Source organism: Burkholderia pseudomultivorans (assembly GCF_001718415.1).
Taxonomy (GTDB): Bacteria; Pseudomonadota; Gammaproteobacteria; order Burkholderiales; family Burkholderiaceae; genus Burkholderia; species Burkholderia pseudomultivorans_A.
Genome location: NZ_CP013378.1, coordinates 1,439,409 through 1,553,226, shown reverse-complemented (window position 1 = coordinate 1,553,226; position 113,818 = coordinate 1,439,409). Strand labels below are relative to the sequence as shown.

Sequence of the window (113,818 nt, the reverse complement as noted above, 5' to 3'; positions counted from 1 at the left end):
GCACGCCGGTCGGCACCCTGACCGAGACGTCGAAGGCGCACATCTCGCTGAATCCGATCGTGACGTACCTGAACGTCGGCTACCGTTTCTAAGCGTAGTCGAATATTTGGGGAATGGTTAATCCTGCTGCAATTTGTAGCGGATTTTTCTGGACGTAACGTCTCCACGATGTAAAACGCCCCGGCGGGCATCCCGCCGGGGCGTCGTTTTTTCGCGTCAGGCTCGCTCCGAGTCCGGGTTTGACCCGATCCGGGCGGCCGCTTGCGCTACGCGCGCGCCGGATCGATGTCGTCCAGCGCGTCGGGGCCGATCAGGTCGATCCGGTCCGTGCAGACCGCGTCGACACCCCAGCGCACGAGTTCGCGCGCGCGGGCGAGGTCGTTGACCGTGTACACGAGGATGCGCAGCCCGGCCGCCTTGATGGCACGCACCAGCGGTTCGTCGAGCCGACTGTGGTCCGCGTGCAACGAAACGCAGCCGAGCGCGCCGACGACCTGCGCGTGCCAGTCGTCCGGCACGGCCTCGTAAAGCATGCCGCGCGGCAGCGCCGGCGCCGTGTCGCGCGCCTGCCGCAGCGCGTCGAACGAGAACGACGACAGCAGCGGCGGCACCGCGGCGCCGCGCCAGTACGCCGCCGCGTCGGCCGCCACGCGCCGGCCGGTGTCGCGCTCGCGGCCCGGGCACGGCTTGATCTCGACGTTTGCCGCGAGGCCGTGCGCGAGGCAGCGTGCCGCGGCCGCGTCGAGCGTCGGCATCCGCTCGCCCGCGAAGCGCGCGTCGAACCACGCGCCCGCGTCGAGCGCCGCGAGCGTCGCATAAGGCATGCCCGCCGCCGGCCCGTGGCCGTTCGAGGTCCGGTCCACCGTGTCGTCGTGCAGCAGGAACGTCACGTCGTCGGCCGACAGCTTCGCGTCGAACTCGACCATCCGGTGGCCGCGCCGCGCGCCCTCGTCGAGCGCCGCGAGCGTGTTCTCGGGCGCGAGCGCGCCACCGCCGCGGTGGGCGACGACGCGCGGATACGGCCAGTCGAAACGGGAAGTCATCGTCAGCCTCTCGGACAGTCCTGCGGGTTCAGCCGGCACGCCTGCCGGTCTCGGGATCGAAGAAATGCAGCCGGTGCGCGGGCAGCGACGCGGCCAGCGCGGTGCCGCGCGCGGGACGATCCGCATGCGGCAGGCGCACCGCGACGTCATGATTGCCCCAGCGGCCGTGCGCGAGGTTGTCCGCGCCCAGCAGCTCGCACGAATCGACCGGCAGCGTGGCCTGCGCGACGCCCGGCTGCGGCGTCATGTGTTCGGGACGCACGCCGAGCACCCAGTCGCGCCCGGTGGCGATCTCCGCGCCGAGGCCGGGCGCGCCGGCGACCGGCAGCGCCGGGCCGCCGCCCGCGACCGTAAACGTCGCGCCGTCGTCCGACAGCCGGCCCTGCATCAGGTTCATCGCCGGCGAGCCGATGAAGCCCGCGACGAACACCGTCGCCGGCTTCTCGTACACGTCGACCGGCGCGCCGATCTGCTCCGCGTAGCCGCGGTTCATCACGATCACGCGCTGCGCGAGCGTCATCGCCTCGATCTGGTCGTGCGTCACGTAGACGCTCGTGGTCGCGAGGCGCGCATGCAGCCGCTGGATCTCGAGGCGCATCTGCACGCGCAGTTTCGCATCGAGATTCGACAGCGGCTCGTCGAACAGGAACACCGACGGCTCGCGCACGATCGCGCGGCCCATCGCGACGCGCTGCCGCTGCCCGCCCGACAGCTCGCGCGGCCGCCGCGCGAGCAGCGCCTCGAGCTCGAGGATCTTCGCGGCCGCGGCCACCCGCGCGTCGATCGTCGCGCGCTCGATTCCGCGAATCTTCAGCCCGTAGCCCATGTTCTGCGCGACCGTCATGTGCGGGTACAGCGCATAGTTCTGGAACACCATCGCGATGTCGCGATCCTTCGGCTCCAGCGCGTTGACGACGCGGCCACCGATCGCGATCTCGCCGTCGGTCACGGTCTCGAGCCCCGCGATCATGCGCAGCAGCGTCGACTTGCCGCAGCCCGACGGACCGACCAGCACGATAAATTCGCCGTCGGCGATCTCCACGTCGATGCCGTGCAGCACATGCTGCCTGCCGTCGTAGGATTTCCTGACGCCCTTCAAGCTCAACGCAGCCATACCTGGTCCTTCTCCGGTTGCAGTTCGTCGGTTACTTCTCGGAATCGACGAGGCCGCGCACGAACCAGCGCTGCATCGCCAGCACGACGACGAGCGGCGGAATCATCGCCAGCAGCGTCGCCGTCATCACGTATTGCCATTCGGTCGCCGCGTCGCCGCTCGCGATCATCGTCTTGATGCCGACCACCGCCGTCGACAGCGACGCCTCGGTCGTGATCAGGATCGGCCACAGATACTGGTTCCAGCCGTAGATGAAGGTGATCACGAACAGCGCCGCGATGCTCGTCTTCGACAGCGGCAGCACGACGTCCCGGAAAAAGCGCAGCGGCCCCGCGCCGTCGATGCGCGCGGCGTCCATCAGTTCGTCGGGCAGCGTCATGAAGAACTGGCGGAACAGGAACGTCGCCGTCGCCGATGCAATCAGCGGCAGCGTGAGGCCCGCATAGCTGTTGGTCAGATGCAGCGTCGACACGACCTGCACGGTCGGAAAGATCCGCACTTCCACCGGCAGCATCAGCGTGACGAAGATCAGCCAGAACGCCGTGTTGCGGAACGGGAAGCGGAAATAGACGATCGCGTACGCGGACAGGATCGACACCGCGATCTTGCCGACCGCGATGCCGAGCGCCATCACGAAGCTGTTGACGAGCAGCCGCCCGAACGGCGCAGTCGTGCCGCCGCTGCCGTGCCGCCAGATGTACGCGACGTTGTCGGCCAGGTGCGTGCTCGGCACGAGCGACAGCGGCACCGTGAACACTTCCTGCGCGTTCATCGTCGCCGCGCAGAACGCCACGTAGATCGGGAACACGATCAGCACGACGCCCGCGATCAGCACCACGTGGCAGAACAGGTCGAAGCCTTTGCGATTCTCGATCATGCGTATTGCACCCTGCGTTCGACGAAGCGGAACTGGATCACCGTGAGCCCGACGACGATCACCATCAGCACGACCGACTGCGCGCCCGAGCTGCCGATGTCGAGCCCCTGGAAGCCTTCCGCGAAGATCTTGTAGATCAGCGTCTTGGTGCTCTGCGCGGGGCCGCCGGCCGTCGCCGCGTCGATCACCGGGAAGGTGTCGAAGAACGCGTAGACGAGGTTCACGACCAGCAGGAAGAAGCTCGTCGGCGACAGCAGCGGCAGCGCGATATTGAAGAAGCGCCGCACCGGGCCCGCGCCGTCGATCGCGGCCGCCTCGATCAGCGAGCGCGGAATCGCCTGCAGTCCCGCGTAGAAGAACAGGAAGTTGTAGCTGACCTGCTTCCACACCGACGCCAGCACGACCAGGAACATCGCCTGCCCGCCGTTGAGCGCGTGGTTCCACACGATGCCCTGCTTCGCGAGCGCATAGGTGACGAGCCCGATGCTCGGGTTGAACAGGAACGCCCACAGCACGGCCGCGATCGTCGGCGCGACCGCATACGGCCAGATCAGCAGCGTGCGGTAGAGGCGCGAGCCGCGGATCACGCGATCCGCGCATGCGGCGAGCAGCAGCGACACGACGAGCCCGCTCACCGTGACGAGCGCGCTGAACACCAGCGTCGTGCGGAACGAGTCGAGGTACAGCGGATCCGCGAACAGGTGCGTGAAGTTCGCGAAGCCGACGAATTCGCTCGACGTGCCGAACGCGTCCTGCATCTGCGTGGACTGCCACAGCGCGACGCCGGCCGGCCACAGGAAGAACACGGCGGTGATCGCGAGCTGCGGCGCGATCAGCAGATACGGCAGCAGGCTCGTGCCGAAACGGGAACGGGATTGCATCGCGGGGATCCGGTCAGGCGAAACGGTCAGGGCGCCGCACCGCCGGCCCGGCCGCGAGCTGGCGCGGCGCGAGTAGCGGCACGGCGCGGCGCGGGGCTCAGCCGCCCGACTTCTCGAAGCGGCGCAGCAGCTCGTCGCCGCGCGACGCGGCCGAGTCGAGCGCGTCCTTCGGCGACTTCTTCTGCGCCCAGACCTGCTCGAGCTCCTCGTCGACGACGGTGCGGATCTGCGGCATGTTACCCAGGCGCAGGCCCTTCGTGTACGGCAGCGGCGGCTTGTTCAGCATCTGCTTGATGGCGGTTTCGGCGCTCGGGTTCTTCGCATAGAAGCCCTGCTCGCGCGTGAGCTCGTACGCGGCCGTCGTCACCGGCAGATAGCCCGTATCCTGGTGCCACTTCGCGGCGACGGCCGGCGTGTTCAGGTACGCGAGGAATTTCGCGACGCCCTTGTAGGTCGCCGGATCCTTGCCGGCCAGCACCCACAGGCTCGCGCCGCCGATCACGGCGTTCTGCGGCGCGCCCTTCACGTTCGCGTCGTACGGCATCATGCCGGTGCCGTAGCTGAACTTCGCGAACTTCTGCACGTTGGCCAGCGCGCCCGACGACGTCGTCATGATCCCGCAGTCGCCGCTGTAGAACTTCGCCGACGCCTCGTCCTTGCGGCCCGCATAGGTGAACGTGCCGTCCTTCGCCATCTGCTGCAGGAAGGCGATGTGCGCGATCTGCTGCGGCTTGTTGAACTCGAGCACCGCATCGGCGCCGTCGAAACCGTTGTTGCGGCTCGCGAACGGCAGCGCCTGCCACGCGCTGTAGTTCTCGAGCTGAACCCAGCTCTGCCAGCCCGTCGTGAAGCCGCACGCCATCCCCGACTTGCGCAGCTTCTCGGCGTCGGCCTTCACGTCGGCCCAGGTCTTCGGCGGCTGGTTCGGATCGAGCCCGGCCTTCCTGAACGCATCCTTGTTGTAGTACAGCACCGGCGTCGAGCTGTTGAACGGCATCGACACGAGGTGGCCCGTCTTCGCATCGCTGTAGTAGCTGGAGATGGTCGGCACGAACGCCTTCTCGTCGAGCGGCACGCCGGCCTGCCTGAACACGTCGTAGACGGGCACGACGGCCTTCTTCGCCTGCATCATCGTGGCCGTGCCGACTTCGTAGACCTGCAGGATCGCGGGCGCGTTGCCGCTGCGATACGCGGCGATGCCGGCCGCGAGCGCCTGGTCGTAGGTGCCCTTGAAGACCGGCACGATCTTGTAGTCGCTCTGCGACGCGTTGAACTGTTCGGCGATCGCGTTGACCCGCTCGCCGAGCGCGGCCTCCATCGCATGCCAGAACTGGATCTCGGTCACGGCGAATGCCGCATGCTGCACACCGAACATCAGCGCGCCGCCCAGCGCGATCGAACGAACCACGGTCCCCGCAGGCTTCTTCATCGACCTCTCTCCTATGAAAACGTTACCAACAGCGTGTGCAACATTCCCGTCGCCATTGAACCGGCGCAGTCTAGTGATCGTTTGTGACAGTCAGTTGTCGCTGATGACGAACAGGCGCTGATACTCCTTCAGCGCGAAGCGGTCGGTCATCCCGGCGATGTAGTGCGCGACGAGGCGCGGCTGCTGCGCGGCGTCCTCCGACTGGTACGGCGGCGGCAGCAGCCGCGGATCGTCGATGAACGCGTCGAACAGCCCCGTGACCACGCGCTGCGCCTTGCTCGCCATGCGCATCACCTTGTAATGGCGATACAGGTTCTTGAACAGGAAGCGCTTGAGCGCGGCCGCCTGCGCGGCGACCGTCTCGCTGTGCGACACGAGCGGCGGCGCCGCGCGCACGTCGTCGAGCGAGGCGGGCGCGACGCGCGCGAGCTTGCGCGTCGTCTCGTCGATCAGGTCGACGATCAGCGTGTTGATGATGCGGCGCACCGTCTCGTGCACGAGACGACGGCCTTCGAGGTGCGGGAATTCGGCGAGCGCGGCTTCGTAGTGGCGCTGCCACAGCTCGACTTCGGCGAGCTGCTCGATCGTGATCAGCCCGGAGCGCAGGCCGTCGTCGACGTCGTGGTTGTTGTACGCGATTTCGTCGGCGATGTTCGCGAGCTGCGCCTCGAGTGATGGCTGACGGCCCTGCAGGAAGCGCTCGCCGAGCGCACCGAGCTTGCGCGCATTGTCGCGCGAGCAGTGCTTGAGGATGCCTTCGCGCGTCTCGAAGCACAGGTTCAGCCCGTTGAACGCGCCGTAGTGCTCCTCGAGTTCGTCGACGACCGCGAGGCTCTGCAGGTTGTGTTCGAAGCCGCCGTGCTCGCGCATGCACGCGTTCAGCGCGTCCTGCCCCGCATGGCCGAACGGCGTATGGCCGAGATCGTGCGCGAGCGAGATCGCTTCGACCAGATCCTCGTTCAGCCGCAGGTTGCGTGCGACCGAACGCGCGATCTGCGCGACTTCGAGGCTGTGCGTGAGACGGGTGCGGAACAGGTCGCCTTCGTGATTGACGAAGACCTGCGTCTTGTATTCGAGCCGGCGAAACGCGGTCGAATGAACGATGCGGTCGCGGTCGCGCTGGAATTCGGTGCGCGCCGCCGGCGGCGTTTCCGGGTGGCGGCGGCCGCGCGACTGCGAGGCATGCGCGGCATACGGAGCGAGATGGGCTTCCAGCGCCGCCAGCGTCGGCGGCTCGGCCACCGCCGCGGCGGATGCGCGGCTGCCGGCCTGGGTCGATTTGCTGCTGGATGTCTCGCTCACGTCTCCTCCGTGTCAGGGGCGCCGGGGCATCCGGGCCGCGGTTACCGGGTCGTCTGCGCCAGGGTGGCGAATACGGCTTCGTCGGGCGCCGGCGTGATCAGCGTATCGCCGAAGCGCTTCAGCAGGATGAACTTGATCGCACCGGCCTCGGCTTTCTTGTCGACGCGCATCAGGTCCATGTAGCGCGCGTCGCCGAGCGCCGGGCCCCGCGTGGGCAGGTGCGCGGCCGCGATCACCGCGTCGAGCCGCTGCCGCGACGCTTCGTCGAGCAGGCCGAGCCGCACCGACAGGTCGGCCGCCATTACCATGCCGCAGCCGACCGCCTCGCCGTGCAGCCATTCGCCGTAGCCGAGCCCGGCCTCGATCGCGTGGCCGAACGTATGGCCGAAGTTCAGGATCGCGCGCAGGCCGCCTTCGCGCTCGTCGGCCGCGACCACGCTCGCCTTGATCTCGCACGAACGCTTCACCGCTTCGGCCAGCGCCGCCGGCTCGCGGCGGTTCAGCGCGTCGATGTTCGCCTCGATCCAGTCGAAGAACGCCGCATCGGCGATCGCGCCGGTCTTGATGATCTCGGCGATGCCGGCCGCGAGTTCGCGCGCGGGCAGCGTCGTCAGCGCGCCGATGTCGGCGATCACTGCCTGCGGCTGGTAGAACGCGCCGATCATGTTCTTGCCGAGCGGGTGGTTGATGCCGGTCTTGCCGCCGACCGACGAATCGACCTGCGACAGCAGCGTGGTCGGCACCTGGATGAACGGCACGCCGCGCATGTAACACGCGGCGGCGAAGCCCGTCATGTCGCCGATCACGCCGCCGCCGAGCGCGACGAGCGTGGTCTTGCGGTCCGCGCGCTCGGTCAGCAGGCCGTCGAAGATCAGGTTCAGCGTTTCCCAGTTCTTGTACGCCTCGCCGTCGGGCAGCACGACCGTCGACACGCGCTTGCCGAGCGGCGCGAGCGCCGCGCGCAGCGCGTCGCCGTACAGCGGATCGACCGTGGTGTTGGTGACGATCGTGACGGACGAACCCTTGATGTGCGGGGCGAACAGCTCGGCGCGGCCGATCAGGCCGGCGCCAATGTGAATCGGGTAGGCGCGGTCGCCCAGATCGACGTTGACAGTAATCATGCTTGTAGCGGCTTGGCGACGACGCCGGCCAGTTCGAGTTGCATCAGCACCATGTTGACGAGACCGTTGACCGACGGGCGGCCGGTCTCGATGACGAAATCCGCGCATTCGCGGTACAGCGGGTCGCGCACTTCGTAGAGCGCCTCGAGACGCGCCTTCGGATCCTCGGTCTGCAGCAGCGGGCGATTCTTGTCCTTGCGCGTGCGCAGCCACAGATCGTGCGGATTGGCGCGCAGATAGACGACGATGCCGTGCTGCTTCAGGCATTCGCGGTTTTCGGGCCGCAGCACCGCGCCGCCGCCCGTCGCGAGCACGATGCTCTCGCGCTGCGTGAGGTCGGCGATCACCTGCGTTTCGCGGTCGCGAAACCCGGCCTCGCCCTCCAGCTCGAAGATCACCGGAATGCGCGCGCCCGTGCGGGCCTCGATCTCGTGGTCGGAGTCGAAGAACGTCCTGTCGAGACGGCGCGCGACCGCGCGGCCCACGGTGGTCTTACCCGCTCCCATAAGGCCGACGAAAAATACGTTTGCGTGTGGGTCCCGCGCTTGCAACGGCTTCCTCTGCTTCAATCTTGCTGGTGTGTGGCGCAGCTTACTGGCAAAGCGGCTGCCTTGTCGAGCCTGCGCCGGCTGCTTCCGGCCCCGTTTCCTCCGGGTTTTCGTCGCCCGCGCCGGCCGTCTCGCAGCCTGCGCGCACGACCGTCGGCGTGATGAAGACGACCAGTTCGCTGCGCTGCTCGCGCTGGGCGCGATGCCGGAAAAGCGCGCCCAGAACCGGTATTTTGCCCAAGAGCGGCACCCGCGTCACATCGTCCCGGCGCAGCCGCTCGTAGATCCCGCCGATCGCGACCGTGCCGCCGTCCTCGACCTCGACGCGCGTCTGCACATGCTTCGTATGGATGGCGGGGCCGGCCGCGGTCGGCTCGCCGACGCTGTCCTTCGTGACGTCGAGATCGAGCACCACGCGCCCGTCCGGCGTGATCTGCGGCTCGACTTCGAGCTTGAGCGTCGCGCGGCGGAACTGCACGCCGCTCACGCCGTTGCCGACCTTGGCCTGATACGGCAATTCGGCGCCCTGCTCGACGATCGCCTTCGCGCGGTCCGCCGTCACGACGCGCGGGCGCGACACGATCTGGCCCCGCCCTTGCGCCTCCAGCGCGCTCAGCTCGATGTCGAGCACGCGGCTGAGCGGCGCGGCGAACAGCGTGAAACCGGCCGTCGCCGCGTCGAAGCCGCCGGTCGGACGGGCGGCGAAGTCGAGCGCATTGCGCGCACCGTCCGCGAACGGCGTGCCGTCGGCCGCCGCCGATCGGCCTTGGGCGCGCAGCGCGACGCGCACGCCGAGATTGCGCGAGAAACCCTGCTCGCCCTCGACGATGCGCGCCTCGATCCGGACCTGCCGGGACGGCCGGTCGATCGCGTCGATCAGTTCGGCGATCTGCGCGAGGCGCGGCGCGAGATCGGTGACGAACAGCAGGTTCGTGCGCGGATCGGCCGCCGCGGCGCCGCGCTTCGACAGCAGGCGCTGGCCGGTCGCGCCGGCCAGCAGCCGCTGCACGTCCTGCGCGCGCGGGTAGCGCAGCACGAACGTGCGGCTCGCGAGCGGCTCGAGGTCGGCCGCGCGCGCATGCATTTCGAAGCGCTCGCGCTCCCGCGCGGCCAGTTCGGCCGCCGGCGTGACCCAGATCACGTCGCCGCGCCGGGACATCGCAAGCCCGTGCGTATCGAGCAGCGTGTCGAACGCCTCGCGCCAGCGCACATTGTTCAGACGCAAGGTCACGGTGCCGCTCACCTGTTCGCTGACGACAATATTGAGCCCGGTGAATCGCGCGAAGGCATCGAACGCGGCCGCGAGTCCCACCTGCTGCAAATTCAGCGAGATCCGGCGCGCGTCGTTGGCGTCGCCGGGTCGATGCGCGTTCGCGTCGGTCATGCGTGCCGGCGGCGGCAGCGGAATCGGCGGCCCTTCGAGCGCGGGCGCTGTGGTCGCCTGAGGCGCCGCATCCGCCTGCAGCGCCGCCCGCGTCGCATCGTCGAACGGGGGCGGCCCGGCGTCCGCCGGCTGCGATCCGGGCGCGGGCGCAGGTGCGGCGAGGGCCGCGCCGTCGGGCAGATGCGCCGGCAGCGGCACGTCGGGCGTCGTCCCTTCTTGCGTCGCGGCGACCGGCCAGACGGGCGGCAGAGGCGGCAGGGCCGCGCTCGCTGCGCCCGCGGCGACAGCGATCCAGGCCGCGATCGCGCGCCATAGGTACTTCGTCATGGCCGGCCTCCGTCGTCGAGGACAAACCGTTTCGGCCCGCTCACCGTAGCGAGCGTGACGGTCCGGGCATCGACCCGCGCGACCTGCGACGCCCCGAGCGCGTCACCGGGCGCCAGCGCCATGAACGCGCCGTCGCCGTCGTCGAACAGGGCGAGAGCAGCTCGTGCATCGCGGATCACGCCAGCCAGACGGGGTGATCGGCCGCCGCCGGCCGCGAACGCTTCGGCGCGGTCGAACGGATCGCGGTCGGGCGCGACGTCGGGAACCGGCACCGCAGGCTGCAGGCCCGCCACGGCCAGGCCCGGCAACGCCGGAAACAGGTCGAGCGACATGTCCACGCGCGGCATCGACGCCGCCCGTTCGATGTGCAGCCCCGTCGGCACCGCGAGCACCGGCAGGCCCGCGAGCCCGTCGATCGTGCGCAGCAACGCCGGAAAACCGCCGTCCGCGACGAGACGCACGGCGCGCCGCCCGTCCGGCGCCGCCTCGTCCGGGCGCTGGGGTTCGATCGACACGATCCGCAGCCCGCTCGACGCGGCGAGGTCGGCCAGTTCCAGCATCAGTTCGGCCCATTCGGGCCGGTGCGCCGAGCGATCGCCATGCGCGGGCGCCGGCACCGGCGGCGGGCCGCGATGTCGCGCGGCCGCGGCAAGCACGCGTTCGGCGTCGGCCGCGCGCATCCGCGCCGTTTCCAGCAGCGCACGGCTGCGCGCGAGCCCGCTCCAGTCGCCCGCATCGGCCAGATGAATGCCGCCCGCCAGCACAACCGCCAATACCAGCGCGCAGCCGGCCGCATGTGCGACGGCCGGCGGCAGGCGCCGCCCGGCCGATCCCGCCTCGCCGGCCAATGCAAGGCGTTGCGCGATTGCCGTCATGCGCCGCCTCCCGCCGCGCCCGGCTGCCGCGGCGCGTCGAGCCAGCGCAGTTGCGCGGAGAACCGGAACGATGCGGCAGCCGCGTCGGTCGGCCCGACCGGAGCCGGCTTCAGCGACCCAACGTCGATTCGCCAGTCCTGCCGTTCGCGCGCGACGCCGGCCAGCCATTGCGCCGCCGCCCGGTAGTTCGTCGCATGCATGTCGAGCGTGGCGCCGGATGGCGTCACGTGCAGCGCTTCGAGCCGGACGGCGCCGTCGCGCACCCGCGGCAGCGTCGCCAGCAGCGCGGCGAGGCGCCGGTACGGCGCGGCCAGCACGAGCGCCTGGGCATCGCGCTGCGCGGCGCCGGCAGCGGCACTCGCGGCGCGCGCCGCCGCATCGACCTGCGGCTGCACCCGCCGCAAATGCGCCTCCAGCCGTGCGCGCTCGGCATCCAGCCCCATCCGCCGCCATGCCGCGCCCGCCGTCCACAGGCCGACGCCCAGCACGCCGAGCAGAATCGCCGCCCCGCACTGCGCAGCCTGGCGCCGCCGCAGCGCCTGCGCGAGCCGCTCGCGGTACGGCAGCAGGTTGAAACCGCCGAGCCCGTACCGACCGGTCCCCGCCGCGCCCGCGCGCCCGGCCCTCATTCCCACACCCCGCGCAGCGCCAGCCCGAACGCGACCGCAAACGCCGGACCACTCGACGCCCCGGCCGGAGCGGACGGCCGCCCGTCCCAACCGATACAGTCGAACGGCACCGCGTTCGCGCCGAGTACGTCGCCGATATCGGCAATGGACAGGCCGAAACGCCCGATGCTGCGCTCGTCGCCCGCCACGAGCACGCAGCGGGCCGATCCGAGCGTGCCGTGGCGCAACGCTTCGGCAAACGCCGCCGTCATGCCGGTGGACAGCGCGAGCGCCGGCGACGCCAGCGCCCCGTCGACACGCCAGCCGCGCACGCCGGTATCGGAAAACCAGAGCGCCGCGTAAGCGTCCTGCGCGTCGAGCTCGAACTGCGCGGCATAACGGAGCGCGCGCAGCGCGGCGGCCGACTCGCCGTCGACGGCCGTCAGGTCGATCCCGGCCTGCGCGGCAACGTCGATCCGCCTTTCGAGCACCGCCAGCGGCGCCGCCGCGACCGCGATCTCGCCCGCCGGCTCGTCGTCGTCCTGCCGCCAGTCGTACGCGACGGCATCCGGCGCCAGCCCCGAGATCCGCTCGGCGGCCTGCCGCGCGGCATCCGCGACGTCGGCGCGTCCGGCCAGATCGAGCGTCGCGACGTGCATCTCGTCGTCGCGCAGCGCCATCACGCCGCGCGCGTCGCAGCGCACGCCGGCCGCCGAGAGCCGCGCCGCCGCTGCCGCCAGCGCCCGTGCGACCGCCGCCCAGCGCGCCGCATCCGGCCCGGCCGACACCGCGACCGGCTCCCGCTCGAGCCCCTCGATGCGAACGTCCGGCACGCGGCCGCGCCGGCTCAGCACCGCCACCCTGACCTCGTCCGCGCCGACGTCGATTCCCGTCGACCGGTGCCTGCCCTGCACGAACCGCGCAGCCGTCCATCGTCCTGTCATCCCAGCCTCCCGCGATCGTCGCGGCCCATGCCGCGATCCGAGGCCTGATTCTGCGGAGCGGCGCACGCGGCCGACAGTCGGCCGAACGGCCAGCCCCGTTCGCGGCGGCCGCCGACGGGCTATGCTGGCGACATCGCGGCCCGCGGTTTCCCGGCGGGCCCCGCGTCAGGACCGGTCTTACCGGGCAGCTATAATCGCGGGACTGTTTTCCGGTATGCCTATGCAATCCACGTCTCCTACGTCCCCGCCTCCCGCCCCGGAACCGAAGAAGCGTCCCTGGTGGCAGAAAGCCCTGCTCGGGCTCGCCGCGATGTGCGTCGCGCTCGTCGTGGCCGGCGGTCTCGTGCTCGGCTATGCGCTCGTCGTCGCGTGGCCGAACATGCCGTCGCTCGACGCGCTGACCGACTACCGGCCGAAGGTGCCGCTGCGCATCTACACGTCCGATCACGTGCTGATCGGCGAATTCGGCGAGGAGCGTCGCGACATCGTCCATTTCAAGGACGTGCCCGACTCGCTGAAGAAGGCGATCCTCGCGATCGAGGACGCGCGCTTCTACGATCACGGCGGCGTCGACCTGACCGGCATCGTCCGCGCCGGCTTCGTCGCGCTGACCAACGGCCACGCGTCGCAGGGCGCGAGCACGATCACGATGCAGGTCGCGCGCAACTTCTTCCTGTCGAGCGAGAAGACCTACACGCGCAAGATCTACGAGATGCTGCTCGCGTACCGGATCGAGCGCGCGCTGACGAAGGATCAGATTCTCGAGGTCTACATGAATCAGATCTATCTCGGCCAGCGCGCGTATGGCTTCGCGAGCGCCGCGCGGGTCTATTTCGGCAAGGACCTGAAGGACATCACGCTCGCGGAAGCCGCGATGCTCGCGGGGCTGCCGAAGGCGCCGTCCGCCTACAACCCGGTCGTCAACCCGAAGCGCGCGAAGGTGCGCCAGGAATACATCCTGCAGCGGATGCTCGAGCTGAACTTCATCACGCGCGAGCAGTACGACGAAGCCGTCGCGCAGCCGCTCGTCGTGAAGGGCGCGGGCCGCGAGTACAGCGTGCATGCCGAGTACGTCGCGGAAATGGTCCGGCAGATGATGTATGCGCAATACCGCGAGGAAACCTATACGCGCGGCTTCAACGTCGTCACGACGATCGACTCCGCCGACCAGCAGGTCGCATACACCGCGCTGCGCAAGGGCATCATGGATTACGAGCGCCGCCACGGCTATCGCGGGCCGGAAGGCTTCATCGAGCTGCCGGCCGCCGCCGACGACCGCGAACAGGCGATCGACGACGCGCTGCTCGAACACCCGGACAACGGCGAGCTGATCGCGGCGGTCGTCACGGCCGCGAGCCCGCGGCAGATCACGGTCGCGTTCATCGACGGCAGCAGCGCGACGATCGAGGGCGACAACCTGCGCTTCGCGTCGGGCGCGCTGTCCGCCAATGCGCAGCCGAACCGCCGGATCCGCCCCGGCGCGATCGTCCGCGTCGTGAAGAACGATGCCGGCAAGTGGTCGATCACGCAGTTGCCGCAGGTCGAGGGCGCATTCATCTCGATCGTGCCGCAGGACGGCGCGATCCGTTCGCTCGTCGGCGGCTTCGACTACAACAAGAACAAGTTCAACCACGTCACGCAGGCGTGGCGCCAGCCCGGCTCGTCGTTCAAGCCGTTCATCTACTCGGCGTCGCTCGACAAGGGCCTCGGGCCGGCCACGGTGATCAACGACGGCCCGCTGTACTTCAGCGCCGCCGAGACGGGCGGCCAGCCGTGGGAGCCGAAGAACTACGGCGGCGGCTTCGAGGGGCCGATGACGATGCGCACCGCGCTGCAGCGTTCGCGCAACCTCGTGTCGATCCGGATCCTGAACCATATCGGCACGAAGTACGCGCAGCAGTACATCACGCGCTTCGGCTTCGACGCCGATCGCCATCCGGCCTACCTGCCGATGGCGCTCGGCGCGGGCCAGGTCACGCCGCTGCAGATGGCGGGCGCATACTCGGTGTTCGCGAACGGCGGCTACCGCATCAATCCGTACCTGATCGCCGAAGTCACCGATCCGAACGGCGCGATCGTCGCGCGCGCGCAACCGCTCGTCGCGGACCAGAACGCGCCGCGCGCGATCGACGCGCGCAACGCGTACGTGACGAACAGCCTGCTGCAGAGCGTCGCGCAGCGCGGCACGGGGGCGCGGACCAACGTGCTGAAGCGGACCGACCTCGCCGGCAAGACCGGCACGACCAACGACTCGCACGATGCATGGTTCGCCGGCTACCAGCACACGCTCGCCGCGATCGCGTGGATCGGCTACGACAATCCGCGCAGCCTCGGCGATCGCGAAACGGGCGGCGGCCTCGCGCTGCCGGTGTGGATCGACTACATGGGCGCCGCGCTGAAGGGCGTGCCCGAGTACAAGCCGACGATGCCCGACGGCGTCGAATCGCTGGGCGGCGAGCTGTACTTCACCGACTTCACGCCGGGCCACGGCTTCGTATCGACGGTCGGCGTGCCGCAGGCGCCGGCCCCGCAAGATACCGACGAGGCCGTGCCGCATGTCGACGAGCAGGAAAAGCAGGACATCATGAACCTGTTCCGCGGCCACTGACGAACGGCCCGGAAACGAAAAAGCGCCCCGCGGGGCGCTTTTTTCATGGTTGCGGCGGACCGGAGCGCCGCCCGCCGGAAGCCGGGCGGCCGCTCCGCGCGGTCACGCGCTGAACGTGATCGGCAGGCCGGCCTGCTGGGTCGCGTAGTCGGTGAGCGCCGCGAAGAACTCGGTGCCCGAGCGCGTATCGCGCCATGCGCCGTCGATGTAGCGGTAGTGGAAGCCGCCGGCCTTCGCGGCGATCCATACTTCCTTCATCGGCGGCTGCAGGTTGACGATGATCTTCGAGCCGTTCTCGAACGTCAGCGTCAGGACGCTGCCGTTGCGCTCCAGATCGATGTCGTGATCGCCGTCGTTGGCGGCGTCCACGGTACGCTCGACGGCCGCCAGCACGGCCTCGGCACGGGTCAGGTATTCGGTATCGGACATGCTAAACTCTATCGGTTCAATTGTTCAGGGACGATCATGCGAGTCGTTTTCCGGATGAGCGCGATTGTAGCGGCTTTGGCGATTCTTGCCGGCTGCGGTCAACGCGGTCCGCTCTATCTGCCCACCGTGCCGCCGCTGCCGCAAAAGCCGATCCAGCAGCAGGATACGCCGCCGTCGGACGTGGCGCCGACCGACGAAAACGCGTCCGACGACAGCACGCGCGGCGCGTCCGGCACCTCGCTCACGCTGTCGCCCGAACTGTCGGGCCGCGCCGGCAAAGCCCCTGCGCCGGCCTCGAGCCCGTCCGTCCAGTAACGCACGCGGCCCGGCAAGCAAGGCGATGACCTTCCGGTCGTCGCCTTTCGTTTTTTCAGGCCGTCGCCGTCACGCGCGCCGGCGCCGCCAGCCCCACGCGATCAGCCGCCAGCCGAGCAGCGCCGCGACGATAGCCGCATACAGCTTCGGCTGCGCGAGATCGTGCTTGCCGGCCTTCATCCACCAGAAATGCAGCACGCCGAACGCGGCGATCGCATAGATCGCGCGGTGCAGCGTCGCCCAATGGCGGCCGAGCCGGCGCACCATCGCGCGCGGCGACGTTGCGGCAAGCGGGATCAGCAGCACGAACGCGGCGAAGCCGACCGTGATGAACGGCCGCTTGCCGACATCCTTCAGGATCGCGACCACATCGAACCACTTGTCGAACCACAGATAGGTCGTGAAGTGCAGCGTCGCGTAGAAGAACGCGAACAGCCCGATCATCCGGCGAAAGCGCAGCAGCGCCGCGAAGCCCGTCACGCGCCGCAGCGGCGTGACGGCAAGCGTCGCGCACAGCAGCACGAGCGTCCACAGGCCGGTCGAGCGCGTGACGAACTCGATCGGATTCGCACCGAGCCGGTCGGTCAGCCCGAACAGCACGAGACGCGCGAGCGGGTACAGCCCCGCCGCGAAAACCAGTCCCTTGGCCGGCGCGAGCCAGCGCGGCGTGGCGGTGCGCACTGCGCCGACGCGTGCGGTGCCGGCGGCCGGACGCGCGCCGTCCGCGCGCGCGGGTGTCAGCGTGGTGGGCGTCATGTCGTTTCTCACCGTCGCCCTCAGAAATTCTTCTTCAGGTCCATGCCCTGGTACATCGACGCGACGAGATCGCCGTACCCGTTAAACATCAGCGTCTTGCGCTTCGGCGTGAAGAAGCCGTCCTCGCCGATGCGCCGCTCGGTCGCCTGACTCCAGCGCGGATGGTCGACGTTCGGGTTCACGTTCGAATAGAACCCGTACTCGTTCGATGCATAGGTGTTCCAGCTCGTCTTCGGCTGCCGGTCGACGAAACGGATCTTCACCAGCGATTTCGCACTCTTGAACCCGTACTTCCACGGCACCACGATCCGCACCGGCGCGCCGTTCTGGTTCGGCAGCACCTGCCCGTAGACGCCCATCGTCAGCAGCGTCAGCGGATTCATCGCCTCGTCCATCCGCAGGCCTTCCGAATACGGCCAGTCGAGCACGGGCGTCGACAGGCCCGGCATCTGCGACGGATCGGCGAGCGTGACGAACTGCACGTATTTCGCGTTGCCGGTCGGCTGCACGCGCCTGATCAGCTCGGACAGCGGCACGCCGATCCACGGGATCACCATCGACCACCCTTCGACGCAGCGCAGCCGGTACACGCGCTCTTCGAGCGGCGCGAGCTTCAGCAACTCGTCGAGATCGAACACCTTCGGGTGCAGCACCTCGCCCTCGACGCTCACGCGCCACGGGCGCGGCCTGAGCGTGCCGGCGTTCTGCGCCGGATCGCCCTTGTCGGTGCCGAATTCGTAGAAGTTGTTGTAGGTCGTGATGTCCTTGAACGACGTCACCTTGTCCGCCGCGACGAACTTCGGGTTGGTTTTCGCGACCAGCTTCGCCGCCCGCGCATCGGGCGACGCATACGCAGCGAACGCGCCGCCGCTGCCGCCGAACAGCCCGCCCGCCGCCGCGATGCCGGCCGCCTGCAATACGCGCCGCCGGTTCTCGAACAGCGCGCGCGGCGTGATCTCGCTGCGCGCTATGTCGTCGCCGCTCAGCAGGTTCCGGAAAGGGCGTTTGATCCACATCGTGCAGTTCCTCCTGCGCGCGCCGCGCGCATGCTTCATCGGGGACGGGTTCCGCGGCAGCCGCAGCCGCAGTCGCCCCGGCCTTCGACCCGATCCATCATGCGCCGTTCGACACCCGGACCGCCCGCCCGTTACAAAAGAAAACCGCCGGGCACACGGTGCGCCGGCGGTCTTTTAGTCGGACGAGCGTCGGAAATCTTACAGCTTGCCGTAGCTGTGCAGCCCCGACAGGAACATGTTGACGCCAAGGAACGCGAAGGTCGTCACCAGCAGGCCGGTGAGCGCCCACCACGCGGCGACCGTGCCGCGCAGCCCCTTCATCAGCCGCATGTGCAGCCACGCCGCGTAGTTGAGCCACACGATCAGCGCCCAGGTTTCCTTCGGGTCCCAGCTCCAGTAGCCGCCCCATGCTTCGGCCGCCCACAGCGCGCCGAGGATCGTCGCGATCGTGAAGAACGCGAAACCAACCGCGATCGACTTGTACATCACGTCGTCGAGCACGTCGAGCGTCGGCAGGCGGTCGGCGAGCACGCCGCGCTCCTTCATCAGATACGCGACCGACACCATCGCCGACAGCGCGAAGCTGCCATAGCCGATGAAGTTCGCCGGCACGTGGATCTTCATCCACCAGCTCTGCAGCGCCGGCACGAGCGGCTGGATCTGCTGCGCATCGCGCGCGACCGAGTACCACATCAGGAAGCCGACCGCCGCGCTGATCACCAACAGCACGAACGCGCCGAGCGCGCGCGTGCCGTAATGCCCTTCGTAATACAGATAGAGCAGCGCGGTGATCAGGCTGAACAGCACGAACACTTCGTACAGGTTCGACACCGGGATATGCCCGACGTCCGCGCCGATCAGGTAGGACTCGTACCAGCGCACCATCAGCCCGGTAAAGCCCATCAGCACCGCGACCCAGGTGAGCTTCTGGCCGATCGCCGACCCCGATGCCGAACGCGCGAGCAGGCCGATCCAGTAGAACAGCGTCGCGAGCACGAACAGCGCGCTCATCCACAGGATCGCCGACTGGCTCGACAGGAAATACTTGAGGAAGAACGCCGAATCGGCGCGCGCGAGATCGCCCTGGTAGATCCGGATCGCCAGCAGCGCCAGCACCGCGATCGACGCCATCAGCAGCCGCGCGGGCTTCCAGCGCCAGCCGAGCGCGATCAGCGCCGGCACGGTGCCGACCAGCACGGCCTTGTCGTAGTAGTTCATGTGCTCGTTGTAGTGCACGAGCGCATAACCCGCGCCCGCCACGAGCACCAATGCGAACAGCCAGTCGACCAGCGACAGGCGTGCGAAGAACGGACGATCGTCGAACGGCGCGGCCGCAACCGGGGCCTGGCTCGACGCCGAATGGGCAGAGGAAACTTGAGTGAGATCCATGATGTTACCGGGTGGAATTCTCGGAGTCGGAACCGCCGCCGGCGGGCGGGCGGGCCGTCGATGCTGCGCCTGCGGGCGCGGCGTCGCGAGGTGCGGCGCGCAACGCGACGCCGGCCGCGTCGCGCGTCTGCACGAATTCTTTCTCGAAATCGAAGGTCTTGCGGGCCGTGGACATTGCCATCACCACGTCGACGCCCGAGCCGGCATCCTTGAGCCAGAACCAGAGGCGCCGCTCGCGCACATAGAACATCGAGAAGATGCCGGCGACCAGCAGCAGGCTGCCAAGATACACCAGATTCTTGCCGGGTGCGCGCGTCAACTGAAATACCGAAGCTTGCACCTGCTTGAACGAATCGAGCTGCAGATAGACCGGCGAACCATACAAAAAGCTGTCGGACAGCGCGTTGATCGCGTTCTGCACGAAGCGGACCGTATCGTTGCTCCGCGGCGTGGCCGGCTCGCCGGCGCGCTCGCGGGCGATCTGCCACACTTCCCACATCGAGCCTTCGAGCATGCGCAGCAGCAGGCTCGCGGCCTTCTCCTGTTCTTCCTTCGGCACCGACCGGTCGATGAACGTCGCCACCGCCTGGAAGCCGCCGATCGGCTGGCCGTCCGCGCCGCGCCCGACGCTGTCGTCGCGCGCCGCAAAGAGGGTCAGCACCTTCGACGCGCTGTCCTGCAGGCGATCGCGCAGCGACACCTCATTGGCCGGCAGCGAATGCAGCGCGAAGCGGGCAGCGGCCTGCGCGCGCACGGCCGGATCCTCGAGTGCCGCGCGCAGGCGCATCCATTCGCCGATCGAATCCTGGCTGTCGGCGGGAATCCGCATGTAGCGGAACGGATCGTTCGGGCTCGCCCGCACGCCCGCGAGGAATACACGCTCGCCGTTCATGTCGACGGGCAGCATGTAGTTGTTGAACTCGCGCGCCTGGCCGTCCTTGCCGCGGATCTTGTACTGCACCGACGGGCCGATGTTGTGCAGCTGCATCGGCTTCGAGGTCTTCGCGCCCGAGCCGAGCCGCTCGTCGAACGCTTCCTTCAGCGACTCCGTCTTCGCGACGCCGCGCACGTCCGGCTTGCCGTTCGCATCGGCCATATTCTCGACGTTGATCGCGCGGAAGTCGGAGAACTCGATTGTGTCGCCGTCGGCGCCGGGCGCCTGCAGCGGCGCCGAGCTGCCGATCGTGCCGTTCACCGGGAACGACTTCGCGCTGTCGCCCGTCATCGGATACGCGGTCATCTGCATCTGCGAGCCGCCGTCCTGGAAGCTCGACTGGTAGATCGACACGCCCTTGTACGTAAACGGCTTGTTGACCTCGACGCGCGCCGGGATCTTCTGTCCCGTCTCGCGATCGATCACGACGATGTCGCTCGCGAACAGCTTCGGCATCCCGGTCGTGTAGTAATCGACGATGAACTTGTTGAGCTGGATCGAGAACGGCAGGTCCTGGATCAGCGACCCGCTCGGCTGGTTCAGGATCGCGGTCGACACGAACTGGCCCTCCGGCACCCACGCATAGCCGCGGAACGTCGGGTTCGACGCGGACAGGCGGTGGTCGGCCGAAATCTCGCTGATCGTCGCGCTGGTATTGACCGGGCTCTTGCCGAACATCCACATCTGAAACTTGATCGGCAGGTTGCTGTCGAGCAGGCCGCCGATACAGATCACGACGATCGCGAGGTGCGCGGAAATGTAGCCCCACTTCGTCATCGCGCCGCGCTTCGCCGAGATCAGCGTCGCGCCGTCGTTCTCGCGCACGACGTGCTTGTAGCCGGCCTTCGTGACGAAGGCGGCGAGCGTCGCCGTCGCGGCCGCGCGCGTGCCGGCGGCCGAGTATTCGGCCTTGTGGTGGAACGCGCGCAGGCTGCCTTCACGAACCTTGTCCTTCCAGCTCTTCGCATCGGCGAGCATCTTCGGCGCGTTGCGGATCACGCACAGCGAGATCGACGCGACGAGGAAGATCAGGATCAGCATGAACCACCACGCGCTGTACACGTTGTACAGGCCGAGCGAGCGGAAGATGTCGGCCCAGAACGGCCCGAACTGGTTCACGTAGTTCGGATACGGATCGTCCTGGGTCAGGACCGTGCCGATGATGCTCGCGATCGACAGCACCACCAGCAGCGCGATCGCGAAACGCATCGAGCTGATCAGCTCGACTGCGCGCTTCGCTGCGCTTTGGCCCGACTTCGACTGCAACCCCGACGTGGTAACGCTCATTCAAACTCCGACTGACAACAAAAAAGGGCAAGGCGGCCGCAACGGCGCGGCGCCCCACCCTTTTCTTGTTCTGACTCCGGCCGCCGTGACGGCGCCCGGTCATTCCGTTCGCAACGGACCGCTCAATGCAGGCCGGCGATGTAATCCGCGACGGCCTTGATTTCGCTGTCCGACAGACGCGAGGCGATCTGATGCATCGCCTCGTTGTTGTTCCTCGCGCCGACGCCCTGCTGGAACGCCGTCAGCTGGGCGACCGTATAGTCGGCCCACTGCCCCGACAGACGCGGATACTGGACGGGAATCCCCTGCCCCGTCGGGCCGTGGCAGCTGGCGCAGGCGGGCACGCCCTTGTCCGCGATGCCGCCGCGGTAGATCTTCTGGCCGATCGGCACGGTCGCCGCGTCGCGCGCGGTGCCGGGCTTCGCCGTCTGCGACCCGTAGTACGCGGCGACGTTGCGCATGTCGTCCGCGCTCAGCGCGCTCGCGAATCCGACCATCACCGCGTTGTTGCGCGCCGGCCCCTTCGCGCCCGGCTGCGCCTTGAAGTCGTTCAACTGCTTGACCAGATATTCGGGATGCTGGCCGGCGAGCTTCGGAAAACTGCCCGACGCGCTGTTGCCGTCGGCGCCGTGACACGACGCGCACACCTGCCCGGCAATCGCCTTGCCGCGGTCCAGATCCGGCTTCTTGGCCGCATCCGCCGCGTTTGCCTCTGCTACGAAACCTACGAACCCTGCTGCAACCTGAAGCACCATCAGAGACTTGCACAGTCGATTCATTCGCACACCCTGTTTCGTCTTGTGGGAATTTGAGGTTCTGCAAAAAACGACGGCGTTCAGTCTACCGCAGAAGCTGCATAAAAGCGCGCGACCGGCGCCCCGGAGGGCTTCGGTAAAACCGCCGTATTGTACAATATCGCGCTGAAAGCCCCTGCGCCTATCGGGGCTACCCCGCCTCCACCAAGCGGCTCGCGCCGCCCGTCCGTCCGGTTCCCATGGCCTTTCTGCTCCATCAAGCCCGCTTCTACACGACCGTCAATCACCTGCGCGACCTGCCGCCCACGGTGCAACCGGAAATCGCGTTCGCGGGCCGTTCGAACGCCGGCAAGTCGACGGCGATCAACGTGCTGTGCAACCAGAAGCGGCTGGCGTTCGCATCGAAGACGCCCGGCCGCACGCAGCACATCAACTACTTCTCCGTCGGCCCGGCCGCCGAGCCCGTCGCGAACCTCGTCGACCTGCCCGGCTACGGCTACGCGGAAGTGCCGGGCGCCGCGAAGGCGCACTGGGAAATGCTGCTGTCGTCCTATCTCGCAACCCGCTCGCAGCTTTGCGGCCTGATCCTGATGATGGATTCGCGCCGCCCGCTGACCGATCTCGATCGCCGGATGATCGAGTGGTTCGCGCCGACCGGCAAGCCGATCCATACGCTGCTGACCAAGTGCGACAAATTGACGCGGCAGGAAAGCATCAATGCGTTGCGCACCACGCAAAAGGGGCTCGATGCGTATCGCGACCAGGGCGTGACCGGCAAGCTGACGGTCCAGCTGTTCTCGGCGCTGAAGCGCACCGGGCTCGACGAGGCCCATGCGCTGATCGAGAGCTGGGTGCGGCCGTCCGTCGCCGACGAAAAAAGCGAGCCTGTAGCACAATGATCGGGCAACGCGCGGCCGCAGCGGCTGTGCGCACCTGACGGCGCCTGCGATTCGGCCGGCTCATAAAAAAACCCGCCGTTGAACGGCGGGTCAAACAGCCTAATCGAATAACGACAGGCACCCGCTCAGGGAGGAGAAGCGGGGAGCATCACGCAACGCGTGGCGCTCGATCGCTATCATATACCAACGCTCCCGAAAATGACCTAAGGGTTCCGTAAGGTCCTTATTGCCCTGATTTCTTCCCGATCCGCCATGAGCTTTCATCCGCTTCATCGTCCGCGCCGGATGCGCCGCGACGACTTCTCCCGCCGCCTGATGCGCGAAAACCGCCTGACCACCGACGACCTGATCTATCCGGTGTTCGTCGTCGAGGGCACCAACGAACGGCAGCCGGTACCGTCGATGCCCGGCGTCGAGCGCGTGTCGGTCGACCTGCTGATGCAGGTCGCCGAGCAGTGCGTCGAACTCGGCGTGCCGGTGCTGTCGCTGTTCCCCGCCATCGAGCCCGCGCTGAAAACGCCGGACGGCCGCGAGGCGGCCAACCCGGAAGGGCTGATCCCGCGCGCGGTGCGCGAGCTGAAGAAGCGCTTCCCCGAACTCGGCGTGCTGACCGACGTCGCGCTCGATCCGTACACGAGCCACGGCCAGGACGGCGTGCTCGACGAAAACGGCTACGTGATCAACGACGACACGATCGAGATCCTGATCGACCAGGCCCGCGCGCAGGCCGAAGCCGGCGTCGACATCGTCGCGCCGTCGGACATGATGGACGGCCGCATCGGCGCGATTCGCGAGATGCTCGAAAGCGACGGCCATATTCATACGCGCATCATGGCGTATGCGGCGAAATACGCGTCGGCGTTCTACGGTCCGTTCCGCGACGCGGTCGGCTCCGCATCCAACCTGGGCAAGGGCAACAAGATGACCTACCAGATGGATCCGGCGAACAGCGACGAAGCGCTGCGCGAAGTGCGTCTCGACATCGAGGAAGGCGCCGACATGGTGATGGTCAAGCCCGGCATGCCGTATCTCGACATCGTGCGCCGCGTGAAGGACGAATTCCGCTTCCCGACCTACGTGTACCAGGTCAGCGGCGAATACGCGATGCTGAAGGCCGCCGCGATGAACGGCTGGCTCGACCACGACAAGGTCGTGCTCGAATCGCTGCTCGCGTTCAAGCGCGCGGGCGCCGACGGCGTGCTCACCTATTTCGCGCTCGACGCGGCGCGCCTGCTGAAAGCGCAGCGCTGAGCTGCGCGGCGGCAGGTCGCCCGAAAGAAAACGGCGGAACACTTCGGTGTTCCGCCGTTTTTTGTTGCCTCATGAACTTCCCGCGCGGGCTTGCGCCGTCCGGCGCCGATTCGGATCGGCAGCGCCGCGCTGCCGGCAACGCGGTTACACCGTCGGCGCGGCCGCGCGATCGAGGCTGCGCAGGAACGTCTCCGCGGCCTGGTAGCCGACCACGCGCGCAATCTCCTTGCCGTTGCGATCGAAGAAGATGATGCCCGGCGGCCCGAACAGGCCGAAACGCTTGAGCAGCGCCTGGTCGTCCGCGTTGTTCGCGGTGACGTCCGCGCGCACGAGGTGCAGTTGCGCGAGCCGCGCCCGGACGCGCGAATCGGTGAACGTCAGATGCTCCATCTCCTTGCAGCTCACGCACCAGTCCGCATAGAAGTCGAGCATCACGGGCTGCGGCGAGGTCTTCAGCAGCGCATCGAGTTCGGCGCTCGAGCGCACCGCCGCAAACGCGGGCCCGTCTTGCGAGGCGCCCGCGGCAGCGGACGCGTCGCCGCCGGACGCCACCGTGCGCGACGCCAGCACCGCCAGCGGCTTGACCGGATCGGTCGAGCCTGCAGCCAGCCCGACCAGCAGCGTCGCGGCCCAGATCGCCAGCGCTGCGCCGAGACCGCGGCCGAGGCGGCGCCAGATCGTCGCGGCGCCGGCATTGGGGGTAAACAGTCCGAGCGCCGCGGCGGCGACGAGCAGCCACAACGCGGCCAGCACCATCTTCGCCGCGCCGCCGAGCACCGGCCACACGATCCACAGCGCGGCGGCCAGCAGCACGATGCCGAAGAACACCTTCACGCCGTCCATCCACGTGCCCGCGCGCGGCAGCAGCGTGCCCGCGCCGACGCCGACCACCAGCAGCGGCACGCCGAGGCCGAGCCCCATCGCGAACAACGCCGCGCCGCCGAGCAGCGCGTTGCCGGTGTGCGCGATGAACGCGAGCACCGCGAACAGCGGCGCCGTCATGCAGGCGCCGACCACCAGCGCCGACAGCGCGCCCATCGCCGCGACCGCCGCAAAATGGCCGCCCTGACGCGCGCTCGATGCCTCGGCCGCGCCGTTCTGCCAGCGCTGCGGCAACGCGATGTCCCTGCCCGAGATCAGCAACACCGCGAACACTGCGAGCAGCACGCCGAATGCGCCGAGCACCCACGGGTTCTGCAGCCATGCGCCGAGGCTCTGGCCGACCAGCGCCGCGGCCACGCCGAGCACCGTATAGACGAGCGCCATCCCGATCACGTAGGTCAGCGACAGCGCGAAGCCGCGCGCATGCGTCACGCGCGTGCCCTGGCCGACGATGATCGCGGACACGATCGGAATCATCGGATACGAACAGGGCAGCAGGCTCAGCACGACGCCCGCGACGAAATACAGCGCGACGATCGTGAAGAAGCCGTGCCCTTCGAGCAGCGACTGCGCGAAATCGGCGCTCGTGACCTTGTCGAACCAGCTGCCGCCGGCCGCCGTGTCGCCGGGCGCCGCGGCCGTTGCGCCCAGCGCGGCGCCGTCGACCTTCACGACGTGCTCGGCGGGCGGATAGCAGATGCCTTCGTCCGCGCATCCCTGCGACGTCACCGCGAGTTCGAACGGCCCCGCCGCCTGCTTGACGGGCACATGGATCACGAGGTCGCCGCGATAGGTCTCGACGTTCTTCTGGAAGGTCTGGTCGAACTTCACGTGGCCGGCCGGCAGCTGCGGCTCGCCGAGCGTCGCCTGCCCGCTCTTCACGGCGAACGCGAAACGCTCGCGGTACAGGTAATAGCCGTCCGCGACCTTGAAGCGGACATCGACCTGCCCGGGCGACTCGCTCGCGCTGAACTTGAACGCGACCGACGGATCGAGGAAATCGTCGGCCGCGCGCGCGATCGACATGCCGCCGAGCACGAGCACGAACGACAACAGGACTGCAAGGAACCGCAGCGCGCGCACGCGCACGGGAAGCGCCATACCGTTAAACATGAAATAGACGTTGAGTTTCGCTGGTCACCCACTGGCCGTATGCCGGCGACGCCGTCGCCTGCCACGACACGATTTCGGGCGTCTCGTACGGATGATGCGCGAGAATAAATCGCTCCAGTTCGAGCGCCCGCACGGCGCTCGTCTTGAACAGCAACTGGATCTCGTCGGCCGTCTCGACCTTGCCCTGCCAGTGATAGCGCGACTTGATCGCGCCGAGTTCCGACACGCACGCGGCGAGCCGCGCATCGAGCGCGCCGTCGGCGAGCGCCGCGGCCGTCGCCGCATCAGGCACCGTCGTCAGCATCAGCACCACCACCATACGCGCCCTCCTGTTCGTTGCCCGACCGTGCGCCGGCACGGCTCGACCGTGCGGACGGTCCATGCTGGTCGCCCATGCTTGTCGCCCACGCCGGTCGCCCACGCTGGTCGCCCCGTATCGTATCGCAGCCCGCGCGGGGCTGCCGGCGACCACCTGCGACAATCGATCGCAGTCCGTGCCCGCCGCAAAAACAAAAAGGGCCAAGCAATCGCTCAGCCCTTTCCGGTTACTGCCCCATGCGCAAAGCTTATTCGGCTTCTTGCACGTTTTCCGTTTCGTCGACTTCCGGACGATCCAGCAGCTCGACCAGTGCCATCGGTGCGTTATCGCCGACGCGGAAGCCGAACTTCAGGATGCGCAGGTAGCCGCCCGGACGGTTCGCGAAACGCGGACCGAGCACGTCGAACAGCTTCGCCACCGAATCACGATCGCGCAGGCGGTTGAACGCCAGACGACGGTTTGCGAGCGACGGCTTCTTGCCGAGCGTGATCAGCGGCTCGACGACCTTACGGAGTTCCTTCGCCTTCGGCAGCGTCGTCTTGATGACTTCGTGCTCGATCAGCGAGTTGGACATGTTACGGAGCATAGCCAGACGGTGGCTGCTCGTGCGGTTCAGTTTCCGCAGACCATGACGATGGCGCATTTCAGTTTCCTTGATTCAAAGTTTTGATCCAGCTCTTCTATCGCACCCGAAGGGGTGCACGGGCCGGTAACGAAAAAAAGCAAGATGCGGATTTTAAAGGAAAATCCGCATCTTTGCCAACTTCAGCTACAACCTGACGACAGGCGGGCTTACTTGTCGAGACCGGCCGGCGGCCAGTTCTCGAGCTTCATGCCCAGCGTGAGACCGCGCGAAGCGAGGACTTCCTTGATCTCGTTGAGCGACTTGCGACCGAGGTTCGGCGTCTTCAGCAGCTCGTTTTCCGTGCGCTGGATCAGGTCGCCGATGTAGTAAATGTTCTCGGCCTTCAGGCAGTTCGCCGAACGGACCGTCAGCTCGAGATCGTCCACCGGACGCAGCAGGATCGGATCGATCTGCGGTGCGCGCGACGGTGCCTCGGCAGCCGTTTCCGTGCCTTCCAGCGCCGCGAACACGGACAGCTGGTCGACCAGGATGCGGGCCGATTGACGGATCGCTTCTTCCGGCGTGATCACGCCGCTCGTCTCGATGTTCATCACGAGCTTGTCGAGGTCGGTACGCTGCTCGACACGTGCGCTTTCGACTGCGTAGCTCACGCGGCGAACCGGCGAGAACGATGCGTCCAGCACGATGCGGCCGATGATCTTGGCCGTGTCTTCGCCATAGCGGCGCACGTTGCCCGGCACATAGCCGCGGCCCTTCTCGATCTTGATCTGAACGTCGAGCTTGCCGCCCTTCGACAGATGCGCGATCACGTGATTCGGGTTGATGACTTCGCAATCGTGAGCCAGCTCGATATCGCCGGCCGTGACGACGCCTTCACCTTCCTTGCGCAGGGTCACCGTCACTTCGTCGCGGTTATGCAGCTTGAACACCACGCCCTTCAGGTTCAGCAGCAGGTTGACGACGTCCTCTTGCACACCATCAAGCGTCGAATACTCGTGCACCACGCCCGCGATCGTGACTTCGGTCGGCGCGTAGCCAACCATCGACGACAGCAGCACGCGGCGGAGCGCATTGCCCAAGGTATGGCCGTAGCCACGCTCGAACGGCTCCATGACCACCTTCGCATGGTTCTCGCCCAGCGATTCCACGGCGATGATCTTGGGTTTCAACAAACTGGTTTGCATAGGTTTTCCTTTTCAATACCCTCGGCTCGTTACACCGATAAGGCTGACCGGTAACACCCTGAAAATAAACAGCCGAGGTCACCCCTTGCTGCACGCAATCGGGGTACCTCGGCCGTCAATCGGATTAACGCGAATACAATTCGACGATCAGGCTTTCGTTGATGTCGCCGGCGATGTCGGCGCGTTCCGGCACTTGCTTGAACGTACCTTCGAACTTCTTCGCATCGACTGCAACCCAGCTCGGCATGCCGCCTTGCTCGGCCAGCGACAGCGCTTCGACGATACGCGCCTGCTTCTTCGCCTTTTCGCGGATCGCAATCACGTCGCCTGCCTTCACTTGCTGCGACGGCACGTTCGCGACGATGCCGTTCACCGTGATCGACTTGTGGCTGACGAGCTGACGCGCTTCAGCGCGGGTCGAGCCGAAGCCCATGCGATACACGACGTTGTCGAGGCGCGACTCGAGCAGTTGCAGCAGGTTTTCACCCGTGTTGCCCTTGCGGCGGTCGGCTTCAGCGAAGTAGCGGCGGAACTGACGCTCCAGCACACCGTAGATGCGCTTGACCTTTTGCTTTTCACGAAGCTGCGTACCGTAGTCGGACGTACGTGCGCCCGAGGTACGGCCGTGCTGGCCCGGCTTGCTGTCGAGCTTGCACTTGTCGGCGAGCGAGCGGCGTGCGCTCTTCAGGAACAGGTCGGTGCCTTCACGGCGGGACAGCTTGGCCTTGGGGCCGATATAACGTGCCACGTTGCATTCCTTTATCAATCAGTCACGCGGATCGGGATCCGCGCTAGTTCGCGCCCTTTGGGGCGAACGGTGGGCTTAGTCAATCAAAAAAGCAACGCCCGTCGACGCTGCGCGGCGACAGGCAATGTGCCAGCACGAACGTGCCAGCACATCCTCAGATACGACGACGCTTCGGCGGACGGCAGCCGTTGTGCGGAATCGGGGTGACGTCCGAAATCGCGGTGATCTTGATGCCGAGGCCGTGCAGTGCGCGCACTGCCGACTCGCGACCCGGGCCCGGGCCCTTGATCCGCACTTCCAGATTCTTCACGCCGTATTCCATCGCGACGCGGCCAGCCGACTCGGCAGCAACCTGAGCAGCGAACGGCGTCGATTTGCGCGAGCCCTTGAAGCCCTGGCCGCCCGACGTCGCCCATGCCAGTGCGTTGCCTTGGCGATCGGTGATCGTGATGATCGTGTTGTTGAACGACGCGTGAACGTGAACCACGCCTTCAGCGACGTTCTTCTTAACCTTCTTGCGAACGCGTTGCGCCGCGGTGTTCGAAGCCTTAGCCATTACGTTTTCCTGTAACTGTCAGTTCCGCTTACTTCTTCAGCGCTTGCGCTGCACGACGCGGACCCTTGCGAGTACGTGCGTTCGTACGCGTACGCTGACCGCGCATCGGCAGGCCCTTGCGATGACGAACGCCGCGGTAGCAACCGAGGTCCATCAGGCGCTTGATGTTCATCGTCACTTCACGGCGCAGATCGCCTTCGACGACAAACTTGCCCACTTCTTCACGCAGCTTTTCCAGGTCTGCGTCGGTCAGATCCTTGACCTTCTTCGAAAAATCGACGCCAGCTGCCACGCAGATGCTGCGCGAACGGGTGCGGCCGATACCGAAGATAGCCGTCAGGCCGATCTCGGTATGCTGGTGATTCGGGATGTTAACCCCTGCGATACGAGCCATTGTTTTTCCTCAAACAAAAAGCGCAAACAAACGCGCGGTCAGCCTTGGCGCTGCTTGTGGCGCGGATCCGAGCTGCAGATCACGCGAACGACGCCTTTGCGCTTGATGATCTTGCAATTGCGGCAAATGCGCTTAACCGATGCCATCACTTTCATGATAATACCCTTTTTTCAAATCACTTCGCCCGGAACACGATCCGCGCACGAGACAGATCGTAAGGCGTCAATTCAACCGTCACCTTGTCGCCCGGGAGAATGCGGATGTAGTGCATCCGCATCTTTCCGGAGATATGCCCCAACACGACATGGCCGTTTTCCAGCTTCACGCGGAAGGTCGCATTCGGGAGGTTTTCGATCACCTCGCCCTGCATCTGGATTACATCGTCCTTGGCCATAAGTCCTTTTTAACGCATTGGGATGTTGCCGCCCTTGAAGTTGGCCTTCTTGAGCAGCGACTCATACTGTTGCGACATAACGTACGACTGCACCTGCGCCATGAAGTCCATCGTGACGACGACAATGATCAGCAGCGACGTTCCACCAAAATAAAACGGCACGTTCCAGCGCAGCACCAGGAATTCCGGCAGCAGACACACGAAGACGATGTAGATCGCACCGGCCAGCGTCAGACGCGTGAGGATGCGGTCGATATATCGTGCGGTCTGATCGCCCGGACGGATGCCCGGAACAAACGCGCCGCTCTTCTTCAGGTTGTCCGCAGTTTCCCTGCTGTTGAACACCAGTGCGGTGTAGAAGAAGCAGAAAAACACGATTGCCAGCGTGTACAGCAGCACATAGACCGGCTGGCCCGGCTTCAGCGCCTCCGCGACGTTATGCAACGTGTTGGAGATCCAGCTTCCCGACGGCTGACCCGTGCTGAACCAGCCGAGGATCGTTGCCGGGAACAGGATGATCGACGATGCGAAGATCGGCGGAATCACGCCCGACATGTTCAGCTTCAGCGGCAGGTGGGAAGACTGCCCGCCGTAGATCTTGTTGCCGACCTGGCGTTTCGCGTAGTTCACGAGGATCTTGCGCTGACCGCGTTCGATGAACACGACCAGGTAAGTCACCGCGGCAATCAGAACGACGATGATGATCGCCGAAATGATGCTCATCGAACCCGTACGCACCAGCTCGAACAACCCACCGACGGCATTCGGGAACCCTGCTGCGATCCCGCCGAAGATGATGATCGAGATACCGTTGCCCAGACCCCGCTCGGTGATCTGCTCGCCGAGCCACATCAGGAACATCGTGCCGGTGACCAGCGTCACGACCGTCGTCAGCCGGAACAGCATGCCGGGATCGATCACGAGACCAGGCTGGTTTTCCAGCGCGGCCGCGATACCGAATGCCTGGAAGGTCGCGAGCACCACGGTGAAATACCGCGTGTACTGCGTGATCTTCCGCTGCCCTGCCTGCCCTTCCTTCTTCAGCGCTTCCAGCTGCGGCGATACGATCGCCAGCAGCTGCATGATGATCGACGCCGAGATGTACGGCATGATCCCCAGCGCGAAGATCGTGAAGCGGGACAGTGCGCCACCCGAGAACATGTTGAACATGCCCAGGATGCCGCCCGCCTGGCTCTGGAACAGCTTAGCCAGTTGATCCGGATCGATGCCCGGCACGGGGATGTGCGCGCCGATGCGATAGACGATCAGCGCCAGGAGCAGGAACATCGCTCGCCGGCGCAGATCGCCGAATTTCGCCGTGCTTCGACCGGGTTTTGCAAGACTCGGGCTGTTAGCCAAGTACCTTCTCCGATGAATGCAAGTGACGACGCGCTACGCGTGTCACTCGGCGAACGAACCGCCAGCCGCTTCGATCGCAGCGCGCGCACCCTTGGTGGCGCCGAGACCCTTCACGACGATCTTGCGCTTCAGTTCGCCCGTGGCGATGATCTTTGCGCTCTTCGTCAGCTCGCCGACCAGGCCGGCTTGCTTCAGTGCGAGCAGATCGATTTCATCGACAGGCAGCTTCTCGAGGTCGCCCAGGCGCACTTCACCGACGAATTCCTTCGTCAGCGACGTGAAGCCGCGCTTCGGCAGACGACGTTGCAGCGGCATCTGACCGCCTTCGAAGCCGACCTTGTGAAAGCCGCCCGAACGCGATTTCTGACCCTTGTGACCACGGCCAGCCGTCTTGCCGAGGCCCGAACCGATGCCACGGCCGACGCGACGCTTGGCGTGCTTCGCGCCTTCTGCCGGCTTCAGGTTATTCAATTCCATATCAACTCCTTGATCCGTAGGGCCGCTTACGCGATGACCTTAACGAGGTACGAGACCTTGTTGATCATGCCGCGGACCGCCGGCGTGTCCTGCAGCTCGCTGACCGAGTTGAGTCGGCGCAGGCCCAGGCCACGCACGGTCGCGCGGTGCGATTCGCGGGTCCCGATCAGGCTCTTCACGAGCTGAACCTTGACAGTTTTTTCAGACATGGTGACCACCCGGGCTTAGCCCAAAATTTCTTCGACGGACTTGCCGCGCTTCGCCGCGATGTCTGCCGGGGTGGACTGCTTGCGCAGGCCGTCCAGCGTCGCACGGACGAGGTTGTACGGGTTCGTCGAACCGTGGCTCTTCGCCACGACGTTCTGAACGCCCATCACGTCGAACACTGCGCGCATCGGGCCGCCGGCGATCACGCCCGTACCGTCCTTCGCCGGAGCGAGGAGGACCGACGATGCGCCGTGCTTGCCGTGCACTTCGTGCTGCAGCGTGCCGTTCTTCAGCGGCACCTTGAACATGTTGCGGCGTGCTTGTTCCATTGCCTTCTGGACAGCGACCGGCACTTCCTTCGCCTTGCCCTTGCCCATACCGACGCGGCCATCACCGTCGCCGACCACGGTCAGTGCGGCGAAGCCGAGAATACGGCCACCCTTCACGACCTTGGTCACGCGGTTGACCGAAATCATCTTTTCGCGAAGGCCGTCGTCGCGCTCGTCAGCCTGAACTTTCGCTTGCATCTTTGCCATGACGAATTCCTTCCTTAGAACTTGAGCCCAGCTTCACGAGCTGCCTCAGCCAGCGCCTTCACGCGGCCGTGGTAGCGGAAGCCCGAGCGGTCGAAGGCGACGGATTCGATGCCGGCGGCCTTGGCCTTCTCGGCAATACGCTTGCCGATCAGCGTCGCGGCGGCGACGTTGCCACCCTTGCCCGACTTGTCTGCGAGCTCTGCACGCACTTCGGCTTCCAGCGTCGACGCGCTTGCCAGCACCTTGGTGCCGCACGGCGAAAACACTTGAGCGTAGATGTGCGTGTTCGTGCGATGCACGGCGAGACGCGCGACCTGCAGTTCGGCGATCTTGATACGCGTCTGGCGAGCGCGGCGCAGGCGAGATTGAGTCTTATCCATGATTGCGCACCCTTACTTCTTCTTCGTTTCTTTGAGGATCACAACCTCGTCGGAATAGCGCACGCCCTTGCCCTTGTACGGCTCCGGCGGACGGTAACCGCGGACTTCCGCAGCCACTTGACCGACTTGTTGCTTGTTGATCCCCTTGATCACGATTTCGGTTTGCGTCGGGGTTTCTGCCTTGACGCCTTCCGGCATCTGGTGCACCACCGGGTGCGAGAAACCCAGCGACAGGTTCAGCTTGTCGCCTTGCGCTTGCGCACGATAACCGACGCCAACCAGCGTCAGCTTGCGCTCGAAACCCTTGGTCACGCCGTGCACGGCATTCGCGATGATCGCGCGCATCGTGCCCGACATTGCATTTGCTTCGCGGCTTTCGTCCGCCGGCGACAGATTCAGCGTGCCGTCGTTGTTCGCCACCTTCACGAGCGGGTTGACCGCTTGCGTGATCGTGCCCAGCGGGCCCTTGACGGTAATCGTACCGTCGGCCAGCTTGACTTCCGCGCCTTGCAGCGCGATCGGGCTCTTACCTACTCGAGACATGTTTCTCTCTCCTTTCGGTTAAGCGACGTAGCAGATGACTTCGCCGCCGACGCCCGTAGCGCGCGCCTTGCGGTCGGTCATCACGCCCTTCGGCGTCGACACGATTGCCACACCGAGGCCGTTCATGACCTGCGGAATGTCGTTGCGGCCGCGGTACACGCGCAGGCCCGGCTTCGACACGCGCTCGAGGCGTTCGATGACCGGACGGCCGGCGTAGTACTTCAGCGCGATGTTCAGCTCTGCCTTCGCGCCTTCGCTCTTCACCGCGAAGTCGTCGATATAACCTTCGTCCTTCAGGACTTGTGCGATTGCAACCTTGACCTTCGACGAGGGCATCGCGACCGATACCTTCTCGACCATCTGCGCGTTGCGGATGCGAGTCAGCATATCGGCGATAGGATCACTCATGCTCATTTACGTTTCTCCTATTACCAGCTCGCCTTGGTCAGGCCAGGAATCTCGCCACGGAATGCGATTTCACGAATCTTGTTGCGCGCGAGGCCGAATTTGCGGAACGTGCCACGCGGGCGGCCCGTGATCGCGCAGCGGTTGCGCTGGCGGGTCGGGTTTGCGTTGCGGGGCAGTTGCTGCAGCTCCAGGCGTGCTTCGTAGCGCTCTTCTTCCGACTTGCTTTGGTCTTCGATGATCGCCTTCAGCGCTTCGCGCTTTGCTGCGAACTTCGCGACCAGGCGGGCGCGCTTCTTTTCACGTTCGATCAGTGCCAGTTTAGCCACGGTAACCTCAGTTTCTGAACGGGAACTTGAAGCTGGCGAGCAGTGCCTTTGCTTCGTCGTCGGTCTTCGCGGTCGTCGTGATGCTGATGTTCAGCCCACGCAGCGCGTCGATCTTGTCGTAATCGATTTCGGGGAAAATGATCTGCTCTTTCACACCGATGTTGTAGTTGCCACGGCCATCGAACGCACGACCCGACACGCCGCGGAAGTCGCGCACGCGGGGCAGCGCAACCGTCACGAAACGGTCGAGGAATTCGTACATCGCCTGGCCACGCAGCGTCACCATCGCACCGACCGGGTAGCCTTCGCGAATCTTGAAGCCTGCGATTGCCTTGCGGGCCTTCGTCACGACCGGCTTCTGACCTGCGATCTTCGCCAGATCGCCGACGGCGTGCTCGATCACCTTCTTGTCAGCGACGGCTTCGCCAAGACCCATGTTCAGGGTGATCTTGGTGAGGCGCGGCACTTCCATGATCGACTTGTAACCGAACTTCTCGATCAGACCGGGCACAACCTTTTCTTTGTAAAACTCTTGAAAACGAGCCATTTTTTACTCCGCTGCGTCAGGCGCTCAGTACAGCACCGGTCGTCTTCAGGAAGCGAACCTTCTTGCCTTCCTCGACCTTGATGCCAACACGCGACGCCTTGCCGTTCGCGTCGACAACTGCGACGTTCGAAATGTGGAGGGGCATCGTCTTCGCTTCCACGCCACCCGTCGTACCCTTCATCGGGTTCGGCTTGACGTGCTTCTTGACGAGGTTGATACCTTCAACCGTCACGCGGTCGGCGGCGACTGCCAGCACGACACCGCGCTTGCCCTTGTCCTTGCCTGCGATGACGATGACTTCGTCACCTTTGCGAATCTTGTTCATCGCGACTCCTTACAGCACTTCCGGCGCCAGCGAAACGATCTTCATGAATCGTTCGCTACGCAGCTCACGCGTGACCGGCCCGAAGATACGGGTGCCGATTGGCTCGAGCTTGTTATTCAAAAGCACAGCGGCGTTGCCGTCGAACTTGATCAGCGAGCCGTCTTGACGGCGCACGCCCTTGGCGGTGCGGACCACCACGGCGTTGTAGATTTCGCCTTTCTTCACACGCCCGCGCGGCGTTGCCTCTTTGACGCTCACCTTGATGATGTCGCCAATGCTGGCATAACGACGCTTCGAGCCGCCGAGCACCTTGATGCACATGACTTCACGCGCACCCGTGTTGTCGGCCACTTCAAGCCGAGATTCGGTCTGGATCATGGTTTGTCTTTCCCAACTTAATCCGGATGCACCACCATGATGCATTCGGTCAGTCTTGGTCCCGTCAGCCAATCGGCTGCTTGGGTTGGAACAGCAGCGACGGCAAACGAAACCCGCCATCGCAATTCGGTGAATCTTTCGGAGCAGGCTGGCGCCTGTCCGCTTCCCCCACCAACTTCGCCCGCGACGGGGCTCCCATAAAGAGGGAAGACCAGGATTATAACAAATAATCCTGGTCCCGCAAGCAAAAACTTTGCGATTTCAAGCACTTCGTGGAGAAGTGCCTGTTACTTCTACTGCTCTGCCCGCTTAGATGACGCGGGCTGCCTCGACGAGACGCGCCACCGACCAGGCCTTCGTCTTCGAAACAGGACGGGTTTCCTGGATTTCGACGAGATCGCCTTCGTTGTAGGTGTTCGCTTCATCGTGCGCGTGGTACTTCTTCGAACGCACGACATACTTGCCGTAGATCGGGTGCTTGACGCGGTGCTCGACCAGCACGGTGACGGTCTTGTCCATCTTGTTGCTGACGACCCGACCGACCAGCGTCCGCTTCAGCGAGGTTTTCACGCTATCGTTCATTTCTGGTTCGCCTTCTGAGTCATGACGGTCCGCACACGTGCGATGTCGCGACGAACCTTCTTCAGCTGGCTCGTGTTCGTGAGCTGCTGGGTCGCGAGTTGCATGCGCAGGCCGAATTGCGCCTTCAGCAGGTCCGCCAGCTCTTTATTGAGCGCGGCCTGGTCTTTCTGGAGAAGTTCGGAAGCCTTCATGTTTTCTCCTTAGGCGCCGAGCTGGCGCACGATGAACGTGGTCTGGATCGGCAGCTTCGCTGCAGCCAGACGGAACGCTTCACGTGCCAGTTCTTCGGATACGCCGTCCATTTCGTACAGCATCTTGCCCGGCTGAATCTCGGCCACGTAGTACTCCGGGTTACCCTTACCGTTACCCATACGTACTTCGGCCGGCTTCTGCGAAATCGGCTTGTCCGGGAAAATGCGAATCCAGATGCGGCCGCCGCGCTTGATGTGACGCGTCATGGCACGACGCGCCGCTTCAATCTGACGTGCGGTCAAACGACCGCGACCGATCGCCTTCAGGCCGAATTCACCGAACGACACGGCGTTGCCGCGCGTCGCCTTGCCGGTGTTACGACCCTTCTGCTCTTTGCGATACTTCCTGCGTTTCGGTTGCAGCATCGTTATTCTCCAGTCTTGCCGTCTTCCGGCTTGCCGGCGCCACGGCGCGGTGCGCCACGACGAGCACCCGGAGCGCCGCCTTCGCCGTCACGGCGCGGACGACGGTCGCCCGGACGCGCATTGCGACGCGGACGCTTGTCTTCGGCTACTTCTTCCACCACCGGCGCGTCGTTGCGGCCAAGGGTATCGCCCTTGTACACCCACACCTTGACGCCGATGATCCCGTAGGTCGTCTTCGCTTCCGAGGTCGCGTAGTCGATATCGGCACGCAGCGTGTGAAGCGGCACGCGACCTTCGCGATACCACTCCGTACGCGCGATTTCGATACCGTTCAGACGGCCCGCGCTCATGATCTTGATGCCCTGGGCACCCAGACGCATCGCGTTCTGCATCGCACGCTTCATCGCGCGACGGAACATGATCCGGCGCTCGAGCTGTTGCGTGATCGAGTCGGCGATCAGCTGAGCATCGGTTTCCGGCTTGCGGATCTCTTCGATGTTGACGTGAACCGGCACGCCCATGCGGCGTTGCAGTTCCGTCTTCAGCTGTTCGATGTCCTCACCCTTCTTGCCGATGACGACGCCCGGACGCGAGCTGAAAATCGTGATGCGCGCATTCTTGGCCGGACGCTCGATGACGACGCGACCGACCGAAGCGTTCTTCAGCTTCTTCTTCAGGTACTCACGAACACCGATGTCTTCCTGCAGCATCGCCGCGAAATTGTTGTTGTTCGCGTACCAGCGCGAAGCCCAATTGCGGCTGACAGCCAGGCGGAAGCCAGTCGGATGAATTTTCTGTCCCATCGTATGGCTCCTTAATTCCCGACCGTCACAGTGATGTGACAGGATTGCTTCTCAATGCGGTTGCCGCGGCCCTTGGCGCGCGCGGTGAACCGCTTGAGCGATGCAGCCTTGTCGACGTAGATGCTCTTGATCTTGAGCTCGTCGATATCGGCGCCTTCGTTGTGCTCCGCATTCGCGATCGCCGACAGCACGACCTTCTTCACGATGCCAGCCGCCTTCTTCGGCGAGAACGTCAGAACGTTCAGCGCCTTGTCGACCGGCAAACCGCGGATCTGGTCAGCCACAAGGCGCGTCTTTTGCGCCGAGATGCGGGCACCGCGATGAATTGCTTTCACTTCCATCTTGATAGCCCCTTATTTCTTGGCCTTCTTGTCGGCCGCGTGACCCTTGAACGTACGGGTCAGTGCGAACTCGCCAAGCTTGTGGCCGACCATGTTTTCCGAGATGTACACCGGAACGTGTTGACGGCCGTTGTGAACGGCGATCGTCAGACCGATGAAATCCGGGAGGATCGTCGAGCGACGCGACCAGGTCTTGATCGGCTTCTTGTCACGCGAAGCTGCAGCCGCCTCAACTTTCTTCAGCAAATGGGCGTCGCAGAACGGACCTTTTTTAACAGAACGTGCCATTGCCTACTCCTTAACGCTTGTGACGGCGCTGGACGATCATCGTCGTCGTGCGCTTGTTGCGACGCGTACGGAAGCCCTTCGTCGGCGTGCCCCACGGGCTCACCGGGTCGCGGCCCGCTGCGGTACGGCCCTCACCACCACCGTGCGGGTGGTCGATCGGGTTCATTGCCACGCCACGCACCGTCGGACGGATACCGCGCCAGCGATTCGCACCGGCCTTGCCGATCTGGCGCAGGCTGTGCTCTTCGTTGCCGACTTCACCGATCGTTGCACGGCATTCGATATGCACGCGGCGGATTTCGCCCGAGCGCAGACGAACCTGCGCGTACACGCCTTCACGTGCGAGCAGCATGGCCGACGTACCGGCCGAACGCGCCATTTGCGCGCCCTTGCCCGGCAGCATCTCGATGCAGTGGATCGTCGTACCGACCGGAATGTTGCGGATCGGCAGCGTGTTGCCTGCGCGGATCGGCGCTTCCGAACCCGACATGAGCTGCTGGCCAACCGTCACGCCCTTCGGCGCGATGATGTAGCGGCGCTCGCCGTCGGCGTACAGAACCAGCGCGATGTTCGCGCTGCGGTTCGGGTCGTACTCGAGACGCTCGACCTTCGCCGGGATGCCGTCCTTCGTGCGACGGAAATCGATCACGCGGTAGTGCTGCTTGTGACCACCACCCTGGTGACGCGTCGTGATGCGACCGTTGTTGTTGCGACCGGCCTTGGAGCTCTGCGTGTCGAGCAGCGCAGCGTGCGGCTTGCCCTTGTGCAGGTCCTTGTTGACGATCTTGACCATCGCGCGGCGACCCGGCGATGTCGGCTTGACTTTGACGATTGCCATGGTTAGTTGGCCTCCGCTTCAAAGTTGATTTCCTGGCCGGGCTTCAGGCACACATATGCCTTCTTCACGTCCTTGCGGCGGCCCATCGAACGGCCGAAGCGCTTTTGCTTGCCCTTCTGAACCAGCACGTTGACGGAATCAACTTCAACCTTGAACAGCAGCTCGACAGCCGCCTTCACTTCCTGCTTCGTGGCATCCGGCGCGACTTCGAATACGACTTGCTCGTTCTTGTCGGCAACCAGCGTCGCCTTTTCGGAAATCACCGGTGCGAGCAGGACCTGCATCAAACGATGATCGTTCTTGCGAATCTCGCTCATGACAGCAACTCCTCGATCTGGGCGACCGCAGCCTTCGTGACCAGCACTTTCTTGAAGTAGATCAGCGACAGCGGGTCAGCGTAGCGCGGCTCGACAACTGCCACGTGCGGCAGGTTGCGCGAAGCCAGGTACAGGTTTTCGTCGACCGTGTCGGTAATGATCAACACGGATTCGAGGCCCATGGCCTTGAACTTGTCGGCCAGCAGCTTGGTCTTCGGCGCTTCGAGGAGGATGTCCTCCACGACCGACAGACGGCCTTCGCGGGCCAGCTGCGAGAAGATCGAGCAGAGACCTGCGCGATGCATCTTCTTGTTGACCTTGTGCGAGAAGTTTTCTTCCGGCGAATTCGGGAAGATACGACCACCGCCACGCCACAACGGGCTCGACGACATACCGGCACGAGCGCGGCCCGTACCCTTCTGACGCCACGGCTTCTTCGTCGTGTGCTTGACTTGCTCACGGTCCTTCTGCGCGCGGTTACCCTGGCGAGCATTCGCCTGGTAAGCGACGACGACCTGGTGGATCAGCGCTTCGTTGTAGTCACGACCGAACACGACGTCCGATGCGTTGACCACTGCACCTTCCTGACCATTTTCGTTCAGGAGCTTGAGTTCCATTATTTCGCCCCCTTGGTCTTCACGGCCGGCGTGACGAACACTTTGCCGCCCTTCGCACCCGGAATCGCGCCCTTGACGAGCAGCAGCTTGCGCTCTGCGTCGATACGAGCGATTTCGAGGTTCTGCACCGTCACCGTCACGTCACCCATGTGACCCGTCATGCGCTTGCCCGGGAACACGCGACCCGGATCCTGCGCCATACCGATCGAGCCCGGCACGTTGTGCGAGCGCGAGTTACCGTGGGATGCACGACCCGAACCGAAGTTGTAGCGCTTGATGGTACCGGCGTAGCCCTTACCGATCGACACGCCTTGCACGTCGACCTTCTGGCCCACTTCGAACAGGTCCGGACCGACGATGGCGCCATTCGACAGCTCGGCTGCCTTGGCCGCATCGATGCGGAATTCCTTGAGGATTTCACCGGCTTCGACACCGGCTTTGGCGAGATGACCTGCCAGCGGCTTCGTCACGCGCGATGCGCGGCGGGAGCCGAATGCAACCTGAACGGCCGTGTAGCCGTCGGTTTCAACAGTCTTGATCTGCGTCACGCGGTTGTCCGACACGTCCAGCACGGTGACGGGAATCGAATCCCCTTCAGCCGTGAAGATACGGGTCATGCCAACCTTGCGACCTACGAGTCCAAGGCTCATCGTTTTCTCCATTCCCGACTGCGATTGGTCGGGGCTGATTTACAAAATGCCGGGTACGCAAGACCCGACTTTTTTACGCGAATGCGCGAAAAGCCTAGCATTATAGCAAGGCCCCTCGTTTTCTGCAAGCAATCAAAGACTTAGCGCCACCCGGCAAGCCGGATAGCGCCCAAAGCCTTACTGCAGCTTGATCTCCACGTCGACGCCAGCCGGCAGATCGAGCTTCATCAGCGCGTCGACCGTCTTGTCGGTCGGATCGACGATGTCCATCAGGCGCTGGTGGGTACGGATTTCGAGCTGATCGCGCGACGTCTTGTTGACGTGCGGCGAACGCAGGATGTCAAAACGCTGAATGCGCGTCGGCAGCGGCACCGGGCCACGGACGATTGCACCCGTCCGCTTCGCGGTATCGACGATCTCGGCTGCCGATTGATCGATCAGACGATAGTCGAAAGCCTTCAGGCGAATGCGGATTTTCTGTTGCTGCATGACGATTCCTTGAAAAGAGCGAGGCGATGTTGCATCGCCGGACACTAAAAGAACGCGAAACCAGGAACCTGCGGGGAGCGAGGCGCCGTGTTCCGAACGGTATTTCCACTGCTAAGCCCGCGATTCTACACGAATTTTCGGAACCGTGGTGCAGCTTTGTCGATACCCGTGGCGGGCGCGCCAAAAACGAAACCGGGCGCCAGCGGAAACTGGACGCCCGGTTTCGGACGGTACGACTGCCTACCGTGGAAGCGCGGACCCCGACAGGATCCGCGGATCGTCGATCTTACTCGATGATCTTGGCAACGACGCCGGCGCCGACGGTACGGCCGCCTTCGCGGATCGCGAAGCGCAGACCTTCTTCCATCGCGATCGGCGCGATCAGCTTCACCGTGATCGACACGTTGTCGCCCGGCATCACCATTTCCTTGTCCTTCGGCAGCTCGATCGAGCCCGTCACGTCCGTCGTACGGAAGTAGAACTGCGGACGGTAGTTGTTGAAGAACGGCGTGTGACGGCCGCCTTCGTCCTTGCTCAGCACGTACACTTCAGCCGTGAAGTGCGTGTGCGGCGTGATCGAACCCGGCTTCGCCAGAACCTGGCCACGCTCCACGTCTTCACGCTTCGTGCCGCGCAGCAGGATACCGACGTTGTCGCCTGCCTGACCCTGGTCCAGCAGCTTGCGGAACATTTCAACGCCCGTGCAGGTCGTCTTCACCGTCGGCTTGATACCGACGATTTCGATTTCCTCGCCGACCTTGATGATGCCGCGCTCGACACGACCCGTCACCACCGTACCGCGGCCCGAGATCGAGAACACGTCTTCCACCGGCATCAGGAACGCACCGTCAACCGCGCGCTCCGGCGTCGGGATGTACGTGTCCAGCGCGTCGGCCAGGTTCATGATCGCCACTTCGCCCAGCTCGCCCGTGTCGCCTTCCAGCGCCAGCTTCGCCGAACCCTTCACGATCGGCGTGTCGTCGCCCGGGAAGTCGTACTTCGACAGCAGTTCGCGAACTTCCATCTCGACCAGCTCGAGCAGTTCAGCGTCGTCCACCATGTCGCACTTGTTCAGGAACACGATGATGTACGGAACGCCAACCTGACGCGCCAGCAGGATGTGCTCACGCGTTTGCGGCATCGGGCCGTCTGCGGCCGAGCACACCAGGATCGCGCCGTCCATCTGCGCTGCACCCGTGATCATGTTCTTCACGTAGTCGGCGTGGCCCGGGCAGTCGACGTGTGCGTAGTGGCGGTTAGCCGTTTCGTACTCGACGTGTGCCGTGTTGATCGTGATGCCGCGCGCCTTTTCTTCCGGCGCCGCGTCGATCTGGTCGTATGCCTTCGCTTCGCCGCCGAACTTCTTCGTCAGCACCGTCGTGATCGCTGCCGTCAGCGTCGTCTTGCCGTGGTCAACGTGACCAATCGTACCAACGTTCACGTGCGGCTTGGTCCGCTCAAACTTCTCTTTTGCCATGATTCTCTTCTTTCAAAAAATAATCAGTTGGTAGATGCAGATTTACTTCGACTTCGCGCTGATGATCGCGTCGGCGACGTTACGCGGAGCTTCAGCGTAGTGCTTGAACTCCATCGTGTACGTTGCACGACCTTGCGTCAGCGAGCGCAGCGACGTCGAGTAGCCGAACATTTCCGACAGCGGGACTTCGGCGCGCACGATCTTGCCGCCGCCGACCATGTCTTCCATGCCCTGGACGATGCCGCGACGGCCCGACAGGTCGCCCATCACGTTGCCCATGTAGTCTTCCGGCGTCTCGACCTCGACAGCCATCATCGGCTCGAGCACGACCGGGTTCGCCTTGCGCATCGCTTCCTTGAACGCCATCGAACCGGCCATGCGGAACGCGTTTTCGTTCGAGTCGACGTCGTGGTACGAACCGAACGTCAGGTGGACCTTCACGTCGACGACCGGGAAGCCTGCCAGCACGCCCGACTTCAGCGTGTCCTGGATACCCTTGTCGACCGCCGGGATGTATTCGCGCGGAATCACACCACCCTTGATCTCGTCGAAGAACTCGTAGCCCTTGCCCTGCTCGTTCGGCTCGAGCGTGATGACCGCGTGACCGTACTGGCCGCGACCGCCCGACTGCTTGACGAACTTGCCGTCGACGTCCTTCGCCGTCGAACGGATCGTTTCGCGGTACGCAACCTGCGGCTTGCCGACGGTCGCTTCCACGCCGAATTCACGCTTCATCCGGTCGACCAGAATTTCGAGGTGGAGCTCGCCCATGCCCGAAATGATGGTCTGGCCCGACTCTTCGTCGGTCTGCACGCGGAACGACGGATCTTCCTGCGCGAGACGGTTCAGCGCGAGGCCCATCTTTTCCTGGTCGGCCTTGGTCTTCGGCTCGACAGCCTGCGAAATCACCGGCTCCGGGAACACCATGCGCTCGAGCACGATCGGGTGTGCCGGATCGCACAGCGTGTCGCCGGTGGTCGCTTCCTTCAGGCCGACCGCAGCAGCGATGTCGCCTGCGCGGACTTCCTTGATTTCCTCACGCTGGTTCGCGTGCATCTGCAGAATACGGCCGAGGCGTTCCTTCTTGCCCTTGGTCGAGTTCAGCAGCGTGTCGCCCGAGTTGACGACGCCCGAGTACACACGGAAGAAGATCAGCTGGCCGACGAACGGGTCGGTCATGATCTTGAACGCGAGCGACGAGAACTTCTCTTCGTCCGACGCCTTGCGCTCCGCTTCTTCGCCGTTTTCGAGCTCGCCCTTGACCGGCGGGATGTCGACCGGCGACGGCAGGAAGTCGATCACGGCGTCGAGCATGCGCTGCACGCCCTTGTTCTTGAACGCGGTACCGCACAGCATCGGCTGGATTTCGCACGCGATCGTACGGTCGCGCAGCGCCTTGATGATGTCGGCTTCCGGCAGGTCGCCTTCTTCCAGGTACTTGTTCATCAGGTCTTCGCTGGCTTCCGCAGCCGCTTCGACCATCTTTTCACGCCATTCCTGGCAGGTGTCGGCGAGTTCGGCCGGGATGTCGACGTAGTCGAACTTCGTGCCTTGCGACGCCTCGTCCCAAATGATCGCCTTCATCTTCAGCAGATCGACGACGCCCTTGAAGTTTTCTTCCGCGCCGATCGGCACCACGACCGGAACCGGGTTCGCCTTCAGGCGCAGACGGAGCTGGTCGTAGACCTTGAAGAAGTTCGCGCCGGTACGGTCCATCTTGTTGACGAACGCGAGACGGGGCACCTTGTACTTGTTCGCCTGGCGCCACACCGTTTCCGACTGCGGCTGCACGCCGCCCACTGCGCAGTAGACCATGCATGCGCCGTCGAGCACGCGCATCGAGCGCTCCACTTCGATCGTGAAGTCGACGTGGCCCGGGGTGTCGATGATGTTGATGCGGTGTTCCGGATAGTTGCCGCCCATGCCCTTCCAGAAGGCCGTGGTAGCAGCGGACGTGATCGTGATGCCACGCTCCTGTTCCTGCTCCATCCAGTCCATCGTTGCTGCGCCGTCGTGGACTTCACCGATCTTGTGGTTCACACCGGTGTAAAACAGAATGCGCTCGGTCGTCGTCGTCTTGCCGGCGTCGATGTGAGCGCTAATACCGATATTGCGGTAGCGCTCGATGGGAGTCTTGCGAGCCACTTTGATCCTCTACTGGGTTGGCGCGACGCAGTCATATGCATCGCGCCTCAACACAAACGGGCGAGGCGCCTGAAAAGCGCACCCGCCCGGAATTTATTTCCGCTAACAGCCCAGCCAGGCGCTTAGAAACGGAAATGCGAGAACGCGCGGTTGGCTTCCGCCATGCGGTGAACTTCGTCGCGCTTCTTCATCGCGCCGCCACGGCCTTCGGCCGCTTCGGAGAGTTCACCTGCCAGGCGCAGAGCCATCGACTTCTCGCTGCGCTTCTTCGCAGCCTCACGCAGCCAGCGCATCGCCAATGCCATACGACGCGACGGGCGCACTTCGACCGGAACTTGATAGTTGGCACCACCAACGCGGCGGCTCTTCACTTCGACCACCGGCTTGACGTTGTTGAGCGCAACCGTGAACACTTCCAGCGGGTCCTTGCCACCCTTGGTCTGGATCTGTTCGAAAGCACCATAAACGATGCGCTCAGCGACCGACTTCTTGCCGGACAGCATCAGCATGTTCATGAACTTGGCTACATCCACGTTGCCGTACTTCGGATCCGGCAACACTTCCCGCTTGGGGACTTCGCGACGACGCGGCATGATTCTTCCTTTACCTGTTCAGTTGGAGCTGTTTTCCAGCCCCGCGGCCACCAACAAACCCGATCACATCTTCTCGACTAACCAGCTTGGCCGGGTGACCACTTACTCGACAGCACCGGCAATCCGGCACCACCGCCTTGACCGCCATGAGGCGATCCCTGATCAAAAACTGCTTACTTGGCAGCCTTTGCACGCTTCGCGCCGTACTTCGAGCGCGCTTGCTTACGGTCCTTGACGCCCTGGGTATCCAGCGAGCCGCGAACCATGTGGTAACGCACACCCGGCAAGTCCTTCACACGGCCGCCGCGGATCAGCACAACCGAGTGTTCCTGCAGGTTGTGGCCTTCACCGCCGATGTACGAAATCACTTCGAAGCCGTTCGTCAGACGAACCTTGGCGACCTTACGGAGTGCCGAGTTCGGCTTCTTCGGCGTCGTCGTGTACACACGGGTGCACACGCCGCGACGCTGGGGGCAGTCCTGCAGGGCCGGGCTCTTGCTCTTCGTCGTTTCCGACTCACGGCCTTTGCGAACCAGTTGGTTGATGGTTGGCATTGTTTATTCCTGAAATTGAACAAAATCCGCACGCCGATTTCGGGCAAAGCGAGAATCGGCGCACAGTTGGCTTCCAGACCGGCGAATCGGGCACGAACTTTCGAACGCGACTCGGCCCACCGAATACCGGAACCCAGCATGATATTCCGGAAATGCCAACTAAGTCAACGGCTTGCGTGATTTGCCGTGCATCCGGGCGGTTTACCGGAAGGGTCGGAACAGCTGTGTCAGGCCGACTCGACGACGTCGATGATCTCGTCGCCGAAGCGCTCGAGCTTGCGCACGCCCATGCCGGGGATATGCCGCAGGTCGTCGATCGTCTCCGGCGCGTTGCGCGCGATTTCGGCCAGCGTCGCATCGTGGAAGATCACGTAGGCCGGCACGCCGTCCGACTTCGCCGTTTCCGCGCGCCACGCGCGCAGCGCGTCCCAGCGTGCGCGTTCGCGCGTGCCCATGCCGGCGGTCGGATCCACGCGCGTGCCGCCGCGGCTCGACGACTGGCGCGTGCGCTGCGGCTTCACGTAGCGGCGCAGCGTGACCTTCTCCTCGTTCTTCAGCACCGGCTTCGCGGCCTCGGTCAGCACCAGCGCGCCGAAGCCGCCGTGGTCGACGGCCAGGTAGCCGTATGCGACAAGCTGCCGGAAGATCGCACGCCACTCCGGCTCGGACAGCGACGCGCCGATCCCGAACGTGCTGAGCTGGTCGTGGCCGCGCTGCAGCACCTTCTCGGTGCGCGCGCCGCGCAGGATCTCGATCAGATGGCTCGCGCCGAAATTGAAGCCGCTCGCGCGCTGCGCGCGGAACACGCACGACAGCGCCATCTGCGCCTCGCGCGTCGCGTCCCACGAATCGGGCGGCTCCAGGCACGTGTCGCAGTTGCCGCACGGCTGGCTCGCCTCGCCGAAGTAGTTCAGCAGGCGCACGCGCCGGCACGAGATCGTCTCGCACAGGCCGAGCAGCGCGTCGAGCTTCGACGTCTGCACGCGCTTGTGCGCGTCGTCGGCGTCCGATTCGTCGATCATCTTGCGCTGCTGGACGACGTCGCCGAGGCCGTACGCCATCCACGCGTTCGCGGGCAGCCCGTCGCGGCCCGCGCGGCCGGTTTCCTGGTAGTAGCCCTCGACGCTCTTCGGCAGGTCGAGGTGCGCGACGAAGCGCACGTCGGGCTTGTCGATGCCCATCCCGAACGCGATCGTCGCGCACATCACGATGCCTTCCTCGCGCTGGAACATTTCCTGGTGCTTCTGCCGCACCTCGAACTCCATCCCCGCGTGATACGGCAGCGCGCGCACGCCCTGCGCCTTCAGCCATTCGGCCGTCTCCTCGACCTTGCGGCGCGACAGGCAGTAGACGACGCCCGCATCGGTAGTGCCGTCGGCATTCGTGTGTTCGGCGCGAATGAAATCGAGCAGCTGCGCGCGCGCGTTGTCCTTTTCGACGATCCGGTAGCGGATGTTCGGGCGGTCGAAGCTCGACACGAACACGCGCGCGTCGTCGAGCGCGAGACGATGGATGATCTCGTCGCGCGTGATCGCATCGGCGGTGGCTGTCAGCGCGATGCGCGGCACCGACGGGAAGCGCTCGTGCAGCACCGAGAGCTGGATGTATTCGGGACGGAAGTCGTGCCCCCATTGGGACACGCAGTGCGCTTCGTCGATCGCGAACAGGCCGATCTTCGCGCGCTCGAGCAGCTCGAGGAAGCGCCCCGTCATCAGCCGTTCGGGCGCGACGTACAGCAGGTCGATCTCGCCTTCGCGCAGCGCGCGCTCGGTCGCGGCCGCCTCGGCGCCCGACAGCGTCGAGTTCAGGTACGCCGCGCGCACGCCGACTTCGCTGAGCGCCGCGACCTGGTCCTGCATCAGCGCGATCAGCGGCGACACGACGATGCCCGCGCCGTGCCCGGCCTCGCGGCGCAGCAGCGCCGGAATCTGGTAGCACAGCGACTTGCCGCCGCCGGTCGGCATCAGCACGAGACAGTCGCCGCCGCCGGCGACGTGTTCGACGATCTCGCCCTGCTGGCCGCGAAAAGCGGAATAACCAAAGACTTCGTCGAGTATTTCGAGGGCGCGGGACATGAATGATGAGAACGAGGACGGCGGAGCGATGACCGCGATTTTACCAACCCGCTCGCGCGGCGCGCGGCGAATCGTGCAACGTTGGCCGATCGGACAGGGTTCGTACGCGCGCATCACGCGCCTGCAAAGGCGCTGCGCAAGCGCGTGATGCGCGCGAACGACGCATAAAAAAAAACCGCCCGGCAAAACCGGGCGGTTTCGGTGACAGCGAGGGCGAGGCGGCTCGCGCCGCCCGCGCTTACTCGGCTGCCGGGTGCTGCGGTTCTTCGGCCGGCGTGCTCGGCGTACCGAAGTCGAACGCTTCTTCCGCTGCGATCTGGTCGAAACGCTCGCGATCCGACGATTCCTTCGCCTTGCGCGCCTTGTGGAACGCGAGACCGGTACCGGCCGGGATCAGACGGCCGACGATCACGTTTTCCTTCAGGCCGCGCAGATCGTCGCGCTTGCCCATGATCGCCGCTTCGGTCAGCACGCGGGTCGTTTCCTGGAACGATGCCGCGGAGATGAACGAGTCGGTCGACAGCGACGCCTTCGTAATACCGAGCAGCACGTTGTCGTACGAAGCCGGACGCTTGCCCTCGGCGATCATGCGATCGTTCTCGTCCAGCATGTCGGAACGCTCGACCTGTTCGCCCGGGATGAAGCGCGTATCGCCGTTGTCGGTGATCTGCACACGACGCAGCATCTGGCGAACGATCACCTCGATGTGCTTGTCGTTGATCTTCACGCCCTGCAGACGGTACACGTCCTGCACTTCGTCGACGATGTAGCGCGACAGCGCCTCGATACCCTGCAGACGCAGGATGTCGTGCGGATCGGCCGGGCCGTCCACGATCATTTCGCCCTTGTTGACGACCTGGGCGTCGTGGACCAGCACCTGCTTTTCCTTCGCGATCAGGAACTCGTGCTGGTTGCCTTCGAGGTCCGTGATGACGAGACGCTGCTTGCCCTTCGTGTCCTTGCCGAACGACGTCGTGCCGGTGACTTCCGCGAGAATGCCCGCATCCTTCGGCGAACGCGCTTCGAACAGTTCCGCCACCCGCGGCAGACCGCCGGTAATGTCACGCGTCTTCTGCGCTTCGGTCGGGATACGTGCGAGCACTTCACCCACCTGCACCTGCTGACCGTCCTTCACGGTGATCAGCGCGCCGACCTGGAAGCCGATCTGCACCGCGTGCTCGGTGCCCGGGATCTTCACTTCCTCGCCGTTCGCGTCGAGCAGCTTGACCTGCGGACGCACGCTCTTCGATGCCTGCGAACCGCGACGCTTCACGTCGATCACGACCAGGGTCGACAGACCGGTCACGTCGTCGATCTGCTTCGCGACCGTCACGCCTTCCTCGACGTTCTCGAACTTCACCGTACCGCCGTACTCGGTGATGATCGGACGCGTCATCGGATCCCACGTGGCGAGCTGCGTACCAGCCTTGATCGTCGCACCGTCGAGCTGCAGCAGCGTCGCGCCGTACGGCACTTTGTGACGCTCGCGCTCGCGACCGAAGTCGTCGGTGATCAGCGCCTCGCCCGAACGCGAGATGACGATCTGCTCGCCCTTCGCGTTGGTGACGTAGCGCATCGTCGCCGTGAAACGCACGATACCGTTGCTCTTCGCTTCGACCGACGAGGCCACTGCCGCACGCGATGCCGCACCACCGATGTGGAACGTACGCATCGTCAGCTGCGTGCCCGGTTCGCCGATCGACTGCGCCGCGATCACGCCGACCGCTTCGCCGACGTTCACCAGCGAGCCGCGGCCGAGGTCGCGGCCGTAGCACGATGCGCACAGGCCGTAACGCGTTTCGCAGGTCAGCGGCGTGCGCACGCGCACTTCGTCGATGCCGAGGCGTTCGATTTCCTCGACCGCCACTTCGTCGAGCAGCGTGCCCGCTTCGTACAGCGTTTCCTGCGTTTCCGGGTTGACGACGTCCGCGACCGCGACGCGGCCGAGGATACGGTCGCGCAGCGCTTCGACGACTTCACCGCCTTCGACCAGCGCCTTCATCGCGACGCCGTTCGACGTGCCGCAATCGTCCTCGACCACCACCAGATCCTGCGTGACGTCGACCAGACGACGCGTCAGGTAACCCGAGTTCGCGGTCTTCAGTGCCGTATCAGCCAGACCCTTACGTGCACCGTGGGTCGAGATGAAGTACTGCAGCACGTTCAGGCCTTCGCGGAAGTTCGCGGTAATCGGCGTCTCGATAATGGAGCCGTCCGGCTTCGCCATCAGGCCGCGCATACCGGCCAGCTGACGAATCTGCACCGCCGAACCCCGGGCGCCCGAGTCGGCCATCATGTAGATCGAGTTGAACGACTCCTGGCGCGTCTCGTTGCCGTCGCGGTCCGTCACCGGCTCCGTCGACAGCTGCTCCATCATCGCCTTGCCGACCGCTTCCGACGTCGCCGACCAGATGTCGACCACGTTGTTGTAGCGTTCCTGCGCGGTGACGAGACCCGACATGTACTGGCGGTCGTACTCCTTCACCTTCTTCGCGGCGTCGCCGACGATCGTTTCCTTCTGCGGCGGCACGAGCATGTCGTCCACGCAGATCGAGATGCCGGCGCGCGTCGCGAGACGGAAACCCGACTGCATCAGCTGATCGGCGAACACCACCGTCGCGCGCAGACCGCACTTGCGGAACGCCGTGTTGATCAGGCGCGAGATTTCCTTCTTCTTCAGCGGCTTGTTCAGCACCGAGAACGGCAGGCCGTGCGGCAGGATCTCCGACAGGATCGCGCGGCCGACGGTCGTCGCGTACAGCGTGACCTTCGGCACGAATTCCGGCGCGCCTTCCGAGGTGTCCTCGTTGCGGACCATTTCGGTGATCCGCACGTTGACGCGCGACGCGAGCTCGACTTCCTTGTTCTCGTACGCGCGCAGCACTTCCGACACGCCCGTGAACGTCAGGCCTTCGCCCTTGCCGTTGATCGCCTCGCGGGTCGCGTAGTACAGACCCAGCACGATATCCTGCGACGGCACGATCGACGGATCGCCGTTGGCCGGGAACAGCACGTTGTTCGACGCGAGCATCAGCGTGCGCGCTTCCATCTGCGCTTCGAGCGACAGCGGCACGTGAACGGCCATCTGGTCACCGTCGAAGTCGGCGTTGAACGCCGCGCAGACGAGCGGGTGCAGCTGGATTGCCTTGCCTTCGATCAGCACCGGCTCGAACGCCTGGATACCGAGACGGTGCAGCGTCGGCGCACGGTTCAGCATCACCGGGTGCTCGCGGATCACCTCTTCGAGGATGTCCCACACGACCGGCGTCTGGTTCTCGACTTCCTTCTTCGCCGCCTTGATGGTCGTCGCAACGCCCATCACTTCCAGCTTGTTGAAGATGAACGGCTTGAACAGTTCGAGCGCCATCAGCTTCGGCAGGCCGCACTGGTGCAGCTTCAGCGTCGGGCCGACCACGATGACCGAACGGCCCGAGTAGTCGACGCGCTTGCCCAGCAGGTTCTGACGGAAACGACCGCCCTTGCCCTTGATCATGTCGGCGAGCGACTTCAGCGGACGCTTGTTGGCGCCCGTCATCGCCTTGCCGCGACGACCGTTGTCGAGCAGCGAGTCGACGGCTTCCTGCAGCATCCGCTTTTCATTGCGGACGATGATTTCAGGCGCCTTCAGCTCGAGCAGACGCTTCAACCGGTTGTTACGGTTGATCACGCGGCGATACAGGTCGTTCAGGTCCGACGTCGCGAAACGGCCGCCGTCCAGCGGCACGAGCGGACGCAGTTCCGGCGGCAGCACCGGCAGCACCTCGAGGATCATCCACTCGGGCTTGATGCCCGAACGCTGGAAGGCCTCGAGCACCTTCAGGCGCTTCGCGAACTTCTTGATCTTCGCTTCCGAGCCGGTGTTCTTCAGCTCGGTGCGCAGCTGTTCGACCTGCTCGTCGATGTTGATCGCGCGCAGCAGCTCGCGCACGCCTTCCGCGCCCATCTCGGCACGGAATTCGTCGCCGTATTCCTCGACCTTGTTGTAGTAATCCTCTTCGGTCATGATCTGCCGCGCCTTCAGCGGCGTCATGCCCGGTTCGATCACCACGTACGCCTCGAAGTACAGCACGCGCTCGATGTCGCGCAGCGTCATGTCGAGCACCATGCCCAGACGCGACGGCAGCGACTTCAGGAACCAGATGTGCGCGACCGGCGAGGCCAGCTCGATGTGGCCCATCCGCTCACGACGCACCTTCGCCAGCGTCACTTCGACGCCGCACTTCTCGCAGATCACGCCACGATGCTTCAGGCGCTTGTACTTGCCGCACAGGCACTCGTAGTCCTTGATCGGCCCGAAGATCTTCGCGCAGAACAGACCATCGCGTTCCGGCTTGAACGTACGGTAGTTGATGGTCTCCGGCTTCTTCACTTCGCCGAACGACCACGAACGGATCTTGTCGGGCGAGGCCAGACCGATCTTGATCGCGTCGAAAACTTCTTCCTGTTGGACTTGCTTGAATAGATCGAGCAGAGCTTTCATTGCCTTCTCTCCGTAGTCCGATTAATTGCGGTCGAGATCGATATCGATACCGAGCGAGCGGATTTCCTTCACCAGCACGTTGAAGGATTCCGGCATGCCTGCATCGATCACGTGATCGCCCTTGACCAGGTTCTCGTACACCTTGGTCCGGCCGGTCACGTCGTCCGACTTCACCGTCAGCATTTCCTGCAGCACGTAGGACGCGCCGTATGCCTCGAGTGCCCACACTTCCATTTCACCGAAACGCTGGCCACCGAACTGCGCCTTACCACCCAGCGGCTGCTGCGTGACGAGCGAGTACGGGCCCGTCGAACGCGCGTGCATCTTGTCGTCGACGAGGTGGTGCAGCTTCAGGTAGTGCATGTAGCCCAGCGTCACGCGGCGCTCGAACATCTCGCCGGTGCGGCCGTCGTACAGGCGGACCTGGTTCTTCGACGGGTTCATGCCGAGCTGTTCGGCGATGTCGTCCGGGAACGCGAGGTCGAGCATCTTGCCCATTTCTTCCTCGGTCGCACCGTCGAACACCGGCGTAGCAAACGGCACGCCTTCGCGCAGATTCTTCGCGAGTTCGAGGATTTCGTCGTCGGTGAAGCTTTCCAGGTCTTCCTGGCGGCCCGACTCGTTGTAGATCTTCGTCAGGAACGCGCGCAGCTCCTCGATCTTCGCCTGACGCTGCAGCATTTCGCCGATACGCCAGCCGAGGCCCTTCGCGGCCCAGCCGAGGTGCACTTCCAGAACCTGACCCACGTTCATCCGCGACGGCACGCCGAGCGGGTTCAGCACGACGTCTGCCGGACGGCCGTCGGCCATGTACGGCATGTCTTCGATCGGCACGATCTTCGACACGACGCCCTTGTTACCGTGACGGCCTGCCATCTTGTCGCCAGGCTGCAGACGGCGCTTCACCGCGAGGTACACCTTGACCATCTTCAGCACGCCCGGCGGCAGCTCGTCGCCTTGCGTGAGCTTCTTGCGCTTCTCTTCGAACGCGAGGTCGAACTGGTGACGCTTCTCTTCGATCGAGTTCTTGATCGCTTCGAGCTGCGCCGCGGCTTCGTCGTCCGCGAGGCGGATGTCGAACCAGTGGTAGTGGTCGAGGTCTTCCAGGTAAGCCTGGTCGATCTTCGTGCCCTTCGCGAGCTTCTTCGGACCGCCGTTCGCGACCTTGCCCACCAGCATGCGGGCGAGACGCTGGAACGCGTCGCCTTCCACGATGCGCAGCTGGTCGTTCAGGTCGAGACGGTAGCGCTTCAGTTCGTCGTCGATGATCTGTTGCGCACGCTTGTCGCGCTGGATGCCTTCACGCGTGAACACCTGGACGTCGATCACGGTGCCGCTCATGCCCGACGGCACGCGCAGCGACGTATCCTTCACGTCCGAAGCCTTCTCGCCGAAGATCGCGCGCAGCAGCTTCTCTTCCGGCGTCAGCTGGGTCTCGCCCTTCGGCGTGACCTTGCCGACCAGCACGTCGCCCGCTTCGACTTCCGCACCGATGTACACGATGCCCGATTCGTCGAGACGGCCGAGCTGGACTTCCGCCAGGTTCGAGATGTCGCGCGTGATTTCTTCCGGCCCGAGCTTCGTGTCGCGTGCAACGACGTTCAGCTCTTCGATGTGGATCGACGTGTAGCGATCGTCGGCCACGACCTTCTCCGAGATCAGGATCGAATCCTCGAAGTTGTAGCCGTTCCACGGCATGAACGCGATCAGCATGTTCTGGCCGAGCGCGAGCTCGCCCAGGTCCGTCGAGGCGCCGTCGGCCAGCACGTCGCCGCGCGAGACCTTGTCGCCCATCTTCACGATCGGACGCTGGTTGATGTTCGTGTTCTGGTTCGAACGCGTGTACTTGATCAGGTTGTAGATGTCGACACCGACTTCACCTGCGACCGCTTCGTCGTCGTTCACGCGAATCACGATACGGCCTGCGTCGACATAGTCGACCACGCCACCGCGGTACGCCTGAACCGTCGTGCCCGAGTCAACCGCACAGGTGCGCTCGATGCCCGTACCGACGACCGGCTTTTCCGGACGCAGACACGGCACGGCCTGACGCTGCATGTTCGAGCCCATCAGTGCACGGTTCGCGTCATCGTGCTCGAGGAACGGGATCAGCGAGGCGGCAACCGACACGATCTGCGATGGCGCGACGTCCATGTACTGGATGCGGTCCGGCGTGACCATCATCGTTTCGCCGGCTTCGCGCGACGACACGAGTTCGTCGACCAGCATGCCGTTCTCGTCGATCGCGGCGTTCGCCTGCGCGATCATGTAGCGGCCTTCCTCGATCGCCGACAGGTAGTCGATCTGGTCGGTCACCTTGCCGTCCACGACCTTGCGGTACGGCGTCTCGAGGAAGCCGTACTCGTTCAGGTGCGCGTACAGCGCGAGCGAGTTGATCAGACCGATGTTCGGACCTTCCGGCGTTTCGATCGGGCACACGCGGCCGTAGTGGGTCGGGTGCACGTCGCGGACTTCGAAGCCTGCGCGCTCGCGCGTCAGACCGCCCGGGCCCAGTGCGGAAACACGGCGCTTGTGCGTGATTTCCGACAGCGGGTTGGTCTGGTCCATGAACTGCGACAGCTGCGACGAACCGAAGAACTCGCGGATCGCCGACGAAATCGGCTTCGAGTTGATCAGGTCGTGCGGCATCAGGTTTTCGCTTTCGGCCTGGCCGAGGCGTTCCTTGACCGCGCGCTCGACACGCACGAGACCCGCGCGGAACTGGTTTTCCGCCAGTTCGCCGACGCAGCGCACGCGACGGTTGCCGAGGTGGTCGATATCGTCCACTTCGCCCTTGCCGTTGCGCAGCTCGACGAGGATCTTGATCGTCGCGAGGATGTCGTCGTCCTGCAGCGTCATCGGGCCGGTGATTTCGTCACGGCCCACGCGGCGGTTGAACTTCATGCGGCCGACCTTCGACAGGTCGTACGCTTCTTCGCTGTAGAACAGACGGTTGAACAGCGCCTCGACCGCTTCTTCGGTCGGCGGCTCGCCCGGGCGCATCATGCGGTAGATCGCGATGCGCGCGGCCGTCTTGTCGGTCGTTTCATCGACGCGCAGCGTCGACGAGATGTACGGACCCTGGTCCAGATCGTTCGTGTAGAGCGTCTGGATTTCCTTGATGTCCGCTTCGCGCAGCTTCTCGAGCACGCTTTCCGTGACTTCGTCGTTCGCGCTCGCGATCACTTCGCCCGTCTCGCCGTCGACGACGTTCTTCGCCAGCACGCGGCCGAGCAGATAGTCTTCCGGCACCGAGATGAACTTGGTCTTCGCGGCTTCGAGGTCGCGAATGTGCTTCGCGTTGATGCGCTTGTCCTTCTGGACGATGACCTTGCCGTCGCGATCGGTGATGTCGAAACGCGCGACTTCGCCACGCAGACGCTCGGGCACGAACTCGAGTTGCGCGCCTTCGCCCATCAGCGTGAAGTTGTCGAACACGAAGAAGTTCGCGAGGATCTGTTCCGGCGTGAGGCCGATGGCCTTCAGCAGGATCGTGACCGGCATCTTGCGGCGACGGTCGACGCGGAAGTACAGGATGTCCTTCGGATCGAATTCGAAGTCGAGCCACGAGCCGCGGTACGGAATGATCCGTGCCGAGAACAGCAGCTTGCCCGAGCTGTGCGTCTTGCCCTTGTCGTGTTCGAAGAACACGCCCGGCGAACGGTGCAGCTGCGAGACGATGACACGCTCGGTGCCGTTGATGACGAACGAGCCCGTCGGCGTCATGAGCGGAATTTCGCCCATGTACACTTCCTGCTCCTTCACTTCCTTGACGACCGGCTTGTTCGGCGATTCCTTGTCGAGGATGACAAGGCGGACCTTCGCGCGCAGGGCGGAGCAGTACGTCAGGCCCCGCTGCTGGCATTCCTTGATGTTGAATGCCGGCGAGGACAGCGCATAGCTCACGAACTCGAGGCGCGCAAAGCCGTTGTGCGAAACAATGGGAAATACCGATGTGAAAGCGGCCTGCAAACCTTCAGGCTTGCGTTGCGTCGCCGGCACTTCGGCTTGCAGAAACGTGCTGAATGATTCAAGCTGGGTAGCCAGCAGGAAAGGAACTTGGTGAACGATGGGGCGCTTCGCGAAACTCTTGCGAATGCGCTTCTTCTCGGTGAAGGAATATTGCATACGATCTCCGAATCACGGCGGGTGCGTCGAGGCGGAATACCTGGACGTTTCAGACCCGAGTGTTCACCGACTGAGACCCGATGGCCGTCCGACGGCTTGAACGAGCCGAGAAGCTTGGTGGTTGGCCGCTACCAACCGCTGGCTGACGGCAGCGGATGCCTGTGTTGCCCGCTACCCGACCAAACTTGCCTTCTGCAGTCGCTTCAGAAGACAAAGAGAAACGCCAAATCGTGGACAATCGCAACGATTGGGCGGTTATCTTTGGCTTCTGGGGGCGTTTATTCGGTCTCCCGAAAGAGTGCCAGAATAGCGCCCCCACAAAGCACAAAAAGGCCGGCGGTGAAAATACCGCCAGCCTTCGCACAGCGCGCCGAAACTTACTTGACTTCGACCTTCGCGCCTGCGTCTTCCAGCTTCTTCTTGGCTTCTTCAGCAGCAGCCTTGTCGACGCCTTCCTTGACAGCCTTCGGTGCGCCGTCAACGACGTCCTTCGCTTCCTTCAGGCCCAGGCCCGTCAGTTCGCGAACTGCCTTGATGACTGCAACCTTGTTGCTGCCTGCTTCAGCCAGAACAACCGTGAATTCGGTCTTTTCTTCTGCTGCAGCAGCTGCGCCGCCGCCTGCCGGGCCAGCGACTGCCACTGCAGCTGCCGACACGCCAAACTTCTCTTCGAACGCCTTGACCAGTTCGTTCAGTTCCAGAACGGTCATCCCTTCGACTGCTGCCAGGATGTCTTCTTTTGCGATTGCCATTTGAAATACTCCTAAATTGAATTCGGATACAGCCAGCGATCAGTGACGCTGATGCACGCTCGATTACGCAGCTTCGGCTTGCTTCTTCTCGGCCAGCGCGGCCAGAGCACGCGCGAAGCCCGAAACAGGCGCTTGCATAACGAACAGCAGCTTCGAGAGCAGTTCTTCACGGCTCGGGATGCTTGCCAGCGCTTGCACGCCAGCCTTGTCCATCACCTTGCCATCGTACGAACCAGCCTTGATGACCAACTTGTCATTGCTCTTGCTGAAGTCGTTGACGACCTTAGCAGCGGCAATTGCATCTTCCGAGATGCCGTAGATCAGCGGACCAGTCATCTGCTCTGCCAGCGGAGCAAACGGCGTACCTTCGACAGCGCGACGCGCCAGCGTGTTCTTCAACACGCGCAGGTAAACCTGTTGCTCACGCGCTTGCGCGCGCAGCTTGGTCAGATCGCCAACCGCAATTCCACGATACTCAGCCAGCACGACGGTCTGGGCCTTCGCGACTTGCGCGGAAACCTCAGCGACGACGGCTTGCTTGTCTTCTCTATTAAGCGGCACGGTTAGCCTCCAGAAACGATACGTTCGGCTTGCCGGTATGGCGAAACCTCGCGTACCTCGTTCAACAACGGCGTCCGACCTCGTTAGGAGTATTTCCACCTCACGCCGCGAATCGCTTCACGGCCTGCGGCTTCACCACTGCAAAACTTTTTCGGGTTCGCCATCTGCGTTGGCTTGAATTAAGGGCTTGCCTGACTGCGACCTGCCCACCAACGGTCTTTGATAACCGGTTGCCCGCGTACTGCACGAACAACCGCCCAAAGCCCTTGAAGACCGCTTCGCGAACGAAGCGGCCTGAATTTCATGCTTACTGCGCGGCCAGCGTAGCCTGGTCGACACGCACGCCGACGCCCATCGTGCTCGACAGTGCGATCTTGCGCAGGTACACGCCCTTGCTCGTTGCCGGCTTGGCCTTCTGCAGCGCTTCGATCAGCGCCGACAGGTTCGAACGCAGCGCGGTCGGCTCGAACGATGCACGGCCGATGGTCGCGTGGATGATACCGGCCTTGTCGACACGGAACTGCACCTGACCCGCCTTCGCGTTCTTGACCGCGGTCGCGACGTCCGGCGTGACCGTGCCGACCTTCGGGTTCGGCATCAGGCCGCGCGGGCCGAGGATCTGACCCAGCGTACCGACGATACGCATCGTGTCCGGCGAAGCGATCACGATATCGAAGTCCATCTGGCCAGCCTTGATCTGCTCTGCCAGGTCTTCCATACCAACGATTTCCGCGCCTGCGGCACGTGCCTGCTCGGCCTTCTCGCCTTGCGCGAACACTGCGACGCGAACCGACTTGCCCGTACCGGCCGGCAGAACGACCGAACCGCGGACGACCTGGTCCGACTTCTTCGCGTCGATACCGAGCTGGACAGCAACGTCGATCGACTCGTCGAACTTCGCGCTTGCGCATTCCTTCACGAGCGACAGTGCGTCTTCGATCGCGTACAGCTTCTGACGATCGACCTTGGCGGCAAATGCCTGACGGCGCTTGGAGATCTTAGCCATTTACACACCCTCCACGGTGATGCCCATCGAGCGTGCGCTACCAGCGATGGTGCGAACCGCTGCGTCGAGATCAGCTGCCGTGAGATCCGGCATCTTGGTCTTCGCGATTTCTTCGGCTTGAGCGCGCGTGATCGAACCGACCTTGTCGGTGTGCGGCTTGCTCGAGCCCTTGTCCACCTTCGCCGCCTTCTTGATCAGGACGGTCGCCGGCGGCGTCTTCATCACGAACGTGAAGCTCTTGTCAGCGAATGCCGTGATGACCACCGGCACCGGCAGACCCGGCTCCATGCCTTGAGTCTGCGCGTTGAACGCCTTGCAGAACTCCATGATGTTCAGGCCGCGCTGGCCCAGTGCCGGACCGACCGGCGGCGACGGGTTGGCTTTACCTGCAGGGATCTGCAGCTTGATAAAGCCGACAATCTTCTTTGCCATTTGAAAACCTCGTTGGAACGCCAGGCGGCGTTCGGTGAGTGATAACGCGCGTTCGCCGCTGGCTACTGACGCTCCTCAACGGTCATGACGCGGACCGTAAGCGCGAAGGCGGGCAGCCGAGGCTGCCCACCGAATCGGGATCAAACTTTTTCGACCTGGCCGAATTCGAGTTCGACCGGGGTTGCGCGGCCAAAGATGGTGACCGACACACGCACGCGCGATTTTTCGTAGTTGACTTCTTCGACGGTGCCGTTGAAGTCCGTGAACGGACCTTCCTTGACTCGCACCATCTCGCCAACTTCGAACAGGGTCTTCGGGCGCGGCTTCTCGACGCCTTCCTGCATCTGCGACATGATCTTCTCGACTTCCTTCGGGGAAATCGGCGTCGGGCGGTTGCGCGCACCGCCGACGAAACCGGTGACCTTCGCGGTGTTCTTCACGAGGTGCCACGTTTCGTCCGTCATTTCCATTTCCACCAGCACGTAGCCGGGGAAGAAACGACGCTCGGTCACGGCCTTGTGGCCGCCCTTGACTTCGACCACTTCTTCGGTCGGGACCAGGATCTGACCGAATTTGTCCTGCATGCCGGCACGTTCGATGCGCTCCTGAAGCGCACGTTGCACGCTCTTCTCCATGCCGGAGTAGGCGTGCACGACGTACCAACGCTTTCCGCTCGGGGATGCCGGAGTATCGCTCATATCATTTCCAACCCAGAATCACCGAGAAAATCACCCATTCGATCGATTTGTCACTCAACCAGAGGAAAATCGCCATCACGAGCACAAAGCCGAACACGACCAGCGTGGTTTGCGTCGCTTCCTTGCGGGTGGGCCAAACGACCTTCCGGACTTCCTTGTACGAATCCTTGGCAAATGCGATGAGGCTCTTGCCAGGTGCGGACATCAGCCCGACGGCCACGCCGGCGATGATACCCACCGCCAATGCGGCACCGCGGACGTACCACTGCTGGCTGCCCAGCCAGAAGAAGCCCACGAATCCGGCCAAGACCAGCAATACGCCCAGGCCCAGCATCAGCTTATCGCCGGAGGTATTTACAGTTTCGACGGATGGATTCGCCATAACACCTTAAAACAAATGCCACGTTGGACACGTGGCGTTTTTTTGGCAGGGGCAGAGGGAATCGAACCCCCAACCTTCGGTTTTGGAGACCGACGCTCTGCCAGTTGAGCTATACCCCTAGACCATGTTGGGACTGGCTTATGCCAGCCCCAAAACTGTCGATCAACGAATAACTGGCTTACTCGATGATCTTGGCGACGACGCCGGCGCCGACGGTACGGCCGCCTTCGCGGATTGCGAAGCGCAGACCTTCTTCCATCGCGATCGGCGCGATCAGCTTCACCGTGATCGACACGTTGTCGCCCGGCATCACCATTTCCTTGTCCTTCGGCAGCTCGATCGAGCCCGTCACGTCCGTCGTACGGAAGTAGAACTGCGGACGGTAGTTGTTGAAGAACGGCGTGTGACGGCCGCCTTCGTCCTTGCTCAGCACGTACACCTCAGCCGTGAAGTGCGTGTGCGGCGTGATCGAACCCGGCTTCGCCAGAACCTGGCCACGCTCCACGTCTTCACGCTTCGTGCCGCGCAGCAGGATACCGACGTTGTCGCCTGCCTGACCCTGGTCCAGCAGCTTGCGGAACATTTCAACGCCCGTGCAGGTCGTCTTCACCGTCGGCTTGATACCGACGATTTCGATTTCCTCGCCGACCTTGATGATGCCGCGCTCGACACGACCCGTCACCACCGTACCGCGGCCCGAGATCGAGAACACGTCTTCCACCGGCATCAGGAACGCACCGTCAACCGCGCGCTCCGGCGTCGGGATGTACGTGTCCAGCGCGTCGGCCAGGTTCATGATCGCCACTTCGCCCAGCTCGCCCGTGTCGCCTTCCAGCGCCAGCTTCGCCGAACCCTTCACGATCGGCGTGTCGTCGCCCGGGAAGTCGTACTTCGACAGCAGTTCGCGAACTTCCATCTCGACCAGCTCGAGCAGTTCAGCGTCGTCCACCATGTCGCACTTGTTCAGGAACACGATGATGTACGGAACGCCAACCTGACGCGCCAGCAGGATGTGCTCACGCGTTTGCGGCATCGGGCCGTCTGCGGCCGAGCACACCAGGATCGCGCCGTCCATCTGCGCTGCACCCGTGATCATGTTCTTCACGTAGTCGGCGTGGCCCGGGCAGTCGACGTGTGCGTAGTGGCGGTTAGCCGTTTCGTACTCGACGTGTGCCGTGTTGATCGTGATGCCGCGCGCCTTTTCTTCCGGCGCCGCGTCGATCTGGTCGTATGCCTTCGCTTCGCCGCCGAACTTCTTCGTCAGCACCGTCGTGATCGCTGCCGTCAGCGTCGTCTTGCCGTGGTCAACGTGACCAATCGTACCAACGTTCACGTGCGGCTTGGTCCGCTCAAATTTTTCCTTGGCCATTTTCAACTCCCAAAAGGAATTTCACATGTTGCGCCGCGCGCAAACAGACACTGACTGTACTGCTGGTGCCCATGGGCAGGATCGAACTGCCGACCTCTCCCTTACCAAGGGAGTGCTCTACCACTGAGCCACATGGGCGGTTTGTGCTTCAACTACACGAACTGGAGCGGGTGAAGGGAATCGAACCCTCGTCGTAAGCTTGGAAGGCTTCTGCTCTACCATTGAGCTACACCCGCACGGGCCACTAACGAGTCCCTACCGCTCTCTGCGCTGATATCTTGGTGGAGGAGGTTGGATTCGAACCAACGTAGGCGTAAGCCAACAGATTTACAGTCTGCCCCCTTTAGCCACTCGGGCACCCCTCCGTAGAGAACTGACGATTATGGGGGTGCATCGAACTCTTGTCAAGCACTACAGGAAGATTATTTTCATTTTCTTCCCGAGCGCCCGCTCGATCACCTGACACGCGCCCCACCAGGCTACGGTGGAGACGAGAGGTTCGCCAACCGGCGCCCACATCTTCGTCAGACTCCGCCTCCAGCGCCGAACTGCGTTAGCGCTGAAAACGAAAGACCGCCATCATACGATCTCTGGAGCACAATGCCAAGCGGGTAGCGCAAATTTTTTGCAATATTCGTGCCGGGCGGCTCGGCAAGGCCGGCGCGGGCGCTTTCCCGTCTATCGTCCGACCGTTATGGATCTGATCCGAAGCGCGTTGCGCAGCGCTGACAGCGCCTTCTCGGTTCTATGCATGCGCCTCGTCGCAACGGCTTGCCTGGCGATCACGCCATACGCAGCAGCTTCGCTCGCTGTTCGCACGTTGGGGCACGCTCGGCCGGCGGAGGGACACGCGTCCGCAACAGTCCGAAGCCATCGAGCCGCGCCAGTTGCGTCGACGCTCCGGGTACCAGCAGGTCGCCCAGGACGCACTCCGAACCACGGGATGCCCTTAAGGCGTAGGGGCAGAGCGCCGCTTCCGTGCTCGTCCTCTCGCCGCGGGCAGGCTTCTCCGCGAACGATAGGAAGGCCAGGCGGCTGATGCGATGTGCGTTGACATGGTGCTGCCGCTGATTAGCCGCGATAAGCGCGCTTGCACCAAGGTGCCGGACGGCATCTGCGCCGCAGTCGCGACAAACGTTCTGGGTTGCGGCAGGCATTGCACCCGCTCGTCGGCTCGATGCCGGCGCGTTCACTTTGCCTTGTTCGCTCGAGGAGGCGGGCCAACTCAAGTACGACAAGCTGCGGCAACCACTCGGGGCCAGCGCCCGTCGAGCTCGTACCGACACGAAGTCAAATATGAAGCGTACTGTCGCGGCCTCCGTCGGATGAGCGCTTCGCTTCGAGCAATCCCGTACAGCCCCGTTGAAGTCGACCTGACCTGCCCCCGGTTTTAGTCCGAACCGCAGTTAGAGTCCGAGGTTAAAAACTGCTGCTTTGCATCGTGCGCCCGCGCGAACTGCACCGGCGTCAGATAGCCGAGTGAACTATGAGGCCGCTCGGTGTTGTACTCGATACGCCATTCCTCAATCAGCCGCTTGGCGTGGCGCATTGAGACGAACCAGTGCTCGTTCAGGCATTCATCGCGGAACCGCCCGTTGAAGCTCTCGATATAGGCATTCTCCACCGGCTTGCCAGGCCGAATGAACGACAGCGTGACACCGGCTTCGTAGGCCCATGCATCCAGCACCTTACCAGCGAACTCCGGCCCGTTGTCGACCGTGATGGATGCGGGTAAGCCTCGCATCTCCTTGAGCCGCTCGAGCACTTGCTGCACTCGTAGGCCCGGCAGCGAAGTATCGACCTCGATGGCCAAGCACTCGCGCGTGTAGTCGTCGACCACGTTCAGGCATCGAAACCGCCGACCATAGGCCAGCCCGTCAGAAACGAAGTCCATCGACCAGCTCTGATTCGGGCCTGTTGCTAACGGCAGCGGCGTGCGCTCGACAGCCGCAATACGCTTGCGTCGCCGCTTGCGCACGCTCAGCCCCGCCTTGCTGTACAGGCGCCAGATGCGCTTGTGGTTGGCGAAGCAGCCATCCCGCTGCAACAGCACGTGAATCCGGCGATAGCCGTAGCGGCGCTTCTGCGCGGCGATGGCCATCATCCGGCCAGTCAGCGCTTCGTCATCAACTCGGCGGCGTGATTCGTAGTGGAACAGCGAGCGCGAAATCCCTACCAGCCCGCAGGCCCGGGTAACACCCATGGCACGTTCGGTCATCAATATCCGGACCGCTTCGCGCTTGGCCTGCGGGCTTGCTACTTTCGAGCCAGCAGGTCCTTCAGCGCGGCGTTGTCGAGCATCGATTCGGCTAACAGTCGCTTGAGCTTGCTGTTCTCCTGCTCCAGTTCCTTCAGGCGCTGAGCTTCGGAGACCGTCATCCCGCCGAACTTCGCTTTCCAGTTGTAGTAGGTCGCTTCCGAGATGCCGTACTTGCGACACAGCTCCGCCGGCTTCAGGCCAGCCTCGGCTTCCTTCAAGATGCCGATGATCTGTTCTTCGGTGAATCGCTTTTTCATTGCCGTTCCTCTCTGGAACGGACTCTACACCGTCACCGTACTAAACGCGGGGAGCAGGTCAGACCGGCACCGGCGCCAGAGATATCTCGCGTTGCCGGCGACGGGCGCGATTGCTTTGGCGGCACGGCATCTTCGCCGATGTGGGCAATCCAGGCGTGGCGCAGCGGTCGACCGGTACTGACTTCGCAGACGCAACTGGAAGACTCCCGGCGGGATGTCGCGCAGGCATCACCACCTGCCAAGGATGCCCTGCAGGACGCCCGCAAGTCGATTCGGCAGCTGCGCCCCGGAAAAATCGTTGGCCGAGCGTTACGGGGTTAGCAGGATTGGCAAGACGAGGCGATTCCGGTCGGAAACCGGTATCGGTACTGAATTGGATTGTGATTCGGGGAAGATCAGCGAGGCTCGGACAAGTCGCAATCGGCCAAGACGGACACAGAGCGAGGAAAGTCCATGGTTCTGGCGGAGCGCTGACTGCGCCCATTTCCGCCCCGCAAATGCAAAAACCCCCGCCTGATCGGGCGGGGGTTTCTGGCTTAGGGAGCCTGACGATTACCTACTTTCACACGGGAATCCGCACTATCATCGGCGTGGAGTCGTTTCACGGTCCTGTTCGGGATGGGAAGGGGTGGGACCGACTCGCTATGGTCATCAGGCAAAGAGGGTTGTTGCGTTGCTTCGCAGCGCAACCAATCTTGGAAGAAGCAGTAATTTGGTTGGGTTGTGAGGTTGTATCTCACACATACGCGGTACTTCAACCGCAGTACGTCGAGTGCCTCGCACTCGACGCTCGATATCCGTAAGCGCTGAAGCGCTAACGGCTATCGAGACAGACTTGTTATAGGATCAAGCCTTACGGGCAATTAGTATCGGTTAGCTGAACGCATTACTGCGCTTACACACCCGACCTATCAACGTCCTGGTCTCGAACGACCCTTCAAGGAGGTCAAGCCTCCAGGGATATCTCATCTTAAGGCGAGTTTCCCGCTTAGATGCTTTCAGCGGTTATCTCTTCCGAACATAGCTACCCGGCGATGCGACTGGCGTCACAACCGGTACACCAGAGGTTCGTCCACTCCGGTCCTCTCGTACTAGGAGCAGCCCCCTTCAAATATCCAACGCCCACGGCAGATAGGGACCAAACTGTCTCACGACGTTTTAAACCCAGCTCACGTACCTCTTTAAATGGCGAACAGCCATACCCTTGGGACCGGCTACAGCCCCAGGATGAGATGAGCCGACATCGAGGTGCCAAACACCGCCGTCGATATGAACTCTTGGGCGGTATCAGCCTGTTATCCCCAGAGTACCTTTTATCCGTTGAGCGATGGCCCTTCCATACAGAACCACCGGATCACTATGACCTGCTTTCGCACCTGCTCGACTTGTCGGTCTCGCAGTTAAGCACGCTTATGCCATTGCACTATCAGCACGATTTCCGACCGTACCTAGCGTACCTTCGTACTCCTCCGTTACCCTTTGGGAGGAGACCGCCCCAGTCAAACTGCCTACCATGCACTGTCCCCGATCCGGATCACGGACCAAGGTTAGAACCTCAAACAAACCAGGGTGGTATTTCAAGGACGGCTCCACCGAAACTAGCGTTCGGTTTCATAGCCTCCCACCTATCCTACACAGATCGGTTCAAAGTCCAATGCAAAGCTACAGTAAAGGTTCATGGGGTCTTTCCGTCTAGCCGCGGGTAGATTGCATCATCACAAACACTTCAACTTCGCTGAGTCTCGGGAGGAGACAGTGTGGCCATCGTTACGCCATTCGTGCAGGTCGGAACTTACCCGACAAGGAATTTCGCTACCTTAGGACCGTTATAGTTACGGCCGCCGTTTACCGGGACTTCAATCAAGAGCTTGCACCCCATCATTTAATCTTCCGGCACCGGGCAGGCGTCACACCCTATACGTCCACTTTCGTGTTTGCAGAGTGCTGTGTTTTTATTAAACAGTCGCAGCCACCAGTTTATTGCAACCCCTTCACCCTCCTGGCGCAGGCCAGTCAAGCTACAAGGGCGTACCTTATCCCGAAGTTACGGTACCAATTTGCCGAGTTCCTTCTCCCGAGTTCTCTCAAGCGCCTTAGAATACTCATCTCGCCCACCTGTGTCGGTTTGCGGTACGGTCATCGTTAGACTGAAGCTTAGAGGCTTTTCTTGGAACCACTTCCAATTGCTTCGCTCCCGAAGGAGCTCGCGCCACACCCTTGAATTCCGCGCCCGGATTTGCCTAAGCGCCTTCTCCAATGCAGCGACCGGGACTTCCAACACCCGGACAACCTTCCGCGATCCGTCCCCCCATCGCATCTAACGACGGTGCAGGAATATTGACCTGCTTCCCATCAGCTACGCATTTCTGCCTCGCCTTAGGGGCCGACTCACCCTACGCCGATGAACGTTGCGTAGGAAACCTTGGGCTTACGGCGAGGGGGCCTTTCACCCCCTTTATCGCTACTCATGTCAGCATTCGCACTTCCGATACCTCCAGCACCCTTTACAAGGCACCTTCGCAGGCTTACGGAACGCTCTCCTACCATGCGAGCAAGCTCGCATCCGCAGCTTCGGTATATGGCTTAGCCCCGTTACATCTTCCGCGCAGGACGACTCGATCAGTGAGCTATTACGCTTTCTTTAAAGGGTGGCTGCTTCTAAGCCAACCTCCTGACTGTTTTAGCCTTCCCACTTCGTTTCCCACTTAGCCATATTTGGGGACCTTAGCTGGCGGTCTGGGTTGTTTCCCTCTTGACACCGGACGTTAGCACCCGATGTCTGTCTCCCGTGATTGCACTCTTCGGTATTCGGAGTTTGCTATGGCGGGGTAATCTGCAATAGACCCCCCAACCATGACAGTGCTCTACCCCCGAAGGTGAGACACGAGGCACTACCTAAATAGTTTTCGGAGAGAACCAGCTATTTCCAGGTTTGTTTAGCCTTTCACCCCTATCCACAGCTCATCCCCTAACTTTTCAACGTTAGTGGGTTCGGACCTCCAGTACGTGTTACCGCACCTTCATCCTGGCCATGGATAGATCACCTGGTTTCGGGTCTACGCCCAGCAACTGAACGCCCTATTCGGACTCGCTTTCGCTACGCCTGCCCTATACGGTTAAGCTTGCTACTGAACGTAAGTCGCTGACCCATTATACAAAAGGTACGCCGTCACCCCTTGCGAGGCTCCGACTGTTTGTATGCATGCGGTTTCAGGATCTATTTCACTCCCCTCCCGGGGTTCTTTTCGCCTTTCCCTCACGGTACTGGTTCACTATCGGTCGATCACGAGTATTTAGCCTTGGAGGATGGTCCCCCCATCTTCAGACAGGATTTCACGTGTCCCGCCCTACTTGTCGTACACCTAGTTCTTTCATACTGTTTTCGCCTACAGGGCTATCACCTGCTATGGCCGCACTTTCCAGAGCGTTCGGCTAACAATACAAATAAAGAGTACAAGGCTCATCCCATTTCGCTCGCCACTACTTTGGGAATCTCGGTTGATTTCTTTTCCTGCGGTTACTTAGATGTTTCAGTTCACCGCGTTCGCTTCACATGACCTATGTATTCAGCCATGGATACTCCATAAGGAGTGGGTTTCCCCATTCGGACATCCCCGGATCAAAGCTTGTTTGCCAGCTCCCCGGGGCTTTTCGCAGGCTACCGCGTCCTTCATCGCCTGTGATCGCCAAGGCATCCACCACATGCACTTGTTCGCTTGACCCTATAACGAGTCTGTCTCATCGACAGTCGCTACAGGTTGAGTTCTCGCGTTGTGCCGTATTCCAATTAGAGTCGAACAATGAAGTTCGAATCATCTTGAGATACATCGATACAATCACAACCCGGATAGTTTCCACGTCCATCTCAAAGACGCTTCCGCTATCCAAATTACTTACTTCTTCCAGATTGTTAAAGAACGACAGCCGATACAGTTTCCTGCATCACTCTGACTGGCTCAATCGCCAATGCCAAATCCTCGGTTCGCTTTCGAACCAAGCACTTCGCATTGAAGATTGGTGGAGGCAGACGGGATCGAACCGACGACCCCCTGCTTGCAAAGCAGGTGCTCTCCCAGCTGAGCTATGCCCCCATACAGAGACGCCCCAGGTTTCTTCACGCCAGACAACTTGGTGGGTCTGGTTGGATTCGAACCAACGACCCCCGCCTTATCAAGACGGTGCTCTAACCGACTGAGCTACAGACCCCTGAGTCTGTCTTGATTTACAGCCGATAAGCGTGAGCGCTCAACCTGGCGAGCTAGCTCTGGAAAGGAGGTGATCCAGCCGCACCTTCCGATACGGCTACCTTGTTACGACTTCACCCCAGTCATGAATCCTACCGTGGTGACCGTCCTCCTTGCGGTTAGACTAGCCACTTCTGGTAAAACCCACTCCCATGGTGTGACGGGCGGTGTGTACAAGACCCGGGAACGTATTCACCGCGGCATGCTGATCCGCGATTACTAGCGATTCCAGCTTCATGCACTCGAGTTGCAGAGTGCAATCCGGACTACGATCGGTTTTCTGGGATTAGCTCCCCCTCGCGGGTTGGCAACCCTCTGTTCCGACCATTGTATGACGTGTGAAGCCCTACCCATAAGGGCCATGAGGACTTGACGTCATCCCCACCTTCCTCCGGTTTGTCACCGGCAGTCTCCTTAGAGTGCTCTTGCGTAGCAACTAAGGACAAGGGTTGCGCTCGTTGCGGGACTTAACCCAACATCTCACGACACGAGCTGACGACAGCCATGCAGCACCTGTGCGCCGGTTCTCTTTCGAGCACTCCCGAATCTCTTCAGGATTCCGACCATGTCAAGGGTAGGTAAGGTTTTTCGCGTTGCATCGAATTAATCCACATCATCCACCGCTTGTGCGGGTCCCCGTCAATTCCTTTGAGTTTTAATCTTGCGACCGTACTCCCCAGGCGGTCAACTTCACGCGTTAGCTACGTTACTAAGGAAATGAATCCCCAACAACTAGTTGACATCGTTTAGGGCGTGGACTACCAGGGTATCTAATCCTGTTTGCTCCCCACGCTTTCGTGCATGAGCGTCAGTATTGGCCCAGGGGGCTGCCTTCGCCATCGGTATTCCTCCACATCTCTACGCATTTCACTGCTACACGTGGAATTCTACCCCCCTCTGCCATACTCTAGCCTGCCAGTCACAAATGCAGTTCCCAGGTTGAGCCCGGGGATTTCACATCTGTCTTAACAGACCGCCTGCGCACGCTTTACGCCCAGTAATTCCGATTAACGCTTGCACCCTACGTATTACCGCGGCTGCTGGCACGTAGTTAGCCGGTGCTTATTCTTCCGGTACCGTCATCCCCCGACTGTATTAGAGCCAGGGATTTCTTTCCGGACAAAAGTGCTTTACAACCCGAAGGCCTTCTTCACACACGCGGCATTGCTGGATCAGGCTTTCGCCCATTGTCCAAAATTCCCCACTGCTGCCTCCCGTAGGAGTCTGGGCCGTGTCTCAGTCCCAGTGTGGCTGGTCGTCCTCTCAGACCAGCTACTGATCGTCGCCTTGGTAGGCCTTTACCCCACCAACTAGCTAATCAGCCATCGGCCAACCCTATAGCGCGAGGCCCGAAGGTCCCCCGCTTTCATCCGTAGATCGTATGCGGTATTAATCCGGCTTTCGCCGGGCTATCCCCCACTACAGGACATGTTCCGATGTATTACTCACCCGTTCGCCACTCGCCACCAGGTGCAAGCACCCGTGCTGCCGTTCGACTTGCATGTGTAAGGCATGCCGCCAGCGTTCAATCTGAGCCAGGATCAAACTCTTCAGTTCAAACCTGTTACTGTTTTCGGTTTCGTTAGAAACCGGTCGCTCACTCAAAGCTGACAGGTTATGAATTACTTCATAAACCTGACTTACTTTAGTGTGAGACTCTTGATACTTTTGCTATCCCGATCCGAGGATCGGGTCTCGCTCACATCAAGCGCCCACACTTATCGGCTGTTAGTTTTTAAAGAGCATTCTGCGAGAGGCATCGGGCCTTCCAGCAGCGCTGCGTTTTCAGCAGCAGAGAAGCGAGATTATGAACCGTGTTTCGCAGCGCGTCAACAACTTTTTGCTACTCAGCGTTGCGACTGCGGGGTTCTTCTTCCTTCGTCGCCAGCGCGCCCCCACTGCAGCACACCGCCGACTCCGCTTCCCCTTCCGCGCCGCGTTGCCGTCAGCGCGAAAGAGGCGTGATTCTAGGCACCCGCAGCCAATCGCGCAAGGGGTTTGTGAAAATAGTTTGAAGCACCCCGCGCTGGATACCGGCCCCTTCCATATATATAAGAGCGCACGAAGCAGCCGCCCCGCCGCCGCAATGTTCGGAACAAACGATGCATCGCCCGCCGTCGAGTATCATGCCGCGATCGCACTACGCACTGATATCGACGATGGACAGCACCACTCAATCCGGCGACGCCGACCTTCGCGCCGAATACGTAGCCCTGCGCCAACGCGCCACCGTGCTCGAAGAACAGGTCCCGCCGCTGCTGCAGCGCATCTCGGATGTACTGCCCCGCATCAGCGGTGAATCCGAACTCGCGGACGAGCACCGAGAACGGCTCGTCGGCGCGCGCAACGCCGCGATGGTCTCGATCGAAAACTACCAGCAGGCGATTCCGTTCCTGCAGACCGCCGACTCGATCATCGAGCAGCTCGACAAGACGCCCGAGCGCGAAGAAGACGACGAGTGGCGCGAATCGCTGCTGCAGCGCCTCGACGAACTGATCGACGTCGCGGTCGTGATGATCAACGATGCGGAAGACTACTTCGATCAGGCGTACGACTGCGATCTCGACAACGTCCCGCCATCCATCCTCGAAGACTGACGCACACGCATCGGGAGGCCATCCCTGCGCCTCCCGAAAAAGCTCACCGTCCCGCGACGACACTACAGCGCATCGAGAACGACCGACTCGTTCACGATCGGCACACGAATATATCCGCCGTCCTCCGCACCGTATGCGTGCGCGTTCCCGTCGATCACGAACCGGGCGGTCAATGCACACAGCGTCGCGTCCCGTGCATCGACCGATTGCAGCATCGACACGTCGATCCCCAGTTTCTCCAGGAGTTGCCGACGCTGGATCCGCTTCAGCTTCGCCGACGCGACCGTCCGACCGAGCAACGCACAGGTGATCGCATACGGATAGGTTTCGAAGCTCACGCGACCGCCCGCATAGCGCGCGCCGGTCAGCAGCGGATACGCCGGCGCAAGCGCGCGATAGACGCGCTCGCCGATGAACATCCAGTCGAAGAAACCCGACACGCTCGCCATCGCCTGCTGCTGCGTCGGCGTCGGAAAGCACGAAATCCGTTCGCGGGCGAGCGCCTGTTCGGCCGGACGGCGTCCGCCCCCGCTCCACCAGCAACTCGGCGCATCGACGCCGACGGCCACGACATCGTGCTCGACGCACAGCGCAGGCAGCGCTTCCGGTGCGATCCGTTCCTCGTGGCGCACGACGGTCGAGCCGCGCAGGATCACGAGATCGCACAGCTTGCGGTCGCCGCCGACATCGACACCCGCGACCGCGCACGGCTGCACCGCGCGCTCGCGACCGCGATGCGCGCCGCTTGCCGACGATCGAGCCGAGCGCATCACGGCTACTCCGCCGGCCGCGCGTTGTACGCGGTATCGAAGATCGCCTCGAGGCCGGGATGCACGCCGCGCATCCGGTCGACCACCGACTTCGCCCAGTCGAAATACGCCTGCCTGCGCTCGAGCGGCCAGTCCGCGGGCGGATGCCGTGCGATGTCGCGCAGGTTGCAGATCTTGTCGGCCAGCTTCACGAGCTTCGCGCGCCGACTGATCTGCGCCGCGTGCTCGACCTGCAGGCGCTTGCGCTCGTCCTTCGGCAACGACTTGTCGTCGGTCACCTCCATCACGATGTCCGCGACGTCCTTGCCGAACAGCCGCAGCAATTCCTGCTCGGTCGTCTCCGTGTCCTCGATCGTGTCGTGCAGCACCGCGGCGACGATCACGCGCTCGTCCTCGATGCCGGCCTCGTTGGCCAGCACGTCGGCGAGCGCGATCGGATGGTTGATGTACGGCGAGGCGTCCGCGTCCTTGCGCCGCTGATTGCGATGCCTGTCCGCCGCGAACGCGATGGCGGCTACCAGCTTGTTCATGACACTCCCTCGTGTGGCTCGACCCGCGACCGGACCGCCGGCCGCGTGCATCTCGGACCCGCCATACTACCTGCCTGCGATGACCGCTCCCGTACGCAGGAATACCGACCCGCCTTCCATCACGCCGCAGCAGCGTCGCGCTGCAGCGCGACCACGTTGACCTGCGCGCCGAACACCTCCGTCACCAGCGGCAGCAGATGATCGTGGTGCGTCAGGAACAGCACCTGGGTGCGCGTCGAAAGATCGCGCAGCGCTTCAAGCCCCGCCTTCGCGCGCGTATCGTCGAAGTTGATGAACAGATCGTCGGCGACGAACGGCAGCGCGGTCCGGCTGGCGAGTTGCAGCTCCAGCGCGGCGATCCGCAGCGCGAGGAACAGCTGGTCGCGCGTCCCCTCGCTGAGCCCGGCCACCTCGACCGACGTCCCGCGCGTGCGCCGCGCATACAGCGCGGGCGGCGTCCGCTCGGTATCGACGGTCAACCGCGCGAATTCGCCCAGCGTCAGGCCGGCGAAGATCTCGCCCGCCCGCCTGAGCATCGGCCCCTGCTTCTGGTCGCGATAGCGGTCCGTCGCCCACTTCAGCAGCCGGCTCGCGGTGGCGGCCTCCAGATACTGCTCGGCCGCGTCGCCCATCGCCGCCAGCGCTTCCTGACGCTTCGCCTCGGCCACCGCCGCGTTCGCCTGACCGTCGATCGCGCCGAATGCCTGCTCGGCGACGACCTGCTGCTGCGCGAGCGTGTTCAGCCGCCTGCCGACATCGTCCAGCGATTGCTTCACCGCTTCGAGATGTGCGGGCACGTCGGCGATGTCCTGTTCGGCGACCTCGGCTTCGACAGCCGCCTGCGACAGGCCATCGCCATCGCGGACCAGCGCTTCCTGCGCGGCGTCGATCGCGCGCCGAAGCTCGCGATGACGATCCGAGCGTTCCGCGAGCGGGAGCGCCGCATCGATCGACGCCACGCCGGCCAGTTGCAGCAGCGGCTGGACGCGTGCATCCGCACCCGCGACCGCGGCGGCCGCGTCCGCGACCTTGGCATCGGCCTGGCGCACCGCATCGTCGGCGCGCTCGATCGCATGCGCGGTTTCGGTTGCGGCCGACAGACGCGTCGTCAGCCGGCGCGCCACTTCCAGCCAGTCGCCGATCGTCAGCCATTCGGGTGCCAGCGCTTCGGCAAGCCGCCGCGCGCCGGCCTCGAGCGCGGCCAGCTCCGCACGCATCGTCGCGATCCGGTTGCGCGGCGCGTCGGCGGCGGCCAGCTCGGTCGTCACCGTATTCGCGAGGCCGAGCGCGCCCTCGGCCGCGGCCAGCGTCACCGCGCTTTGCGCGAGCTTCGCGTCGGCCAGCGCGTCGCGCCACTGCGCGTGCCATGCGTCGTAAGCCGCCTGCGCCTGACCGGCACGCGCACGCGCCGTTGCACAGCCGCGCTCGGCTTCACGCGCGCGGTCTTCGAGACTGTCTTTGCGCGCGATGGCCTTTTCGGCCGACTGCACGAACGCTTCGGCGGTCGCGACGAGCGCCGCCAGCCCGTCGGCATCGTCGCCGCGCGATACGGCCCGCAGCGCCGCACGCAATGCGGCCTCGGCACGCATGCGCGCGTCGCGGGTCGTGTCGAACTCGTGACGCTGGCGCTCGAGCCCGGCCTGCGCGACGAACGCCGCGTCGCGCTTCGCGAGCCAGTCGCTCATCGCCGCCAGCGGCATGCCCGCCACGCCGGCCGCCGCCGCGCGGTCGCGCCACGCGTCGCGGTGCGCGGCCAGTTCGCGCTCGCGCTCGTCCAGCGCCGCCTGCCTGCGCGCCAGCACCGCGCGCGCCGATTCGACCTGCTGACGCAGCGACTGCAGCGTCGCCGCCGCCTGCGTGGCGCCGAGCTGCGCATCGACGAGTTCGTCCGCGAGACGAATCGCCGCATCGACGGCCGGCGCGCCGGTGGCGACGTCGACGGCACCGCTGCGGACCTCGCCCCATGCGCCGTCGCGACGCGCGCGCGCGGCCAGCACTTCCGCGGTCGTGACGACCTTGTGGTTCTCCGCGAAATGCTTTTCCTGCAGTTCGAGCCGTTCGAGCTCTTCGTGCGCACCGTCGCGTGCCTCGCGCGCCGCCGCCGCCGCGCTCGCGCGTTCGCTTTCTTCCTTCAGCCACGTCGCGAGCTGCGCTGCCGACGGCACGTCGAGCGCACGCAGCACTTCGACCGGCTGGCGCCATTGACCGAGCGCATCGAGCGCGTCGGCAAGGACGCGTTCGGCCGCGACGATGTCGCGTTCGAGCGCCTGCTCGCGCGGGCCGCTGGTGCGGAAGCCCTGCGCTTCGGCCAGCGCGGCGCGCAGCGCTTCCGGCACGTCGATCGTCGCCAGCTTCGTCAACTGCTCCTGCGCCTGCTCGAACTCGCGCGTGCGTTCGTCGAGCGATTCGCGCGCGCCGGCCAGCGCCTGATGCAGCGCGCCGTGTTCGCGCAGCAGGTTCGCGACCGTCTTCAGCGACAGCGCGCTCGGCAACGCCGCGCGCAGCGCCGTCTCGTCGGTCGGCCAGCCGAGCTGCGATGCCGCTTCGAAGGCGGCCGACAGGTGCCGCCCGACCTCTGCGCCGAGCAGCAGCAGATCCTGCGCATGGTTCATGCAGGCGCCGCGCAACTGGTCGAGCGCCTCGATATCGGCCGCCCGCGCCAGCGTGTCGGCATCGGCGACGATCGCCTCGCGCGCCTGCTGTTTCGCGAGCAGATCGGCGCGGCGCGCCTCCAGCACCTTGCGCTCGGCTGCGAGATCGCCCTGCGCCTTCAGCAGATCCGCGTGGGCGGTCGGCGGCAACTCGACGACCGCGCCGAGTTCGGCAAGCGCCAATTCCTTGACCGTCAGTTCCTTCAGGTACGGCGCAAGCCGCCGCACGCGTTCGAGCTTCGAGCGCAGCGATTCGAGCCGGCGCAGCTCCGCGCGCGCATGCTCGATCTCCTGTTCGACCGCTTCGCGCGCCTCCTTGCGCTCGACCCAGTCGCGCGTGCGCACCTGGACCGCCTTCAGTTCGCTCACCGCTTCGGTAAACGAGGTCTCGGCCTGCGCGAACGCGCTGCCGCTGCGGCGCGGCGCCCAGAGCTCGAGCGCGCGCGCGTCGAGTTCCTCCCGCACCGGCCCGAGACGGCCGACGCCGGCGGCCGATTCGAACAGCACCTGGCCGAGCTTGTCGGACGCATCGAGGATGCTCCGTCCGCCGTCGACCAGCCGCCCGTGATCGAGTCCGAACATCTGCTCGAAGAATTCGCGCGTCGCGCCGTCGAGGACGGCGGCAAGATAATCGTCCGGCAGCTTGTCGTCGGCCGGCGTGCGCAGCGGGCTGCGGCCGCGCGCGCGATGAAACGCCAGCGCGCCCGCGTCGCTCTCCAGCACGCCGCCGATCCGCAGTTCGGGCGTGCTGTGCAGGAAATCGAGCGGCGTCTGCAGTTTCATCCCGAACAGCAGTTCGGACACGGCGGTGCGAATCGTCGACTTGCCGGCCTCGTTCGGCCCGACGATCACATGGAAATCCTGGCCGGACGACGGGAAGCGCAGCGTCTCGTCGGTGAACTTGCCGTACTTGATCAGATCGAGCTGACTGATGCGCATCGCTTACTCCCCGCTCGCCAGTCGCGCGAGCAGCGCCGGGCCGACCTGCTGTACCAGCGCCGTCAGCTCGCCTTCGCGCGCGAGCGTCAGCAGCGGCACCTCCTCCTTCACGTCGCTGCGCACCTTGCCGACAAACGGCTTCAGGTCGCGTTCGAGCAGCGCGAGGAAATCCGGATCGTGCGCGGCCTCGGCCAGGATCTGCTTCAGATCCTCCAGCGCCTCCAGTTGCTCGCTCTCGCCCTGCGGCCGATCGGCGGCCGAGGTCGCGAGCTTCACTTTCTCGAGCCACAGCCGCTCGTTGCCGATGATGCCGATCTGGTTCAGCACCTCGGCGCGCAGTTGCGTCGCGCGACCGAGGAACAAGCCGTGCGCGGGCGTGCGCCCGGTGACCGTCACGCGCACCGCGCGCGGCACGTGACCGTCGACCGCCAGCAGCGCCTCCAGCGCCTGGCCGATCTTCCTGGACAGATCGGCGATCGTGAAGCAGTCGGCCGCATCGACCGACACGGCCTCCCAGCGCAGTACGTCGAGGTACAGCCGCTCGACCTGCGTGCGGCCCTGCTCGACGGTGACGAGCACCGCGCCGCGCCGGCCCGTCTCGCGGATATGCCGCCCCTGCAGGTTGCCGGGAAACACCACCGTGGACGGCCCCGACCATTGCTGGAATTCGTGCACGTGACCGAGCGCCCAGTAGTCGTAGCCTTTCGCGTGCAGTTCCGCGAGCGAGCACGGCGCATAGTTCGCATGCGCCGCGTGACCCTCGAGCGCCGTGTGCAGCACGCCGATGTTGTAGCAGCCGGGCACCGGATCCGGATAGGCGGTCGCCAGATTGTCGACGACGGCCTTGTCCTTGAAGCTCTGTCCGTGCAGCGCCACGTCGAATTCCGGCAGCCGATGCGTTTCCGGCTTGCGATGATTGAATACCGTGACGTTGTCGGGCAGCGTCAGCTTCTTCGTCATCTCGCTCTCGGCATCGTGGTTGCCCCACAGCACGAACGCGCGGATGCCGGCCTTGCGCAGGCGCCCCATCTGCTGGCTGAAGAAGATGCCCGTGTTGTGATCTTTCCAGTCGCCGTCGTAGAGGTCGCCGGCGATCACGAGAAACGCGACTTCCTCCTCGATCGCACGATCCACGAGCTGCCGCAGCGCGTCGCGGGACGCGTTGCGCAACTGCGCGGCCGGCGCGTCGGGATACGCGCTCAGGCCGTGCAGCGGGCTGTCGAGATGAATGTCTGCCGCGTGGATGAACTTCACGAAGATTCCTCTGGTTGATGACGACGGCGGCCGGGCGCGCGCATCAGTCGCGCCACCGACGGATGCCGGGCTCGTCGTCCTCGACCGCACATGCGCAACCGGCGTAAACATGGCCGCGCGCGTCGCCGCAACACACGCAGCGCGCGTGCGAACGCATCACGCTGCCGGTCGACAGCGGGTCGGGATGGTACCTGAAACCGGGCAGGGTCATGCGATTCCCCGTCGAATCACGGCCCGCGATCACTCGCCGCGCGGCGCCGGCGGCGGCGCAAAACCGTTGTCGTTGCCGGGGAACGGATTCGCGTTGCGACGCAGTGCATCTTCTTCGCTCTCCTTCTGCGCGAACAACGCGACGCCGATCACGCCGACGTTCGCGGTATCGCCGTACTTCGAGTTCGCCACATAGCTGTCGGGCACCGACGCGAAGCGGAATGCGGCGACTTCATCCCGGCTCTTGCGGAACCCTTCGATCGTCAGCGTGCGGCCCGGATACAGCACGTAGCCGCCGTTCCTGTAGCTGCCCGGCCGGCCCGACAGCACGTCGAGCCCGTCCACCGACGACACGATCTCGAACGTGCGGCGCCCCTGGTTGCGCAGCACGATCATGTAGCGCGAACCGTCGACGCCCGCCATGTGCCACCGGCCGTTGCCGCGCGCCAGATGCAGCGGTGCGCCGTGTTCGTCCGTAAACGACAACGACACGTCGCCGTTCGCGAGCGCGACGCGGGTCGGCAACCGGCGAATCTGCGACGCGGCAGGATGGCCCGGCAAGACGTCGTTGTAGTAGACCGATGCGACGTCGGTCGGCGTCGTCGGGTTCGCGCGTTCGAATTCGACGCTGCGCGTCTCGGAGCGCACCGATTCGCCCCAGGCGGTGCCGAGCCCGCTCCGTTCGCTGGCGGCCGGCGCCTTCGGCGCGGCAGGCGCCGCGGACGCGCCGAGACTGGCGGACGGCGGCGGACCGGACGAACAGGCGGCGAGCCAGAGCGCACACGCGAGTGCGAGAAGACGGAACAGAAGGGTCATGATCGGGATGCCTCGGAATGTTATCGGAACGCATCGGCTGAGCCGATGCGGCACTTTGATGTCATCTGTCGTCACGCTCTCGGCGTCGAGCGGACAGGCCTGCCGGCGTCGGCGGACACCGCCACGCCCCCGCCCGTCGACCGGAAGCCCCGCTATTTAAGCATGACGGACGCGGCGTGGGCAGGGGCGGCAGGCATCGACCGCTGCCGCGCCGGCGATTGCGGAATCGCTCGGGCTGGCGGAGGGAGTCGGCGCCGGTTCAAGGCGAGGCAAGGCGCGGCGCGAGCGCGGCCGCGCATTTCCGGATCTTCGCGCACGACGAGCGCTGCGCGGCGCGCGGGCCGCCATGAAAAAACGGCCCGGCCCGCATCGAAGCGGGGCCGGGCCGTGGCCGGTTGCGCGGGGATCGCTTACTGCGCGCCGCCTTGCGCCGCCACCGAACCCTTCAGGCCGACCGACGCGCCGCCCTGCGCCGCATTCGTCGCGCCTTCCAGCGTTTCACCGGCCTTCGCCTTCGCGCCGCCGACAACGTCGCCTGCCGTCGTCATCGCGCCTGCAGCGTGGCTCTTCGCCGAGCCGGCGACATGCTTCACGTGCGACTTGGTCGCATGCACGGCCGACGCCGCGGCATCCTTCGCCGAGCCTGCCGCCGAACCGACCGCATGCGTCGCACCGCCAACCGCGTTGCCGGCAGCCGAACCGACGCCGCCGACCGTCTTGCCGACGCCGTTCAGTGCGCCGCCGACGACGTTGCCGGCACCTGCGCCCGAACCCGCCGCATTCGCGCCCGCACCGCCCTGCACGCCGACACCACCGCTGAGCAGCGGCGTCTGGACCTGTGCACCGACGCCGGCCGAGCCTTCGGCACCCGTCTGGGCCGTCTGTGCGAAAGCAGCCGAAGTCGCCACTGCCGACAGCGCGGCACCCAGCAGAATCGTGCGAATCTTGTTCATGGTCATTCTCCCCAAAGACGTTGTTGCTGCGCGCCGCGTTCGTGCGGCGGATCGCATGCCTTACCGCGACGTGCGGCAGGTGGTGCCAATGTAGCGGGACTGGCGCGCAAAACCATCGATTTGCAGGGACTGTTACTTCGGTTGCAAATGCTGACGATTGACTCACACTGTTTGACAATCGCCGGATCGCGGGCCGATTGGATCGGGACCGGCGCATCCGGCGAACGGTCGAGGCCGGCAGCCGCGATTGCGACTAGAACAGCGTATGCAGGCCGATACGCGCGATCGCCTGGCTCGCCGAACTCGACGCGCCGTTCGCGTCCAGCACGCCATTGATCTGCGCGTTCGCGCCGCTGTTCGCACGCTGGTAGTCGGCGGACACATAGACCATCGTCCGCTTCGTCAGCAGGTACTGAAACGCGGCGCTGAGCTGATGCGCATGGTTGCGGCCCACCGCTTCGTTGCCCTTCATGTACATGTACTTCGCGCCGAAGAACAGGTCCGGCCTGATCGCCCATACGCCGCCACCCTCGGCCATCCATACGCCGGCGTCGTTGAAGGAATTGTGCACGGTCGTCAGCAGCGCCTTGGCGGTCACCGCGCCGATCGTGTAATGCATCCCGACGCCCCAGTTGCGCACGCTGGTCGACGGCGTACCGGCCGCCGCGCCGTACTTCTCGTTCGTATACGCCGCGCCGATACCGAACGGCCCCGACTCGTAGTTCAGCCCAGCGCTGACGGTGTTGTTCGCGCCGACCGACCCCGCGACGCCGCCGAATGCATACATGATCCCGCCGGACAGCCCGGCGATCGTCGGCGAGCTGTACTTGACGGAATTGGCGACCGGCTTGCTGCCGGCCGTGCGGTCCCAGTCGAACGCGCCGGTCGGATTGTCGGGCAGCGCGAGGCGCTGGAACGGGCCGTTGCGGAAACCGTAGAGTCCGCTGAGGTCCATCGCGATCGCATTACCCTTCGCAAACAGCGAATCCACCATGAACTCGTACTGATTGCCGAGCGTGATGCTGCCCAGGCGGTCGCTCTCCAGCCCGACATACGCGTTGCGGCCGAAAATGCCGGTCCCGACGATGCTGCCGTTGGCCATCGAGAACTGATTGACGAGCGCGAACTTCGCACGATATCCGCCGCCGAGATCCTCGACGCCGCGAAGGCCGAAAAGGTTCGGCGTGAAGATGCCGTCGTCGAACTTCGCGTTTTTGCTGCCTCCTTCGTTGCTGACGTACGAGATGCCGGCGTCGATCAGGCCGAACATCGTCACGCTGCTTTGTGCCCACGCACCCTGCGACGCCACGAGCAGCGCCAGTACTCCAAACCCTGGTTTCATTTCGTCTCCACTTTCTTTTTTGAAAATTGCGCGTCACTGCGATATCGAGGCAAACGGGTTCGAACCCGACCGCATCAATACTTCGAAATCCTTATTTAAAGGCGCGCACATGCATGAAGGCATGCATGTTCATACCGCTCGCGTCACGAACGGCTGGAACTCACGACGCGACCGCGACGACCCGGGCATCGTCGTCCACCTGCACCGGCACTGCCTCCAGCGCGGCGCCCGCGCACGGGCCGTCGATGCACATGCCGTCGTCGAACCGGAACAGTGCGCTGTGATGCGCACACATCAGCACCTGGGACCGATAGCAGGACACGTTGCCCGGCACGAAGTCGAGCGGCACCGAAAAGTGCGGGCATCGATTGACATAGGCCCACACCTGTTCGCGCCGCCGCACGACGATGACGGGACGCCCGATGCACGCTTCGTCGATCACCCGCGCGCCGCCGTCGGGCACGTCGGCGACCAGGCACAGCTGCCGTGTCGTACTCATCGCCTACACCCGCTGCTCGGGATTGCCGAGGCTCCAGTCCCACGGACGCACCTCGACATGCGAGAACAATCCCTCCTTCACATACGGATCGTTCCCGACGAACTGCATGACCGCGTCGATATCGTCGGCCTCGACGACCAGCAGCGTGCCGTTCATCGTGTTGCAGAGCGGCGCGAGCGTGGGGCCGCCGAGCCGCACGAACACGCCGTGCTGCGCGGCGCTTCTCAGGTAGCTACGATGACTTGCGCGGACGCGCTCGCGCACCTCGCGCATGTCCGGCTTGTCGGTGGCAAAGACTGCGTAATAGCGGCGCATCGTTCAGCTCCGGGCGAGCACGAAGTCGTAGTTCGCCTCGCGATAGGATCCACCGAGATTGAATTCGCGCGCCAGTTCGTCGCCGGCCGGACGCGCACGGTACGCAACCATCAGCGACGGCTTGACGCCAAACACGGCGTCCGACTGCAGATATTCGTCGTCTTCGTCGAACAGATGCGTCACCAGCGTGCGATGCCCCGGCGCATCGATCATGAAATGCAGGTGGGCCGGCCGCCACGGATGCCGCCCGGTCGCGTCGAGCATTTTTCCCACCGGCCCGTCGGTCGGAATCGGGTAGCTGACCGGCAGGATCGTCACGATCGCGTAGCGCCCTTCGGCGTCGGTCCGGTAGCGGCCGCGCAGGTTGCCGTGCGGCTGCCCGGTGTCCTGCCCCGAATACATGCCGTTCGTGGCCGTCTGCCAGACATCGAGCACCGCGCCCGACACCGGCGCACCGTCGGGGCTCAGCACGCGGCCGTGCACGAGCGCCGGCGTGCCGGGCGTGAAGGCCATGTTCTCGCCGTACGCGCGCTCGGGCATTCCCTTGATATAGAACGGCCCGAACACGGTGGTCTCGGTCGCGCCCGTCGCATCGCGATGATTGATCGCATCGACCAGCATCGACACGCCGAGCGTGTCGGACAGCAGGATGAATTCCTGGCGGACCAGGCCGTCGCACATCTTGCCCGTCTCGGTGAGGAAGTCGATCGCCGCCATCCATTCGGCTTCGGTCGGCTCCGTCTCGCGAACGAACGCATGCAGGTGCCGCACGAGGCTCTGCATCAGCATGCGCAGGCGCGGGTCCGCCGTGCGCGCAAAACTGGCGACCACCTGCTCGGTCAATGTCGCGTCGCTGCTTCGAGGATCATTCGTCACGTTCGTCTCCGTTTTGTGTCGTCGGCCGCTTATCGCGGCGCCCGCCCTTCCCATGCGCGCTGCAGCAGTTCGCGAATCGCCGCGCGCTCGATCGGCCGCGGATTGGCGTACGGATTGCTGCATGCGAGATCGGCGGCCTCGTCGAGGCCGTCCTGCGGCATGCCGAGGTCGGCCAGCGCCGGCGCGATGCCGAGCCGTTCGTTCAGCCGGAACAGCAGCGGACCGGCGTCGGCCGCGTCGTCGCCGCCCAGCGCGCGGGCGACCCGGCGCAACGCAGCCGGCGCCGCCGCGTGGTTGTAGTGCGCGGTATGCGGAAGCATCGCCGCGTGCGTCTGCGCATGCGGCAGGTTGAACGTGCCGCCGAGCGTATGGCAAAGCTTGTGGTGCAGCGCCATCCCCACCGCGCCGAGGCAGGTGCCGGCCAGCCACGCACCATAGAGCGCGCGGCTGCGCGCGTCGCGGTCGTCCGGCGCGCGAACCACGGTCGGCAACGCGTCGCCGAGCGCGCGAATCGACTCTTCCGCCATCAGGCTGATGACCGGGTTCGCGTCCACTGCATAGAGCGCCTCGACCGCATGCGCCATCGCATTGATGCCGGACGCGGCCGAGATGCCGGGCGGCAGCGACAGCGTCAGCGACGGATCGTAAAGCACCGTACGCGGCAGGACGCGCGCGTCGCGTCCGGTACGCTTCAGGCGCCCTTCCGTGAGGCCGTAGATCGGCGTCATCTCGGAGCCGGCATAGGTCGTCGGCACCGCGAGGATCGGCAGCGACGACTCCAGCGCGATCGCCTTGCCCAGCCCGATCGTCGAGCCGCCGCCGATCGCGACGCAGCAGTCGGCGTCGGCGGCCGCCGCTGCGTCGCGCGCGGCCCGCGCGACCTCGACCGGCACGTGCATCACGGCCTGCGCGCATATGCCCGCCGCCCGTTCGCCGAGCAGCGCGCCGACCCGCTCGGCGAGCGGGCGCTGCTCCGGCGTGCACAGGATCAGCGCGCGGCGCGCGCCGAGCGCGCTCAGCTCGTCCGGCAGCTTCGCGAGCGCATCCCATTCGAACACCACGCGGGACGGCGAGCCCTGATAGACGAAGCGTTCCATCGGATCCTCAGCGCTTGAAGTGCGGCGGCACGTGGCCGTCGACGTTGACCCATACCGAGCGTGCTTCCGTGTAGTCGTGCATCGCCTCGAAGCCCATCTCGCGGCCGTAGCCGGACTTGCCGACGCCGCCGAACGGGCTGCCCGGATTGACGCGCTTGTAGCAGTTGATCCAGCACATGCCCGCATGGATCTGCGACGCCATCCGATGCGCGCGGGACAGGTCGTTCGTCCACAGCCCGCTGCCCAGCCCGTATTCGGTCGCATTGGCGATGGACAGCGCCTCTTCGTCGCTGCCGAAGCGCAGCACCGTGACGAACGGACCGAACACTTCTTCCTGCGCGATGCGGTCGGCCGCCGACTTTGCCTCGATGATCGTCGGACGCACGTAGTAGCCGTTCGCGAGCGCCGCATCCTGCGGAGCGCTGCCGCCGGCCAGCACGCGACCGCCCTGCTCGCGCGCCACGTCGACGAAGGACAGCACGCGGTCCAGGTGCTGCTTCGACGTCAGCGGGCCCATCTCGGTGTTCGGGTCGAGCGGATTGCCGACGCGGATCGACGATGCCAGCGACACGAAGCGCTCGAGGAATTCGTCGGCGATGCGCTCGTGCAGCACGAGCCGCGAGCCTGCGATGCACGCCTGCCCCTGGTTGTGGAAGATCGCCCACGCGGCGCCGTTGATCGCGGCGTCGAGGTTCGCATCGTCGAACACGAGGTTCGCGCCCTTGCCGCCCAGCTCCAGTTGCACGCGCTTCAGGTTGCCCTGCGATGCTTCGACGATGCGGCGCCCCGTCGCGGTCGAACCCGTGAACGCGATCTTGCCGACGCCCGGGTGTTCGGCCAGCCGCTGGCCCGCGGTATGACCATAGCCGGGCACGATGTTGATGACGCCCGCCGGGAAGCCGACCTCGGCCATCAGCTCGACGATGCGCAGCGTCGACAGCGGCGTGATTTCCGACGGCTTGAGCACGACCGTATTGCCCGCGGCAAGCGCGGGGCCCATCTTCCAGCTCGTGAACATCAGCGGGAAATTCCACGGCACGATCTGGCCCACGACGCCGATCGGCGCACGCTGCACGTAGTTCAGGAAACCCGTCTCGACGGGAATCACCGAGCCCTGCAGCTTGTCGGCCATGCCGCCGAAATACCGGAAGCAGCCGGCCGTGCGCGGCACGTCGAGCGCGCGCGAATCGCGAATCGGATGGCCGGTGTCCAGCGATTCGAGCTGCGCCAGTTCCTCGGCATGCGCGTCGATCGCGTCGGCGAGGCGCAGCAGCAGCCGGCCGCGCTCGGCCGCGGGCATCGCCGACCACTTCGGGAACGCGCGGGTCGCCGCGTCGACCGCGAGATCGACATCCGCGGCGGTGGCGGCCGCGATCCTGGTGATGAGCGAGCCGTCGTGCGGGTTGAGCACGTCGATGGTGCCGCGCTCGACGGCGTCGACGAAGCGGCCGTCGATGAACAGTTGGGTTTGCATGAATCGTCCTCGGTGTTGTGCGGATCCGCGTGTGCGGCTCAAAACTCGATCGGATACGGCGTGAGTTCGCCGCGCTCGTATCGTTGCGGCAGGTCCGGCGTCGCGTTTTCCCAGACCAGCAGCATCGAGCGCTTCGTCGAGTAGCCCTGGTGCCGGATGTCGGCCGGCATCGCGCAGATGTCGCCGGCGCGCATCGTGATCCGCGCGCGCGGCGCGCCGGTATTCTTGTCGCCGATGTCCCACACGATTTCGTCGGACAGCTGCAGGAACCACTCGACGCGGTCGTTGCCATGAAAAACCGGCAGGATGAACTCCTCGGTCGTCGGGCAGAACAGGCTGCGGCCGCACACCGACGTGACCGACGGATTCCAGGTGACGTCCGAGCGCGACAGGTACTTGAACAGGTTGAACGCGTGCAGCTCGCCTTCGAAGCCCGGCTCGACATGCACTTCCGGTTCGTCCTGGACGACGTCGGCGAACGCACGGTTGACCGGATACGCGTCGCGCAGCGGCGAGTCGCCTTCGAGGCCCGGCATGCGGCGCGTCGCGATGCGCGTGCGCTCGATCGCGGCGCCGTTGTCGCCGTGCTTGCGCCCGAACGCGGTCCCGGTCTCCTCCGGCGCCGCGAACGGATCAAAGCCCTCGTTGGTCCAGTCGTGCAGCATCGCCTTGAAGGTCGCCATGATCACCGGCGTGTCGAAGGTCTCCGTGTAGTCGACGCCCGCTTCCTTCAGGATGCCGTTGAAGGTGCCCGCGTAGACGTCGACCTTGCCGTAGTGATTGCGCGTGCCGAACACGTGGTCGAAGTTGACCCAGCCGTAGAAGAAGCCCCATGCGACGTCGCGCATCATCGCGCGCAGGAATGCGTCGGCCGGCACCGCGTGGGTGCGCGTCTGGCCTTTCGCCGGCCAGCTGATCTTGACGAAATATTCGTCGCGCACGAATTCGAATGCGCCGAGCTGGAAACCGCGATAGCCGGTAACGGCATCGGGTTGCGTCGATCGCACCAGGTCGGCGGCGAAGCCGGCGGAAGGGTCGAGAGTCTCGAGGGAAGCCATGACGTGTCTCCTGGAATATTCGATTGGCGGCAGCGAGCGGTCAGTGCACGCAGATGTCGGCCCACTTCTCGACGGACAATTCGCCGAGCATGGTCTGCACGAGCGCGACGCCCGGCTTGCGCGCGGTGAAGCGGTAGGCGCAGCCCGCCGGCAGCAGCGCCTGATGACCGTTGCGCAGGATCACGTGCCCCATCTTCCGGCCGGCCGGTTGCGCGCCGGCGCTGACCGTTCCCTGGCCGGCGCGCGGCGGAGAGTCGAGCTTGATGAATTCGATCTGCACTTCGCCGTCCATCTGGATCGCGAATTCGTCATGAGCGCACGCGAACCACGGCGACTGGCCTTCGGTGCGCAGCACCTCGATCACGTACTCGAGATTCTTGCCGGCGACGACTTTCTCGTACGGCGCCGAGCGCGACGCGACGTCGAATACGTTCGAGAACGCGTAGTGGCGTGCGCTGCCGCTGGTGATTTCGATCTCGCCCTTCCTGTAGTTTTCGAGCGAGCCAAAGACGGTGTGGTAGGCCGTGTCGGTCATTGCTGTCTCCTGGTGTTGAACCGCTTGTCAGATTCCACTCTAGGGGCAAGGCACCGCTGCAACAACCGGCCGGACGGCGACTACGGCATTTGCGTTTCGCGAACAATCATGCGGCTCAGCGCACCCAGCCGCGCGCCAGCAAGGGCGTGTCCCACGCGGGCTCGTCGCCGAGATATTCCGCGAGGAATTCGACCAGCGCCTTGACCTTCAATGCCTGTCGCTGCGTCGCGGGATAAACGGCGGCGAAGCTCAGCGGCGCCAGGTGATAGTCGGTCAGGATCGGCACCAGCGTGCCGGCCACCAGCGCGTCGCTCGCGACGAGCGTGGGCAGGCACACGACGCCCCCGCCCGTCAGCGCGTAATCGCGCAGCAGATGGACGGAGTTCGAGCGGATCATGCCCGGCAGTTCCATTTCGACGACTTCGTCGCCGTGCGTCATCGTCCAGCGATTGCGCGACGGATAGCCCGAATAGAGCGCGGTGGTGTGTTGCAGCAAATCGCGCGGATGCTGCGGCGCGCCATGCTGTTCGAGATAGGCCGGCGACGCGCAGAACAGACGGCGCACCGTGAACAGGCGGCGCTCGATCAGCGATTCGGAAATGGGCGGGAAGATCTGGAACGCGATGTCGAACCCTTCCTCGATCGGGTCGACGACGCGGTCGTTGACGATCACGTCGAGCTGGATGCCCGGATACCGCCGGTTGAATTCAGCGAGCGGCGCGCCGAAATGACCGAGTGCGAAGCCGGGAAGCATCTGGATGCGCAGGCGGCCGGTGGGCGTGGCGCGCAACTCGCGCATCTGGTCCGTCAGCTCGTTGACGCGGCCCACGACTTCCGCGCATTCGCGATAGAAGGCCTCGCCGACTTCCGACAACCGCACGTGCCGCGTGCTGCGGTGAAACAGCGGCGCATTCACGAACTTCTCCAGTTGCTGGATCCGGTTCGTCACGACGGAACTGGTGACGCCGAGCTGCCTGGCCGCCTCGGCGAAGCTGCTCGCCTCCGCGACCCTCACGAATGCCTCGATGCTCAGAAACCGGTCCATGCCGCGCCCTTTCCGTCAGCGAAAACGCCAGTGTATATGGACGCGGTGCGTCGCTGCGTCACGTCCACGGCGTCACACTGTCACCCAAACGATGTCAATCCGGGGCGGCGGCCGCATGCCATGCTTCAGTGCGGCTGTTCGCCGGTTGCCAGCTCCGGGCGCGCAACCGCGCGGCGCTGCAGGACGGCGGGCGCAGTCTCCTTGAGCAGCAGGCTGACGACGATGCCGAGCACCACCGCGCACATCGGGAGCCACAGGATGTTCTGGATCCCGAAATGGGCCGCGACGTAGCCGCCCATCGCCGGCGCAATGCCGCCGCCGAAGATTTCGCCGACGCCGACCACCATGCCGATCGACGTCGACACGAGCCCGACCGGCGCGGCCTCGGTCGCCACCGGCCCCGACAGCAGCGAGACCAGGCCGAGCGTGAAGAACGCCGCGACGAACAGCACCGCGAACAGCAGCAGCGGCTGAGGGCCGAGGCCGCGGAACACATAGAGCATCGCCGCGGTTCCGGCGAAGCCGACGATGCTGGCAATGCGGCGGCCGACGAGGTCGGACAGGCCCGGCAAGCCGAACTGCCCGAGAAAGCCGCCGAAGCCGATCGCCGACACGACGAGCCCCATCTTCTGCGTATCGAGCGCCAGATAACCGGTGAGATACAGCGGCAGCAACGCGCCGAGGACGAACACGCCCGTCATCGCGCAGCACAGTGCGCCCATCGCGACGAGGATGTTGCGGCTCCTGAGCACGTGCCCGAGCGACGCCGGCGCATGTTCCGACGCGACCTGCTTCGCGATCTTCGGTTCGCGGATCACGAAGAACATGATCGCGCCGAGCACCAGGCCCGGAATGGCCACGAGCGCGAACACCCAGCGCCACGTGACGAAACTCAGCAGTTGCGTGGCGATGATCGGCGACAGCGCCAGCCCGAACAGCGCGAAGCCGCTTTGCTGCAGCCCGAGATTCAGGCCGCGCCTGCGCGGATGCGAGGCGTCGGCGGTGGCGGCGAAGCTCGTCGGGCAGAACGAGCCTTCGGCGACGCCCATCAGCCCGCGAATCGCGATCAAGCCGAGCAGGCCGCCCGCCATGCCGGAGAAGCCCGACAGCAGCGAGAACGCGATGATCGCGGGGATCAGCACCTTGCGGCGGCCGACCTTGTCCGAGATGCCGCCCATCAGCGCGGCGAAGATGCCCCAAGACAGGCCCAGCACGCCGATGCAGTTGCCGACGTCCTGCGCGTTCAGGTTGAGGTCCTTCATGATCGAGGGAAACAGCGGCGCGATCAGCCATCGGTCCAGGCCCACCAGGCCGAAGCCCAGCGCCAGCAACGTGACCGCCTTCCATTCGTAGGAGGTATCCCACTCGTTCGATTTCATTTCCGTCTCCGATGCTTTTTGTGCGCGACCGCCGTCGCGAAGAATGGTCGACCGTGGTTTCCGTCGCGCTTCGAATGCGCCGATCGACGCCGCAACGATAGGGGCAACCGGTATGACGGCGGTATCGGAGAACCGGCGAACGCGTCATTCGCGAAACGCAAATAATCTGTGGAGCCCGGCGCAAAGCGCTGACGGGACGCTCCGAACGCGGCTGGCTGTGCGACAAGTCCGCGCGAATCACGCGGGTTTAGGGGAATCCCTCGTAGACACTGGCGACGAAGCGCGGCGGTCGCGCGGTCTGCACCGGATTGCCGATGCCGTCGCATTGCGGATATAAAGGCGAGCATGGACACGCAACGCTGGATTCACGATCCCGTCGGCGCCTTTCGCGCGTGGCAGGAAACGACCGCCACCGGCGCCGGCCGACAGCCGTTCGCGCCGCGATCGATCGTGCAGCACGTGGCGATGTTCGAGCGGTTCCTGCGCCATCTGCTTACGCATCGCGCGACCCTCGCCACGTTCGGGCCCGACCACGTCGCGACGTTCCTCGCCGAACTCGAACGCAGCTGCGCACCGGGCACGTCGACGCGCGTGCGCTATGCCAAGCTGATCGACCGGCTGTGCCGTCATCTGGTCGAAACCGGCGTGCGCACTACACATCCGGCCAACCGTGCGACGCGCGCACTCGCGTGGCCGGACGGTGAACCGGAGCCCTGCTATCTGCCGCCCGATGCCGACGCCGCGCTGCAGCGCCATGTGCAGCCGCAGCCGCACGACACGCCGGCCGCCTGCCGGAATCGTGCGATCGTCGCGCTGCTGCTTGCGAGCGGCATCACGTCGGCAGAAATCCGGGCGATCACGAACGACGCGCTCGCGCCCGACGGACGGTCGCTGTCGGTGCCGCGCGATCGTGCGCGACCTGCGCGCCGCATCGCACTCGCGTCGTTCGCGCGGGCGCCGCTGGCCGCATGGCGCGCGGCCAGCCCCGATACGCGCGACTCGGCGCGCCTGTTTCCCGCGCCGCGCGGCGGCGGTGCGATGAACGACATGTTTCTGCTGCTGGTCGTGCGCGACGCGCTGACCGCGATCGGCTTCCACACTGCGGACATGAGCCCGCGCGTGCTGAGAAACACGTTCGCGCGCCGCCAGTTGCTCGCCGGCCATGCGCATGCCGACGTCAGCGCAATGCTCGGCCTCGTCAGCGCGCGGACGGTGACGCGCATCCGGCAGACGCTGCCGCCCGATGCGGCCGCGGCGCGCGCCGCGCGCGAGCGCTGACGCCCGCGCAGGGGCGTGCGAGCGGCAACGCGACACGGGTCATTCCGGCTTCGACTGGACCAGACGCAGAATCCGGGTGTCGTAGGGCGACTGCATGACCTCCGCGATGCGTACGTCGGCGGCCGCCGGATGCAGCGGATTCAACAGGAAGTTGTGCGCGTGCGGGACCACCACGCTCGGCACGCGCAGCAACGCGCTCGGCTGCGTGTGCAGCCATTCGGTGCCGGCGCTGCGGGTCCAGTCGACGTTGGTGCGCCAGTCGGCCGGCGCGTCGGCTTCCACGATCTCGGCGACATCGACCGAATCGGGCGCGTCGACGCGCAGCAACTGGTATCCGCTCGGCAATTGCGCGACGGTGGCGATTTCGAAGTGGACGAGCGTCTCGAGCAGCGCGAGCGCGGGATGCTCGGCGAGATAGACGACGGGCTGCCCGGCGAAATGCCAGCGCCCGCCCGCGCGCAATCCGCCGATGCCTTTCAGATCGGCGTAATTGCTGATTCGCCACAGCGTGGTCAAGCGAAATACCCTTCGTCGATCTGCGTGAGGGCCTCTTCGACGAGCCGCGCGCCGTGCTCGGTGCTCGCCATGTCGAGCGAGGTGCGGCCGCCGAAGCGCTGCAGCCCGTTGCGCAGCCACGCCATCGCCTTGTCCTGGTCGCCGAAGGTGGCCGTCGCCTGCGCGACGATGCGCGCGAGACGGATCGCCTTGTCCGACTCCTCCGGAGACAGCCGCTCGTGCGCCTGGCGACGATGGCTCAGCGTGCGCCGCGGGATGATGAAGGCCAGTTCGTCGGACTTCAGGCCGCGCTCGGACAGCCGGTCGATCACCGACACGTCGACGCGCGCGCTCGCCAGCTCGGCCAGATCGGCGCCCGAACGGACACGGATCGCCAGCAGCTGCTCGAGAATCGTGAATTCGGCCTGACGCGGATGCGCGACGCCCGAAGGATGAAAAGCGATGGTGCTCATGACCTGTCTCCGGCAATTTGCCCAATCATTATAGGCGTTTTGCCGTGCGTTTGCGGATACCGGGATGGTGGATGGCCTTCGGGCTGGTTGCGGGGGAAGTGCGCGAATCGGAGATTCGCCTCGGTGGTGGGTTATGGGAATTCAGTATATAAAGTCTCTGTCTTATGGTTGTCACGTAACAACTTTATTAGCGGAAATAGTCCGCGCCGCCCGGTCTTCCGAACACCCGCCAGGCTTCACCGCTCGTCTCGCCGGAACCGCATCTCCGTCTGCTCGCGCCGGATTCGCGCCCATATCGCGGACTTTTCGTCGTCGTTCATGAATATCCGGTTCGACCCTTCGCCCACCCTCCGACCGCATCCTTCGCGCATATCGTCGAAAAAACGTCGAATACATGCCGACACACCGATTGTCGGGCGTGTCGCGGAGCATGAAGGTCAGGGAAGGAGTTCGTATCGGTTGAGATACCCGACGCCGTCACGATGCGGGCGATAAACGTTCGGACTAAACGACGGCGGAAACATGTGCGCGCCACCCGCCCGCTCGAGCGCTCCCATAAACGACTACCTTGACCGTCCACCCGCCGACGTCCAGCACCCGGACCGGAAGAAAGCCGTACACGCCTGTCGGCACGGCGCCCCGTTCCTGCGGAAACCGTTGATATATCCGGCCGGCGCCGCTTCCACTATCCCCGCTCGCCCGCAAGCCGCGCCAGCGCCGCCGCGATGCCCGCTCCATATCGAAATGCGCGAGTTTCCCGATCAACCATGTGTCATGCAGCAGCACGAGCCCGCGCGGCCCGGACGTCCGGATGTTGACGTTGTCGCCGACCGGCGCGCCGTTTCGCGTGTGTCAACTTTCTATCGTCCGATTGAACAAACATGATAGTTATCCTGACGATACGGAAAGTCCGGCCGCGCGTCCCCGACGACGATCAGCCAGCCCACTTCGACGAACGAATCACGCTGCAGAAATTGCCGGCATGGAAATGCGGATCCTTGTCGGCGAGCACATCGGCCTTGACGTTGCCGAACGTCGTGTCCGGCTTGTGCCTGATGCCGTCGTAGAACGCCTGGATGATGTCTTCCTTGAAACGCGGCGTGCGCGGATGCGCGCGGACCACGGCCTCGCGCTCGCCGTCGCTGTATTCGGAATAGGTGAGTCCCAGCACGTCCATCTCGACGCCGGCAGTCACGAGCGCGATCACCGGATGCATGTGCTGCGGAATCCCCGGCGTCGTGTGCAGCGCGATCGACGTCCACACCACATCGATGTCCTGCTGCGAAATCCCCCTGCTCTTCAGGAAATCGCGGGCGGTGTTCGCGCCGTCCACCTCGAAGCGTTCGCACGCGCTGCTGTGCGTGTGCGTCAGCCCCATGTCGTGGAACATGCATCCGCAATAAAGCAGCTCGGGATCGTACTCGAGCCCGCGGCGCCGGCCCGCCAGCGCACCGAAGTAGTAAACGCGGCTCGAATGGTTGAACAGCAATTCGGACTCGGTATCGCGAACGAGTTCGGTGATCTCGCGCGCCAGCTGGCTATCGGGAATGGTGATGCCGGATACGTTCACAGTCATGATCGACCTCCATTGAAGACAACCCCGATTCTCCGGACGCCGCCAGCCGTCCTCAACAGACGTAATACGTCAAATCCTGCCATTTCACTTGACTGGCGGACACCGCGCCGGAATCACCCGAAACCCGCGACCAAAGCCGCTTCTTGCCCATTCCGCACGGTGCCGGCGCGTCTATACTGCTACGCGTCACGTTCGACGCAATACATCACCGCTCATGCCGAAGGTCGTTGGAATTTTCGCCGTCCCGGGCGTCCAGCTGCTCGATGTCTCCGCTCCGCTCGACGTATTCGCACAAGCCAACGTCGAATGCGGCAAGGCGTTCTATACGCTGCGCGTCATCGCGAGCGATTCGGGGCCGATCCGCAGCTCGTCCGGCGCGCAACTGCTGCCCGACTGGGTCGCGCCCGACATTCCCGAACGCATCGACACACTGCTGGTCGCCGGCGCGCCGCATGCCAACCGGCTCGCGCTGCGCACCGACACGCTCGCGTGGCTGCGCTCGGCGGCCGTGCAAAGCAGGCGCTACGGGTCGATCTGCACCGGCGCATTCATCCTCGCGGCGACCGGCCTGCTGAAGGGGCGTCACCTGACCACGCACTGGGCCGCCGCCGATGCGCTGGCCGACGCGTATCCGTCGCTCGCCGTCGACGCGGATGCGCTGTACGTGCGCGACGGCAAGCTGCGGACCGGTGCGGGCGTGACCGCGGGCCTCGATCTCGCGCTGGCCCTCGTCGAGGAAGATCTCGGCCGCGACATCGCGCGAAGCGTCGCCGCGCAGCTGGTGATGTTCTTCAAGCGGCCCGGCGGGCAGCTGCAGTTCAGTCGCAAGGGCGAAGCGCGCCCGGCCGGACGCTCGGTGCTGCAGGAAGTCCAGCGCTGGATCGCGGCCAATCCGGAACTGACGCATTCGGTCGCGGAGATGGCCGCGCATGCCGGCATGAGTCCGCGTCACTTCGCGCGGCTGTTTCGCGCGGAAGTCGGCATGACGCCAGCGGCATGGGTCGAGGCGACCCGCATCACGGCGGCCCGCCAGTTGCTCGAGAACGGACGCGACACGCCCAAGCAGGTCGCCGCGAAATGCGGCTTCGCGAACGTCGATACACTGCGGCGCTCGTTCGCGCGGCATGTCGGCATCACGCCTGCCGAGTACCGAAAGCGGCAGGCGGTGGTCGCGGACTGACGTAGCGCATCGGTTCGACACGACGCCGGCCGGTTTTTTGATCTCCGCATATTACCGACAGCGAGCTAACAGCCACCTGTCACCGCCGTCCGATGCGTTCGCGCACATGGCGCGCCGCTTGCGACCGGCAACGCGAATGCCGTTTTCAATCAACTGCTTGGAAGCGCCCGAGCGGCAACCGGCCGCCGGTCCATTCGACGCGCCGACTCCACGCGTTTCGCGGCCGCGCGACGCGCGCGCCGCGCTCGCTATTTTTCGAAATCGAGCGTTACCCCCTTGTAATTCCCATTCATCCGGCCATCCATTAGATTGAAGACGTTCCAGACGCAACGAGGTGGAAAGATGAATGCGAAACAATGGGCCGTGATCGGTTCCGGCATGCTGGTCGCATGCCTGTCCGTGCAGCCGGCGATGGCCGGCGTTTCGATCGGTTTCGGCATTGCCGCGCCCGCTCCTGTCTATGTTGCCCCTGCGCCCGTGTACGCCGCACCACCGCCCGTCGTCTATGCGCCGCCGGTCGTCGCCGCGCCCGTGATGGTGCCCACGGTCGGGATCGCGATCGGCTGGCATGGCGGCCGGTACTGGGACGGCCGCCGCTGGTGGGGGCGGCAGGAATGGGCCGCGCACCGCCGCTGGTAAGCGCTCTCGCCACGGGGCGACGCGCGACCTGACGATCCGCGTCGCATCCCCTTCATCCGACGGACGCCGGCCGATATTCCGCGCAAGAACGCAAGCCGCGCCCGACACCGGCGGCCCTGTTCCGGTTTGCCGCAACCCCACCCGATCCGACGTGCGCCTTGCGATACGGGCATCCGTACCGCAAGGCGCACGGGCGGCTTTTCCATCCTGCCGACGACACAAGCCGTCGGCCCCAACCGAGTTCATCAGGAGTCCTCCATGCAATCCAGCCGCGCCGCGCTGCTTCGATCCGGGAGACGGACATGAACGCGCCGAACGCGTCGCCTCCGGCACGGCGCAGCTCCCGCTGGTGGATCGCCGCCGGCCTGCTGATCGTGCCGATCGCCTTGATCGTCTTTCACCTGCTGCGCCAGACGAAGCCGGTGCGCACGATCCCCGCCCAGGTCGTCAGCATCGCGACCGCATCCGCGGGCGACATGCCGGTCGTGCTGAACGAACTCGGTACGGTCACGCCCGTCGCGACGGTGACGGTCCTGCCGCAATTGAGCGGCTACCTGACCGAGGTCGGCTATCACGAAGGCGAGGAAGTCACGAAAGGCCAGTTCCTCGCGCAGATCGATCCGCGCCAGTACCTGATCAGCAAGCAGCAGGCGCAGGCCCAGCTCGCGAAGGACGAGGCGAGCCTCGCGCAGGCGCGCGCCGATCTCGCGCGCTACGCGGACCTCGCCGAACACAAGTCGATTGCCGCACAGACCTACCAGGACCAGCAGTTCACCGTGCAGCAGGACGCCGCGGCGGTACAGGCGGACCGAGCGAACATCGCACAGTACGACCTCGATCTCCAGTACTGCCGGATCACCGCGCCGGTGTCGGGACGTGTCGGCTTGCGGCTCGTCGATCCCGGCAACTACGTGACGTCGTCGAGCACGACGGGCATCGTCGTGATCACGCAGACGAAGCCGACCACCGTGCAGTTCACGGTGCCGCAGAACGCGCTGTCGCAAGTGCTGCGACGCTTCGGCGCCGGCGCGAAGCTGCCGGTGACCGCCTATTCGAGCGACGACGACAAGCCGATCGCGTCCGGCACGCTGTACGCGATCGGCAACCAGATGGCGACCTCGACGGGCACTGTCACGCTGCGCGCGACGTTCGCGAACGACGACGAGGCGCTGTTCCCGAACGAATTCGTCAACGTGCGGCTCGACGTCGACACGCTGCACGACGCGGTGCTCGTGCCGACTGCTGCGGTGCAGAGCGGCGCACCGGGCAACTACGTGTACCTCGTCAATCCGAACCATACCGTGTCGGTGCACAAGGTCACGCTCGGACCCGGCAACGGCCGCTATACCGCGATCACGTCCGGACTGGCGATCGGGCAGCAGGTCGTGACCGACGGCGTCGACCGGCTTAGCGACGGGGCACCGATCCGCGTGGCGGCATCAGGGACGCCGGGCGCGTCGAGCCTGGCCGCGACGGCCGACTCGCGGCGCGGTCGACATCGAGCGGCCGCCGCGATCGCCGCCTCGAACGCAGCCTGACGACGCGCGACACACGACACGATGAACATTTCGCGCCTCTTCATCCTGCGGCCGGTCGCAACGCTGCTGCTGACGATCGCAATCGTGCTGGTCGGCGCGGTCTCGATCCGCTTCCTGCCCGTCTCGTCGCTGCCCGACGTCGACTATCCGACGATCCAGGTGCAGACCTTCTATCCGGGCGCAAGCCCCGACGTGATGGCGACCACCGTCACCGCACCGCTCGAGGTGCAGCTCGGCGAGATCCCCGGCCTGCAGCAGATGATCTCGTACAGTTCGGAAGGCGCGTCGGTCATCACGCTGCAGTTCGACCTGTCCGTGAGCCTCGACGTCGCCGAGCAGAACGTCCAGCAAGCGATCAACGCGGCGAACAGCTATCTGCCGAGCGGCCTGCCCGCGCCGCCCACGTATGCGAAGGTGAATCCGGCCGACCAGCCGATCCTGACGCTCGCGGTCACGTCGAAGTCGATGTCGCTCACGCAATTGCAGGACGCGGCGAACAACCGGCTCGGCACGAAGATCTCGGAAGTGCCGGGCGTCGGCCTCGTCACGACGGCCGGCGGCCACGTGCCGGCGGTGCGCGTCGAAGCCGATCCGCACAAGCTTGCCGGCTACGGCCTGAACATCGACGACCTGCGCACGCTGCTTGCGAACGTGAACGTCAGCCAGCCGAAGGGCAACTTCGACGGTCCCGACCTCGACTACACGATCAATTCGAACGACCAGATCAGCGACCCGAAGGACTACCTCGACACGGTGATCGCCTACCAGAACGGCGCGCCGGTATTCCTGCGCGACGTCGCGCGCGTGACGCAGGCGCCGCAGGACGTCGAGCGCGGCGCATGGCTGAACCGCACCGGCGCGATCGTGCTGAACGTGCAGCGTCAGCCGGGCGCGAACGTGATCGAGACCGTCGACCAGATCAAGAAGCAGCTGCCGGCGCTCGAAGCGACGCTGCCGGCCGGCATGAAGGTGCAGATCGTCAGCGACAGCACGGCGACGATCCGCGCATCGGTGTCGGATGCCGCGACCGAACTCGTGCTCGCAGTCGCCCTGGTCGTGATGGTGATCTTCGTGTTCCTGCGCAACCTGCCGGCGACGATGATTCCGAGCATCGCGGTGCCTGTGTCGCTGATCGGCACGGTCGCGATGATGTATGAGCTCCACTACTCGATCGACAACCTGTCGCTGATGGCGCTGATCATCGCAACCGGCTTCGTCGTCGACGATTCGATCGTGATGATCGAGAACATCGTGCGCTACCTCGAGGAAGGCATGCGTCCGCTCGACGCGGCGCTCAAGGGCGCGGGCCAGATCGGCTTCACGATCCTGTCGCTGACGGTGTCGCTGATCGCGGTGCTGATCCCGCTGCTGTTCATGGGCGGCGTGATCGGCCGCCTGTTCAGCGAGTTCGCGGTCACGCTCGCAGTGACGATCGTGATCTCGGCCGTCGTGTCGCTGACCGTCGTGCCGATGCTGTGCGCGCGGATCCTGCGCGCGCAGTCGGAGTCGAAGCCGAGCCGCTTCGGGCGCGCCAGCGAACGGCTCTTCGAGCGCACGCTGCACGCTTACGAACGCGGGCTGCGCTGGGTGCTGCGGCACCAGACGCTGACGCTCGTCGTCGCACTCGCGACGCTCGCGCTGACGGTCCTGCTGTACGTCGTCATCCCGAAGGGGCTGTTTCCGGTGCAGGACGTCGGCGTAATCCAGGGAATCAGCGTCGCCGATACGTCGGTGTCGTACGAGGCGATGGTCGATCGCCAGGCTCGGCTCGCCGATGCGCTGCTGAAGGACCCGGACGTCGCGTCGCTCACCTCCTACGTCGGCATCGACGGCGTAAACGCCACGCTCAACAACGGCCGCTTCCTGATCAACCTGCGCGCCCACGACGAACGTTCGGCAAGCGCCGCGACCATCGCGCGGCGGCTTCAGCAGGAAACGGCCGGCGTGCCGGGCGTGCGGCTCTACCTGCAGCCCGTGCAGGACCTGACGCTCGACACCACGCTCTCGCCGAACCAGTATCGCCTCGTGCTGCGCGGGCCGACCCGGCAGGCGCTGCAGCAGGTCGTGCCGGGGCTCGTCGCGAAGCTCGCGCAGATTCCGTCGATCACCGACGTGCAGAGCGACCTCGACGTCGAAGGCCTCGGCGTGATGGTCGACGTGAACCGGCAGGCGGCCGCGCGCTTCGGCATCACGCCGGCGACGATCGACAACGCGCTGTACGACGCGCTCGGCCAGCGCATCGTCTCGACGATCTTCGAGCAGTCGAACCAGTATCGCGTGATCCTCGTCGCGAAGCCCGAGACGATGCCGAACGTCGCGTCGCTCGGCAACCTGTACCTGCCGAGCCAGACCGGCAGCACCGGCCAGGTGCCGCTCAGCCAGATCGCGACGATCCGCATCACGAAGACGCCGCTCGCGATCAGTCATCTCGCGCAATTTCCGGCCGTCACGATCTCGTTCAACCTCGCGCACGGCGCCTCGCTCAGCACGGCCGTCGACGACGTGCGCCGCGCCGAGCAGCAGGCCGCACTGCCGCCGTCGATCCAGTCGTCGTTCCAGGGCGCGGCGGCCGCGTTCGAGGATTCGCTGTCGAGCGAGGTTTACCTGCTGATCGCCGCGCTCGTCGCCGTCTACATCGTGCTCGGCGTGCTGTACGAGAGCTTCATCCATCCGGTGACGATCCTGTCGACGCTGCCTTCCGCCGGGATCGGCGCGCTGCTCGCGCTGATGATCGCGGGCGCGGATCTCGACGTGATCGGCATCATCGGCATCGTGCTGCTGATCGGCATCGTGAAGAAGAACGCGATCATGATCGTCGACTTCGCGCTCGAGGCCGAACGCGTGCATGGCAAGCCGGCTGCCGAAGCGATTTTCGAGGCGTCGCTGCTGCGCTTCCGGCCGATCCTGATGACCACCTTCGCGGCAATGCTCGGGGCGTTGCCGATGCTGGTCGGCACCGGCACGGGCTCGGAACTGCGCCGCCCGCTCGGCCTCGCGATCATCGGCGGGCTCACGCTCAGCCAGATCCTCACGCTGTTCACGACACCCGTGATCTACCTGATGTTCGACCGGATCGGCGAGCGGATCCGGCGCCGCCGCCGCGCGCGTGACGACGGCGACGGCGACGGCGCCGTGCCCGATGCGCCGGACGGCGGGAGCGGCGCATGAACCCGTCCGCGCTGTTCGTCCGCCGTCCCGTCGCGACCACGCTGCTCGCCATCGCGATCCTGCTGTCCGGCGCGCTCGCCTACTTCCGGATGCCGGTCGCGCCGCTGCCGAACGTCGCATATCCGGTGATCGTCGTGCAGGCGACGATGGCCGGCGCGAGCCCGGACATCATGGCGTCGACGGTGGCCGAGCCGCTCGAGCGGCGGCTCGGCACGATCGCCGACGTCGAGGAGCTGACGTCGATCAGCACGGTCGGCTCGTCGATGATCGTGATCGAGTTCGGGCTCGACCGCGACATCAACGGCGCCGCGCGCGACGTCGAGGCCGCGATCCAGGCCGCACGCGCCGACCTGCCGACGACGCTGCGCGCCAATCCGACCTACCGGCAGTACAACCCGGCCGATGCGCCCGTGATGGTGCTCGCGCTGACGTCCGACACGCTGACCAAGGCGCAGCTCTACGATTCCGCCGACTCGGTAATCCAGCAGCAGCTGTCGCAGATCAAGGGCGTCGGGCAAATCACGCTGGGCGGCGGCGCACTGCCCTCGGTGCGCGTCGAGCTGAATCCCGGCAAGGTCAACAGTTACGGGATCGGCCTCGAGGATGTGCGCGCATCGCTCGCCGCCGCGAACGCCGACAGCCCGAAAGGCCATCTCGACCAGAACGGCCGGCGCTACGAGATCCTGTCGAACGACCAGATCGGCAAGGCCGCGCCGTATCGCGACCTGGTGGTCGCGTACCGCAACGGCGCGGCAGTCCAGCTCCGCGACATCGCCGACGTGCGCGACTCGAACGAGAACATCCGCAACGCCGGGCTCTACAACGGCAAGTCGGCGGTGCTGGTGATCGTATTTCCCGAACCGGGCAGCAACGTCGTGCAGACCGTGCAGCAGATCCGCGCGCGCCTGCCGACGATCCAGGCCGCGCTGCCGAGCTCGGTCCATATCGGCATCGCGGTCGACCACTCGCAGTCGATCAACGCGTCGGTATCCGACACCACGCGCACGCTGTTCCTCGCGGTGCTGCTCGTGATCGGCGTCGTATTCGTGTTCCTGCTGTCGCCGCGTGCGGCACTGATCCCGGCCGTCGCGCTGCCGCTGTCGATCGTCGGCACGTTCGGGCCGATGTTCCTGCTCGGCTACAGCATCGACAACCTGTCGCTGATGGCGCTGACGATCGGCACCGGCTTCGTCGTCGACGACGCGGTCGTCGTGCTCGAGAACATCATGCGCTACATCGAGGCCGGCTATGCGCCGAAGATCGCCGCGCTGCGCGGCAGTTCGGAGGTCGCGTTCACGGTCGTGTCGATGAGCCTGTCGCTGATCGCGGTGTTCCTGCCGATCCTGCTGATGCCGGGCATCGTCGGGCTGCTGTTTCACGAGTTCGCCGTCACGCTGTCGATCGCGATCCTGCTGTCGATGATCGTATCGCTCACCGTCACGCCGACGATGTGCGCGTATGTGCTCACGCGACGCCGGCCGGACGCGCCGCCGCCGCGCGGCACGCGCTGGATCGTCGCGCTGCTCGACCGGCTGCACGACGCCTATTCGCGCTCGCTCGACGCGGTGCTCGACCATTCGCTGCTGGTCGGCATCGTGCTGATCGCGCTCGTCGTCGGCAACGTGCTGCTGTTCCGGCTGCTGCCCGGCACGTTCTTTCCGGAGCAGGACAACGGCACACTGATGGGCCAGATCATCGCCGACCAGAGCACCTCGTTCGACGCGATGCAGCGCAAGCTCGCCCAGCTGCAGTCGATCGTGCAGAAGGATCCGGCCGTTGCATCGGTGGCGGGCTTCACGGGCGGCCGCGCACTGAACACCGCGAACGTGTTCGTCGCGCTGAAGCCGCTCGCACAGCGCCACGTGTCCGCGACCCAGGTCGTCAACCGGCTGCGGCCGAAGCTCGCCGCCGTGTCGGGCGCGCGGCTGTTCCTGCAGGCGCAGCAGGACCTGCGCATCGGCGGTCGGCAGTCGGCGGCCGAATACCAGTACACGCTGACGAGCGACGATCCGCAGGCGCTGTACAAGTGGACGCCGCGGCTCGTCGACGCGCTCGGCAGGTATCGCGGCCAGCTCACCGACGTGAACTCGGATCTGCAGCAGAACGGCCTGCAGACGATGGTGACGATCGACCGCGCGACCGCAATGCGCTACGGCCTCCAGCCGAACCAGATCGACAACGTGCTGTACGACGCGTTCGGGCAGCGCACCGTATCGACGATCTACAACCCGCTCAACCAGTACTTCGTCGTGATGGAGCTCGCGCCGCAGTACTGGCAGTATCCGCAGTCGCTCGACCGGATCTTCGCGAGCACCGCGGCCGGCAATGCGACCGGCACCGCGCAGACGCAATACGCGTCGTCGATCGTGCCCGCGGCAACGCAACAGCTCGCGACGGGCGCAACCGTCGGCGTCGCCGCCGCGTCCACCGGCACGACCGGCAACACGCAGAACGCGAATGCGGAGGCCAACGCGACGACCAACAGCATCTCGAACAGCAAGGGCGGCAGCTCGACCGGCAGCGCGGACAGCACGGCGGCCGAAACCATGGTGCCGCTGCCCGCGTTCACGACCTTCGCGAACAGCCATACCGCGACTCAGGTGAACCACCAGAGCGGCCTCGTCGCCGCGACGATTTCGTTCAACCTGCCGGCAAACGGCTCGCTCAGCGGCGCGGCCGACGCGATCGCGCGCGCGGAGCGGGACATCGGCATGCCGGCCTCGATCCACGGCGCATTCGCTGGCGCCGCGCAGGCGTTCGCGAATTCGATGAACACCGTGCCGCTGCTGATCCTGGCGGCGCTGGTGGTCGTCTATCTCGTGCTCGGCGTGCTGTACGAGAACGCGGTACACCCGCTGACGATCCTGTCGACGCTGCCGTCCGCCGGCATCGGCGCGACGCTCGCGCTGCTGGTGTTCGGCGTGCCGTTCTCGGTGATCTCGATGATCGGCTTCATCCTGCTGATCGGGATCGTCAAGAAGAACGGGATCATGATGGTCGACGTCGCGATCCAGCTGCAGCGCGACGAAGGCGCGGATGCGCGCCGCGCGATCCACGAGGCGGCCGTGCGCCGGCTGCGGCCGATCATGATGACGACGGCCGCCGCCGTGCTCGGCGCGCTGCCGCTCGCACTCGCGATCGGCCAGGGCGCGTCGCTGCGCCAGCCGCTCGGCGCGACCGTGATGGGCGGGCTGCTGATCAGCCAGATATTCACGCTGTATACGACGCCCGTGATCTACCTGTATCTCGACCGGCTGCGCGCACGCATCGCGCGCGGGTCGGCTCGCCTGCCGTGGAAACGGCAGCCCGACACAAGGCCTTGACCGATGAAGCTTCTGCCCGCCGTTTCCGAATTCGCGGCCCGCGCCCGGCCGCCCGTCACACGCATGCGCATCGGGCTGTCCTGTGCAGCCGCCGCGCTCGCGCTTGCGGGCTGCGCGGTTGGCCCCGACTATCACCGCCCCGTCGTCTCGATCCCCGCGACATACAGCGAGCTACCGGGATGGACGCGGGCCGCACCGGATGCAGACGGACCGAAGGGCGACTGGTGGACCGCGTTTCACGATCCGCTGCTCGATCAGCTCGAACCGCTCGTCGCGGTGTCGAACCAGACGGTTCGTCAGGATTACTACAACTACCAGCAAGCGCTCGCGCTCGTCCGCGAGGCACGCGCGGGCCTGTTTCCGACGCTCTCGGCGACCACCTCGGCGACGCGGCAGCGCAGCACCGGCAGCTCGACGACGGGCGGTGCGGCGATCTCGAACAGCAGCGCGCTCGAAGGCACGGTAAGCTGGTCGCCGGACCTGTGGGGCCAGGTGCGGCGCACCGTCGAGGAACGCAACGCGAGTGCGCAGTCGAGCGCGGCAACGCTCGCGAACGCGACGCTGTCCGAGCAGGTGACGCTCGCAACGACGCTCATCGACCTGCGCGTTACCGACGCGAACCTCGACCTGCTCGCCGCGACCGTGAAGGCGGACGAGGACTATCTGCGCGTGATCGCGGACCAGGACCGGGCCGGCACGATCCCGCCGTCCGATCTGGTGAGCGCCCAGACGCAACTCGACAGCGCGCGCGCGAGCCTCGTCGCGCTCGGTGTATCGCGTGCGAAGTACGTGCATGCGATTGCGGTGCTGGTCGGCCGCAATCCGGAGGATCTCGACATTCCACACGACGCCACCCTGCCGTCGCTGCCGGACGTGCCGGTCGGCGTGCCGTCCACGCTGCTGCAGCGGCGTCCCGACATCGCCGTCGCGGAACGACAGATGGCCGAGGAAAATGCCGCGATCGGCGTCGCGGTCGCTGCATACTATCCGACCGTTTCGCTGTCGGCGGCGGTCGGCTTTTCCGCGTCGCCGATCGCAGGGCTGCTGCACGTCGCGAACTATGTGTGGTCGCTCGGCACCAGCGCATCGGAAACGCTGTTCGACGGCGGCGAACGCAGCGGCGAAGTCGCCGCCGCGAAGGCCGCGTACGATGCAGCGGTCGCGAATTATCGCGGCACCGTGCTCGCCGCGCTGCAGAACGTCGAGGATGATCTCGCGAGCGCGCGCGTGTTAGCCGACCAGGCTGCCGTGCTCGAGCGCGCGGTCACGAATGCGAAGCGCGGCGCGGACATTGCGTTCAACGAGTATCGGGCCGGCACCGTCGACTACACGACGGTCGCCACCGCGCAGACGACGCTGCTCGGCCTGCAGGAAAACGCGCTGACCGTGCAGCAGGAGCGGCTGGTCGCGACGGCGACGCTGTTCGGCGATCTCGGTGGCGGATGGTCGGCGGCGCAGCTGGATGCGCGGCAGTCGAAGCAGGTGGTGGGGGCGCCGGAGTGAGGGGGACCAGCGGTGCGGCGTGCAGCGCGGATCGGTGCGGTTATTGCCGGACAGCGTGCGGGATGCGGCGGCAGTCGCGGCATGCACGTCGGGGCGCTGAAGGCAACGGATCGCGACTTGTCAGCCTATTTCGACATCCGTCCGCGCGGTTTATCGGCAATCCGCTCCGCACCATCAAGCTGCAGCGCTTCGTTCGTGTCGACCGCACGAAGCAGGCTCGCGACGACGCGTCTGCTCTCGCCGAGATCGCGCAGCTTGACGTCGAGCTTCTCCGCTTCGCGCCGCAACGCGGCACGCGCTACGGCACATGGATGGAAAACCGGCTTGACGCCGAGGACGCAGGGCAGCAGCAGGCGGATGCTGCTGATCTTCAGTCCCGCCGAACTGAGCATGCGGATGCGGTGCGCCGCGTCTACCTCCCCAGGACCGTAATCGCGATAGCCCGAATCGCTTCGCTTCGGCTTGAGCAGACCTTCGTGTTCGTAATAGCGCAGCATCCGCTCGCTCACGCCGGTGACACGAGCCAGTTCCCCGATACGCATAGCCTCTCCGCAAACGATACGCTTGACCTTGACAGCGCTGTCAGAGTTTAGCCTTTTCCAGGCAGCGGGGTGGCCCGCTGTCCGATTCGTAAAGGGACCCGCTCATGACGCCATTCAACGATACGTTTGACGGAACGTTTCCGTTCACGCCGCATTTCAGCCACGCTGCAGGGTTTCGCATGCACTACGTTGATGAGGGGCCGGCTGGCGCGGAGGCGATCCTGTGTCTGCACGGCGAGCCGACCTGGAGCTACCTCTATCGCCAACTGATCCTGGCGCTCTCGGACACCTACCGCGTGGTCGCCCCCGATCACATGGGATTCGGCAAGAGCGAGACGCCGGCTGATCGCACGTACTGGCTGCAGGATCATATCGACAACCTTGAACAATTCGTGCTCGCGCTGGATCTGAACGACATCACCCTTGTCATGCACGACTTCGGCGGCCCAGTCGGCATGGGGCTCGCAGCGCGGCATCCCGAGCGAATCCGTCGAATCGTCAGCACGAACGGTCCGACTCCGTTCGGTCAGCGCAGCTTGCTCGATCGCCTCGGCGCCAATGCCGCAGTCTCGCCGTGGTTCCAGTGGATCGTTCGTGCCGAATCGCAAGGCCGCCTGGAACCGGTGCTCAACGAGCTAGGCTTCAATATCCTGAGCGTATTGAAGCTCAATGGCTTCGAGAACCATGCATGCATCAGCGATACGTGGCTGCGTGCGTACGGTTCGCGATTTGCCGTGCCGGCCGACAGCGCCGGGGCGATCGGCTGGGCGCGAGGCTTCGCGATCGACGCGCATCGTTTCGAAGTGCCTGACGCTGCTGCGCTCGACGCGATTCGATCAAAGCCTGCGATGGCCATCTGGGGGGACGCCGACCGGACCTTGGCCGCGGAGCACTTTTTGCCGCTGTTCGGCGAACTGTTTCCTCGGGCACCGGTTCATCGGCTTGCCGGAGTCGGGCATTACTGTCTGGAAGACGCACCGCAGGAAATCGGCGATCTGATCCGGGCGTTCCTTGCGGCGACCGACACATGCTCGGACGAATTCGCCGTGCGCTAGCTGGAGAGATGCCGGGCAGCTGCGGAGTCCTTGCGTGACGAGAAGCAGTCGCGCTTCAGGAGGAAAAAAACGGATAATGCATTGTCGCGTCGAGCGTAATTGTGCGACGCGTCAAGTCAATGTGCCGGCGACCTGACGGCTCCGGGGCCGCCTCTTCGGGGGTATCAGCCTGTTTGCTGCGTCCGCCCCGGAACGACGGCGCAGATGACGTGCGCAATGGCGAGTTCATTCCACTGCAACCGAAACGATTTCACGATGCGTATTCCACCGCTCAAGTCCATCATCGCGTTCGAGAGTGTCGCCAGAACCAAAAGCGTCAACCGCGCAGCGGAAGAACTGGGCCTGACGGCCTCGGCAGTGAGCCACCAGCTCAGCAATCTCGAGTCGATCATCGGCCAGCCGCTCTTCCAGCGATCAGGGCGCGGCCTCGTGCTGACGCCAACCGGCGAGCGCTATCTTGCCGACGTGACGGGGTCGCTCGCCGATCTGAGCCGCGCGACGGAGCGTGCGTCGAGTCGCACGGAAGTCGACATCTTGCGGGTGCATTCGAGCCCGAGCTTCGGGCTCATGTGGCTACTCCCGAGGCTGTCTTCGTTTCAGGAGGCCAATGGCGATCTGCAACTCAATCTCGCGTGTTCGTATGAAAATATCTCGTTTTCGAACGGCTATTACGACATCGACATCCGCCATGGCTACGGCAACTGGGACAATCTGGAAGTGAAGACGGTGCGCGGCGAGTTCATTGCGCCGCTTGCTTCGCCGACGTACCTGGCACGTCATCCGGTCGAGACGCCGGAAGATCTGCTCGCGCATCGGCTGATCTATTCGGAAACGCCGCTCGTTCAGTGGAAACAGTGGTTCGGCCGGACCGGCGTATCCGCCACGCAGAAGACGTTCGACTTCTCGTTCGACCGCTCGTACATGTCGATCGAAACGGCCGCGCTCGGGCTGGGCATCGCGCTCGAGAGCCTCACGCTGGCATCGGTGAAAATCCGGGAAGGCCTGCTCGTCCCCGTTTTCGACGACACCTATTCGGTCGAAGTCGGCGCACATCATCTGGTTTACCCGACGCAGAACGCGGAACTGCCGCGCATCAAGCGTTTCCTCGCGTGGATCGAACGGGAAGCAGCGTCCACCTGAATTTTTCTCAGCAATAGTTGAGCGTTTCCGCGTTGATGCGGCCCCCCTGTACACCGACACTACAGGCACTCATCAACACTCAGGAGACAACCGATGCTGCTCGAGAACAAGATTATCGTGGTGACAGGCGCGGCCTCGCCGCGCGGTATCGGCAAGGCGACCGCAAAGGCGCTGGCAGCGCAGGGCGCGCGTATCGCGATCCTCGATCTGCGCAAGGAAGATGCGCAAGCCGCCGCCGCCGACCTCGGCACCGAACATCTCGGGCTGGCCTGCGACGTGACCGACAAGGACGCCTGTGTAGCGGCTGCGCGTGCCACGCTCGAACGATATGGCCGCATCGACGGGCTCGTCAACAATGCAGGCATCACGCAGCCGGTTCGCACGCTCGACATCGGCAGCAGGGACTTCGACGCGATCGTCGACGTCAACCTGCGCGGCACGCTGTATATGTCGCAAGCCGTGATTCCGGCGATGCAGGAACAGAACGGCGGCAGCATCGTGTGCATGTCGTCCGTTTCCGCGCAACGCGGTGGCGGCATCTTCGGCGGGCCGCACTATAGCGCCGCCAAAGCGGGCGTGCTCGGACTCGCCAAAGCGATGGCGCGCGAGTTCGGCGCAGATCATATTCGCGTGAACGCCATCACACCCGGCCTGATCCAGACCGACATCACCGGCGACAAACTCACGCCCGACATGCGCGCAGACATCATCAAGGGCATTCCGCTCGGGCGGCTCGGCGATGCGACCGACGTCGCGAACGCATGCCTCTTCCTGGTCAGCGACCTGTCGACCTATCTGACAGGCATCACGCTCGACGTGAACGGCGGCATGCTGATTCACTGACGGCGCCGCGGGGCAAACTCGCGCAGCACCCGCTCTCAAGCACCCGGATAACCGGGGCCATGGCAGGAGACAGACATGAAATCCCGATACACCGCCCAGCCAATGCCGGGCGACGCGATCCTTCACAACGAATCATCGACATTCGAAGCCAAAACCTATGCGAAGGTGAGCCGTCGACTGATTCCCTTCCTGATGCTGTGCTATCTGGGCGCATACCTCGATCGCGTCAACGTCGGCTTCGCGAAACTGCAGATGCTGAACGATCTGCGCTTCAGCGAAACCGTCTACGGAATGGGCGCAGGCATCTTCTTTCTCGGCTATTTCCTTTTCGAAGTACCGAGCAATCTCATTCTCCACAAGGTCGGTGCGCGCAAGTGGCTGGCGCGGATCATGCTCACATGGGCCGTCATCTCCGCAAGCTTCGTGTTCGTGAAATCGCCGACCGTGTTTTACATGCTGCGGTTTCTGCTCGGCGTCGCAGAAGCAGGCTTCGCGCCGGGCGTAATCCTCTACCTGACTTACTGGTATCCGTCGGCGCGCCGTGCGAAAGCGCTGTCGTTGTTTTTCATGGCGATTCCGCTGGCAGGCATCATCGGCGGTCCGCTGTCGGGCTGGATCATGCATTCGCTGCACGGTGCGATGGCGATGGCAGGATGGAAGTGGCTGTTTCTGCTCGAAGCCGTGCCGTCTCTGCTGCTCGGCGCAGCAATCCTGTTTTACCTCGATGACAGCATCGAGAAGGCAACGTGGCTCACCGACACCGAGAAGTCGCTGCTCACCCGCAATGTCGCCGGAGACGACGCGCACAAGACCGCCCACCTGTCGATCGGCGCGTTCATCGGCGACCGCCGTCTGTGGCTGATGGCTGCGATCTACTTCTGCGTCGTGCTCGGCCAGTACGGCCTGACCTTCTGGCTGCCGACCATCATCCGCAAAGCCGGGGTATCGGACCCGCTCTGGGTCGGCATTTTCACGGCGATTCCGTATCTGTGCGCCATCGTCGCGCTGCCGCTGATCGGCATGAGTGCGGACCGCCGCCGCGAACGCCGCTACCACCTCGCCATTCCGATGCTGATCGCCGCTGCGGGTTTTGCCACGTTGCCGGTGCTCGGCAGCGTCGCGGCATCGATCATCTGCCTGAGCATTGCCGCCGCCGGCATCCTCGCCGCGTCCTCCCAGTTCTGGTCGCTGCCGACGGCGCTGCTCGGCGGCGTATCCGCGGCGGCGGGCATCGCGGCGGTGAACTGTTTCGCCAATCTGGCGGGATTCTTCTCCCCAGCCATCGTCGGCTGGCTCAATGACCTGACGGGCAAATCGACCGCGGGCCTCGTCTTTATCTCCGTCGCGGTGACGCTCGGTGCTGCGCTGGTCTTTCTCGTTCCGGCCAGATCCGTCAACCGCTGACCTTCCCAGGATTGTTCGACATCAAAGGAGCACGACATGAGAACCGACCTCATCGCCAACGAGGTTTCGCTCGCCGAGCGCGCGTACCGGATCAGGCGGAATGCGCTGCTGATGGGCGAAGTACAGGGCCAGGGCTATATCGGCCAGGCGCTCGATATCGCGGATGTGCTCGCCGTCGCGTACTTCGGCGCAATGCGTTACCGGCCCGAGGATCCCGAATGGGAAGCGCGTGACCGCTTCCTGTTGTCCAACGGACACTACGCAATTGCGCTGTACGCCGCGCTGTTCGAAGCGGGCATCTTGCCCGCCGAAGAACTCGAAACCTACGGAAGCGACGACAGTCGCCTGCCCATGTCCGGCATGGCGAGCTACACGCCGGGCATGGAGATGTCCGGCGGCTCGCTCGGCCAGGGTTTGACGATCGCCGTTGGCCGATGCCTCGGACTCAAGCGCAAGAACGCCGACGCTTTCGTTTACACGCTCTTCTCCGATGGTGAACTCGATGAGGGCGCGATCTGGGAAGGCTTGATGTCGGCCGCGCACTGGAAGCTCGACAACCTGATCGCCATGGTCGATGTCAACAACCAGCAGGCCGACGGCCCGTCGACGCAGATCATGGCCTTCGAGCCGCTCGTCGACAAGCTCGAAGCGTTCGGCTGGTACGCGCAACGCGTGAACGGAAACGACATCGAGGCCGTGAAGCAAGCATTCGACAATGCGCGCAATCACGACAAGCCGCAGCCGCGCATCATCGTCTGCGATACGAAGATGGGGTGCGGCGTGCCGTTCCTTGAAGAACGGGAGAAGAATCACTTTATCCGCGTCGATGCGCACGAGTGGAAGCTCGCACTCGACGCACTGGAAGCAGGGAGACAAGCATGAGCACCGTCGAAAAGAAACCGCGCCTGAAAACCTCCGCGATGATCGCGTCGATCGCGGCCGAAGGCCAACTGACGCGTTCCGCGCCGTTCGGCCATGCACTCGCCGAACTGGCGCGCACGAAGACCGACGTGATCGGCATGACGGCCGACCTCGGCAAGTACACCGACCTGCACATCTTCGCGAAGGAATTTCCCGAGCGTTACTATCAGATGGGCATGGCCGAGCAATTGCTGATGGGCGCGGCAGCGGGCTTCGCGCACGAAGGGGCGCAACCGTTCGTGACGACGTATGCGGTGTTCGCGACGCGACGCGCGTACGACTTCATCCATCAGACGATCGCCGAAGACAACCTCGACGTGAAGATCGTTGCCGCACTGCCCGGCCTGACGACCGGCTACGGTCCGAGCCACCAGGCTGCCGAAGATCTCGCGTTGATGCGCGCCATGCCGAACATGACAGTCATCGATCCGTGCGACGCGCTCGATATCGAACAGATGGTACCCGCCATCGCCGCACACGAAGGCCCGGTGTACGCGCGCCTGTTGCGCGGCAACGTGCCCGCCGTGCTCGACGAATACGACTACACGTTCGAACTCGGCAAGGCCAAGCTGCTGCGCGACGGCAACGACGTGCTGCTGATCTCGTCCGGGCTCATGACGATGCGCTCGCTCGAAGTCGCGAAGCTGCTGGAGGCGGACAATATCGGCGTCGGTGTGCTGCATGTGCCGACCATCAAGCCGCTCGATACCGCCACGATTCTGCGCGAAGCGAAGCGCACGGGCCGTATGGTGATCGTCGCGGAGAATCACACGGTGATCGGCGGCCTGGGCGAAGCGGTGGCGTGCACGCTGCTCGGCGCGGGCGTGACGCCGACGTTCCGGCAGATCGCGCTGCCCGACGCGTTTCTCGATGCCGGCGCGCTGCCAACGCTGCACGACCGCTATGGCATTTCGGCAGTCACCATGGCTGCGTCCATCAGGACATGGCTCGTATGATCGATCGGGGGTGGGCGAAGTCGCCGAGCGGGTCGTCGTCGGTCGTGATGCGCTTGCGAGCGGTGCCGTGGCGGTGGTTCGTGCTGTCCGACGGCTTGGCTCCCTGCCCCTTCTCGTAGCCGCGCCACCCGGCGCCCGCTCGAAGATCGCCTTCTTGAGCGCGGCCGACCGCTCGTTGAGCGTCGCCCGGTCCAGCGTTCCTTATACCCGTTGCTTGATCCATTCCGGGTCGAGGTTCAAGCCCTTGCCCGGTTCAATTGTCACTTCTTCCTTGCGTTTGCGTGGCATAAAAGTGGCTGCTTGGTCGCCGGTTTATGCCTCGCCCATAAGGTTTCGGATAGGCTCGTTGATAGCCCAATCACCGTCTTTTTCGTCATCGCGGACATGCGACGGCTGCAAGCGCGTTAAACGCCGAACGGCTCGGGTTCGTGCATTCACCGATAACGCCGCTCCGCTGCAGACCACTTGAACGTACGGCGCCATTTTCCGCCGGCTTTCTCACGAAGCTGGAGATCGTGATAACCGTCGGTCGTCGATGGAAGAACAGCGAGCGCATTCGCTGCGCTCGATTCGTCGTGGTTTCGTGTGCCGTCCTTGTGCCATGCGCCGGCGAGCATCTTGTCGAAAGCCATCGGTTCAGCGAAGACCACGCGCAGTCGACACGGCGTTGAAGGCCGCGTTTTTCGAGCGTCGGCACCACGCCGTGAATCGCGTCCGCCATTTTCGATCGGCGTCCAGCGGCGACGCAAACATCAAGGCCGTCACCCGCCTCCATTTACGCGATCAAACCATGCGGTAGTATGGCGACTCAATGAAACACCGACGGATCCGAACGAGCCGCCATGCCCGATCATTCTTCCTTTTCCGGCGCCGGCCAGCGTGCCCAGGCACTCGTCCTCATTGCCGAGGATGAACCCGAAATCGCCGAGATCCTGACCGCCTACTTCGCACGCAGCGGCCTGCGCACCGTGCACGCGGCCGACGGCCGCCGCGCGCTCGAACTCCACCTGTCGATCAAGCCCGACCTCGTGCTGCTCGACGTGCAGATGCCACAGGTCGACGGCTGGAAGGTGCTCGCGGAGATCCGCCATCGCGGCGACACGCCCGTCATCATGCTGACCGCACTCGACCAGGACGTCGACAAGCTCACCGGCCTGCGCATCGGCGCCGACGACTACGTGGTCAAGCCGTTCAATCCGGCCGAGGTCGTTGCGCGCGCGCAGGCCGTCCTGCGTCGCTCGATGGCCGCGCCGCGCGACGAAGCACAGTCGGTACTGCGCGCCGCGCCGTTCGAGATCGACCTCGAACGCCACGAAGCGACGGTCGAGGTCGAAGGCACGCGCCACACGCTCGCGCTGACGCTCACCGAATTCAAGCTGCTCGCGCAACTGGCGCGCGCGCCCCGTCGCGTATTCACGCGCGCCGAACTGATGGCGACCTGCCTGCCGGAGGGCGATGCGCTGGAGCGCACGGTCGACAGCCACGTCAGCAAGCTGCGCAAGAAGCTCGACGATCTCGGTGTGACAGGCGTGCCGGCAAGCGTGCGCGGCGTCGGCTACAAGCTGTGGAGCGGCGAATGAAGCTCGACGGGCTGAGCCGCCAGATCGCGCTGACGATGGGCGCGGTGGTGTTTGGCGTCACGCTGCTGCTCGTGCTGACGGCCTACCTGTTCTATTACCTGCTGTACATGTACCGGCCGTCGGCCTTCAACCTGTCGGACTGGACGCCGACCGGCCCCGAATGGGTCTGGCTGATCGCGACCACGACGGTCGGTCTCGGGCTGTCCGTGTTCGTCGCGACCCACCTCGCGCGGCGCATCCTCGAGCCGCTGAACTCGGTGACGGACGGCATCCGCCGCGTCGCACGCGGCGACCTCGGCGCGCGTGCCGTCGCCGGCGATCGTTCGCTGCGCGAAGCGGCGCTGCTCGCCGACAATTTCAACGCGCTCGCGAGCGAGCTGCAGCGCGTCACCGAAGAGCGTGCCTTCTGGAACGCGGCGATCGCGCATGAACTGCGCACGCCCGTCACCGTGCTGCGCGGGCGCCTGCAGGGGCTCGCCGAAGGCGTGTTCACGCCGAGCGAATCGCTCTATCGCAGCCTGCTCGCGCAGGTCGAAGGATTTACGCGGCTGATCGAGGATCTGCGCGTGGTCAGCCTCGCCGACAGCGGTCACCTGAGCATCGAGATCCGCGAAACGGATCTCGCCGAAGAGGTGCGCGCGGTCGTCGACGCCTTCGCGCACGCGCTGCAGGCCGCCGGCCAGCATCCGGCGTTCGACCTCGATACGCGGCAGATGCGCTGCGACCCGGTGCGCATTCGCCAGGCGCTGCTGGCGCTGCTAGAGAACGCGCGCCGCCATGCGGTGCCCGGTGCGATCCGGATTCACACGCGCGTCGAAGGCGGCATGTGCCGGCTTCGCGTCGAGGACGACGGCCCCGGCATCCCGGCCGATTTCCGGCCGCACGTGTTCCAGGCGTTCAGGCGTATCGACGATACGCAGGCTGCCGGCAGCGGTCTCGGGCTCGCCGTCGTCGCGGCGATCGCGCAGGCGCATCAGGGTAAGGCCGTGTGCGAGCCGACCGGCACGGGCGGCACGCGCTTCGAGTTGCAGTGGCCGGACAACCTCGCGCTCACGCCGGCGCATCAGCGTTTTCCGGCTTGATACCGCTGCGAACCGTCACCCGCGCGGTTCGCCGCCGAGCTGTTCGAGCGGCGGGCTGAAACCGAGCACCACG

At 64.7% G+C, this 113,818-nt stretch carries 109 protein-coding genes, 6 tRNA genes, 3 rRNA genes and 1 pseudogene (2 of these 119 only partly in view); 21 read left to right on the top strand and 98 right to left on the bottom strand.

The annotated features are described in order from the left end of the window. Positions 1-92 carry the final stretch of an OmpW/AlkL family protein gene (locus WS57_RS19540; protein ID WP_040126501.1) on the top strand. The gene continues 640 nt to the left of window position 1, outside the view, so 92 of the gene's 732 nt are visible here — the last part of the coding sequence; the start codon falls outside the window, past its left edge; the stop codon is at positions 90-92. A 174-nt stretch (positions 93-266) separates the two neighbouring features. Here the strand turns inward: WS57_RS19540 and ugpQ are convergent, their stop codons facing one another. The 12 genes from ugpQ to WS57_RS19480 all read right to left on the bottom strand — a co-directional run bounded on the left by ugpQ (position 267) and on the right by WS57_RS19480 (position 12,453). Continuing rightward, positions 267-1,043 carry a glycerophosphodiester phosphodiesterase gene (gene ugpQ / locus WS57_RS19535; protein WP_059515357.1) on the bottom strand — a complete coding sequence of 259 codons (777 nt, stop codon included), beginning with the start codon at positions 1,041-1,043 and terminating at the stop codon, positions 267-269. A gap of 28 nt (positions 1,044-1,071) precedes the next feature. Then, on the bottom strand, positions 1,072-2,157 hold the full coding sequence (locus tag WS57_RS19530) for a sn-glycerol-3-phosphate import ATP-binding protein UgpC (protein ID WP_059606351.1): 1,086 nt from the start codon (positions 2,155-2,157) through the stop codon (positions 1,072-1,074). A 31-nt stretch (positions 2,158-2,188) separates the two neighbouring features. After that, on the bottom strand, positions 2,189-3,034 hold the full coding sequence (gene ugpE / locus WS57_RS19525; protein WP_069244737.1) for a sn-glycerol-3-phosphate ABC transporter permease UgpE: 846 nt from the start codon (positions 3,032-3,034) through the stop codon (positions 2,189-2,191). Beyond that, positions 3,031-3,915: a sn-glycerol-3-phosphate ABC transporter permease UgpA gene (gene ugpA, locus WS57_RS19520; protein WP_040126498.1), complete on the bottom strand. Its 885-nt coding sequence runs from the start codon at positions 3,913-3,915 to the stop codon at positions 3,031-3,033. Before ugpA ends, ugpE begins: the two co-directional genes overlap by 4 nt. Before the next feature lie 97 nt (positions 3,916-4,012). Beyond that, entirely contained in the window at positions 4,013-5,344 is a 1,332-nt protein-coding gene (gene ugpB / locus WS57_RS19515; protein ID WP_069244736.1) for a sn-glycerol-3-phosphate ABC transporter substrate-binding protein UgpB, read from the bottom strand. 90 nt (positions 5,345-5,434) lie between these two features. Beyond that, positions 5,435-6,586 carry a deoxyguanosinetriphosphate triphosphohydrolase gene (locus tag WS57_RS19510; protein WP_244131466.1) on the bottom strand — a complete coding sequence of 384 codons (1,152 nt, stop codon included), beginning with the start codon at positions 6,584-6,586 and terminating at the stop codon, positions 5,435-5,437. A gap of 101 nt (positions 6,587-6,687) precedes the next feature. Next, positions 6,688-7,767 (bottom strand): 3-dehydroquinate synthase, encoded by a 1,080-nt coding sequence (gene aroB, locus WS57_RS19505; protein ID WP_009693121.1) that lies wholly within the window; start codon positions 7,765-7,767, stop codon positions 6,688-6,690. After that, the gene (locus WS57_RS19500) at positions 7,764-8,318 is read right to left on the bottom strand and encodes a shikimate kinase (RefSeq protein WP_009693122.1); all 555 of its coding nucleotides are present in this window, start codon (positions 8,316-8,318) and stop codon (positions 7,764-7,766) included. The genes aroB and WS57_RS19500 overlap by 4 nt, the downstream gene beginning before the upstream one ends. Positions 8,319-8,358: 40 nt before the next feature. Continuing rightward, positions 8,359-10,026, bottom strand: a complete 1,668-nt coding sequence (locus WS57_RS19495; protein WP_069244735.1) for a type IV pilus secretin PilQ — start codon at positions 10,024-10,026, stop codon at positions 8,359-8,361. Beyond that, a complete protein-coding gene (locus tag WS57_RS19490) occupies positions 10,023-10,901 on the bottom strand; it encodes a hypothetical protein (RefSeq protein WP_059606357.1) in 879 nt (292 codons plus the stop codon). The genes WS57_RS19495 and WS57_RS19490 overlap by 4 nt, the downstream gene beginning before the upstream one ends. After that, entirely contained in the window at positions 10,898-11,530 is a 633-nt protein-coding gene (locus WS57_RS19485) for a hypothetical protein (protein WP_059515367.1), read from the bottom strand. The genes WS57_RS19490 and WS57_RS19485 overlap by 4 nt, the downstream gene beginning before the upstream one ends. Further along, positions 11,527-12,453, bottom strand: coding sequence for a hypothetical protein (locus WS57_RS19480; protein ID WP_059515370.1), 927 nt, complete (start codon positions 12,451-12,453; stop codon positions 11,527-11,529). Before WS57_RS19480 ends, WS57_RS19485 begins: the two co-directional genes overlap by 4 nt. A 220-nt stretch (positions 12,454-12,673) precedes the next feature. Here WS57_RS19480 and WS57_RS19475 point away from each other — a divergent pair, with 220 nt between their 5' ends. Next, the gene (locus WS57_RS19475; RefSeq protein ID WP_155625655.1) at positions 12,674-15,061 is read left to right on the top strand and encodes a penicillin-binding protein 1A; all 2,388 of its coding nucleotides are present in this window, start codon (positions 12,674-12,676) and stop codon (positions 15,059-15,061) included. A gap of 102 nt (positions 15,062-15,163) precedes the next feature. Here the strand turns inward: WS57_RS19475 and cyaY are convergent, their stop codons facing one another. Next, positions 15,164-15,490, bottom strand: a complete 327-nt coding sequence (gene cyaY / locus WS57_RS19470; protein ID WP_009691359.1) for an iron donor protein CyaY — start codon at positions 15,488-15,490, stop codon at positions 15,164-15,166. 36 nt (positions 15,491-15,526) lie between these two features. Between cyaY and lptM the strand changes: the two genes are divergently transcribed. Continuing rightward, positions 15,527-15,805 (top strand): LPS translocon maturation chaperone LptM, encoded by a 279-nt coding sequence (gene lptM / locus WS57_RS19465; RefSeq protein WP_040126491.1) that lies wholly within the window; start codon positions 15,527-15,529, stop codon positions 15,803-15,805. A 69-nt stretch (positions 15,806-15,874) separates the two neighbouring features. Here the strand turns inward: lptM and msrQ are convergent, their stop codons facing one another. The 5 genes from msrQ to WS57_RS19440 form a co-directional block, all read right to left on the bottom strand. After that, a complete protein-coding gene (msrQ, locus tag WS57_RS19460; RefSeq protein WP_069244734.1) occupies positions 15,875-16,561 on the bottom strand; it encodes a protein-methionine-sulfoxide reductase heme-binding subunit MsrQ in 687 nt (228 codons plus the stop codon). Positions 16,562-16,581: 20 nt separating this feature from the next. Next, complete coding sequence (gene msrP / locus WS57_RS19455) at positions 16,582-17,577, bottom strand: protein-methionine-sulfoxide reductase catalytic subunit MsrP (RefSeq protein WP_009687856.1); 996 nt, start codon at positions 17,575-17,577, stop codon at positions 16,582-16,584. A gap of 198 nt (positions 17,578-17,775) precedes the next feature. Continuing rightward, positions 17,776-18,966 carry a c-type cytochrome biogenesis protein CcsB gene (gene ccsB, locus WS57_RS19450; protein ID WP_069244733.1) on the bottom strand — a complete coding sequence of 397 codons (1,191 nt, stop codon included), beginning with the start codon at positions 18,964-18,966 and terminating at the stop codon, positions 17,776-17,778. Between the two features lie 4 nt (positions 18,967-18,970). After that, a complete protein-coding gene (locus WS57_RS19445; RefSeq protein ID WP_069244732.1) occupies positions 18,971-21,187 on the bottom strand; it encodes a cytochrome c biogenesis protein ResB in 2,217 nt (738 codons plus the stop codon). Between the two features lie 122 nt (positions 21,188-21,309). Continuing rightward, positions 21,310-21,966 (bottom strand): c-type cytochrome, encoded by a 657-nt coding sequence (locus tag WS57_RS19440; protein ID WP_040126487.1) that lies wholly within the window; start codon positions 21,964-21,966, stop codon positions 21,310-21,312. Between the two features lie 215 nt (positions 21,967-22,181). Between WS57_RS19440 and yihA the strand changes: the two genes are divergently transcribed. Both yihA and hemB read left to right on the top strand, forming a co-directional pair. After that, positions 22,182-22,841 (top strand): ribosome biogenesis GTP-binding protein YihA/YsxC, encoded by a 660-nt coding sequence (gene yihA / locus WS57_RS19435; RefSeq protein WP_009689117.1) that lies wholly within the window; start codon positions 22,182-22,184, stop codon positions 22,839-22,841. 252 nt (positions 22,842-23,093) lie between these two features. Further along, positions 23,094-24,092 carry a porphobilinogen synthase gene (gene hemB, locus WS57_RS19430; protein WP_009689118.1) on the top strand — a complete coding sequence of 333 codons (999 nt, stop codon included), beginning with the start codon at positions 23,094-23,096 and terminating at the stop codon, positions 24,090-24,092. A 144-nt stretch (positions 24,093-24,236) separates the two neighbouring features. On the opposite strand, the gene dsbD is transcribed toward hemB, so the two are convergent. From dsbD to WS57_RS19140, 55 genes are all read right to left on the bottom strand, one after another. Beyond that, positions 24,237-26,087 carry a protein-disulfide reductase DsbD gene (gene dsbD / locus WS57_RS19425; RefSeq protein ID WP_059515380.1) on the bottom strand — a complete coding sequence of 617 codons (1,851 nt, stop codon included), beginning with the start codon at positions 26,085-26,087 and terminating at the stop codon, positions 24,237-24,239. Further along, the gene (cutA, locus tag WS57_RS19420) at positions 26,080-26,406 is read right to left on the bottom strand and encodes a divalent-cation tolerance protein CutA (protein ID WP_040126484.1); all 327 of its coding nucleotides are present in this window, start codon (positions 26,404-26,406) and stop codon (positions 26,080-26,082) included. The genes dsbD and cutA overlap by 8 nt, the downstream gene beginning before the upstream one ends. Before the next feature lie 247 nt (positions 26,407-26,653). Beyond that, complete coding sequence (gene rplQ / locus WS57_RS19415; protein ID WP_006400638.1) at positions 26,654-27,049, bottom strand: 50S ribosomal protein L17; 396 nt, start codon at positions 27,047-27,049, stop codon at positions 26,654-26,656. A gap of 149 nt (positions 27,050-27,198) precedes the next feature. Next, positions 27,199-28,176 (bottom strand): DNA-directed RNA polymerase subunit alpha, encoded by a 978-nt coding sequence (locus WS57_RS19410; RefSeq protein WP_006765411.1) that lies wholly within the window; start codon positions 28,174-28,176, stop codon positions 27,199-27,201. A gap of 124 nt (positions 28,177-28,300) precedes the next feature. Continuing rightward, positions 28,301-28,924, bottom strand: a complete 624-nt coding sequence (rpsD, locus tag WS57_RS19405; RefSeq protein ID WP_009687204.1) for a 30S ribosomal protein S4 — start codon at positions 28,922-28,924, stop codon at positions 28,301-28,303. 154 nt (positions 28,925-29,078) lie between these two features. Continuing rightward, complete coding sequence (gene rpsK / locus WS57_RS19400; protein WP_004197937.1) at positions 29,079-29,480, bottom strand: 30S ribosomal protein S11; 402 nt, start codon at positions 29,478-29,480, stop codon at positions 29,079-29,081. A gap of 28 nt (positions 29,481-29,508) precedes the next feature. Next, the gene (gene rpsM, locus WS57_RS19395; RefSeq protein WP_006400641.1) at positions 29,509-29,874 is read right to left on the bottom strand and encodes a 30S ribosomal protein S13; all 366 of its coding nucleotides are present in this window, start codon (positions 29,872-29,874) and stop codon (positions 29,509-29,511) included. A gap of 38 nt (positions 29,875-29,912) precedes the next feature. After that, positions 29,913-30,029 carry a 50S ribosomal protein L36 gene (gene rpmJ / locus WS57_RS19390; protein ID WP_004199844.1) on the bottom strand — a complete coding sequence of 39 codons (117 nt, stop codon included), beginning with the start codon at positions 30,027-30,029 and terminating at the stop codon, positions 29,913-29,915. A gap of 20 nt (positions 30,030-30,049) precedes the next feature. Next, positions 30,050-30,268 (bottom strand): translation initiation factor IF-1, encoded by a 219-nt coding sequence (gene infA, locus WS57_RS19385; protein ID WP_004521905.1) that lies wholly within the window; start codon positions 30,266-30,268, stop codon positions 30,050-30,052. A 9-nt stretch (positions 30,269-30,277) separates the two neighbouring features. After that, on the bottom strand, positions 30,278-31,627 hold the full coding sequence (gene secY, locus WS57_RS19380) for a preprotein translocase subunit SecY (protein ID WP_006400642.1): 1,350 nt from the start codon (positions 31,625-31,627) through the stop codon (positions 30,278-30,280). Positions 31,628-31,669: 42 nt separating this feature from the next. Next, a complete protein-coding gene (rplO, locus tag WS57_RS19375) occupies positions 31,670-32,104 on the bottom strand; it encodes a 50S ribosomal protein L15 (RefSeq protein ID WP_009687202.1) in 435 nt (144 codons plus the stop codon). Positions 32,105-32,130: 26 nt separating this feature from the next. Then, the gene (gene rpmD, locus WS57_RS19370) at positions 32,131-32,313 is read right to left on the bottom strand and encodes a 50S ribosomal protein L30 (RefSeq protein ID WP_006400644.1); all 183 of its coding nucleotides are present in this window, start codon (positions 32,311-32,313) and stop codon (positions 32,131-32,133) included. Between the two features lie 15 nt (positions 32,314-32,328). Continuing rightward, positions 32,329-32,847 carry a 30S ribosomal protein S5 gene (rpsE, locus tag WS57_RS19365; RefSeq protein ID WP_009687201.1) on the bottom strand — a complete coding sequence of 173 codons (519 nt, stop codon included), beginning with the start codon at positions 32,845-32,847 and terminating at the stop codon, positions 32,329-32,331. Positions 32,848-32,861: 14 nt separating this feature from the next. Beyond that, positions 32,862-33,227: a 50S ribosomal protein L18 gene (gene rplR / locus WS57_RS19360; RefSeq protein ID WP_006400645.1), complete on the bottom strand. Its 366-nt coding sequence runs from the start codon at positions 33,225-33,227 to the stop codon at positions 32,862-32,864. A gap of 12 nt (positions 33,228-33,239) precedes the next feature. Then, positions 33,240-33,770, bottom strand: coding sequence for a 50S ribosomal protein L6 (gene rplF, locus WS57_RS19355; RefSeq protein WP_009687200.1), 531 nt, complete (start codon positions 33,768-33,770; stop codon positions 33,240-33,242). 18 nt (positions 33,771-33,788) lie between these two features. Beyond that, positions 33,789-34,184, bottom strand: a complete 396-nt coding sequence (gene rpsH / locus WS57_RS19350) for a 30S ribosomal protein S8 (protein ID WP_009687199.1) — start codon at positions 34,182-34,184, stop codon at positions 33,789-33,791. Positions 34,185-34,198: 14 nt separating this feature from the next. After that, positions 34,199-34,504 carry a 30S ribosomal protein S14 gene (gene rpsN / locus WS57_RS19345; protein ID WP_006400648.1) on the bottom strand — a complete coding sequence of 102 codons (306 nt, stop codon included), beginning with the start codon at positions 34,502-34,504 and terminating at the stop codon, positions 34,199-34,201. A gap of 7 nt (positions 34,505-34,511) precedes the next feature. Further along, complete coding sequence (gene rplE / locus WS57_RS19340; protein WP_009687198.1) at positions 34,512-35,051, bottom strand: 50S ribosomal protein L5; 540 nt, start codon at positions 35,049-35,051, stop codon at positions 34,512-34,514. Between the two features lie 16 nt (positions 35,052-35,067). Next, positions 35,068-35,376, bottom strand: a complete 309-nt coding sequence (rplX, locus tag WS57_RS19335; RefSeq protein WP_006400650.1) for a 50S ribosomal protein L24 — start codon at positions 35,374-35,376, stop codon at positions 35,068-35,070. A gap of 9 nt (positions 35,377-35,385) precedes the next feature. After that, the gene (gene rplN / locus WS57_RS19330; protein WP_004197951.1) at positions 35,386-35,754 is read right to left on the bottom strand and encodes a 50S ribosomal protein L14; all 369 of its coding nucleotides are present in this window, start codon (positions 35,752-35,754) and stop codon (positions 35,386-35,388) included. 309 nt (positions 35,755-36,063) lie between these two features. Continuing rightward, positions 36,064-36,336, bottom strand: a complete 273-nt coding sequence (gene rpsQ / locus WS57_RS19325) for a 30S ribosomal protein S17 (protein ID WP_009687197.1) — start codon at positions 36,334-36,336, stop codon at positions 36,064-36,066. Further along, positions 36,333-36,527: a 50S ribosomal protein L29 gene (gene rpmC / locus WS57_RS19320; protein ID WP_006400652.1), complete on the bottom strand. Its 195-nt coding sequence runs from the start codon at positions 36,525-36,527 to the stop codon at positions 36,333-36,335. Before rpmC ends, rpsQ begins: the two co-directional genes overlap by 4 nt. Before the next feature lie 9 nt (positions 36,528-36,536). Further along, positions 36,537-36,953 (bottom strand): 50S ribosomal protein L16, encoded by a 417-nt coding sequence (gene rplP / locus WS57_RS19315; RefSeq protein ID WP_006400653.1) that lies wholly within the window; start codon positions 36,951-36,953, stop codon positions 36,537-36,539. A 2-nt stretch (positions 36,954-36,955) separates the two neighbouring features. Then, complete coding sequence (gene rpsC / locus WS57_RS19310) at positions 36,956-37,756, bottom strand: 30S ribosomal protein S3 (protein WP_009687196.1); 801 nt, start codon at positions 37,754-37,756, stop codon at positions 36,956-36,958. Positions 37,757-37,767: 11 nt separating this feature from the next. Beyond that, positions 37,768-38,097, bottom strand: coding sequence for a 50S ribosomal protein L22 (gene rplV / locus WS57_RS19305; protein WP_004199272.1), 330 nt, complete (start codon positions 38,095-38,097; stop codon positions 37,768-37,770). 12 nt (positions 38,098-38,109) lie between these two features. Beyond that, on the bottom strand, positions 38,110-38,385 hold the full coding sequence (rpsS, locus tag WS57_RS19300) for a 30S ribosomal protein S19 (RefSeq protein WP_004199273.1): 276 nt from the start codon (positions 38,383-38,385) through the stop codon (positions 38,110-38,112). A 10-nt stretch (positions 38,386-38,395) separates the two neighbouring features. Next, positions 38,396-39,223, bottom strand: a complete 828-nt coding sequence (rplB, locus tag WS57_RS19295) for a 50S ribosomal protein L2 (protein WP_009687195.1) — start codon at positions 39,221-39,223, stop codon at positions 38,396-38,398. 2 nt (positions 39,224-39,225) lie between these two features. Next, on the bottom strand, positions 39,226-39,540 hold the full coding sequence (gene rplW, locus WS57_RS19290; RefSeq protein ID WP_009687194.1) for a 50S ribosomal protein L23: 315 nt from the start codon (positions 39,538-39,540) through the stop codon (positions 39,226-39,228). Continuing rightward, on the bottom strand, positions 39,537-40,157 hold the full coding sequence (gene rplD / locus WS57_RS19285) for a 50S ribosomal protein L4 (protein ID WP_009687193.1): 621 nt from the start codon (positions 40,155-40,157) through the stop codon (positions 39,537-39,539). The genes rplW and rplD overlap by 4 nt, the downstream gene beginning before the upstream one ends. Further along, a complete protein-coding gene (rplC, locus tag WS57_RS19280) occupies positions 40,157-40,807 on the bottom strand; it encodes a 50S ribosomal protein L3 (RefSeq protein WP_009687192.1) in 651 nt (216 codons plus the stop codon). The genes rplD and rplC overlap by 1 nt, the downstream gene beginning before the upstream one ends. A 177-nt stretch (positions 40,808-40,984) precedes the next feature. Next, positions 40,985-41,296 (bottom strand): 30S ribosomal protein S10, encoded by a 312-nt coding sequence (gene rpsJ, locus WS57_RS19275; RefSeq protein WP_004199280.1) that lies wholly within the window; start codon positions 41,294-41,296, stop codon positions 40,985-40,987. A 286-nt stretch (positions 41,297-41,582) separates the two neighbouring features. Then, on the bottom strand, positions 41,583-42,773 hold the full coding sequence (tuf, locus tag WS57_RS19270) for an elongation factor Tu (RefSeq protein ID WP_034209732.1): 1,191 nt from the start codon (positions 42,771-42,773) through the stop codon (positions 41,583-41,585). Positions 42,774-42,815: 42 nt separating this feature from the next. Continuing rightward, on the bottom strand, positions 42,816-44,918 hold the full coding sequence (gene fusA / locus WS57_RS19265) for an elongation factor G (RefSeq protein WP_040126483.1): 2,103 nt from the start codon (positions 44,916-44,918) through the stop codon (positions 42,816-42,818). Positions 44,919-45,040: 122 nt separating this feature from the next. Continuing rightward, a complete protein-coding gene (rpsG, locus tag WS57_RS19260; protein ID WP_004198359.1) occupies positions 45,041-45,511 on the bottom strand; it encodes a 30S ribosomal protein S7 in 471 nt (156 codons plus the stop codon). Between the two features lie 173 nt (positions 45,512-45,684). Beyond that, positions 45,685-46,065, bottom strand: coding sequence for a 30S ribosomal protein S12 (gene rpsL / locus WS57_RS19255; protein ID WP_009689279.1), 381 nt, complete (start codon positions 46,063-46,065; stop codon positions 45,685-45,687). Positions 46,066-46,292: 227 nt separating this feature from the next. After that, on the bottom strand, positions 46,293-48,140 hold the full coding sequence (gene recQ / locus WS57_RS19250) for a DNA helicase RecQ (RefSeq protein ID WP_040126482.1): 1,848 nt from the start codon (positions 48,138-48,140) through the stop codon (positions 46,293-46,295). Between the two features lie 238 nt (positions 48,141-48,378). Beyond that, a complete protein-coding gene (gene rpoC, locus WS57_RS19245; RefSeq protein ID WP_009687180.1) occupies positions 48,379-52,620 on the bottom strand; it encodes a DNA-directed RNA polymerase subunit beta' in 4,242 nt (1,413 codons plus the stop codon). Between the two features lie 21 nt (positions 52,621-52,641). Then, positions 52,642-56,748, bottom strand: coding sequence for a DNA-directed RNA polymerase subunit beta (gene rpoB / locus WS57_RS19240; protein ID WP_009687179.1), 4,107 nt, complete (start codon positions 56,746-56,748; stop codon positions 52,642-52,644). A gap of 377 nt (positions 56,749-57,125) precedes the next feature. Continuing rightward, positions 57,126-57,500 carry a 50S ribosomal protein L7/L12 gene (rplL, locus tag WS57_RS19235; protein ID WP_009687178.1) on the bottom strand — a complete coding sequence of 125 codons (375 nt, stop codon included), beginning with the start codon at positions 57,498-57,500 and terminating at the stop codon, positions 57,126-57,128. Between the two features lie 63 nt (positions 57,501-57,563). Further along, positions 57,564-58,061 carry a 50S ribosomal protein L10 gene (gene rplJ, locus WS57_RS19230; RefSeq protein WP_009687177.1) on the bottom strand — a complete coding sequence of 166 codons (498 nt, stop codon included), beginning with the start codon at positions 58,059-58,061 and terminating at the stop codon, positions 57,564-57,566. A gap of 307 nt (positions 58,062-58,368) precedes the next feature. After that, a complete protein-coding gene (gene rplA / locus WS57_RS19225) occupies positions 58,369-59,067 on the bottom strand; it encodes a 50S ribosomal protein L1 (RefSeq protein ID WP_006482906.1) in 699 nt (232 codons plus the stop codon). After that, entirely contained in the window at positions 59,068-59,499 is a 432-nt protein-coding gene (gene rplK, locus WS57_RS19220; protein ID WP_006753591.1) for a 50S ribosomal protein L11, read from the bottom strand. It abuts the gene before it with no gap. Between the two features lie 140 nt (positions 59,500-59,639). Next, positions 59,640-60,197, bottom strand: coding sequence for a transcription termination/antitermination protein NusG (gene nusG / locus WS57_RS19215; RefSeq protein WP_006765424.1), 558 nt, complete (start codon positions 60,195-60,197; stop codon positions 59,640-59,642). Between the two features lies 1 nt (position 60,198). Then, the gene (gene secE, locus WS57_RS19210; protein ID WP_069244731.1) at positions 60,199-60,579 is read right to left on the bottom strand and encodes a preprotein translocase subunit SecE; all 381 of its coding nucleotides are present in this window, start codon (positions 60,577-60,579) and stop codon (positions 60,199-60,201) included. Between the two features lie 43 nt (positions 60,580-60,622). After that, positions 60,623-60,698 (bottom strand) — tRNA-Trp (locus WS57_RS19205). Between the two features lie 59 nt (positions 60,699-60,757). Continuing rightward, complete coding sequence (tuf, locus tag WS57_RS19200) at positions 60,758-61,948, bottom strand: elongation factor Tu (RefSeq protein ID WP_034209732.1); 1,191 nt, start codon at positions 61,946-61,948, stop codon at positions 60,758-60,760. A 63-nt stretch (positions 61,949-62,011) separates the two neighbouring features. Further along, positions 62,012-62,086 (bottom strand) — tRNA-Thr (locus tag WS57_RS19195). Between the two features lie 24 nt (positions 62,087-62,110). Beyond that, a tRNA-Gly gene (locus WS57_RS19190) sits at positions 62,111-62,184 on the bottom strand. Between the two features lie 43 nt (positions 62,185-62,227). After that, a tRNA-Tyr gene (locus WS57_RS19185) sits at positions 62,228-62,313 on the bottom strand. 1,025 nt (positions 62,314-63,338) lie between these two features. After that, positions 63,339-64,465, bottom strand: a protein-coding gene (locus tag WS57_RS19175) for an IS3 family transposase (protein ID WP_419468979.1) whose coding sequence is annotated in 2 segments (ribosomal slippage) — positions 63,339-64,207 and positions 64,207-64,465 — 1,128 coding nt in all. Because the reading frame shifts where the segments join, the coding sequence is not laid out codon by codon here. A 543-nt stretch (positions 64,466-65,008) separates the two neighbouring features. Next, positions 65,009-65,121 (bottom strand): 5S ribosomal RNA (gene rrf / locus WS57_RS19165). A gap of 186 nt (positions 65,122-65,307) precedes the next feature. After that, positions 65,308-68,187 (bottom strand): 23S ribosomal RNA (locus WS57_RS19155). Positions 68,188-68,480: 293 nt separating this feature from the next. Further along, positions 68,481-68,556, bottom strand: a tRNA-Ala gene (locus tag WS57_RS19150). Between the two features lie 38 nt (positions 68,557-68,594). Further along, a tRNA-Ile gene (locus WS57_RS19145) sits at positions 68,595-68,671 on the bottom strand. A gap of 62 nt (positions 68,672-68,733) precedes the next feature. Continuing rightward, positions 68,734-70,266: ribosomal RNA gene (locus WS57_RS19140) — 16S ribosomal RNA — on the bottom strand. Together the 16S, 23S and 5S rRNA genes with 2 tRNA genes alongside form the textbook arrangement of a ribosomal RNA operon. Before the next feature lie 602 nt (positions 70,267-70,868). Between WS57_RS19140 and WS57_RS19135 the strand changes: the two genes are divergently transcribed. After that, the gene (locus tag WS57_RS19135) at positions 70,869-71,306 is read left to right on the top strand and encodes an ATPase (RefSeq protein WP_081337698.1); all 438 of its coding nucleotides are present in this window, start codon (positions 70,869-70,871) and stop codon (positions 71,304-71,306) included. A gap of 62 nt (positions 71,307-71,368) precedes the next feature. Here the strand turns inward: WS57_RS19135 and WS57_RS19130 are convergent, their stop codons facing one another. From WS57_RS19130 to WS57_RS19055, 17 genes are all read right to left on the bottom strand, one after another. Further along, the gene (locus WS57_RS19130; protein ID WP_069245456.1) at positions 71,369-72,076 is read right to left on the bottom strand and encodes a DUF429 domain-containing protein; all 708 of its coding nucleotides are present in this window, start codon (positions 72,074-72,076) and stop codon (positions 71,369-71,371) included. Between the two features lie 5 nt (positions 72,077-72,081). Continuing rightward, a complete protein-coding gene (locus WS57_RS19125; RefSeq protein ID WP_009693872.1) occupies positions 72,082-72,606 on the bottom strand; it encodes an HD domain-containing protein in 525 nt (174 codons plus the stop codon). A 119-nt stretch (positions 72,607-72,725) separates the two neighbouring features. Then, positions 72,726-76,196 carry a YhaN family protein gene (locus WS57_RS19120; protein ID WP_069244728.1) on the bottom strand — a complete coding sequence of 1,157 codons (3,471 nt, stop codon included), beginning with the start codon at positions 76,194-76,196 and terminating at the stop codon, positions 72,726-72,728. Positions 76,197-76,199: 3 nt separating this feature from the next. Then, positions 76,200-77,450: a metallophosphoesterase family protein gene (locus WS57_RS19115; RefSeq protein WP_009693965.1), complete on the bottom strand. Its 1,251-nt coding sequence runs from the start codon at positions 77,448-77,450 to the stop codon at positions 76,200-76,202. Between the two features lie 43 nt (positions 77,451-77,493). Next, entirely contained in the window at positions 77,494-77,607 is a 114-nt protein-coding gene (locus WS57_RS35900; protein ID WP_230945450.1) for a hypothetical protein, read from the bottom strand. Positions 77,608-77,690: 83 nt separating this feature from the next. Then, positions 77,691-78,476, bottom strand: coding sequence for a hypothetical protein (locus tag WS57_RS19110; protein ID WP_059517548.1), 786 nt, complete (start codon positions 78,474-78,476; stop codon positions 77,691-77,693). 410 nt (positions 78,477-78,886) lie between these two features. Further along, positions 78,887-79,429 (bottom strand): hypothetical protein, encoded by a 543-nt coding sequence (locus WS57_RS19105; RefSeq protein WP_009693962.1) that lies wholly within the window; start codon positions 79,427-79,429, stop codon positions 78,887-78,889. Positions 79,430-79,682: 253 nt separating this feature from the next. Then, positions 79,683-80,771 (bottom strand): porin, encoded by a 1,089-nt coding sequence (locus WS57_RS19100; protein ID WP_059600706.1) that lies wholly within the window; start codon positions 80,769-80,771, stop codon positions 79,683-79,685. Between the two features lie 160 nt (positions 80,772-80,931). Next, a complete protein-coding gene (locus WS57_RS19095) occupies positions 80,932-81,270 on the bottom strand; it encodes a Rieske (2Fe-2S) protein (RefSeq protein ID WP_009693959.1) in 339 nt (112 codons plus the stop codon). A 3-nt stretch (positions 81,271-81,273) separates the two neighbouring features. Further along, complete coding sequence (locus WS57_RS19090) at positions 81,274-81,585, bottom strand: YciI family protein (protein WP_009693958.1); 312 nt, start codon at positions 81,583-81,585, stop codon at positions 81,274-81,276. 3 nt (positions 81,586-81,588) lie between these two features. Further along, complete coding sequence (locus tag WS57_RS19085; protein ID WP_009693957.1) at positions 81,589-82,461, bottom strand: intradiol ring-cleavage dioxygenase; 873 nt, start codon at positions 82,459-82,461, stop codon at positions 81,589-81,591. 29 nt (positions 82,462-82,490) lie between these two features. Beyond that, entirely contained in the window at positions 82,491-83,558 is a 1,068-nt protein-coding gene (locus WS57_RS19080; protein ID WP_059517552.1) for a maleylacetate reductase, read from the bottom strand. Positions 83,559-83,565: 7 nt separating this feature from the next. After that, positions 83,566-85,032 (bottom strand): aldehyde dehydrogenase family protein, encoded by a 1,467-nt coding sequence (locus tag WS57_RS19075; RefSeq protein ID WP_059517554.1) that lies wholly within the window; start codon positions 85,030-85,032, stop codon positions 83,566-83,568. A gap of 38 nt (positions 85,033-85,070) precedes the next feature. Further along, a complete protein-coding gene (locus WS57_RS19070; RefSeq protein ID WP_038455439.1) occupies positions 85,071-86,090 on the bottom strand; it encodes a hydroxyquinol 1,2-dioxygenase in 1,020 nt (339 codons plus the stop codon). Positions 86,091-86,130: 40 nt separating this feature from the next. Next, positions 86,131-86,625 carry a hypothetical protein gene (locus tag WS57_RS19065; protein WP_009687807.1) on the bottom strand — a complete coding sequence of 165 codons (495 nt, stop codon included), beginning with the start codon at positions 86,623-86,625 and terminating at the stop codon, positions 86,131-86,133. 115 nt (positions 86,626-86,740) lie between these two features. Beyond that, positions 86,741-87,670 (bottom strand): LysR family transcriptional regulator, encoded by a 930-nt coding sequence (locus WS57_RS19060; RefSeq protein WP_009687808.1) that lies wholly within the window; start codon positions 87,668-87,670, stop codon positions 86,741-86,743. 125 nt (positions 87,671-87,795) lie between these two features. Continuing rightward, the gene (locus WS57_RS19055; protein WP_059517556.1) at positions 87,796-89,049 is read right to left on the bottom strand and encodes an MFS transporter; all 1,254 of its coding nucleotides are present in this window, start codon (positions 89,047-89,049) and stop codon (positions 87,796-87,798) included. 345 nt (positions 89,050-89,394) lie between these two features. On the opposite strand from WS57_RS19055, the gene WS57_RS19050 reads away from it, so the two are divergent. Next, complete coding sequence (locus tag WS57_RS19050; RefSeq protein ID WP_059517558.1) at positions 89,395-90,327, top strand: tyrosine-type recombinase/integrase; 933 nt, start codon at positions 89,395-89,397, stop codon at positions 90,325-90,327. A gap of 39 nt (positions 90,328-90,366) precedes the next feature. Here WS57_RS19050 and WS57_RS19045 read toward each other — a convergent pair whose 3' ends face one another. The 4 genes from WS57_RS19045 to WS57_RS19030 all read right to left on the bottom strand — a co-directional run bounded on the left by WS57_RS19045 (position 90,367) and on the right by WS57_RS19030 (position 92,871). Continuing rightward, on the bottom strand, positions 90,367-90,843 hold the full coding sequence (locus WS57_RS19045) for an RES family NAD+ phosphorylase (RefSeq protein WP_009693149.1): 477 nt from the start codon (positions 90,841-90,843) through the stop codon (positions 90,367-90,369). After that, positions 90,840-91,295 (bottom strand): antitoxin Xre/MbcA/ParS toxin-binding domain-containing protein, encoded by a 456-nt coding sequence (gene parS, locus WS57_RS19040; protein WP_006480981.1) that lies wholly within the window; start codon positions 91,293-91,295, stop codon positions 90,840-90,842. Before parS ends, WS57_RS19045 begins: the two co-directional genes overlap by 4 nt. Positions 91,296-91,799: 504 nt before the next feature. After that, complete coding sequence (locus WS57_RS38385; RefSeq protein WP_155741229.1) at positions 91,800-92,108, bottom strand: hypothetical protein; 309 nt, start codon at positions 92,106-92,108, stop codon at positions 91,800-91,802. 121 nt (positions 92,109-92,229) lie between these two features. Beyond that, positions 92,230-92,871 (bottom strand): HD domain-containing protein, encoded by a 642-nt coding sequence (locus WS57_RS19030; RefSeq protein ID WP_059517560.1) that lies wholly within the window; start codon positions 92,869-92,871, stop codon positions 92,230-92,232. 214 nt (positions 92,872-93,085) lie between these two features. Between WS57_RS19030 and WS57_RS19025 the strand changes: the two genes are divergently transcribed. The 6 genes from WS57_RS19025 to WS57_RS19000 all read left to right on the top strand — a co-directional run bounded on the left by WS57_RS19025 (position 93,086) and on the right by WS57_RS19000 (position 104,222). Then, a complete protein-coding gene (locus WS57_RS19025) occupies positions 93,086-94,051 on the top strand; it encodes a GlxA family transcriptional regulator (RefSeq protein WP_069244727.1) in 966 nt (321 codons plus the stop codon). Positions 94,052-94,429: 378 nt separating this feature from the next. Continuing rightward, positions 94,430-94,690: a hypothetical protein gene (locus tag WS57_RS19020; protein WP_059600720.1), complete on the top strand. Its 261-nt coding sequence runs from the start codon at positions 94,430-94,432 to the stop codon at positions 94,688-94,690. Between the two features lie 302 nt (positions 94,691-94,992). After that, entirely contained in the window at positions 94,993-96,228 is a 1,236-nt protein-coding gene (locus WS57_RS19015; RefSeq protein ID WP_069244726.1) for an efflux RND transporter periplasmic adaptor subunit, read from the top strand. Between the two features lie 21 nt (positions 96,229-96,249). After that, on the top strand, positions 96,250-99,396 hold the full coding sequence (locus tag WS57_RS19010; protein ID WP_069244725.1) for an efflux RND transporter permease subunit: 3,147 nt from the start codon (positions 96,250-96,252) through the stop codon (positions 99,394-99,396). After that, entirely contained in the window at positions 99,393-102,719 is a 3,327-nt protein-coding gene (locus WS57_RS19005; protein ID WP_069244724.1) for an efflux RND transporter permease subunit, read from the top strand. The genes WS57_RS19010 and WS57_RS19005 overlap by 4 nt, the downstream gene beginning before the upstream one ends. Before the next feature lie 63 nt (positions 102,720-102,782). Continuing rightward, positions 102,783-104,222, top strand: a complete 1,440-nt coding sequence (locus WS57_RS19000) for an efflux transporter outer membrane subunit (RefSeq protein ID WP_069244723.1) — start codon at positions 102,783-102,785, stop codon at positions 104,220-104,222. A 125-nt stretch (positions 104,223-104,347) separates the two neighbouring features. On the opposite strand, the gene WS57_RS18995 is transcribed toward WS57_RS19000, so the two are convergent. Further along, positions 104,348-104,764 carry a MerR family transcriptional regulator gene (locus tag WS57_RS18995; protein ID WP_069244722.1) on the bottom strand — a complete coding sequence of 139 codons (417 nt, stop codon included), beginning with the start codon at positions 104,762-104,764 and terminating at the stop codon, positions 104,348-104,350. Positions 104,765-104,868: 104 nt separating this feature from the next. On the opposite strand from WS57_RS18995, the gene WS57_RS18990 reads away from it, so the two are divergent. From WS57_RS18990 to WS57_RS18965, 6 genes are all read left to right on the top strand, one after another. Further along, positions 104,869-105,819, top strand: a complete 951-nt coding sequence (locus WS57_RS18990) for an alpha/beta fold hydrolase (protein WP_069244721.1) — start codon at positions 104,869-104,871, stop codon at positions 105,817-105,819. 255 nt (positions 105,820-106,074) lie between these two features. Next, on the top strand, positions 106,075-106,959 hold the full coding sequence (locus WS57_RS18985; protein WP_069244720.1) for a LysR substrate-binding domain-containing protein: 885 nt from the start codon (positions 106,075-106,077) through the stop codon (positions 106,957-106,959). A gap of 93 nt (positions 106,960-107,052) precedes the next feature. Next, positions 107,053-107,802, top strand: coding sequence for an SDR family NAD(P)-dependent oxidoreductase (locus WS57_RS18980; protein WP_069244719.1), 750 nt, complete (start codon positions 107,053-107,055; stop codon positions 107,800-107,802). A gap of 75 nt (positions 107,803-107,877) precedes the next feature. After that, a complete protein-coding gene (locus WS57_RS18975) occupies positions 107,878-109,206 on the top strand; it encodes an MFS transporter (RefSeq protein WP_069244718.1) in 1,329 nt (442 codons plus the stop codon). Positions 109,207-109,242: 36 nt separating this feature from the next. Further along, complete coding sequence (locus WS57_RS18970; RefSeq protein WP_009693164.1) at positions 109,243-110,088, top strand: transketolase; 846 nt, start codon at positions 109,243-109,245, stop codon at positions 110,086-110,088. Next, entirely contained in the window at positions 110,085-111,083 is a 999-nt protein-coding gene (locus tag WS57_RS18965) for a transketolase family protein (RefSeq protein WP_059600693.1), read from the top strand. Before WS57_RS18970 ends, WS57_RS18965 begins: the two co-directional genes overlap by 4 nt. A 4-nt stretch (positions 111,084-111,087) precedes the next feature. Here WS57_RS18965 and WS57_RS35895 read toward each other — a convergent pair. Beyond that, positions 111,088-111,371: pseudogene (locus WS57_RS35895) on the bottom strand (IS256 family transposase); the annotation flags it as partial. A 146-nt stretch (positions 111,372-111,517) separates the two neighbouring features. Beyond that, the gene (locus WS57_RS18960) at positions 111,518-111,715 is read right to left on the bottom strand and encodes a hypothetical protein (RefSeq protein WP_059600692.1); all 198 of its coding nucleotides are present in this window, start codon (positions 111,713-111,715) and stop codon (positions 111,518-111,520) included. A gap of 210 nt (positions 111,716-111,925) precedes the next feature. Here WS57_RS18960 and WS57_RS18955 point away from each other — a divergent pair, with 210 nt between their 5' ends. Both WS57_RS18955 and WS57_RS18950 read left to right on the top strand, forming a co-directional pair. After that, a complete protein-coding gene (locus WS57_RS18955; RefSeq protein WP_059600690.1) occupies positions 111,926-112,663 on the top strand; it encodes a response regulator in 738 nt (245 codons plus the stop codon). Further along, positions 112,660-113,745 carry an ATP-binding protein gene (locus WS57_RS18950; protein WP_059600688.1) on the top strand — a complete coding sequence of 362 codons (1,086 nt, stop codon included), beginning with the start codon at positions 112,660-112,662 and terminating at the stop codon, positions 113,743-113,745. Before WS57_RS18955 ends, WS57_RS18950 begins: the two co-directional genes overlap by 4 nt. A gap of 15 nt (positions 113,746-113,760) precedes the next feature. Here WS57_RS18950 and WS57_RS18945 read toward each other — a convergent pair whose 3' ends face one another. Further along, positions 113,761-113,818 carry the 3' portion of a hypothetical protein gene (locus tag WS57_RS18945; RefSeq protein WP_069244717.1) on the bottom strand. Its footprint extends 629 nt past the window's final position, so the window shows 58 of its 687 coding nt (coding positions 630-687); its start codon lies off the right edge, out of view; it ends in the stop codon at positions 113,761-113,763.

What these genes read in the sequence shown, in the direction of transcription:
- WS57_RS19070 (WP_038455439.1), bottom strand. Translation starts at nt 86,090, where the DNA reads ATGGCTTCCCTCGAGACTCTCGACCCTTCCGCCGGCTTCGCCGCCGAC.
- WS57_RS19495 (WP_069244735.1), bottom strand. Translation starts at nt 10,026, where the DNA reads ATGACGAAGTACCTATGGCGCGCGATCGCGGCCTGGATCGCTGTCGCC.
- WS57_RS19120 (WP_069244728.1), bottom strand. Translation starts at nt 76,196, where the DNA reads ATGCGCATCAGTCAGCTCGATCTGATCAAGTACGGCAAGTTCACCGAC.
- WS57_RS19065 (WP_009687807.1), bottom strand. Translation starts at nt 86,625, where the DNA reads ATGACCGACACGGCCTACCACACCGTCTTTGGCTCGCTCGAAAACTAC.
- WS57_RS19135 (WP_081337698.1), top strand. Translation starts at nt 70,869, where the DNA reads ATGGACAGCACCACTCAATCCGGCGACGCCGACCTTCGCGCCGAATAC.
- rplA (WP_006482906.1), bottom strand. Translation starts at nt 59,067, where the DNA reads ATGGCTAAGATCTCCAAGCGCCGTCAGGCATTTGCCGCCAAGGTCGAT.
- WS57_RS19480 (WP_059515370.1), bottom strand. Translation starts at nt 12,453, where the DNA reads ATGACAGGACGATGGACGGCTGCGCGGTTCGTGCAGGGCAGGCACCGG.
- rpoB (WP_009687179.1), bottom strand. Translation starts at nt 56,748, where the DNA reads ATGCAATATTCCTTCACCGAGAAGAAGCGCATTCGCAAGAGTTTCGCG.
- rplF (WP_009687200.1), bottom strand. Translation starts at nt 33,770, where the DNA reads ATGTCTCGAGTAGGTAAGAGCCCGATCGCGCTGCAAGGCGCGGAAGTC.
- rplN (WP_004197951.1), bottom strand. Translation starts at nt 35,754, where the DNA reads ATGATCCAGACCGAATCTCGGCTTGAAGTGGCCGACAACACGGGTGCG.
- rplB (WP_009687195.1), bottom strand. Translation starts at nt 39,223, where the DNA reads ATGGCAATCGTCAAAGTCAAGCCGACATCGCCGGGTCGCCGCGCGATG.
- parS (WP_006480981.1), bottom strand. Translation starts at nt 91,295, where the DNA reads ATGAGCACCATCGCTTTTCATCCTTCGGGCGTCGCGCATCCGCGTCAG.
- WS57_RS19490 (WP_059606357.1), bottom strand. Translation starts at nt 10,901, where the DNA reads ATGACGGCAATCGCGCAACGCCTTGCATTGGCCGGCGAGGCGGGATCG.
- rpsC (WP_009687196.1), bottom strand. Translation starts at nt 37,756, where the DNA reads ATGGGACAGAAAATTCATCCGACTGGCTTCCGCCTGGCTGTCAGCCGC.
- rpsG (WP_004198359.1), bottom strand. Translation starts at nt 45,511, where the DNA reads ATGCCGCGTCGTCGCGAAGTCCCCAAGCGGGAAGTGTTGCCGGATCCG.
- rplD (WP_009687193.1), bottom strand. Translation starts at nt 40,157, where the DNA reads ATGGAACTCAAGCTCCTGAACGAAAATGGTCAGGAAGGTGCAGTGGTC.
- WS57_RS19530 (WP_059606351.1), bottom strand. Translation starts at nt 2,157, where the DNA reads ATGGCTGCGTTGAGCTTGAAGGGCGTCAGGAAATCCTACGACGGCAGG.
- rpsE (WP_009687201.1), bottom strand. Translation starts at nt 32,847, where the DNA reads ATGGCAAAGATGCAAGCGAAAGTTCAGGCTGACGAGCGCGACGACGGC.
- WS57_RS19050 (WP_059517558.1), top strand. Translation starts at nt 89,395, where the DNA reads ATGGACACGCAACGCTGGATTCACGATCCCGTCGGCGCCTTTCGCGCG.
- WS57_RS18960 (WP_059600692.1), bottom strand. Translation starts at nt 111,715, where the DNA reads ATGGCTTTCGACAAGATGCTCGCCGGCGCATGGCACAAGGACGGCACA.
- WS57_RS19020 (WP_059600720.1), top strand. Translation starts at nt 94,430, where the DNA reads ATGCTGGTCGCATGCCTGTCCGTGCAGCCGGCGATGGCCGGCGTTTCG.
- recQ (WP_040126482.1), bottom strand. Translation starts at nt 48,140, where the DNA reads ATGTCCCGCGCCCTCGAAATACTCGACGAAGTCTTTGGTTATTCCGCT.
- WS57_RS19025 (WP_069244727.1), top strand. Translation starts at nt 93,086, where the DNA reads ATGCCGAAGGTCGTTGGAATTTTCGCCGTCCCGGGCGTCCAGCTGCTC.
- WS57_RS18995 (WP_069244722.1), bottom strand. Translation starts at nt 104,764, where the DNA reads ATGCGTATCGGGGAACTGGCTCGTGTCACCGGCGTGAGCGAGCGGATG.
- tuf (WP_034209732.1), bottom strand. Translation starts at nt 42,773, where the DNA reads ATGGCAAAAGAGAAGTTTGAGCGGACCAAGCCGCACGTGAACGTTGGT.
- rpsM (WP_006400641.1), bottom strand. Translation starts at nt 29,874, where the DNA reads ATGGCTCGTATCGCAGGGGTTAACATCCCGAATCACCAGCATACCGAG.
- WS57_RS19485 (WP_059515367.1), bottom strand. Translation starts at nt 11,530, where the DNA reads ATGAGGGCCGGGCGCGCGGGCGCGGCGGGGACCGGTCGGTACGGGCTC.
- rpmJ (WP_004199844.1), bottom strand. Translation starts at nt 30,029, where the DNA reads ATGAAAGTGATGGCATCGGTTAAGCGCATTTGCCGCAATTGCAAGATC.
- rpsQ (WP_009687197.1), bottom strand. Translation starts at nt 36,336, where the DNA reads ATGAACGATAGCGTGAAAACCTCGCTGAAGCGGACGCTGGTCGGTCGG.
- WS57_RS18980 (WP_069244719.1), top strand. Translation starts at nt 107,053, where the DNA reads ATGCTGCTCGAGAACAAGATTATCGTGGTGACAGGCGCGGCCTCGCCG.
- ugpQ (WP_059515357.1), bottom strand. Translation starts at nt 1,043, where the DNA reads ATGACTTCCCGTTTCGACTGGCCGTATCCGCGCGTCGTCGCCCACCGC.
- WS57_RS18985 (WP_069244720.1), top strand. Translation starts at nt 106,075, where the DNA reads ATGCGTATTCCACCGCTCAAGTCCATCATCGCGTTCGAGAGTGTCGCC.
- lptM (WP_040126491.1), top strand. Translation starts at nt 15,527, where the DNA reads ATGCGAGTCGTTTTCCGGATGAGCGCGATTGTAGCGGCTTTGGCGATT.
- ugpB (WP_069244736.1), bottom strand. Translation starts at nt 5,344, where the DNA reads ATGAAGAAGCCTGCGGGGACCGTGGTTCGTTCGATCGCGCTGGGCGGC.
- rplK (WP_006753591.1), bottom strand. Translation starts at nt 59,499, where the DNA reads ATGGCAAAGAAGATTGTCGGCTTTATCAAGCTGCAGATCCCTGCAGGT.
- WS57_RS19055 (WP_059517556.1), bottom strand. Translation starts at nt 89,049, where the DNA reads ATGAAATCGAACGAGTGGGATACCTCCTACGAATGGAAGGCGGTCACG.
- rpoC (WP_009687180.1), bottom strand. Translation starts at nt 52,620, where the DNA reads ATGAAAGCTCTGCTCGATCTATTCAAGCAAGTCCAACAGGAAGAAGTT.
- secE (WP_069244731.1), bottom strand. Translation starts at nt 60,579, where the DNA reads ATGGCGAATCCATCCGTCGAAACTGTAAATACCTCCGGCGATAAGCTG.
- rpsK (WP_004197937.1), bottom strand. Translation starts at nt 29,480, where the DNA reads ATGGCTAAGGCTTCGAACACCGCGGCGCAACGCGTTCGCAAGAAGGTT.
- WS57_RS18965 (WP_059600693.1), top strand. Translation starts at nt 110,085, where the DNA reads ATGAGCACCGTCGAAAAGAAACCGCGCCTGAAAACCTCCGCGATGATC.
- WS57_RS19090 (WP_009693958.1), bottom strand. Translation starts at nt 81,585, where the DNA reads ATGCGCCGCTATTACGCAGTCTTTGCCACCGACAAGCCGGACATGCGC.
- rpmC (WP_006400652.1), bottom strand. Translation starts at nt 36,527, where the DNA reads ATGAAGGCTTCCGAACTTCTCCAGAAAGACCAGGCCGCGCTCAATAAA.
- rplQ (WP_006400638.1), bottom strand. Translation starts at nt 27,049, where the DNA reads ATGCGCCATCGTCATGGTCTGCGGAAACTGAACCGCACGAGCAGCCAC.
- nusG (WP_006765424.1), bottom strand. Translation starts at nt 60,197, where the DNA reads ATGAGCGATACTCCGGCATCCCCGAGCGGAAAGCGTTGGTACGTCGTG.
- msrP (WP_009687856.1), bottom strand. Translation starts at nt 17,577, where the DNA reads ATGTGGATCAAACGCCCTTTCCGGAACCTGCTGAGCGGCGACGACATA.
- rplR (WP_006400645.1), bottom strand. Translation starts at nt 33,227, where the DNA reads ATGGATAAGACTCAATCTCGCCTGCGCCGCGCTCGCCAGACGCGTATC.
- msrQ (WP_069244734.1), bottom strand. Translation starts at nt 16,561, where the DNA reads ATGACGCCCACCACGCTGACACCCGCGCGCGCGGACGGCGCGCGTCCG.
- hemB (WP_009689118.1), top strand. Translation starts at nt 23,094, where the DNA reads ATGAGCTTTCATCCGCTTCATCGTCCGCGCCGGATGCGCCGCGACGAC.
- rplO (WP_009687202.1), bottom strand. Translation starts at nt 32,104, where the DNA reads ATGGAATTGAATAACCTGAAGCCGGCAGAAGGCGCGAAGCACGCCAAG.
- WS57_RS19100 (WP_059600706.1), bottom strand. Translation starts at nt 80,771, where the DNA reads ATGAAACCAGGGTTTGGAGTACTGGCGCTGCTCGTGGCGTCGCAGGGT.
- cutA (WP_040126484.1), bottom strand. Translation starts at nt 26,406, where the DNA reads ATGGTGGTGGTGCTGATGCTGACGACGGTGCCTGATGCGGCGACGGCC.
- WS57_RS19000 (WP_069244723.1), top strand. Translation starts at nt 102,783, where the DNA reads ATGCGCATCGGGCTGTCCTGTGCAGCCGCCGCGCTCGCGCTTGCGGGC.
- WS57_RS18955 (WP_059600690.1), top strand. Translation starts at nt 111,926, where the DNA reads ATGCCCGATCATTCTTCCTTTTCCGGCGCCGGCCAGCGTGCCCAGGCA.
- WS57_RS19080 (WP_059517552.1), bottom strand. Translation starts at nt 83,558, where the DNA reads ATGGAACGCTTCGTCTATCAGGGCTCGCCGTCCCGCGTGGTGTTCGAA.
- ccsB (WP_069244733.1), bottom strand. Translation starts at nt 18,966, where the DNA reads ATGGATCTCACTCAAGTTTCCTCTGCCCATTCGGCGTCGAGCCAGGCC.
- WS57_RS19015 (WP_069244726.1), top strand. Translation starts at nt 94,993, where the DNA reads ATGAACGCGCCGAACGCGTCGCCTCCGGCACGGCGCAGCTCCCGCTGG.
- WS57_RS19110 (WP_059517548.1), bottom strand. Translation starts at nt 78,476, where the DNA reads ATGACCCTTCTGTTCCGTCTTCTCGCACTCGCGTGTGCGCTCTGGCTC.
- WS57_RS19005 (WP_069244724.1), top strand. Translation starts at nt 99,393, where the DNA reads ATGAACCCGTCCGCGCTGTTCGTCCGCCGTCCCGTCGCGACCACGCTG.
- rplC (WP_009687192.1), bottom strand. Translation starts at nt 40,807, where the DNA reads ATGAGCCTTGGACTCGTAGGTCGCAAGGTTGGCATGACCCGTATCTTC.
- rplW (WP_009687194.1), bottom strand. Translation starts at nt 39,540, where the DNA reads ATGAGCGAGATTCGCAAGAACGATCATCGTTTGATGCAGGTCCTGCTC.
- tuf (WP_034209732.1), bottom strand. Translation starts at nt 61,948, where the DNA reads ATGGCCAAGGAAAAATTTGAGCGGACCAAGCCGCACGTGAACGTTGGT.
- cyaY (WP_009691359.1), bottom strand. Translation starts at nt 15,490, where the DNA reads ATGTCCGATACCGAATACCTGACCCGTGCCGAGGCCGTGCTGGCGGCC.
- WS57_RS19095 (WP_009693959.1), bottom strand. Translation starts at nt 81,270, where the DNA reads ATGAGTACGACACGGCAGCTGTGCCTGGTCGCCGACGTGCCCGACGGC.
- ugpA (WP_040126498.1), bottom strand. Translation starts at nt 3,915, where the DNA reads ATGCAATCCCGTTCCCGTTTCGGCACGAGCCTGCTGCCGTATCTGCTG.
- WS57_RS19060 (WP_009687808.1), bottom strand. Translation starts at nt 87,670, where the DNA reads ATGGACCGGTTTCTGAGCATCGAGGCATTCGTGAGGGTCGCGGAGGCG.
- WS57_RS18990 (WP_069244721.1), top strand. Translation starts at nt 104,869, where the DNA reads ATGACGCCATTCAACGATACGTTTGACGGAACGTTTCCGTTCACGCCG.
- infA (WP_004521905.1), bottom strand. Translation starts at nt 30,268, where the DNA reads ATGGCCAAGGACGATGTAATCCAGATGCAGGGCGAGGTGATCGAAAAC.
- rplX (WP_006400650.1), bottom strand. Translation starts at nt 35,376, where the DNA reads ATGAACAAGATTCGCAAAGGTGACGAAGTCATCGTCATCGCAGGCAAG.
- WS57_RS19440 (WP_040126487.1), bottom strand. Translation starts at nt 21,966, where the DNA reads ATGAATCGACTGTGCAAGTCTCTGATGGTGCTTCAGGTTGCAGCAGGG.
- rpmD (WP_006400644.1), bottom strand. Translation starts at nt 32,313, where the DNA reads ATGTCTGAAAAAACTGTCAAGGTTCAGCTCGTGAAGAGCCTGATCGGG.
- WS57_RS19410 (WP_006765411.1), bottom strand. Translation starts at nt 28,176, where the DNA reads ATGCAAACCAGTTTGTTGAAACCCAAGATCATCGCCGTGGAATCGCTG.
- WS57_RS35900 (WP_230945450.1), bottom strand. Translation starts at nt 77,607, where the DNA reads ATGCGTTCGCACGCGCGCTGCGTGTGTTGCGGCGACGCGCGCGGCCAT.
- WS57_RS19075 (WP_059517554.1), bottom strand. Translation starts at nt 85,032, where the DNA reads ATGCAAACCCAACTGTTCATCGACGGCCGCTTCGTCGACGCCGTCGAG.
- ugpE (WP_069244737.1), bottom strand. Translation starts at nt 3,034, where the DNA reads ATGATCGAGAATCGCAAAGGCTTCGACCTGTTCTGCCACGTGGTGCTG.
- rplE (WP_009687198.1), bottom strand. Translation starts at nt 35,051, where the DNA reads ATGGCTCGTTTTCAAGAGTTTTACAAAGAAAAGGTTGTGCCCGGTCTG.
- WS57_RS19125 (WP_009693872.1), bottom strand. Translation starts at nt 72,606, where the DNA reads ATGAACAAGCTGGTAGCCGCCATCGCGTTCGCGGCGGACAGGCATCGC.
- dsbD (WP_059515380.1), bottom strand. Translation starts at nt 26,087, where the DNA reads ATGTTTAACGGTATGGCGCTTCCCGTGCGCGTGCGCGCGCTGCGGTTC.
- WS57_RS19130 (WP_069245456.1), bottom strand. Translation starts at nt 72,076, where the DNA reads ATGCGCTCGGCTCGATCGTCGGCAAGCGGCGCGCATCGCGGTCGCGAG.
- WS57_RS19445 (WP_069244732.1), bottom strand. Translation starts at nt 21,187, where the DNA reads ATGAGCGTTACCACGTCGGGGTTGCAGTCGAAGTCGGGCCAAAGCGCA.
- rplL (WP_009687178.1), bottom strand. Translation starts at nt 57,500, where the DNA reads ATGGCAATCGCAAAAGAAGACATCCTGGCAGCAGTCGAAGGGATGACC.
- WS57_RS19475 (WP_155625655.1), top strand. Translation starts at nt 12,674, where the DNA reads ATGCAATCCACGTCTCCTACGTCCCCGCCTCCCGCCCCGGAACCGAAG.
- rpsL (WP_009689279.1), bottom strand. Translation starts at nt 46,065, where the DNA reads ATGCCAACCATCAACCAACTGGTTCGCAAAGGCCGTGAGTCGGAAACG.
- WS57_RS19105 (WP_009693962.1), bottom strand. Translation starts at nt 79,429, where the DNA reads ATGAACAAGATTCGCACGATTCTGCTGGGTGCCGCGCTGTCGGCAGTG.
- WS57_RS18975 (WP_069244718.1), top strand. Translation starts at nt 107,878, where the DNA reads ATGAAATCCCGATACACCGCCCAGCCAATGCCGGGCGACGCGATCCTT.
- WS57_RS18950 (WP_059600688.1), top strand. Translation starts at nt 112,660, where the DNA reads ATGAAGCTCGACGGGCTGAGCCGCCAGATCGCGCTGACGATGGGCGCG.
- yihA (WP_009689117.1), top strand. Translation starts at nt 22,182, where the DNA reads ATGGCCTTTCTGCTCCATCAAGCCCGCTTCTACACGACCGTCAATCAC.
- rplP (WP_006400653.1), bottom strand. Translation starts at nt 36,953, where the DNA reads ATGCTGCAACCGAAACGCAGGAAGTATCGCAAAGAGCAGAAGGGTCGT.
- rplV (WP_004199272.1), bottom strand. Translation starts at nt 38,097, where the DNA reads ATGGAAGTGAAAGCAATTCATCGCGGTGCCCGCATCTCGGCGCAAAAG.
- WS57_RS18970 (WP_009693164.1), top strand. Translation starts at nt 109,243, where the DNA reads ATGAGAACCGACCTCATCGCCAACGAGGTTTCGCTCGCCGAGCGCGCG.
- rpsH (WP_009687199.1), bottom strand. Translation starts at nt 34,184, where the DNA reads ATGAGCATGAGTGATCCTATCGCCGATATGCTGACTCGCATCCGCAAC.
- aroB (WP_009693121.1), bottom strand. Translation starts at nt 7,767, where the DNA reads ATGATTACTGTCAACGTCGATCTGGGCGACCGCGCCTACCCGATTCAC.
- rpsS (WP_004199273.1), bottom strand. Translation starts at nt 38,385, where the DNA reads ATGGCACGTTCTGTTAAAAAAGGTCCGTTCTGCGACGCCCATTTGCTG.
- WS57_RS19030 (WP_059517560.1), bottom strand. Translation starts at nt 92,871, where the DNA reads ATGACTGTGAACGTATCCGGCATCACCATTCCCGATAGCCAGCTGGCG.
- WS57_RS19010 (WP_069244725.1), top strand. Translation starts at nt 96,250, where the DNA reads ATGAACATTTCGCGCCTCTTCATCCTGCGGCCGGTCGCAACGCTGCTG.
- rpsJ (WP_004199280.1), bottom strand. Translation starts at nt 41,296, where the DNA reads ATGCAGCAACAGAAAATCCGCATTCGCCTGAAGGCTTTCGACTATCGT.